This window comes from Pseudomonas sp. SWRI179 (assembly GCF_014268705.1).
Taxonomy (GTDB): Bacteria; Pseudomonadota; Gammaproteobacteria; order Pseudomonadales; family Pseudomonadaceae; genus Aquipseudomonas; species Aquipseudomonas zanjanensis.
In genome coordinates this window covers 1-115,343 of sequence record NZ_JABWRA010000002.1, presented here as the reverse complement: position 1 = coordinate 115,343, position 115,343 = coordinate 1, and the positions used below count along the sequence as shown (strand labels likewise).

General features: G+C 61.9%; 97 protein-coding genes and 1 pseudogene (1 of these 98 running past the window's edge). 38 read left to right on the top strand and 60 right to left on the bottom strand.

The features are described 5' to 3' along the window. Together HU767_RS01885 and HU767_RS01880 are read left to right on the top strand one after the other, a co-directional pair. A protein-coding gene (locus tag HU767_RS01885; protein ID WP_186728354.1) for an acyl-CoA dehydrogenase crosses the window boundary here: on the top strand, positions 1-560 show its 3' portion. 568 nt of this gene lie to the left of the window's left edge; 560 of the gene's 1,128 nt are visible here — the last part of the coding sequence; its start codon lies beyond the left edge, outside the window; it ends in the stop codon at positions 558-560. 13 nt (positions 561-573) lie between these two features. Next, a complete protein-coding gene (locus HU767_RS01880) occupies positions 574-1,347 on the top strand; it encodes an enoyl-CoA hydratase (protein ID WP_186728353.1) in 774 nt (257 codons plus the stop codon). Positions 1,348-1,473: 126 nt separating this feature from the next. Here HU767_RS01880 and HU767_RS01875 read toward each other — a convergent pair whose 3' ends face one another. The 12 genes from HU767_RS01875 to HU767_RS01820 form a co-directional block, all read right to left on the bottom strand. Beyond that, positions 1,474-2,625, bottom strand: a complete 1,152-nt coding sequence (locus HU767_RS01875; protein ID WP_186705584.1) for an acyl-CoA dehydrogenase family protein — start codon at positions 2,623-2,625, stop codon at positions 1,474-1,476. A gap of 3 nt (positions 2,626-2,628) precedes the next feature. Beyond that, entirely contained in the window at positions 2,629-3,735 is a 1,107-nt protein-coding gene (locus HU767_RS01870; RefSeq protein WP_186728352.1) for an enoyl-CoA hydratase/isomerase family protein, read from the bottom strand. A gap of 133 nt (positions 3,736-3,868) precedes the next feature. Beyond that, a complete protein-coding gene (locus HU767_RS01865) occupies positions 3,869-4,576 on the bottom strand; it encodes an HPP family protein (protein WP_186705586.1) in 708 nt (235 codons plus the stop codon). 176 nt (positions 4,577-4,752) lie between these two features. Further along, positions 4,753-6,132 (bottom strand): UDP-glucose/GDP-mannose dehydrogenase family protein, encoded by a 1,380-nt coding sequence (locus tag HU767_RS01860; protein WP_186728351.1) that lies wholly within the window; start codon positions 6,130-6,132, stop codon positions 4,753-4,755. A gap of 93 nt (positions 6,133-6,225) precedes the next feature. Beyond that, positions 6,226-6,981 carry a metal-dependent hydrolase gene (locus HU767_RS01855; RefSeq protein WP_186728350.1) on the bottom strand — a complete coding sequence of 252 codons (756 nt, stop codon included), beginning with the start codon at positions 6,979-6,981 and terminating at the stop codon, positions 6,226-6,228. 3 nt (positions 6,982-6,984) lie between these two features. Beyond that, the gene (locus tag HU767_RS01850; protein ID WP_186728349.1) at positions 6,985-7,953 is read right to left on the bottom strand and encodes a fatty acid desaturase family protein; all 969 of its coding nucleotides are present in this window, start codon (positions 7,951-7,953) and stop codon (positions 6,985-6,987) included. Beyond that, complete coding sequence (locus tag HU767_RS01845; RefSeq protein WP_346343454.1) at positions 7,946-9,223, bottom strand: MFS transporter; 1,278 nt, start codon at positions 9,221-9,223, stop codon at positions 7,946-7,948. Before HU767_RS01845 ends, HU767_RS01850 begins: the two co-directional genes overlap by 8 nt. Then, entirely contained in the window at positions 9,220-9,807 is a 588-nt protein-coding gene (locus HU767_RS01840) for a hypothetical protein (RefSeq protein ID WP_225917576.1), read from the bottom strand. The genes HU767_RS01845 and HU767_RS01840 overlap by 4 nt, the downstream gene beginning before the upstream one ends. 297 nt (positions 9,808-10,104) lie before the next feature. Beyond that, positions 10,105-11,025 carry a LysR family transcriptional regulator gene (locus HU767_RS01835; protein WP_186705592.1) on the bottom strand — a complete coding sequence of 307 codons (921 nt, stop codon included), beginning with the start codon at positions 11,023-11,025 and terminating at the stop codon, positions 10,105-10,107. A gap of 136 nt (positions 11,026-11,161) precedes the next feature. Continuing rightward, complete coding sequence (locus tag HU767_RS01830) at positions 11,162-11,701, bottom strand: hypothetical protein (RefSeq protein ID WP_186705593.1); 540 nt, start codon at positions 11,699-11,701, stop codon at positions 11,162-11,164. Between the two features lie 30 nt (positions 11,702-11,731). After that, positions 11,732-12,523 carry a putative hydro-lyase gene (locus HU767_RS01825; protein WP_186728346.1) on the bottom strand — a complete coding sequence of 264 codons (792 nt, stop codon included), beginning with the start codon at positions 12,521-12,523 and terminating at the stop codon, positions 11,732-11,734. 91 nt (positions 12,524-12,614) lie between these two features. Continuing rightward, positions 12,615-13,562 (bottom strand): LysR family transcriptional regulator, encoded by a 948-nt coding sequence (locus HU767_RS01820; protein ID WP_186705595.1) that lies wholly within the window; start codon positions 13,560-13,562, stop codon positions 12,615-12,617. 241 nt (positions 13,563-13,803) lie between these two features. Here HU767_RS01820 and HU767_RS01815 point away from each other — a divergent pair, with 241 nt between their 5' ends. Continuing rightward, positions 13,804-15,045, top strand: coding sequence for an OprD family porin (locus HU767_RS01815; protein WP_186728345.1), 1,242 nt, complete (start codon positions 13,804-13,806; stop codon positions 15,043-15,045). A gap of 251 nt (positions 15,046-15,296) precedes the next feature. Continuing rightward, complete coding sequence (locus tag HU767_RS01810; RefSeq protein ID WP_186728344.1) at positions 15,297-15,869, top strand: histidine phosphatase family protein; 573 nt, start codon at positions 15,297-15,299, stop codon at positions 15,867-15,869. Here the strand turns inward: HU767_RS01810 and HU767_RS01805 are convergent. Both HU767_RS01805 and HU767_RS01800 read right to left on the bottom strand, forming a co-directional pair. Continuing rightward, positions 15,858-16,538, bottom strand: coding sequence for a class I SAM-dependent methyltransferase (locus HU767_RS01805; RefSeq protein ID WP_186728343.1), 681 nt, complete (start codon positions 16,536-16,538; stop codon positions 15,858-15,860). The two genes, HU767_RS01810 and HU767_RS01805, sit on opposite strands and share 12 nt — an antisense overlap. Before the next feature lie 56 nt (positions 16,539-16,594). Next, positions 16,595-17,224: a LysE family translocator gene (locus HU767_RS01800; protein ID WP_186728342.1), complete on the bottom strand. Its 630-nt coding sequence runs from the start codon at positions 17,222-17,224 to the stop codon at positions 16,595-16,597. Between the two features lie 155 nt (positions 17,225-17,379). Here HU767_RS01800 and HU767_RS01795 point away from each other — a divergent pair, with 155 nt between their 5' ends. The 3 genes and pseudogenes from HU767_RS01795 to HU767_RS01790 all read left to right on the top strand — a co-directional run bounded on the left by HU767_RS01795 (position 17,380) and on the right by HU767_RS01790 (position 20,008). Continuing rightward, entirely contained in the window at positions 17,380-18,762 is a 1,383-nt protein-coding gene (locus HU767_RS01795) for a hypothetical protein (protein ID WP_186728341.1), read from the top strand. An 80-nt stretch (positions 18,763-18,842) separates the two neighbouring features. Next, positions 18,843-18,938: pseudogene (locus tag HU767_RS28675) on the top strand (RidA family protein); the annotation flags it as partial. A gap of 71 nt (positions 18,939-19,009) precedes the next feature. After that, positions 19,010-20,008 carry an NAD(P)-dependent oxidoreductase gene (locus tag HU767_RS01790; protein WP_186728340.1) on the top strand — a complete coding sequence of 333 codons (999 nt, stop codon included), beginning with the start codon at positions 19,010-19,012 and terminating at the stop codon, positions 20,006-20,008. A gap of 49 nt (positions 20,009-20,057) precedes the next feature. Here HU767_RS01790 and HU767_RS01785 read toward each other — a convergent pair whose 3' ends face one another. After that, positions 20,058-20,816 (bottom strand): SDR family NAD(P)-dependent oxidoreductase, encoded by a 759-nt coding sequence (locus HU767_RS01785; RefSeq protein WP_186705602.1) that lies wholly within the window; start codon positions 20,814-20,816, stop codon positions 20,058-20,060. Between the two features lie 122 nt (positions 20,817-20,938). Here HU767_RS01785 and HU767_RS01780 point away from each other — a divergent pair, with 122 nt between their 5' ends. The 6 genes from HU767_RS01780 to HU767_RS01755 all read left to right on the top strand — a co-directional run bounded on the left by HU767_RS01780 (position 20,939) and on the right by HU767_RS01755 (position 25,223). Then, a complete protein-coding gene (locus HU767_RS01780; protein ID WP_186705757.1) occupies positions 20,939-21,517 on the top strand; it encodes a TetR/AcrR family transcriptional regulator in 579 nt (192 codons plus the stop codon). Positions 21,518-21,597: 80 nt separating this feature from the next. Further along, on the top strand, positions 21,598-22,503 hold the full coding sequence (gene gcvA, locus HU767_RS01775) for a transcriptional regulator GcvA (RefSeq protein ID WP_186728339.1): 906 nt from the start codon (positions 21,598-21,600) through the stop codon (positions 22,501-22,503). A 68-nt stretch (positions 22,504-22,571) separates the two neighbouring features. Continuing rightward, positions 22,572-23,399: a DMT family transporter gene (locus HU767_RS01770; protein WP_186728338.1), complete on the top strand. Its 828-nt coding sequence runs from the start codon at positions 22,572-22,574 to the stop codon at positions 23,397-23,399. Between the two features lie 33 nt (positions 23,400-23,432). Beyond that, positions 23,433-24,194 (top strand): SDR family oxidoreductase, encoded by a 762-nt coding sequence (locus HU767_RS01765; protein WP_186728337.1) that lies wholly within the window; start codon positions 23,433-23,435, stop codon positions 24,192-24,194. A gap of 122 nt (positions 24,195-24,316) precedes the next feature. Next, entirely contained in the window at positions 24,317-24,805 is a 489-nt protein-coding gene (locus HU767_RS01760; RefSeq protein WP_186728336.1) for an ATP-binding protein, read from the top strand. Further along, entirely contained in the window at positions 24,798-25,223 is a 426-nt protein-coding gene (locus HU767_RS01755; RefSeq protein WP_186728335.1) for a MarR family winged helix-turn-helix transcriptional regulator, read from the top strand. The genes HU767_RS01760 and HU767_RS01755 overlap by 8 nt, the downstream gene beginning before the upstream one ends. On the opposite strand, the gene HU767_RS01750 is transcribed toward HU767_RS01755, so the two are convergent. Further along, positions 25,220-26,335: an FAD-dependent oxidoreductase gene (locus HU767_RS01750; RefSeq protein WP_186728334.1), complete on the bottom strand. Its 1,116-nt coding sequence runs from the start codon at positions 26,333-26,335 to the stop codon at positions 25,220-25,222. The two genes, HU767_RS01755 and HU767_RS01750, sit on opposite strands and share 4 nt — an antisense overlap. A 498-nt stretch (positions 26,336-26,833) precedes the next feature. On the opposite strand from HU767_RS01750, the gene HU767_RS01745 reads away from it, so the two are divergent. Further along, complete coding sequence (locus HU767_RS01745; protein ID WP_186728333.1) at positions 26,834-27,427, top strand: hypothetical protein; 594 nt, start codon at positions 26,834-26,836, stop codon at positions 27,425-27,427. Between the two features lie 264 nt (positions 27,428-27,691). Here the strand turns inward: HU767_RS01745 and HU767_RS01740 are convergent, their stop codons facing one another. The 17 genes from HU767_RS01740 to HU767_RS01660 form a co-directional block, all read right to left on the bottom strand. Beyond that, positions 27,692-28,648, bottom strand: a complete 957-nt coding sequence (locus tag HU767_RS01740; protein WP_186728332.1) for a cyclase family protein — start codon at positions 28,646-28,648, stop codon at positions 27,692-27,694. A 156-nt stretch (positions 28,649-28,804) separates the two neighbouring features. Then, a complete protein-coding gene (locus tag HU767_RS01735) occupies positions 28,805-30,247 on the bottom strand; it encodes a hypothetical protein (protein WP_186728331.1) in 1,443 nt (480 codons plus the stop codon). A 71-nt stretch (positions 30,248-30,318) separates the two neighbouring features. Beyond that, positions 30,319-31,467, bottom strand: coding sequence for an iron-containing alcohol dehydrogenase (locus tag HU767_RS01730; protein WP_186728330.1), 1,149 nt, complete (start codon positions 31,465-31,467; stop codon positions 30,319-30,321). Positions 31,468-31,649: 182 nt separating this feature from the next. Beyond that, the gene (locus HU767_RS01725) at positions 31,650-33,023 is read right to left on the bottom strand and encodes a sigma 54-interacting transcriptional regulator (RefSeq protein WP_186728329.1); all 1,374 of its coding nucleotides are present in this window, start codon (positions 33,021-33,023) and stop codon (positions 31,650-31,652) included. A gap of 557 nt (positions 33,024-33,580) precedes the next feature. Next, the gene (locus HU767_RS01720; protein ID WP_186728399.1) at positions 33,581-34,123 is read right to left on the bottom strand and encodes a hypothetical protein; all 543 of its coding nucleotides are present in this window, start codon (positions 34,121-34,123) and stop codon (positions 33,581-33,583) included. Positions 34,124-34,206: 83 nt separating this feature from the next. Continuing rightward, positions 34,207-34,905 (bottom strand): hypothetical protein, encoded by a 699-nt coding sequence (locus HU767_RS01715; RefSeq protein ID WP_186705612.1) that lies wholly within the window; start codon positions 34,903-34,905, stop codon positions 34,207-34,209. Between the two features lie 93 nt (positions 34,906-34,998). Then, entirely contained in the window at positions 34,999-35,760 is a 762-nt protein-coding gene (pstB, locus tag HU767_RS01710) for a phosphate ABC transporter ATP-binding protein PstB (RefSeq protein WP_025214260.1), read from the bottom strand. Between the two features lie 75 nt (positions 35,761-35,835). Next, positions 35,836-36,747, bottom strand: coding sequence for a phosphate ABC transporter permease PstA (gene pstA, locus HU767_RS01705; RefSeq protein ID WP_186705613.1), 912 nt, complete (start codon positions 36,745-36,747; stop codon positions 35,836-35,838). Further along, positions 36,747-37,712 (bottom strand): phosphate ABC transporter permease subunit PstC, encoded by a 966-nt coding sequence (gene pstC, locus HU767_RS01700; RefSeq protein ID WP_186705614.1) that lies wholly within the window; start codon positions 37,710-37,712, stop codon positions 36,747-36,749. The genes pstA and pstC overlap by 1 nt, the downstream gene beginning before the upstream one ends. 72 nt (positions 37,713-37,784) lie before the next feature. Continuing rightward, positions 37,785-38,816: a phosphate ABC transporter substrate-binding protein PstS gene (gene pstS / locus HU767_RS01695; RefSeq protein ID WP_186728328.1), complete on the bottom strand. Its 1,032-nt coding sequence runs from the start codon at positions 38,814-38,816 to the stop codon at positions 37,785-37,787. A gap of 165 nt (positions 38,817-38,981) precedes the next feature. Continuing rightward, positions 38,982-39,566, bottom strand: a complete 585-nt coding sequence (locus HU767_RS01690) for a flavin reductase family protein (RefSeq protein ID WP_186728327.1) — start codon at positions 39,564-39,566, stop codon at positions 38,982-38,984. A gap of 16 nt (positions 39,567-39,582) precedes the next feature. Then, positions 39,583-40,020, bottom strand: coding sequence for an SRPBCC family protein (locus tag HU767_RS01685; RefSeq protein ID WP_186728326.1), 438 nt, complete (start codon positions 40,018-40,020; stop codon positions 39,583-39,585). Positions 40,021-40,133: 113 nt separating this feature from the next. Continuing rightward, entirely contained in the window at positions 40,134-40,520 is a 387-nt protein-coding gene (locus tag HU767_RS01680; protein ID WP_186728325.1) for a nuclear transport factor 2 family protein, read from the bottom strand. A gap of 85 nt (positions 40,521-40,605) precedes the next feature. After that, positions 40,606-40,992: a nuclear transport factor 2 family protein gene (locus HU767_RS01675; protein WP_186728324.1), complete on the bottom strand. Its 387-nt coding sequence runs from the start codon at positions 40,990-40,992 to the stop codon at positions 40,606-40,608. A gap of 82 nt (positions 40,993-41,074) precedes the next feature. Further along, the gene (locus HU767_RS01670) at positions 41,075-41,818 is read right to left on the bottom strand and encodes an SDR family oxidoreductase (RefSeq protein ID WP_186728323.1); all 744 of its coding nucleotides are present in this window, start codon (positions 41,816-41,818) and stop codon (positions 41,075-41,077) included. 100 nt (positions 41,819-41,918) lie between these two features. Then, entirely contained in the window at positions 41,919-43,022 is a 1,104-nt protein-coding gene (locus tag HU767_RS01665; RefSeq protein ID WP_186728322.1) for an alkene reductase, read from the bottom strand. A gap of 55 nt (positions 43,023-43,077) precedes the next feature. Next, complete coding sequence (locus tag HU767_RS01660; protein ID WP_186728321.1) at positions 43,078-43,656, bottom strand: TetR/AcrR family transcriptional regulator; 579 nt, start codon at positions 43,654-43,656, stop codon at positions 43,078-43,080. 133 nt (positions 43,657-43,789) lie between these two features. Between HU767_RS01660 and HU767_RS01655 the strand changes: the two genes are divergently transcribed. Next, positions 43,790-44,665, top strand: a complete 876-nt coding sequence (locus HU767_RS01655; RefSeq protein ID WP_186728320.1) for a LysR family transcriptional regulator — start codon at positions 43,790-43,792, stop codon at positions 44,663-44,665. 110 nt (positions 44,666-44,775) lie between these two features. Here HU767_RS01655 and HU767_RS01650 read toward each other — a convergent pair whose 3' ends face one another. From HU767_RS01650 to gabT, 5 genes are all read right to left on the bottom strand, one after another. Further along, entirely contained in the window at positions 44,776-46,026 is a 1,251-nt protein-coding gene (locus tag HU767_RS01650) for a cation:dicarboxylase symporter family transporter (RefSeq protein WP_186728319.1), read from the bottom strand. Positions 46,027-46,137: 111 nt separating this feature from the next. After that, entirely contained in the window at positions 46,138-46,563 is a 426-nt protein-coding gene (locus tag HU767_RS01645) for a VOC family protein (protein WP_186728318.1), read from the bottom strand. 188 nt (positions 46,564-46,751) lie between these two features. After that, positions 46,752-47,240 (bottom strand): winged helix-turn-helix transcriptional regulator, encoded by a 489-nt coding sequence (locus tag HU767_RS01640; protein ID WP_008146530.1) that lies wholly within the window; start codon positions 47,238-47,240, stop codon positions 46,752-46,754. 46 nt (positions 47,241-47,286) lie between these two features. Continuing rightward, positions 47,287-47,943 (bottom strand): 2-haloalkanoic acid dehalogenase, encoded by a 657-nt coding sequence (locus HU767_RS01635; RefSeq protein WP_186728317.1) that lies wholly within the window; start codon positions 47,941-47,943, stop codon positions 47,287-47,289. 89 nt (positions 47,944-48,032) lie between these two features. Beyond that, positions 48,033-49,325 (bottom strand): 4-aminobutyrate--2-oxoglutarate transaminase, encoded by a 1,293-nt coding sequence (gabT, locus tag HU767_RS01630; protein WP_186728316.1) that lies wholly within the window; start codon positions 49,323-49,325, stop codon positions 48,033-48,035. Positions 49,326-49,611: 286 nt separating this feature from the next. On the opposite strand from gabT, the gene HU767_RS01625 reads away from it, so the two are divergent. From HU767_RS01625 to HU767_RS01615, 3 genes are all read left to right on the top strand, one after another. Then, positions 49,612-50,538 (top strand): glyoxylate/hydroxypyruvate reductase A, encoded by a 927-nt coding sequence (locus HU767_RS01625; protein WP_186728315.1) that lies wholly within the window; start codon positions 49,612-49,614, stop codon positions 50,536-50,538. Between the two features lie 225 nt (positions 50,539-50,763). Continuing rightward, complete coding sequence (locus HU767_RS01620; RefSeq protein ID WP_186705632.1) at positions 50,764-51,621, top strand: GNAT family N-acetyltransferase; 858 nt, start codon at positions 50,764-50,766, stop codon at positions 51,619-51,621. A 36-nt stretch (positions 51,622-51,657) separates the two neighbouring features. Continuing rightward, the gene (locus HU767_RS01615; RefSeq protein WP_186705633.1) at positions 51,658-52,362 is read left to right on the top strand and encodes a cupin domain-containing protein; all 705 of its coding nucleotides are present in this window, start codon (positions 51,658-51,660) and stop codon (positions 52,360-52,362) included. Between the two features lie 445 nt (positions 52,363-52,807). Here the strand turns inward: HU767_RS01615 and HU767_RS01610 are convergent, their stop codons facing one another. From HU767_RS01610 to HU767_RS01565, 10 genes are all read right to left on the bottom strand, one after another. Continuing rightward, positions 52,808-53,887 (bottom strand): tartrate dehydrogenase, encoded by a 1,080-nt coding sequence (locus HU767_RS01610; protein WP_186728314.1) that lies wholly within the window; start codon positions 53,885-53,887, stop codon positions 52,808-52,810. 34 nt (positions 53,888-53,921) lie between these two features. After that, the gene (locus HU767_RS01605; RefSeq protein WP_186728313.1) at positions 53,922-55,379 is read right to left on the bottom strand and encodes an NAD-dependent succinate-semialdehyde dehydrogenase; all 1,458 of its coding nucleotides are present in this window, start codon (positions 55,377-55,379) and stop codon (positions 53,922-53,924) included. Positions 55,380-55,510: 131 nt separating this feature from the next. Continuing rightward, positions 55,511-56,668, bottom strand: a complete 1,158-nt coding sequence (gene argE / locus HU767_RS01600) for an acetylornithine deacetylase (RefSeq protein WP_186728312.1) — start codon at positions 56,666-56,668, stop codon at positions 55,511-55,513. Continuing rightward, entirely contained in the window at positions 56,665-58,506 is a 1,842-nt protein-coding gene (locus HU767_RS01595; RefSeq protein ID WP_186728311.1) for an ABC transporter ATP-binding protein, read from the bottom strand. Before HU767_RS01595 ends, argE begins: the two co-directional genes overlap by 4 nt. Before the next feature lies 1 nt (position 58,507). Further along, positions 58,508-59,383: an ABC transporter permease gene (locus tag HU767_RS01590; protein ID WP_186728310.1), complete on the bottom strand. Its 876-nt coding sequence runs from the start codon at positions 59,381-59,383 to the stop codon at positions 58,508-58,510. Then, positions 59,380-60,336 (bottom strand): ABC transporter permease, encoded by a 957-nt coding sequence (locus HU767_RS01585; protein WP_186728398.1) that lies wholly within the window; start codon positions 60,334-60,336, stop codon positions 59,380-59,382. The genes HU767_RS01590 and HU767_RS01585 overlap by 4 nt, the downstream gene beginning before the upstream one ends. 40 nt (positions 60,337-60,376) lie before the next feature. Beyond that, positions 60,377-62,023: an ABC transporter substrate-binding protein gene (locus HU767_RS01580; RefSeq protein ID WP_186705639.1), complete on the bottom strand. Its 1,647-nt coding sequence runs from the start codon at positions 62,021-62,023 to the stop codon at positions 60,377-60,379. A gap of 83 nt (positions 62,024-62,106) precedes the next feature. Continuing rightward, on the bottom strand, positions 62,107-63,381 hold the full coding sequence (locus HU767_RS01575) for an FAD-binding oxidoreductase (RefSeq protein WP_186728309.1): 1,275 nt from the start codon (positions 63,379-63,381) through the stop codon (positions 62,107-62,109). Positions 63,382-63,417: 36 nt separating this feature from the next. Continuing rightward, positions 63,418-64,086, bottom strand: coding sequence for a haloacid dehalogenase type II (locus HU767_RS01570; protein ID WP_186728308.1), 669 nt, complete (start codon positions 64,084-64,086; stop codon positions 63,418-63,420). Positions 64,087-64,458: 372 nt separating this feature from the next. Then, on the bottom strand, positions 64,459-65,784 hold the full coding sequence (locus tag HU767_RS01565; RefSeq protein ID WP_186728307.1) for an FAD-binding oxidoreductase: 1,326 nt from the start codon (positions 65,782-65,784) through the stop codon (positions 64,459-64,461). A gap of 1,046 nt (positions 65,785-66,830) precedes the next feature. Here HU767_RS01565 and HU767_RS01560 point away from each other — a divergent pair. After that, positions 66,831-68,309, top strand: coding sequence for an aldehyde dehydrogenase family protein (locus tag HU767_RS01560; RefSeq protein WP_186728306.1), 1,479 nt, complete (start codon positions 66,831-66,833; stop codon positions 68,307-68,309). Here HU767_RS01560 and HU767_RS01555 read toward each other — a convergent pair. Next, positions 68,298-69,167 (bottom strand): AraC family transcriptional regulator, encoded by an 870-nt coding sequence (locus HU767_RS01555; protein WP_225917573.1) that lies wholly within the window; start codon positions 69,165-69,167, stop codon positions 68,298-68,300. The genes HU767_RS01560 and HU767_RS01555 overlap by 12 nt on opposite strands. A gap of 420 nt (positions 69,168-69,587) precedes the next feature. Between HU767_RS01555 and HU767_RS01550 the strand changes: the two genes are divergently transcribed. Then, positions 69,588-71,558 (top strand): TonB-dependent receptor, encoded by a 1,971-nt coding sequence (locus tag HU767_RS01550; RefSeq protein ID WP_238349395.1) that lies wholly within the window; start codon positions 69,588-69,590, stop codon positions 71,556-71,558. A gap of 24 nt (positions 71,559-71,582) precedes the next feature. Here the strand turns inward: HU767_RS01550 and HU767_RS01545 are convergent, their stop codons facing one another. From HU767_RS01545 to HU767_RS01535, 3 genes are read right to left on the bottom strand one after another with little or no spacing between them, the layout of a single operon-like run. Continuing rightward, positions 71,583-73,730, bottom strand: coding sequence for a TonB-dependent receptor (locus HU767_RS01545; RefSeq protein WP_186728304.1), 2,148 nt, complete (start codon positions 73,728-73,730; stop codon positions 71,583-71,585). 33 nt (positions 73,731-73,763) lie between these two features. Continuing rightward, the gene (locus HU767_RS01540; protein WP_186728303.1) at positions 73,764-76,859 is read right to left on the bottom strand and encodes a hypothetical protein; all 3,096 of its coding nucleotides are present in this window, start codon (positions 76,857-76,859) and stop codon (positions 73,764-73,766) included. Continuing rightward, positions 76,856-77,740, bottom strand: a complete 885-nt coding sequence (locus HU767_RS01535) for an ABC transporter ATP-binding protein (RefSeq protein ID WP_186728302.1) — start codon at positions 77,738-77,740, stop codon at positions 76,856-76,858. The genes HU767_RS01540 and HU767_RS01535 overlap by 4 nt, the downstream gene beginning before the upstream one ends. 302 nt (positions 77,741-78,042) lie before the next feature. Here HU767_RS01535 and HU767_RS01530 point away from each other — a divergent pair, with 302 nt between their 5' ends. The 13 genes from HU767_RS01530 to HU767_RS01470 are packed head-to-tail and all read left to right on the top strand — an operon-like array spanning position 78,043 to position 103,175. Then, positions 78,043-84,480 carry a non-ribosomal peptide synthetase gene (locus HU767_RS01530; RefSeq protein WP_186728301.1) on the top strand — a complete coding sequence of 2,146 codons (6,438 nt, stop codon included), beginning with the start codon at positions 78,043-78,045 and terminating at the stop codon, positions 84,478-84,480. A 38-nt stretch (positions 84,481-84,518) separates the two neighbouring features. After that, positions 84,519-89,993 carry a non-ribosomal peptide synthetase gene (locus HU767_RS01525; RefSeq protein WP_186728300.1) on the top strand — a complete coding sequence of 1,825 codons (5,475 nt, stop codon included), beginning with the start codon at positions 84,519-84,521 and terminating at the stop codon, positions 89,991-89,993. Then, positions 89,990-91,729 (top strand): ABC transporter ATP-binding protein, encoded by a 1,740-nt coding sequence (locus tag HU767_RS01520; protein ID WP_186728299.1) that lies wholly within the window; start codon positions 89,990-89,992, stop codon positions 91,727-91,729. Before HU767_RS01525 ends, HU767_RS01520 begins: the two co-directional genes overlap by 4 nt. After that, positions 91,726-93,471 (top strand): ATP-binding cassette domain-containing protein, encoded by a 1,746-nt coding sequence (locus tag HU767_RS01515; protein WP_186728298.1) that lies wholly within the window; start codon positions 91,726-91,728, stop codon positions 93,469-93,471. The genes HU767_RS01520 and HU767_RS01515 overlap by 4 nt, the downstream gene beginning before the upstream one ends. After that, positions 93,465-94,568, top strand: a complete 1,104-nt coding sequence (locus HU767_RS01510; RefSeq protein WP_186728297.1) for a saccharopine dehydrogenase NADP-binding domain-containing protein — start codon at positions 93,465-93,467, stop codon at positions 94,566-94,568. Before HU767_RS01515 ends, HU767_RS01510 begins: the two co-directional genes overlap by 7 nt. After that, positions 94,565-95,596, top strand: a complete 1,032-nt coding sequence (locus tag HU767_RS01505) for a class I SAM-dependent methyltransferase (protein WP_186728296.1) — start codon at positions 94,565-94,567, stop codon at positions 95,594-95,596. Before HU767_RS01510 ends, HU767_RS01505 begins: the two co-directional genes overlap by 4 nt. Beyond that, a complete protein-coding gene (locus tag HU767_RS01500) occupies positions 95,596-97,308 on the top strand; it encodes a class I SAM-dependent methyltransferase (protein ID WP_238349394.1) in 1,713 nt (570 codons plus the stop codon). Before HU767_RS01505 ends, HU767_RS01500 begins: the two co-directional genes overlap by 1 nt. Next, complete coding sequence (locus HU767_RS01495; RefSeq protein ID WP_186728295.1) at positions 97,305-98,450, top strand: Gfo/Idh/MocA family oxidoreductase; 1,146 nt, start codon at positions 97,305-97,307, stop codon at positions 98,448-98,450. The genes HU767_RS01500 and HU767_RS01495 overlap by 4 nt, the downstream gene beginning before the upstream one ends. Beyond that, positions 98,447-99,166 carry a VOC family protein gene (locus HU767_RS01490; RefSeq protein ID WP_186728294.1) on the top strand — a complete coding sequence of 240 codons (720 nt, stop codon included), beginning with the start codon at positions 98,447-98,449 and terminating at the stop codon, positions 99,164-99,166. Before HU767_RS01495 ends, HU767_RS01490 begins: the two co-directional genes overlap by 4 nt. Then, entirely contained in the window at positions 99,159-100,757 is a 1,599-nt protein-coding gene (locus HU767_RS01485; protein WP_186728293.1) for an AMP-binding protein, read from the top strand. Before HU767_RS01490 ends, HU767_RS01485 begins: the two co-directional genes overlap by 8 nt. Beyond that, a complete protein-coding gene (locus tag HU767_RS01480) occupies positions 100,754-101,512 on the top strand; it encodes an alpha/beta fold hydrolase (RefSeq protein ID WP_186728292.1) in 759 nt (252 codons plus the stop codon). The genes HU767_RS01485 and HU767_RS01480 overlap by 4 nt, the downstream gene beginning before the upstream one ends. Beyond that, positions 101,509-101,817, top strand: a complete 309-nt coding sequence (locus HU767_RS01475; protein WP_186728291.1) for an isochorismate lyase — start codon at positions 101,509-101,511, stop codon at positions 101,815-101,817. The genes HU767_RS01480 and HU767_RS01475 overlap by 4 nt, the downstream gene beginning before the upstream one ends. Then, positions 101,814-103,175: an isochorismate synthase gene (locus HU767_RS01470; protein ID WP_186728290.1), complete on the top strand. Its 1,362-nt coding sequence runs from the start codon at positions 101,814-101,816 to the stop codon at positions 103,173-103,175. The genes HU767_RS01475 and HU767_RS01470 overlap by 4 nt, the downstream gene beginning before the upstream one ends. A 210-nt stretch (positions 103,176-103,385) precedes the next feature. Here HU767_RS01470 and HU767_RS01465 read toward each other — a convergent pair whose 3' ends face one another. From HU767_RS01465 to HU767_RS01430, 8 genes are all read right to left on the bottom strand, one after another. Then, on the bottom strand, positions 103,386-103,886 hold the full coding sequence (locus HU767_RS01465) for a lipocalin-like domain-containing protein (RefSeq protein WP_186728289.1): 501 nt from the start codon (positions 103,884-103,886) through the stop codon (positions 103,386-103,388). Between the two features lie 5 nt (positions 103,887-103,891). Beyond that, positions 103,892-105,280, bottom strand: a complete 1,389-nt coding sequence (locus HU767_RS01460; protein WP_238349393.1) for an MFS transporter — start codon at positions 105,278-105,280, stop codon at positions 103,892-103,894. A gap of 67 nt (positions 105,281-105,347) precedes the next feature. After that, positions 105,348-106,403 (bottom strand): oxidoreductase, encoded by a 1,056-nt coding sequence (locus HU767_RS01455; protein WP_186705661.1) that lies wholly within the window; start codon positions 106,401-106,403, stop codon positions 105,348-105,350. A 45-nt stretch (positions 106,404-106,448) separates the two neighbouring features. Further along, entirely contained in the window at positions 106,449-106,709 is a 261-nt protein-coding gene (locus HU767_RS01450; protein WP_186705662.1) for a DUF2790 domain-containing protein, read from the bottom strand. Between the two features lie 341 nt (positions 106,710-107,050). After that, positions 107,051-108,430 carry a heavy metal sensor histidine kinase gene (locus tag HU767_RS01445; RefSeq protein ID WP_186705663.1) on the bottom strand — a complete coding sequence of 460 codons (1,380 nt, stop codon included), beginning with the start codon at positions 108,428-108,430 and terminating at the stop codon, positions 107,051-107,053. Continuing rightward, a complete protein-coding gene (locus tag HU767_RS01440; RefSeq protein ID WP_186705664.1) occupies positions 108,430-109,134 on the bottom strand; it encodes a heavy metal response regulator transcription factor in 705 nt (234 codons plus the stop codon). Before HU767_RS01440 ends, HU767_RS01445 begins: the two co-directional genes overlap by 1 nt. Before the next feature lie 166 nt (positions 109,135-109,300). Continuing rightward, positions 109,301-109,594 (bottom strand): type II toxin-antitoxin system RelE/ParE family toxin, encoded by a 294-nt coding sequence (locus tag HU767_RS01435; RefSeq protein ID WP_186705665.1) that lies wholly within the window; start codon positions 109,592-109,594, stop codon positions 109,301-109,303. After that, complete coding sequence (locus tag HU767_RS01430) at positions 109,582-109,854, bottom strand: CopG family ribbon-helix-helix protein (protein ID WP_186705666.1); 273 nt, start codon at positions 109,852-109,854, stop codon at positions 109,582-109,584. Before HU767_RS01430 ends, HU767_RS01435 begins: the two co-directional genes overlap by 13 nt. Before the next feature lie 525 nt (positions 109,855-110,379). Between HU767_RS01430 and tssI the strand changes: the two genes are divergently transcribed. The 5 genes from tssI to HU767_RS28715 form a co-directional block, all read left to right on the top strand. Continuing rightward, the gene (gene tssI, locus HU767_RS01425; protein ID WP_186728288.1) at positions 110,380-112,605 is read left to right on the top strand and encodes a type VI secretion system tip protein TssI/VgrG; all 2,226 of its coding nucleotides are present in this window, start codon (positions 110,380-110,382) and stop codon (positions 112,603-112,605) included. Between the two features lie 16 nt (positions 112,606-112,621). Continuing rightward, on the top strand, positions 112,622-113,080 hold the full coding sequence (locus tag HU767_RS01420; RefSeq protein ID WP_186728287.1) for a DUF6484 domain-containing protein: 459 nt from the start codon (positions 112,622-112,624) through the stop codon (positions 113,078-113,080). Positions 113,081-113,095: 15 nt separating this feature from the next. After that, positions 113,096-114,211, top strand: coding sequence for a DUF2169 domain-containing protein (locus tag HU767_RS01415; RefSeq protein WP_186728286.1), 1,116 nt, complete (start codon positions 113,096-113,098; stop codon positions 114,209-114,211). Further along, a complete protein-coding gene (locus HU767_RS01410; protein ID WP_186728285.1) occupies positions 114,208-115,245 on the top strand; it encodes a hypothetical protein in 1,038 nt (345 codons plus the stop codon). Before HU767_RS01415 ends, HU767_RS01410 begins: the two co-directional genes overlap by 4 nt. Beyond that, positions 115,245-115,343: hypothetical protein (locus HU767_RS28715; protein WP_238349398.1), on the top strand; the 99-nt coding region annotated here is incomplete at its 3' end. The genes HU767_RS01410 and HU767_RS28715, both read left to right, overlap by 1 nt.

Genomic DNA, 115,343 nt, shown 5'->3' with positions numbered 1-115,343 from the left:
GCTACAGCGTGGCGCGGGTGGAAGATAAACTCGGCCAGCACGCGTCCGACACCTGCCAGATTCTGTTCGAGGATGTGAAGGTGCCGGTGGGTAATCGCCTGGGTGAGGAGGGCGAGGGCTACAAGATCGCCCTGGCCAACCTGGAAGGCGGCCGGGTGGGCATCGCGGCGCAAGCGGTGGGCATGGCCCGGGCCGCGTTCGAAGCGGCGCGGGACTATGCGCGGGAACGCTCCAGTTTTGGCAAGCCGATCATCGAGCATCAAGCCGTGGCGTTCCGCCTGGCGGACATGGCGACCCAGATCGCCGTGGCCCGGCAAATGGTGCATTACGCCGCCGCCCTGCGGGACAACGGCCAGCCAGCATTGATGGAAGCGTCCATGGCCAAGCTGTTCGCCTCGGAAATGGCCGAGAAGGTCTGCTCCATGGCGTTGCAGACGCTGGGCGGTTACGGTTACCTCAATGATTTCCCGCTGGAGCGCATCTACCGCGACGTGCGGGTCTGCCAGATCTATGAAGGCACCAGCGACATTCAGCGCATGGTCATTTCGCGCAATCTTTGAACAGGAGTCCTGCATGAGCTACGAAACGATTTTATTGGAGATCCAGGACCGCGTCGGCCTGATCACCCTCAACCGTCCCCAGGCCTTGAACGCCTTGAATGCGCAGATCGTCAGCGAGCTGAACCAGGCGCTGGACAGCCTGGAGGCGGACCCGAAGATTGGCTGCATCGTGCTGACCGGTTCGAAAAAGGCCTTCGCCGCCGGGGCCGACATCAAGGAAATGGCTGAGCTGACCTACCCGCAAATCTACCTGGACGACCTGTTCAGCGACAGCGACCGCGTGGCCAACCGCCGCAAGCCGATCATCGCCGCGGTGAATGGTTTTGCCCTGGGCGGTGGCTGCGAGCTGGCGTTGATGTGTGATTTCATTCTGGCCGGGGACAATGCCAAGTTCGGCCAGCCGGAAATCAACCTCGGCGTACTGCCGGGCATGGGCGGCACCCAGCGCCTGACCCGTGCGGTGGGCAAGGCCAAGGCCATGGAAATGTGCCTGACCGGACGTTTCATCGACGCGGTGGAAGCCGAGCGTTGCGGCATCGTCGCGCGGATCGTACCGGCCGATGAACTGCTGGACGATGCGCTGAAAACCGCAGCGTTGATCGCCTCCAAGTCGGTGCCCATTAGCATGATGGTCAAGGAAAGCGTCAACCGCGCCTTTGAAGTCAGCCTGTCCGAAGGCGTGCGTTTCGAACGCCGGGTATTCCATGCGGCGTTTGCGACGCAGGACCAGAAGGAAGGCATGGCGGCGTTCGTGGCCAAGCGTGCGGCGGAGTTTCAGGACAAGTAATGCGGCGTTGCTGTTGACGCTTTCGCGAGCAGGCTCGCTCCCACAGTGGATCGGTGGTGTACGCAGTATTTGCGTACGCCGCTGAACCCTGTGGGAGCGAGCTTGCTCGCGATGCTTTTCCAGCCGCTAGACCAGGTAGTGTTTCAGCTCCCGGGCGATGACCATTCGCTGTATCTCGCTCGACCCTTCGTAGATCTGGGTAATCCGCGCATCGCGGTAGTAGCGTTCTACCGGATAATCCTCGAGATACCCATACCCACCATGAATCTGTATGGCCGAGGAGCAGACCTTTTCGGCCATTTCCGAGGCGAACAGCTTGGCCTGGGAGGCTTCCGACAGGCACGGCTTGCCGGCGCTGCGCAGCCGGGCGGCGTGGAGAATGAGCAGGCGGGTGGCGTTGATGCGGGTATGCATGTCGGCCAGCAGGTTGGCGATGCTCTGGTGCTCGATGATCGGCTTGTCGAACTGGACACGATCACGGGCGTAGGCCAGCGCCGCTTCAAACGCTGCGCGGGCGATGCCCAGGGCTTGCGCCGCGATGCCGATGCGGCCGCCTTCCAGGTTGGACAGCGCAATGGCCAAGCCCTTGCCACGCGCGCCCAGCAGATTGGCCTCGGGGATGGTGCAATTGTTCAAGGTAACCGCGCAGGTGTCCGAGGCGCGGATGCCCATCTTGTGTTCAGTGCGATCGACGATGAATCCCGGCGTATCGGTAGGCACCAGGAACGCCGAAATACCTTTTTTGCCCAGCTCCGGATCGGTCACGGCAAACACAATCGCGAGCTTCGCCCGCTTGCCGTTGCTGACGAATTGCTTGGCGCCATTGATCACCCATTGGCCATCGCGCAGTTCGGCTCGGGTGCGCAGGTTGTGGGCTTCGGAACCGGCCTGGGGCTCGGTCAGGCAGAAGCAGCCAATGGCCTGGCCACTGGCGAGCTCCGCCAGCCACGTCTGCTTCTGTTCATCGGTGCCGAAATTCAGCACCGGCCCGCAACCCACCGAGTTGTGGATGCTCATCAGCGCCCCGGTGGCACCGTCGCCCGCGGAGATTTCCTCCACCGCCAGGGCATAGGCCACGTAGTCGACATAAGTGCCGCCCCATTCTTCCGGCACCACCATCCCCAACAGGCCCAGTTCGCCCATCTTCGCCACCAGGGCGTCGTCGATCCAGCCGGCTTTTTCCCAGGCCTGGGCATGGGGGGCGATTTCACCACGGGCGAAATCCCGGGCCATGTCGCGGATCATCACTTGTTCGTCGGTCAGTTCGAGGTCGTGCATGGCTCAGTTCCCGTGGTCGTCGAAGCCGTCGAAGAAACTCGCCACATGGTCGGCGTCCAGCGCCTCCAGGGTCGGCGGGTTCCAGCGCGGGTTCTTGTCTTTGTCGATCAGCAAGGCGCGCACGCCTTCGATCAGGTCTCCGCGTTCGAACCATTGCCGGTCCAGGTGCAGCTCCAGGGCAAAACAGTCTTCCAGGCTCAAATGCCGGCCGCGCCGCAGCATTTGCAAGGTCACGGCCATGGCCAGGGGCGAGCGGCTGTCCAGCAGGTCGGCGGTCTTCACCGCCCATTCATGACTGTTGGCGACGGTGACCTGGCGCAACTGCTCGACCATGCTCGGTACGTCGGGCAGGGCAAAGAAATGGTCGATGGCTGGGCGCAAGTCGGCCAGGGGCGGGGCAGGGAGCTGTTGCTGGCCGAGCTTGGCCAGCAGGCTTTGCAGATCCTTGAGCGGCGTGTCGTGCCATTCCAACCGATCGAGACGCTCGTCCAGTTGCTTGAGCTTGCGGCTGTCGAGGTACCAGTCGGCGAGCCCGCAGTACAACGCGTCGGCGGCGCGGATCTGTACGCCGCTGACCCCCAGGTAGATCCCCAGTTCACCGGGAATGCGCGGCAGGAAATAACTGCCGCCGACGTCGGGGAAATAACCGATGGCGACTTCTGGCATGCCCAGGCGACTGCGTTCGGTCACGACCCGCAGGTCGGCGCCTTGCACCAGGCCCATGCCGCCGCCCAGCACGAAGCCGTCCATCAAGGCGAGGATCGGTTTGCGGTAGTGGTGGATCGTCAGGTCGAGGGCGTATTCCTCGACGAAGAAATCTTGGTGCAGGGTATCGCCTTGTTTGTGACTGTCGTATAGCGAGCGGATATCACCGCCGGCGCAGAACGCTTTGTCACCGGCGCCACGCAGTACCACGGCGCGGATCTGTGGGTCGAGTGCCCACGTATCGAGTTGTTGCTGCAAGCTGCGCACCATGCCCAGGGTCAGGGCATTGAGGCCGGCGGGGCGGTTCAGGGTCAAGTGGCCAACGTGATTGCGAACGTCGACCAGCACCTCATGGGCCACGGCTTCGATGGTTTCCGCAGCTTGGGATGAAACCTGAGCTGTCATCGCTAACCCCCGCTTTTATTGTTTTTTATGAATTGTGTCGCGCGTACCCGATCAGGATCGTACCAGTGCAAATTTGCCTTGCACAACCGGGATACGTGCAGGTCCTGTCTGCATATTTATAGCAGCCACAGGCTCAACCGCGACTTGAAAGGACCTCTGTGATGCTGCGGCGCTTGGCATTTCGCTCGCTGACGTGGATGAGTTGTTCCAGATCTTCCGGGGTGACGTCGAAGAATGCCTCCATTTCCGCCAGGGCCAATTTCAGGTCTTCGGCGGTGATGGCCTGGCGGTCGACGGGAGGGTGGTCAGCCGGTATGACGGCCACCGGTTCGCTGGCGCGCTTGGGATAGCGCACCCGCGTCAGGTTGTTGTAGGCCAGCGCAAAGGTGAGCAACCCGGAGCCGGCCAGCATGGCCGCGCCGACCGCCTGCCAGTCCAGGGCAACGATAGACGGATCCGCCAGCACTAAGGTCGCCGCCAAGGCACCGGCCGGCGGGTGCAGGCAACGCAGCCAGCACATCAGCACCAGCGCCATGCCGGCCGCCAGGCAGGCGCTGCCCAGCGTACGCCCCAGAACATGGGCCACCAGCAGCGCCACGACCGACGCGCACAGGTAACCGCCGACAATCGACCATGGTTGGGCGAGGGCGCCCGATGACACGGCAAACAACAGCACGGCCGAAGCACCGAGGGGCCCGATCAGGTGTTGTGCCACCTCCAGGCCAAAGACCTGGCCACATAGCCAGACACTGAACAGGGTCCCCAATGCCATGCCGATGGCGGCGCGGCTCCATTCGGTGGGACGGGTATTGATAGCGGCGGGGATCCAGCGAGAAAACATTAAGCGAAAATCCAAAAAACGAACAAAAAAAGGGGCTTACGGGGAGGTCCCAGAAAGCCCTTTAAGTGTTCCAACAGTTGGGGGAGGAACGGTGCACAGTGTGCCGGTCACAACCCTCGCTTACAAATTCATATTAATGCTGTTTGAGTGCATTAATTTTGAGGTAACGATCTCGCTCAAGCACTTCTGGAGGCTGGGAACCAGGTCTGCTGGGCAATGGGCAGGCCGCGCGATTGCCCGCGGCCCATCGGGAAATAGGTGAAGCCCTTGTCGGCCATGCGCTCCGGGTCAAACAGGTTGCGCCCGTCAAAAATCACCGGGGCCTTGAGCCGCTGCCGGAGCAGGTCGAAGTCCGGCGCCTTGAAGGGCTGCCATTCGGTGCAGATGACCAGCGCGTCGGCGCCCGGCAACACCGATTCCGGCGTGCCCATCAACATGAGTCGGGTCTCGTCGGGGTAGAGCAGTTGCGTCTGCTGCATCGCCTCCGGGTCATACGCACGGACGCTGGCCCCGGCGGCCCAGAGCGATTCCAGCAGGGTGCGGCTCGGTGCGTCACGCATGTCGTCGGTGTTGGGCTTGAAGGCCAGGCCCCACAGCGCGAACGTCTTGCCGCGCAGGTCGCCCTGGTAGAATGCGTTGATCCGTTCGAACAGTTTGTGTTTCTGCCGCCCGTTGATGGCTTCCACCGCTTGCAGCAAGTCGCTGGAACAATGGGCCTGTTCGGCGGTGTGGATCAAGGCGCGCATGTCCTTGGGAAAGCACGAGCCGCCGTAGCCGCATCCCGGGTAGATGAAGTGGTAGCCGATGCGCGAGTCGGCGCCGATGCCCAGGCGCACGGACTCGATGTCGGCCCCCAGGTGTTCGGCCAGTTCGGCGATCTGGTTGATGAAGCTGATCTTGGTCGCCAGCATGCCGTTGGCGGCGTATTTGGTCAGTTCGGCGCTGCGCAGGTCCATGAACAGGATCCGGTCGTGGTTGCGGTTGAACGGTGCGTACAGGTCACGCATGGTTTCGCGCACTTCATCGCGCTCGCAGCCGATCACGATGCGGTCTGGACGACGGCAATCGGCGACCGCCGAGCCTTCCTTGAGAAATTCCGGGTTGGAGACGATATCGAACTGCAGCAAGCGACTGGCCTTGAGCAGGCATTTGTCGATGTGCGCCCGCAGGACGTCGCCGGTGCCCACCGGCACGGTGGATTTCTCCACCACAATGAGCGGTTGCTCGCGGTAGCGGGCGACGGCCTCGCCAACGACCAGGACCTGGCTCAGATCTGCGCTGCCATCGTCCCGGGAGGGCGTGCCCACCGCGATAAAAAGCACCTGGCCGTGTTGCACGGCAAGTTGTTCGTCACAGGTGAAGTGCAAGCGCCCGGCCTCCAGCCCTTCACGCACCAGCGTGGCCAGGCCGGGCTCGAAAATACTCACCTGGCCTTGCCGCAGGCTGTCGACCTTGCGCTCGTCGATGTCCATGCACACCACGTCATGGCCCACTTCGGCCAACACGGCGGCTTGCACCAACCCTACGTAACCACTTCCGAATACACTGATCTTCATGGCGGATTCCCTGGATCATTCCGAGTGGGCGACCTGCACAACCCGCGTTCGCCGCAGTGCGCTGGGCTCAGAATAAGTCGGGGATATTGCAGTTCACTGACAGTCCGCCGCCGCAGGTGCTTTCAGCGGTAGAAAGTAGGCGGCCCATCCGGCGGCCAGCAACGCCAGGTTTGCGCCATCGCGTAGCAGCAGCCGGCCCGTCGCCTGTCGCAGTCGTTTGGCGCTGACACGGCCCCGGGCGATGTCCAGGCGAGCAAAGCCAAACAGATGACGCAGGACATCGAACGCCATGAGCGCCGACGCTGCCAGAAAATAAAGAATGCGCTGCCAATAGGGGACACCCAGCGCCTGCAGCAGGTCGGTGGTGACGTGCTGATGGGCGACTTCCTCGGCGCAATGCCAGCGCCACAGGCGTGTTTGTGGTGAGACGCGGGTCGACAGCAGCCCACCGTCGCGCAAGGCGATCCGGGACGTGACCGCTGTCACGTGTTCAAACGCAGCGGCCAAGGACAACTGCGCATTGAGTGACAATTTGCTGCGCAAGGCATCGAGATCCTTTTCGATTCCGTGTTCGTATTTTCGGACCTCAAACCCCTGCTTTTCCAATTGCTGGTTGTACAACCGGTGCGCTCGCTGGTGGGCGCGTTCCTCGGCCACGAAGCGGCGCGATTGTTCAGCCAGCGTCGAGGTTGGCGGCAAGCGCAAGGCGGATGACTCCACCACCGATATCACGAACTGTTCGCCAGCGGGCAGCAGCACCGAGAACGCGTCGAACAGGTAGGTCTTGATCGGTGTGTCGTTCCAGAAGGGTTCAGGACGATCGGTGGTCTGCTGTCGGATGGAGTCCATCGGTCAGTTCCTCGTGCGTGAGCTTACAGCGGTATCGGCAGCGACTTCGCGTATCAGCCCCGTGCAATAGCCTCGGGTGACGTGCGCTCGCTCGACATACGCCGGGTCTTCCATGAGCGCCGCGTGCACCTGTGCCAGGCGAAAACCGGGTACGGCGGGATACCGATGGTGCTCGGCATGAAAGCCCACGCCATGAGGCGCAATCAACAGGCGCTCCCACCAAGGAGCAATGACGGTTCGAGAAACACCGTGGCCGGGTTGGGGCAATGCAAAGTGCTCGGCCACATCGCGCCAATACAACAGCACCATCAGCACCGTGAACATAGGAACCAGCCAATACACCAGGGCCTCCAGCCATAAGTGGAACCCGGTGAGGAGCGCGGCCACCACGATTGCAAAGATCCATTGCCGGTATTGAGTAGAAGGGGGACATTGCGAGGCCATTTTCGATGTCATCAGGGCCGTTTTGAATTCGTGGAGGCTGTACAGGCCGCCGCAATGCTTGATCAGCAGGATGACCACATCGAAACTGGACTTGGGGAAGGTGAACCGATCCTGTCCTATGCACGATACCCAGTTGGGATCACGCTCGGTGGCCGTATGCAGGTGGTGGGCGGCGTGGTCTCGCCGGAAGCCGAACAAGGTGATGGTAAAAGGAAGCGCCGTCAGGAGATCCCCCAGCGTGTCGTTGAGTACCGGGCGGGTCCGGCTGAATTGGCGGTGTGAAAACTCGTGCATGAGAATGAGCAACGCATGTTGCCGGGTGCCGATGAGCACGACGGCCAGCACCGTGGCGAAAATCGACTCCGCCTGGATAGCCAGGCCAGCCGCCCCCACAATGAGCACCCATTCGAAAACCGTGCAGGCAAGCAGGCGCAACGGGGCGGGGCGTCCCCACTCCAGCAACCGGGCGCGTTCAACGCTACGGTCGGGCCGCGCGGCTTGGACAGGTTCATGGGTTTGGTTAAACATCCGAGAGCCTCCTCAGGCCTGACCCGAAATAGGAGAAAAACACGACCGCCAGGAGTAGGGCGCCAGTGACCAGGAACAGGATCTCGATGGACACCCATTGCAAGACCCAACCCGATATCGCCGCCGAGACGGGTGCCAACCCAAAAAACACCAGCATGAACAGGCTCATGCCGCGCCCAAGCAAATGTGCTGGCAAGGCCCGCTGTAGCCAGGTGAACGCCATGACCTGCACGAAGCCGCCAAAGACGCCAATGGCAAACAGCAAGGTCACCCCTTGCCAAAGGGCATGGATCCACCCCAGCGGCATTACCAGCATGGCGATGGCGGCGTCGACAGCGAGTAGCGTGACACCCAGGTTGACGATTCGCAGTTTTGGGCTGGCGGTAAACATCAGCATGCCGAGCAGCGTGCCGGCCCCTTGGGCGCCGAACAGCCATCCCAATGCGGTGGCCTCAGGCGTGAAGCGTGCGTGAGCCAGCAATGGCAAGGCGACCTGCACCGGCCCGCTCATGAGCAGTGTCATGGCTGCCATGTAGCTCAGGTACGTGCGCAGAGGGCGATTGTGAAAGAAATAACGCAAGCCTTCCGTGGTGCTATGGCGGCTTGTTCCGCCACCAGGAATCAGACGGATAGGCAAGGTTCGCAACCCGAATGCGGACAGCGCGAAGGTCAGCGCATCGAGGGCAAACGCGATGACATAACCGTCCAGGGCAGCGTTGGCCGCTGGTCGCGTGCCGAGGGGTAGGAAGGCATGGGCGATGAGCCCGCCGGCGGCGACCGGTCCGATGGCGATGGTCAACTGCCTGAGGGCCAGGAAAATGCCGTTGGCCCGTTCCAGGTCGCGCGGGTCGACAATACCAGGCACCAGCGCACTGCCCGCCGGCAGCGTGAGCGCGCTGAACAGCCCCAACAGTGCCGCCGCCCCATAGATGATCGGTAACGTCGCGTGGCCGGTGTAGAGCGCCCAGGCCAGGCCGCCCAGGGTCAGCGCACTGCCGTAGCAGCCAGACATCCAGATCGAACGGGCACCAAACCGGTCGACCAGCGAGCCGCCCGTCAACAGGAACAGGGCCCGCGGCAGAGCCAGCGCGGCGAATGCCCAGCCAAGCGTCATGGGCTCTGGCGATATCGCCATGATGAGCAAGGGAAAGGCGACCAGGGTGAATTGATCGCCCACCATCGATGCCACGGCGCACGCCAGCAAACGGCGGAAATTGCGATCGTGAGCCAATGGTCGCGCCTGGCCTTCCAGCGCAAGGGAGGTATTCACAAGCACACGAAGAACAGTTTTTTCATGCGCTGCAACCAGCTCAGCGGGAGCCTTTTCCAGATGAACGACAGCCCCGACAGCGGCACCTTGCCCTGGATCAGCACGCCGACGTCCAATGAGGGCTCATGGGGAAAGTAGTTGTCCCGGATCGCGACAATTCGCCGAAATCCCTTTTTAAAGTAATAGCGCAGTTGGGGATCCAGTGGCAGCCCCTGGCGCTGGCTTTGCACGTAGCGGGTGACCGGGGTATCGGGATTCTTCGACAGCCAGTCCCGCAGGCCCGGAACGGGGGAGCCAAGGTAGACGTCCGACCAGCCCTGTTTCAGGGCGTAGGGCCAGAAAAACTCGAAAACGGCGTTCGCGGCCTTGGGGTCGACACTACTCAGGCTGATGCCAAACAGCGCGCCAGTCCTGGCGGATTCATCGCCGTGCTGTTTCCTGGCGCAGTCGGCCCAGGTCGAGCATTGGCGAATGTGATCGTGCCGGGTCGGCTTCATGAACAACGACGCCCGCGCCGTGCCGCTGCGTGCGCAAAACGCACCGACACTCAGGGCCGGGAATGCGGCGATCCGCGATGCAAGCATGGCGGCATCGGCTCGTTGATCGTCCGTCCATTTCTTTTGTTCGAGCTCCAGCAAGGAAGGGATGTCTGCGCATGACAGGAACCGAACGCAGACCTCCTCCTCACGGGGCATCTCGCCGCGCCGCGCGTCATGTCGGCGTGGCGGGTGATTCGGGGTTTTAATCGGTGCTTTGGGCGTTCTGTTTTTCAGGAATGCTTGCATCAGCTGAAGGGCTCACCGATTGAAGTGGACGGGGATCAATCGGTGCCCACGGTATGTCAGCGGTGTGAAAATCTGATGACGGAATGAATGCTCGGCTTAATTCATGTCGAGCCGATAGCCGGCCGGCAGTTGCGCGACGAACTCGCCAACCACTTCCCGGGTCAGGCTGACGATGTCTTCCACTCGCTCCATACCGGCACCGGTTCGCCAACTGGCGACGATGTCCATGACCGAGGGCAGTGGCACGCCATCCACCAACGTCAAGGTGCCTTGGGCCAGTTCACCGACCACCAGCGCCGCGGGCATGGCGCCAATGCCGAAGCCGTCGCGAACCAGGCGGGTGATGGCCGATGCCGAGTTCACGCAGTTGATGCGTGGCGAGACGATGTTGGCCGAGTGCAGCAGGTTGAGGATGTCCTGGTGGGGCCGGGAGTTGCGCGAGAAGGTCACGATGCGTTCCAGGGACAAATCTTCCAGCGACCCATAGGCGCGGTCATAGGCGGAGCCGGTGCGTACCACCCAGTGCATCGGATAACGGGTCAGCAATGCGTTGCGCACGCTGTCCAGGCGCAGGATGTCGGTCTGGAAAATGATGTCTTGGTAGCCCTTTTCCAGTTGTGAGCAGAGGTTGCTCGCGGTGTCGGCCGACAATTCGATTTCCAGGGCCGGGTAGCATTCCATCAGGCGAGTGACCAAGGGGCTGAGCCAGGTGTGGATCACCGTATCCATCGCACCGATGCGGATCCGGCCGCGCACCTGGCGCGGATCCTTGATCGCGGCTTTCATGCTTTGCATGGTGTCCATGATGCGCTCGGCGTATTCCAGCACGCGCTGGCCTTCGGAGGTCAGCGACACCCCTTTGGAATCGCGCACGAACAGCCGCACACCCATTTCGTCCTCCAGGGCGGCGATCCGGCTTGAGATGGACGCTTGGGTGGTGAACAGCTTCTCCGCGGTGAGGCGAAAGCTCTTCAGGCGGGCCACCCAGACGAAGGTTTCGAGAAACTTGATGTTCACTTGGGGCGGTTCCTTGGCGCAGTCATGGAAAGCATGGAAACTGTGGCGAGAGGATTATCACCCACCCTCTGTGGGAGCAAGGCTTGCTCCCACAGAGAAATCCCCTCCCACAGTCGCTAGGCAGGTTTCATATTCTTCACTGCTCGGCATTAGCCATATACAAGACCACTTCTTGCAACTCATGCAGAACCGGCACGTTATCGACAGCCGCTTCCGGCAGGCACCACGGATAGTCCAGCCTCGATGCCCAGGCCATGATCTTCGGTAGATCGGTCGCCGGCAGGGTCTTCATGTGTTCAATGGTGATGGTCAATCCCTCGGCCAGTCGCGACTGCGGATCGAACTGCCAGTCATACAGGCCGCAACCGACCCGCGCCTCGCCACTGCTCTTGTCCGACATCGCCACCAGCCATTTGCACTGGAACGCTTCGGTGTCTACTGGCGGCGGGGCGGCCAGGCAGAATGTGTAGACGTTTTCGAAGGTCTGGCCGAAGCGACTGACCAGCACATCGCCAATGGCGGTACGGCCTTCAACGTGGCCAGGAAACGTGATGGCGCCGGTGCGCACGACCATGTCCAGAATAGCAGTCGGCGTAAAGGCCTGGTCCAGCAGGTGCGGGCGGTTGCCGTCCTTGGCATTGATGTACTGTTGAATCGATTGCCGAGCCGTGTTCATCGTGTATCCCTTCAGTTTGTCGTGCGTGGCTTACAAATCACTGTTCCACAAGTCCGTCACCAGCATGCAGCCCGGGGCGTGGGTGATGCACAACGGTGGGCGCGAGGCCTGGACCACCGATTGAGGCGTCACGCCGCAGGCCCAGAAGACCGGGATTTCGTCGGCTTCCACAGGCACGGCGTCGCCGTAATCCGGCGTGTCGAGGGATTGAATGCCGATCAGTGACGGATCGCCGATATGCACCGGAGCGCCGTGGACGTTGGGCATGCGCCCGGTGATCTGGATCGCCTGGATGGCCGCGGCGGCCTTCATCGGTCGCATGGTCACCACCATCTTGCCAGACAATCGGGCGGTGGGGCGTGTGTCGATGTTGGTCTGGAACATCGCCACATTGCGCCCCAGTTCAATGTGCCGCAAACGGATGCCGGCCTCCAGCAACGGTTGCTCGAAGGAGAACGAACAACCGAGGGCGAAGGCCACCAGGTCCTCCTGCCACAAGTGTTCGATGTCCAGGGGCGATTCGTTCAACTCGCCGTTGCGGTAGACCCGGTATTGAGGCACTTCATGACGGATATCGATGGCGGCACCCAGGTTGCGAAAGAACGGGTCCCCTGGCTCGGTCACGTCCAGCACCGGGCAGGCCTGGCGGTTGAGGGTGCAGTAGCGCAGGAATTCATTGGCCCAGTCGCCGGGCAATATCACGATATTGGCTTGCACGCGACCTTGGCCCAGGCCGCTGGTATGGCCTTGGTATTGGCCGGCGGCGATGCTTTGGCGCAGGGCAACGGGTGAGCATTGTTGTAATTGTTCGAAGGACGTCATCACGGGTTCTCCAAGTGGTCGTTCGCTACTTTGGGAACAGCGTGGCGATGACGTCCAACAAGGAATATTGGTACCCCGCGACAACTAAAAGTTATTCGAGAGGCGCTTGGCTGTTCAGCCCGGGGGCCGCCACCATGCGCAATGGCCCGACATCGACGGCGTACTGGCTGACCACCTGGCGGCTCATCTGGACGATATTTTCAATCAACTCCAGGCCGACGCCAGCGCGCCAGGACGCCACGACGTCCAGTTGGGGCAGGGCGGTGCCGGGGTCGAGTTGGATCAATTCGCCACTGGCCAGGGGCTTGGCCACCAGCGCGGCCGGCAAGGCGCCGATGCCGAAGCCGTCGCGAATCAGCCGGGTCATGGCCGAGACCGAATTGACGCAACTGACTCGCGGCGCACTCACCCCGTGGGCGTACAGCAGGTTGAGCACGTCCTGATGCGGACGCGAATGCTTGACGAAAGTGATGATGCGCTCGCCGGCCATCTCCACCAGCGACGCATAGGGCCGGGCATAGATCGATTGGCTCGCGGCGATCCAGTGCATGGGGTAGTGGCCCAGTTCCAGGTTGCGCACGCTTTCGTGGCGGACCAGATCGGTCTGGAACACGATGTCCAGGTAGCCTTTCTGCAGTTGCTCACAGAGGTTGCGCGCGGCATCGGCGGTGATCTCGATTTCCACGGCGGGGAACGCCTGCATCAGCATCGACATCAGCGGGCTGAGCCAGGTGTGGATCACCGTATCCATCACGCCGATGCGCACCAGGCCTTGCTGCGGGCTGCTGGTGTCCAGTGACTGCTTCAACGCACGCTGGACGTCGAGCATCTGCTCGGCGTAGTCGAGCACTTTGAGGCCTTCGGGCGTCAGCGAGACCCCACGGGAATCCCGCACGAACAGGCGCAGGCCCAACTCCTCTTCCAACGAGGCGATCCGGCTCGAGATCGCCGCCTGGGTGCTGAACATCTTCTCGGCGGTGAGGCTGAAGCTTTGCAGCCGGGCAACCCAGACGAAGGTTTCGAGGAATTTGAGGTTCATGGAGGCTCTCTTGGTGCGTGTGGTTCTTATGATTGCAATTGTTACTCCAGATCGGGCCATCGGGCGCATCAAATTTTCTTATGGCCGATCCGGCTTTTTTCCCGTTTGACGCTGCGCCGATTCGACACAAAGAATCCGCTCCACGACGCAAGCCCACTGCGCCGGCATCCCCATGACAACAATAAAGAGGCGTGCGCAGAGCCCCTGGAGGGTTCGCTCGCGCCCATAAAAGGAGCGCGCCATGCAACACGCCACATTCCCTCGATGGACCTGGACCTCGGCGGGCACCTTGCTCGGCCTGAGCCTGATCGGCGTGCCGAACGCCCAGGCCGATTTCATCGCCGACAGCAAAGGCAACCTGGAGGCTCGCAACTTCTACTTCAACCGCGACTTCCGCCAGGACGGAGCGCGGGACAAGGCCGAGGAATGGGCCCAGGGTTTCCTGCTGCGAATGGAATCGGGATACACCGCCGGAACCGTGGGTTTCGGCCTCGATGCCTTGGGCATGGCCGGCTTCAAACTGGACTCCGGCGGCGGCACGGCTGGCACCAATCTGTTGCCGGCGGATCTGTCGGGCGGCTCCCAGGACCGTTATGGCGAACTGGGCCTGACCGCCAAGGCGCGCCTGTCCAAGAGCACCTTGAAGCTGGGCACGTTGCAGATCAAGGACCCGGCGGTGAGTTCCAACGACACGCGCCTGTTGCCGGGCACGTTCAAGGGCGGCTTGCTGAACGTGCAGGAAATCGATCGCTTGAAGCTGACCGCCGGGCAACTCACCCAGATCAACTTTGTCGACTCCACCGACTACCAGGACATGACCGCCAACCGCATTGGCGGCAGCAGCGACAGGTTTCAGTTCGCCGGGGCGGACTATCAGTTCCTGCCGAACCTCACGGCGCAATACCGCTATAGCCAGTTGGAAGACATTTACCAGCAAAATTATCTCGGGTTCGTCCACACCCTGGACCTGGGCGCAGGGCAGTTATTCAAGAGTGACGTGCGTTATTCGCGCAGTACCGAAGACGGCAGTTTCCGCGAACTCGACAACCAGGCTTTCGGCGCCTTGTTCACCTACAGCCTGGCGGGTCATGCGTTGGGCCTGGGTTATCAGCGCATGAGCGGTGACGATCCGTTCCCCTACATCGGTCGCAGTGATCCGTACCTGGTCAACTTCGTGCAGATCGGCGATTTCGCCAACATCGACGAGCGTTCCTGGCAAGCGCGTTATGACTACAACTTTGCCGCCATTGGCGTACCCGGGTTGACCTTCATGACCCGCTACATCACTGGCGACAACGTCCAGCGCAGCGCCCCGGGCGAAGGCAAGGAGTGGGAGCGCAACACCGATATTGCCTATGTGGTGCAAGACGGCAGGTTGAAAGGGCTGGGCTTGAAATGGCGCAACGCGACGGTACGCTCGAATTTTGGCAATAACCTGGATGAGAATCGGTTGATCGTTAGCTACACCGTGGCGCTTTGGTAAGACCTCCTCAACCTGTGGCGAGGGAGCTTGCTCCCGCTCGGCGGCGCAGCCGTCGTAACAACCCGCCAACCGTATTTTCCTGATGCATTGGGTTGAATGGGTTTGGGGCTGCTGCGCAGCCCAGCGGGAGCAAGCTCCCTCGCCACAGATGTAGCCCCTGAATAAGCTGCATGGCACTCGCTGAATGGCGTCTTTGCCTGTATACAGGTGCGCTTCGAAAGGGATTTGCCGGGAAACAAGGAGCTGTTGCCGTGATTTACCTGATACGCCATGCCACACCGTTGATCGATTACAAACCCTGCAATGCCCGTTCGGCCAAGCTTCGGCTGGATGAATACAACCAGACATCATCCATCGATGAGGCTGAAATTGCAGCCTTCCTGAGCCAGCCAAACGTATCTCAAATGCTCCTCGCGAGCGAAGCCAACATCATGTCCTCGCCCGTCAACAGAGCCTACGCGACGGCCTGCCGGTTGTTCGACGTGGCGCGTATCCAACAGGATGCTCGTTTACGTGAGTTTGACCTGCGGTTAAGCAGCATTCCCGTCCTGAAGATGGGCTTGAGGCATTGGTTCGCGTTGCACAGGATCCTTTGGTTGTTGGGGATTTCACTGGGGGCCGCCAGCCGAAAAGCCGAACACCAGCGGGCGCTCGGTGTGGCCGCTGAGCTTTACAGAGTCGGCGGCGAAGCTGGGAAGACCACAATCATCGTCTCCCACGGCATGTTTCTCAGAGCCGTCAGGAAAGCCCTGCAAAAGCGCGGCATGCAGGCGCACAGGGTTTATCGCTCGGGCTGTTTTACCGTCGAGTCGCTAACGCCATGAGGGGGATTGCTCGGCCACCAGCAATAACGACTGCGGCACCGGGCTTTGCGGGTGCTGTGGCTCTTGCAGGCTTACCAGTCGGAAACCCGCCATCTCCAAGGCGTTGAGCCAACTGGACAAGGTGCGCAAGTACCATGGCATGGGCTGCCATTGGCCTTTGAACCCATCGAAGGTTTCTTCGCGCCAGCCGTCCTGATAATTGCCCGCCGCCACGGTCCAGGGATGCAGCGTCTGGAGCGCCAGCGCGCCGCCTGGGCTGAGCAGGGCGTTCATCGCGGCGAGCAACGGGATGATGTCCTGGTGCAACAGGGCGAAGTTGGCGCAGATCAGGTCGTAGCCGCTGCCGACGTCCACCGTCGTCTCCACCAGTGCTTCATAACTTGCCAGATGCACCGGCGAGGAACCTGACGCACGGGCCGCTTCGACCAGCGTCGCGTCGCCATCCACACCCACCGCTTCGATGCCCCGTTCAGCCAGCGCCCGCAACAACCAACCTTCGCCGCAGCCCAGATCCAGCACGCGTTCGGGCCGGCGGCTCTGCACTGCCAGCAGCATGGCCTGGTCGGTGACTGTCCGACGGCTTTCGATGGCACCGCTGCGGATGGCTTCGATCCAGGCCTGGGCATTGTGGTGCCAACTTTGGAGGAGTTTGGTTTCGGGCGACGACATTATTCCGGCTTCGCAGTGGATGAGGTAAGCATAGGACAGCCCTGAGGCGTCGCGGGTCAAAGTGGTCGATCAAGAAACAACAGGCGTGCCGCCAGCGCTGCCATGACGCCGGCAAAACCATACGTGCCCAGGCGTCTTGAAAACCCACCGTTCGCCAGTTTCGTCCTGAGCTGTGCGGCGCAAACACCCAGCAGGGCATGGAAGACGAGGGCAATCAGTGCCAGCAACGCTCCCAGGAAGATCAATTGCAGGCTCACGCCGCCAGCCTTGACGTCAACGAACTGAGGCAGGAACACCATGAAGAACAGCAGCGCCTTGGGATTCAAAAGACTGTTGAGGGCGCCTCGGCATAAGATTTTCCACAGCGAAGCTGCCTGCAGTTGGCTGTCCTGAGTCGCGGTCGGCGTTCTCAGTGCTTGCCAGGCCAGCCAGAGCAGATAACCGGCCCCGGCCAGACGCAGCACGTCGAACGCCGGCGCCCAGCTCATCACCAGCGCGCCAATGCCAGCGCTGACCATCATCGTCATCAGCAGGTCCGAAAAGGAAATGCCGAGGGCCGCAGCGACGCCGGCACGCCAACCGTGGGCCAACGCATGGCTGGTGACAAAGGCCATGTTGGGCCCCGGAACGATCAGCAGAAGCACGACAGCAGCCACGAACAGGTAGAGATTGGCGGTGTCCGGCATGGGGATCACTCCGAGGGATGAGCCTCGACAGTAAGCGAAGGACGAGGAGGGCGTCAGTTACAGTCCGGGCCTATCTGATAGCAACAGTCGTCTCTCGCGATGAATCACGAGGGTCGCTACACTGCCGCCCAACATTTCAGCAAGGAAGTGAGTGGATGCGTTCGTTTGTCGGTGGTGTGCTTCTTTCCACGACTCTGGTAGCCCCGGCCACGGCTGAGCCAAGGGTGTTTTCGGTGAATGACCGCAGCGGCCAATACCGGGTCGAAGTGCTGTTCCCGGAGCCGCCGGAAGATCCGCATCAGTTGGCGCAAGCCTATTTCTCCGTGCGCGACAGCAAAACCCTCGAAGTCCTGCAGCAATTGCAAACGCCCGCCGGCAATGTGCCCGTGGACCGCCACGGCAAGGTCGACAACTGGCTACTCGGCCCCCAGAGCCTGTTGTACTTCGACGACTTCAACTTCGACGGCCACCAGGACTTGGCGATTCGCAACGGCAACCATCCCGATGCGATCTACACACCGGCATTCGACGTCTACCTGCAAGACCAGCAGAAAACCCAATGGGTCCTCAACCCGGCCCTGACGAACCTGGCAAAGGAAGACAGCAAAGGCATGTTCTCGGTGAGCCCGTTGGACGGCGTCCTGCTTTCGCAAACCGATCGCGACTGCTGCTGGAGTCGCGCCACTCACTGGAAAATGCGCGGCGATGAGTTGGTCCTGCTCTACTCGAACACCGAGGAGAAAATCCAACCCACCGACCCTGGCGAAAACACCAGCATGCCCAGCGGCTACACGCGACGCACCACCGGTGAATTGAAAGACGGCCAGTGGCGTGAACAAGCGCGCCTGGAAGGCCCGGAGAAGGAAGATCCGGTGATCCTTGCCGGAACCCTCGACGGCAAGTCCCCGGTAGAACTCTGGTATCAGGTGCAAGGCGCCGTGATCATTGGCGAAGTGCGTTTTACCGAGGCAGGCGATGGCGAGCCGATCAAGCTGTTGGGGTTTGGGGACGACGCTGACGACGACCTTATCAGCCTCCATGAATATGCCGACGACGGCGGTCAAACGGGTACCTGGCGGATCTCCCGGGAAAACGTCGAGCCCTATCTTTTTACCGGCACCTGGATCAGCGACGTCAATGGCGACCACCGGCAATTGGCAGTCCGGTTGCACGATGAAGAACGGGAATTGGATGTCGCTAAAATCGACGACGTCGACGCTGACCAGCGCAGTGGCCATTACCGGATGCGCCAGGATGCCCTGGAGCGCGACGCCGATCTGGATCTCCAGATACTGCCGGACCGTGATGCCAACGGAAAAGAAGTCGCCGAATTCACCGTGACCCTGAAAGACGGTGTGACCAAGCACCACATCGTGCCGATGGAAACCGATAACCTGATCATCGTGCGCGAGCCGCAAGCGGCCGGGAGAAACGGTCCGTATCACATCCAGCTGGTGAAGAACTTTGCGGTCATTGGCTACAACGCTGTGCCGCAGTCACCGGACGGGCTGGCAGGGGTGTATTTGAAGCAGCGTTAAACGCGGCATCCATCCACCCCCAATCCAAATCACCTAATCCGAGCTATGTACAACCACTAGCAACATAATCGTCAAAAAGTGAACGCTTCTCGCAAGCGCCTTATCCGAACTGGAGGGCCGTTGGCGTTAACTGGCTCGCTGGGTTCGACTTCGAGATCAAAGTCATCGCTCGAATTTCTGCTAAGTACCACCCGGTTGAGTTTGACGCTCCGGACAGGATGAAACCCGGAAACGAGGAGAACACACCATGTCACTTGATCCTATCTTGCTAATGGGCGGTTCCGGCGCTATTGGCCATCACACCGCCCGGGCGCTACGAGCCGCCCATCCCGAGGTGCCCCTGCTGATCGGTGGCCGCGACCTTGCCAAGGCTCAGCGGGCCGCAGAGCGAATGGGCGGGGCGCAGGCCGTGGTGATTGACGCCGACGCCGACGACCTGGGGCTCGGCGATCGTCCAGTCAGCGCCGTGGTGGTCTTTTACATGGACCACGCCCTTGCCGGATTACGTTTTGCGCAAAAGCGCGGTGTGCCGCACCTCAGCATCTCCTCTGGCGTTTTCGAGATCGCGCCGGAAATCGCAACGTACATGCACACGCCTGATGCTTCGCCGATTGTCCTCGGTTACGAATGGATGGCCGGCGCGACGACCGTGTCGACGCTGAGCATTGCCCGAGCCTTCGGCCGAGTCCAGGACATCCGTATCAACGCCCTGGTCGATGAGCAGGATACTGGCGGTCCGACCGTCGCCACCGACTTTGAACATTTGAACAAGATGCTGCCCGCCGCGCTGACACGGCGCGACGGTGTGTTCGTCTGGCGCGAAGGAGAGGACTCCAAGGCAGGATTCCACGCGGTGGATGGTACGAAGATCGAGGCCACCGGCTTCTCGTCCATTGATGTCGTTGGCCTGGCGGCTGCGACGGGCGCGCCGAATGTCCAGTTCAACCTGGCCACCGCAATAAGCTCAACCCGCCGCCATGGCAGGCCGATGTCCACCGAGATCATCATCGAACTCGTTGGCGAAGACAGCCAGGGCGAGCCGCTGCAGACACGTCATGCGCTCATCCATCCGGCAGGCGCGGCCCCCTTGACCGGCCTCAGCGTCGCGATGACTCTTGAACGTTTGATCGGGTTGGACGGCCAGCCACCGACTCCGCCAGGGCTGTACTTTCCTTATCAATTGCTGGATGCCACTGCGTATCTGGAGCGTCTGAAGCAGGAGGGTGGCGAATTGCGCAAGCTATAGGGGCCTCGCTGCAGGCTCTTTCAGGACTGCAGCGATGGCCTGGTCAATATCACTCTGTCGGTGGTTTGTAGCCCGCAAGCATGTTCAATATCTCATCGTGCGAGCCGCTCGCCTCAGCAAACCGCAAGGGTTTTGCGCGCTCGACGATAAGCTCTTGTGGGGTTGGAGATATCTCGAACAGCTCGAAGATTTCATTCAAGAACTCATCCAAAGGCATGGCGTGTTCGTCATTTTCCTGCCCAAGCAACGTGGTGCGCACACCTGGCGGTGCAAGCTCGATCACCTCGACGGGCGAGGCTTCCAGTTGCACGCGAAGACTTTGAGTGAACGAATGAACGGCCGCTTTGGTAGCGCTGTAGGTCGGTGTCGCAGGCAGCGGGACGAATGCCAAAGCCGAACTGACGTTGATGATTGTCGCACTGGGCTGCTTGATCAGTTGGGGGATGAATGCGTACACCATGCGAATCGTGCCGAGCAGGTTCGTTGTCACGATATTTTCGGCGATGCTCAGGTCTTGCGCAGCGGTCAGATCCTCCCAGTGCATGATGCCGGCGTTGTTGATGAGAACGTTCAGATTCGGGTGACTGATCGCCAGCGTTTCGCAAGTGCGCTGGATGGATTGCGGATCAGAGACGTCCAGTAATACCGATTCAATACCTGGATGTTCTGACACGATCTTGTCGAGCAGAGCCTTGCGACGTCCCGCGATGATGACGGTGTTACCCGCCTTGTGCAGCCTGAGCGCCAAGCCAAGGCCTATGCCTGAGGTGCTGCCGGTGACCAGGATCGTGTTGCCCGTGCTGTTCATAGTAAACTCCGGTAAGGGTACGCAAGCGGACAGCTGTCCACTTGCTAAAAAACTACCGGACAACTGTCCGCTTTGCAATGCAGCGCAGGAAAAAAACTTTGCCCAAGAATGATGAATTGGCGATGCGTTCTGACGCCAAGAAAAATCGAGAACGAATTCTGAAGGTCGCAGTGGCAGAGCTGACACTCGATCCTGCGGTCCCGCTGAGCGCGCTTGCGAAGAAAGCCGGCGTGGGGCAGGGCACGTTCTATCGCCATTTCGCCAATCGGGAGGAGCTGGTATTCGAGGTTTATCAATTCGAAATGCAGCAAGTGGCCTCGTTGGCGCAAGAGCTGCTCGCGACAAAACCCCCAAAGCAAGCCCTCCGGGAATGGATGGACTGCCTCGCGGAATATGCAATGACCAAGGCGGGGCTTGCGACCGCGATACGACAAGCCGCCTCCACTTACGAGTTCCCAGGGAAGTCGGGATACGCCCCCGTCCAGGCCGCGGCCGAGTCGCTTTTAAGGGCCAATGAAAAGGCCGGAACGATTCGTAGCGGGGTTACCCACGACGACTTTTTCCTAGCCACCGCAGGAATTTGGCAAATCGATTCCCAGAGCGATTGGCGCTCGCGTCTCGCCAGATTGATGGACCTGGTCATGGATGGTCTCTGCGCTGGCAGTCCCGAAAGCCGGAAGGATCAACCGTCTGACACCTGACTCAGTGGCCGGCGAACAGCTGGCTATAACGTGCGATGCAAAGGCGCTAGCATGAAGGTTTACTCATAGAGAGGACCCTCATGCGAAACCTCCCGCCTTCTTCGAGCCTGCGAGCCTTTGAAGCCGCTACTCGGCACGCCACGTTCACCTCGGCAGCAGAGGAGTTGCATGTCACACAGAGCGCAGTGAGCCACCAACTCAAGCATCTGGAGCAGCTCTGGGGATTGCAGCTGTTTCATCGCGGTAACGCGCTGCACCTGACCTCGGCAGGCGCAGCGCTTGCGCCTATCGTGCGGGAGTTCTTCATGAAGCTCGAGGCCACCCTGGCCGATTTGCGCGAGCAAAACGGGCGGCAGCGGTTGAGCGTCAGCACAACCTATTCCTTCGCCTTGAAGTGGTTGCTGCCCAGGCTTGCGGATCTGGCGCAAGCCCATCCGGAAATCCTGCTGACCCTGGACAGTACCGACAACCCCATTAACTTCTCGACGGCAGACCCAGACGTTGCTATCCGCCTGGGCAACGGTCATTTCCCTTCGCTGTTCTCCGAGTTTCTGTTCCGCGAGCAGATTTTTCCTGTCGCCAGCCCAGTGTTGCTCGCACGTTTTGGCACACCTCAAACGGCAGCCGAATTGCTGCGCTATCCGCTGCTGACGCGCGATGGCGCAGCGCTGGTGCCGAAATGGGAGCAGTGGTTTGCCCAGGTGGGTGTCGAGGTCACGACCTTGAAGGAAAGCATTCGCTACGCCGACACCAACATGACCATCGAGGCGGCGCTGTTGGGACAGGGCATCGCCCTGGCACGCAGCGGGCATGTCGAAGCCGAGCTCAATGACGGCCGCCTTGAAAGGCTTTTCAACCTGCCGGTCGCATCGCCCTTGGCGTATTACTTTGTCTGTCCCAAAGGGATCGAGACTCAACCGCACATTGCCAGCTTTCGTCGTTGGCTGGTGACCCAGGCAGTTGGCGCTCAGCAGGCTTATGCATGAGCTTTTCATCATGCCCAAATGAAGAGACTTTGCTTCTATAGCGCTACTTTAGCGGTCTAGGATGATGCATGCCCTTACACATCATCTGCCTCGTCTTGTTCGCCGCGCTGCTGCACGCCAGTTGGAATGCCATGCTGCGCGGGGGCACCGACCGTTTGTGGTCCATGACCATCATGTGCATGGCGATCGCCGTGGCGAGCGCTATCGTGGCGGCGCTACTGGCGCCGCCCGCCCGGGCAAGTTGGTTTTACGCCGGCCTTTCCGCGGTATTGCACGTGGGCTACAACCTGTTCCTGGTGCGCAGTTACAAGTCCGGGGATCTCGGCCAAACCTATCCCATCGCCCGCGGTGTCTCTCCGATCCTGATTGTCCTGGCCGCTTCGCTGTTCGCCGGTGAGCGGGTGGCGCCGAGTGGGCTGCTGGGGATTACGTTGGTGTCGACTGGAATCCTATCGCTGGCTTTTACCAGGCGTCGGCGGACGTTGCCCAACTTGCCCTACGCACTGGGAACCGGTTTTTTCATCGCCGCCTACAGCGTTGTCGATGGCATCGGTGTTCGCCTCTCCGGGGCGCCGATGGCCTACACCGCCTGGATGTGCCTGTTGTGGGGCGTGATGATGCCCATGGTTTATATCGGGCTGCGAGACACTCAAAGCCTCTTTGCCCTGCGCCCAGGGTTCGCTGTGGCCGTCGCTGGCGGGCTGGTTTCGTTATTGGCCTACGGGGTTGTGATCTACGCCATGGCTCATGCACCGATGGGCGCGGTGTCTGCGTTGCGAGAAACCAGCGTCATGTTCGCCGCGTTGATCGGGTACGTCTTTCTTGGCGAGGCATTGACCTTGCGCAAGCTGCTGGCCTGTGCCGTCATTGCCCTCGGTACGCTGGTCATCGGCTGACGTTGTTTTTTCATCCAGTCGTGAGGATTTACCATGAATGAACGTTCGCAAAAACCCGTGATCCTGATCACCGGAGGCGGGCGCGGGATCGGGGCGGCGACGGCCATACTGGCTGCTGAGCAAGGTTACGACGTCGCGCTGACCTATATCGCCGATGAAGCGTCGGCGTTGGCGGTGGCCGCGAAGGTCGAGGCCAAGGGCGCCCGTGCCTTGGCAGTACGTGCCGATAACGCCGATCCAGCACAGGTCGCCGAACTGTTCGCCACCCTGGATTTGCACTTCGGGCGAATCGATGTGCTGGTCAACAACGCCTCGATACTCGCGCAGCAGTCTCGCTTGGAGGATCTTGGCTTCGAGCGCATGCAGCGAATATTCGCGGTGAACACCTTGGGCCCGATGCTTTGCGCGCAGCAGGCTACCCGGCGCATGGCCTATCGTTATGGCGGGCGTGGCGGTGCCGTCGTCAATGTCTCCTCGGCGTCAGCCCGTCTCGGTAGCCCGAATGAATATGTGGACTACGCAGCGTCCAAGGGCGCGGTCGAAACGTTCACGACCGGTTATGCCAAGGAAGTGGCCCGGGAAGGTATTCGGGTCAATTGCGTTCGACCCGGGCATATCTATACCGAAATGCATGCGAGCGGGGGAGAGCCGGGCAGAGTCGATCGGGTGAAGGATACGATTCCCATGGGGCGCGGTGGCCAGCCGGAGGAGGTCGCGCGGGCCATTCTCTGGTTGGCGGGGAAGCAGGCTTCGTTTGTGACGGGAACCTTCCTGGATGTGACTGGAGGAAAGTAGGCTGAGGGGATATCGGCTGCCTCATATCATGTTCGGGTAACTTCGGCCGTTCGTCGACCACAGGTTAGGTCAGTCTTATTTCTTGATACTGTAGCGTTCAAGTATCTAGAAAGTAGAAAATCATGCAATCAGTCCATATGGTTTTTGGCCCTTTGGGGGCAGGGAAGTCGACGTTCGCCAGGCAGCTGAATGCCGAAGTGACCGGCGTACGCTTCTCCATCGATGAGTGGATGAACGAGCTTTATGGCCCGGACTTGCCGAAGCCTATGAACCTGGCGTGGATCATGGCCCGTGTACAACGCTGTGAAGCCCATATATGGAAGACGGCTCTACAGGTTCTGGGAGCAGGGCGCGACGTCGTGCTTGATCAAGGCTTCATGACTGAAGCTGATCGCGCACGCATTCGTTTGTTGGCCGGACAAGCTGGCTATCAGGTGTCCAGCTATTTCATCGATGCTACACCCCAACTGCGGCGTGAGCGGGTCATGCAAAGGAATAGTGAAAAAGGCGAGACCTACGCTTTCGAGGTAACGGGGCCCATGTTTGATTTCATGGATTCCCGATTTGAACGTCCTTCTCCACAAGAATTGGAGCAATGCTGCAATGTCTGACAACGAATCTACCGCACCTGCCGCGAACGGCTCGATACTCGACCGCTGTGTTCGTTTCTCACGCGCCTACACCTCAGCCGCACGGCGAGTGGATGCCAAGCTCTCTGCCGTGCACGGCCTGAGCTTCAGCGATTTCATGATCCTGTACCACTTGAAACATGCACACAATGCTCGGCTGCGGCGAGCGGACCTGGCTGATCACATGGGGCTGACGGCATCGGCGGTCACCAAATCCCTGCTGCCGCTTGAAAAAATAGGCTTGGTGTCTCGCCAAAGTGACCCACGGGACGCGCGTGTAGGCTACGCCTGCCTCACGTCAGCAGGCGATCAGGTTTTTGCCGATGCGAAGGTCTCGGCGGAGTTCGCTTGCCAGGAGGTTTATGAGGCAATGGTGGGGGAGTGGAGCAAGTCTGGTTAAGCGTGACGCCGTTCAATCAGCTCACGTACGTGCTTGGCAATGGCCAGGCATGACGTCAGTCCGGGAGACTCTATGCCAAACAAATTGATCAGCCGCGGGACGTCATGCTCGCGCTGGCTGCTGATCATAAAATCGCGGGCTGGCTCGCCTGGCGCCGAAATCTTCGGGCGAATCCCGCTGTAGCCCGGTTGCAGGCTACCGTCCGGCAAGTCGGGCCAGTAGCTGCGAATGGCCGCATAGAAACTGTCTGCGCGAGCCGGATTGACTTGGTAGTCCTCGGTTTCGACCCATTCGGTATCTGGACCAAAGCGTGCCTGTCCGCCCAAGTCGAGGGTCATGTGCACCCCGAGACCATCGGCCTCAGGCGCCGGGTAAATCAGATGGGTGAAGGGCGCGCGTCTGGACACGTTGAAGTAACTGCCCTTGCACAAATAGTCACGGGGCACCGCATCAGACGGCAACCCGTCTATGCGCCGTGCCAATGCCGGCGCATGAAGGCCCGCGGCATTGATTAGCCGGCGGCATGCAAGCTCCATGGGAGCTTCCCCACCCACATGAAGGAGAAAACCGTCCGCGGTCACCTTTGCACCGAGGAACGGGGCATGGAACGCGATGCTGGTGCCGGCCGCCTCGGCGTCCCCTTGCAACGCCAACATCAGCGCATGGGAGTCGACGATGCCGGTCGAAGGTGAATACAACGCAGCGATGCATTCAAGCGCAGGCTCCAGCGCCATGGCTTGATTACGATCAAGCAGACATAGATCATCCACACCGTTTTCATGCCCTCGCTTGAGCAAGAACCGAAGCTGATCTACCTGCGCGTCAGTGTTGGCGACGATCAGCTTTCCAATTCTGCGCGTACTGACACCGTGGCTATCGCAATACTCGTAAAGTGCCTGTCTGCCCTCGACGCACAGCCGGGCTTTCAAGCTTCCGGGCGGGTAATAAATCCCCGCGTGGATGACCTCCGAATTACGCGAGCTTATGCCAATACCGATTGCCGCCCCACTTTCAATCACCAGGACTTCGTGACCTGCCAGGGCCATTTCCCGCGCGATGGCAAGCCCGACGACACCCGCACCCACGACTACGCAATCGATATCGACATTCACCGTCACGGCTCCTTTCAAATCGTTAGATGTCATCGAGAAGGTACCTCCAAGGCCGGGAGTCCGCCACCCGCGGTGACCTGTTTTGAATCACTGAGGGTTTGGCGGCTCCGACAGGTGTCGTCATGATCAGCGCTAGAAGCTTAGCGCTGGCATTGCGTTCAAGCTCCCGTTGATGCTTGTCGAAGAGCCAGACGCGCAGTGCGATCAGTGCAACTGCGGCAGTAGCAACGGCGCTGATTACATTACAACGTCAAGCAATGGTTGGAGAGCTGTTGCGCAGTGTTCGCGGCGAGTGGGCAGGCTTCAAATCTGTCCACCCGAGGCTCCGGTAGCTGCCTACAACAGTACACATAATGTATATTATGTTAAACCGGATGTTTATGATAATGAGCTGGCTGCCATCACCCCACAAACTTCCTCTTTCCGCCCGGCTGTCACCCGTAGTAGCCTCGGGCACCAGCCGTGCAGCAACCTTAAGCCAGATGAATGGAATAGATAATGGAATATACTTTTGCAGCGCTATCCATACATCTTGGTCAGGATGATGAAGAAGAACTGCTTTCCCCACTGGCAAACCTATCAGGTGCTGACGCTAAAACGCTGATAGAAGAACTGACTAGGCAACGTCCAGGTCTGGAGAATCAGAGCCTCGGAATTCTTGGCTACTTAAGACCGAAGCTTCATTGCCTGATTGATATCTGGACTGGCGGGGATTACATGGATATCCGTGAAGGACAAGAAAATAACACGCTGGACGAGGGAGCTCGGCAAAAAATCAGTGATTTCTTTACCGATTGGGACCTTTTACCTCTCCCAGATCGGGATTTCATTCATTACTCCAAGGACGACAGCTGGGATAACCTCAAGGTCGGCGAAATCATCGAGCTAAAGAGTTTTATGGGCTGTGCCCCTGATGGCTGGGAGCATCGCAGCAATGGCCGCGCTCGACTCCTGTTTCGACCAACATCACAAGCACGATACCTCGGCGCTCTCACAAGGGAGCAGGCAGAACGAGAGGTGCTTATCCGGCCGGGTTCCCAGTTCATAGTAGAGGCTATCAACGATGGGGTAACCAGTTTGCGCGAAACTTGACTCACCTCTAACAGAGCACCGCGATTGAGGACGTGTGCTTACCAGCCCTTGGACCAGCACAATCAAGTTTATGTATATAAAAACGCGAAGACGTGGAACTTCAGCAATCGAAGAGACTTATGAACTGTCGTATGAAAATCAGTTGTGCCTCGTCGGAGCTACCCTCCTCCCCGCCTATGCTGCGATACCCCTTGACGTAAATGGCTTTAAGCAATGTGCTTGATTTATGCTAAGGCAGGAGTAAGCCTGCCCCAGCACACATGACTATTTAATCACTACCGGATTGACCGGTGACCCGGTAGCGCGATGCACTTTAAGCGGTGCCGCCACATAAAGAAACGTATATTGCCTATCATCAGCGCAACTTTTAGCCAGCTTCTCCAAATCGCAGATCTCTGTAAAGGCGATACCGAGATTACGCATCAAGGCGCAGTGCAGAGGCAACGCCACTCCTGATACTGGGTCTATCGTTACTTCATTGGCGATGGTGTCAGTGACAAGATTTGGAATTTCCTTATCATGGAACCATTGAACAAGTTCCTGCGAATACGTAAGGCCTGGCTCGCAGAAACCGTCATAAAACCCCTCGCCCTGTTCATAGAACGCTTGAAGAAAGTTAGTCCTGATAATCAGGATATCGTGAGGCTCGATCGTATGGCCCTGAGCCTCTGCGCACGCCTCAAGCTCTATATGAGTGAATGTCTCGCCTTTATCCAGCATGCGCTTGCCGCGATGCCGAGCCATATCCAGTAACACTCCGCGCCCTACTACTCCTTTTTCGCCGATCGGTGCAACACTGGCCTTGTCGAGGCCGCCCACAGTTGTTCGCGCGTCGTACCCGTTCCATATTTTTCCACCGTACCAGAGGTGGCCAAGCGCATCATATTGCGTGGATCCTTGCAGGAACGCGTCGATCTTGTCATCGGCGTAGTGCAAGCCGCCCGGATAACAAGGGCCATGATCAGTGTCCCAACTTGACTCATCGAGCACCATGGTGCGTTCTGCTGGAGTACGGCCTGGCCAAACTGGATCGCCAGCAGGATTGCCAATCATACGTTGTAAAGTAAATATGCTTCCGGTCTTAATGTGGGCAACCCCGCGCATGACTTCTTGCGCCGTCAGGTAATTCAGAGCGCCCACTTCGTCCTCCGCTCCCCATCTGCCCCAATTAGAAGGAGCGTCCTTCAATAAGTCTTCCATTGTAGGAATTGGAGTCGTCATCTTTTGTCCTTTTAGTTGCAGTGGTGATAAAAAACGCACAATAAAGCGCCTTTTGTCCATACCCGTCAGGGCATATGAAATATCGAATAAAGTGCTCGCTTAATCGCAAAGTGTCTTGAGCGGATATTCATGCGACTGAGCGACTAGGCCTGCCTATCACTCAGCCATAGCGCCTTCTACTCCCCGCTTTAGGGCCGTGGTCGACTCACCACCTTTAGCAGGCTTGGCAGGCGCAACCTTCAAATCCTTGGCAAACGTCCCATCCACCTCGCCCTTGAAGAAATTCTTACCGTAGATCAGCAAGCACAACACAACGCCAATCCCGAAGGCCCAGCTCGCGCCTTTGATGGCCAGTACCGCGCCAATCACCCCCGCGATACCCAAGTCGCGCTGGCTACGCGCCTCAAGGATGCCCAAACGCACACTGACATAACCCTGGATCAGCAAGGTCAACGACAGCGCAACACCGAGAATCGGCTGCACCAGGGTCACGACCGGCAACAACAGCAGACCGCTATTGGTCCCCCAACGGAACGACCCGACACCGCCGATGATCGATTTCATCGCCTTCGGCCCACCTTTGAAACGTTCGATCACCACCACCAGCATCGCCGCCCATTTCGGGCCGCACATGGCGACATCCGGGCCAAAGATGCTCATGAACGCATTACGCGCGCCGAAAATCAGGTGAGCACGGTCGGCGTTGTAATCGACGACTTCATCCGTGCGGACGGTTTCTGCCTCATCGAGGAGCGATTTCGCACTGAGCACGTCGCCGAAGACGATGATGTACGCCGCTAGCATTGTGGGCAGCGCGGAGATGAACATGGACAGTGGCGGCATGCCCAGGCCGAAAACGGTGTAGTCGTTCCAAAGGCCGGCAAAATCCGGTTTGCTGATCCCCCACTGAATCGTTGGCCAAGACGCTTCACCAAACAAGGGTGCAATCACCACGGCCAGCAGAACGATCGGCAAGATGCCGAGCTTGGCGAAGTTCCACCAGAAACGGTTGCGCTGCTTGAGCTCGTTGAAATGCTGGGAAAAGATCAAATAGAAGGCAATGCCGACTGCAATGGAAATGGTCCAGGGCAGCACATTGAATTTACCGCCCACCTGGAACACCGCGATCACCGCACTCAAGCCGGCACCGACGATAATCCCGGACTTGATCGCCGAGGGCACATACTCCACCACCTTCTTCGCCATTCCGGTCGCCCCCAGGGCAATTGAAAAAAACCCTAGCATCAACTGGAAGGCAATCAAGGCGTGGACACGCTCCGGGCCCATTGGAAATTGAGCGCAGTAAGCCATCAACAGAGGCACCGCCGGGGTAATCCAGCCAGGTACGGTAGGGTCACCGAGTAAATGGTGCGCCAGGTACAGCAAGCCATTGAGCATCACGACGGCAAGTGCGACCTCGAATGGCATGCCGAGCAGTTCGGTCATCAGAGGAATGGCGGCCAGATCCACGGCGCACATCAGCAAGCCCTGGAGGTAATCCGGGAGCTCGATCTTGTAGTGAATAAACGGCAACCGGACCTTGAAAGGACCCAGCGGGATGTACGGGCTTTCGCTCCGCTGCGCAGGAGTGTCAGACATTGAGTTCACCTGTTTTATTGGTTTTGTACGGGCGCACGCTCCGGTAGAAGCGGAGTCGTGAGTGACGCAGATCAATAGGCAGCGCGATAGATCTTCTCGATATCGGCGGCAGTCAGCCTGCGCGGGTTGTTGCGCATCAGCCGGTCGATCTTGCTGGCTTCCTCGGCCATTGCGGGGATGGCATCCTCCGGCACGTTGAAACTGCGCAGCCCGGACGGGATATCCACGGCGGCGCATAGATCGACCATGGCGCTGACAGCATGGTCCGCGGCATCCTTGTCGCTCAGGTTTGCAACGCGCAGGTCCATGGCTTCGGCAATATCACGAAAGCGTTCGACGCAGGCCGTCTTGTTCCACGCCATCACGTACGGCAGCAGCAAGGCGTTGCTGACGCCGTGGGCGATGTTGAAACGCCCGCCCAATGGGTATGCCAACGCGTGCACCGCCCCTACTCCGGCGTTACCAAATGCCATGCCGGCCATCAGGCTGCCGGTGGCCATGTCCTCCCGCGCTTGCAGGTTGGATGGGTTGGCGTAAGCCTTCGGCAGCGCCTTGGCGATCAGCTTGATAGCGCCCAGCGCGATGGCATCGGTGATCGGCGAAGCGTTTACCGAAATATAAGACTCGACCGCATGCACCAGCGCGTCGACACCACTGGCCGCCGTCACACTGCGTGGGCAGGTCAATGTCATGGTCGGACAAACCAACGCCAGATCAGGTAGCAGGTAGTCGCTGACAATGCCTTTCTTCAACTGCGCTTGCTTGTCAGAAAAAATCGCTACGTTGGTAACCTCCGAACCCGTGCCAGCGGTGGTAGGAATCGCAATCAACGCAGGGCCTCTACGCTTCACCAGATCAACACCGAACAGTTCACTCAGCGGACCGTCATGCTCGGCATACGCCGCGACACCCTTGGCGATATCGATGGCACTGCCGCCACCCACGGCAATCAAGCCGTCATGGTTGCCCTTGCGATAGGCGCGGGTGCAGTCCTCTACGATGGCGATCTCCGGCTCTGGTTTGACCTCATCGAAAATGCCGAAGTGGCGGCCGCCCAGTTGCGCCAGCGCCAAATCAACGGTGCCGGACTTCAGCAGAATGGCGTCGGTGACAATCAGCGGGTTCTGGACATCGAGGCGAGTCAGTTCAGCCGACAGTTGCTCGATAGCACCTTGTCCAGTGATCAATTTGTTCGCGATTTTAAAAGCAGAGATGTTCATCAGGCTCGTCCAGTTGATGTTGTTTTATTGGAAGACGTGCCATACGAGTTAGCGAAAGACGTGCCAATGCCCGCAAAGGCCCGGGGCGTGGGCCTTCGCGCAATTCTCAGGGTAATAGGAGAGGATTTAGCGGTCAGTCCTGATTAGTTTTCTGATCGATTCAATCGAGGCTGATCAGAATCCTAATCAGAATGTTCCCAGCGCTTCATTTTCTGCACCACGGTTGCCTGACTCACGCCTAATGCCTTGGCTGCAAGGCGCGTGGTCTTGTGCGTGCGCAGCGCCGCACGAATCGCATTGCGCTCGGCATTTTCCAATACCTTGCGCAGGGGCAAGCCGGTGTCATTGCTATTGCACGGATTGAGGTCGAGGATCTCCTCGGGCATGTCGAGCGCCTCGATAGTCCCGGTCTGATTGGTCACCACCAGCCGTTCGACGATGTTGATCAACTCGCGGATATTGCCGGGCCAAGCGTACTCGCACATCAGATCGAGGGCTTCGAGACTCCATTGAACCTGACGTTCGTAGCGGACATTGAAGCTATCAAGGTAGTAATGCAAAAGGGGCGGGATTTCCTCTCTCCGCTCGCGCAATGCCGGAATGTGGATCGGCACCACATTGAGCCGGTAATACAAGTCGGCCCGAAAACGACCTTCAGCCACCCGCTGCTTGAGGTGATGGTGGCTGGCGCTAATGATGCGTACATCGACCTCCTTCAGCTCCAGGCCACCGACGGGAATGAAGCGGTTCTCTTCGATAACCTTGAGTAACTTGACCTGCACCGGCAGTGGCAAATCACCAATTTCATCGAGAAACAACGTTCCGTGGTGCGCCAGCTCCAGCAGGCCTCGCTTGCCTTTAGGACCCGCACCCGTGAACGCTCCAGGCGCATAGCCAAACAGCTCGGCTTCGATCAGATTCTCAGGCAGCGCACCGCAGTTGAGTGCGAGAAATGGCTCACTGGCGCGCGGACTGGCGTTGTGGATGAACTGCGCTACGAGGGTTTTTCCGACGCCGGTTTCGCCCTGAAGCAAAACCTTTACCGAACTGTTGGCTACCTGCCGGGCCAGCGAGAAGACGCGTCCGGAAACCTCCTGATCAGCCATAAGCGGAGAATTCAGGAGATTGTCTCGTCGGCCAGCATGAAGTTTGGCGGTGCTGTTGCGCAGTTGCTTGAGCTGTTGCAACTCATCGCGCTCGTGTTTCATGCGCAGCAGTTCAGTCATGTCACGCACGGTACTGACAACATATGAAACCCGGTTTTCAGCGTCGAGAATCGCCGTGGCGCTGACCAGCAGCTTCTTGCCCTGACTCAGGCTTTGCATCACCGACACCGGCCGACCTTCACGCAACACCCGCAGCGTGGCCGACTGTGAGATGACACCCTCCTTCACCAGTTCCTGCATGGAACGGCCTATGAGATCGGCACCACTGAGTCCAGTCAGACGTTCATAGGCTTGATTGACTTTCAGCGTCCTGCCGTCGCCATCGGTAATGTAGACGCCGTCATGCAACGCGTTGAGCAACTCTTCGAAACTGGCGTCGTTGACGTTCACAGGAGACGGTCCTTCGAGGGTTCGGAGCGGTTGAGTTTAAACGTTGCGCTGGGAGATGGAGAGTGACGTTTGTTTGCTTCGCAGTAAAATCACGCTCCCTTGATCACAAGATTGAGCAAGGCGCACCTCGACATCGAGGAACGGGCCGTACGAAACACCTGCCCTCCTCCCTGGGTGCCGTCGATCAGAATCAGGTCCTGGTCCATCACGTCACCTCTTCACGCATACGACTTGGCGCAAGGTATGAACCACTTCGACCAGGTCGCGTTGGGAGCCGAACATCGATTTTGAACTGCAGCGCTATGCCCGGGATCACGGAGAGCAGGTCTTGAGATTGATCTGTTCGATCGCCTTCAACTGGAGTCGGTCTTGAAGGTGTGCAGCACGGCGACAAGTCAGGCGGACGCCGGTCGCAAGCTCTTTTCACAGAGCCGATCAGCCAAGGCATCGCCTAATGATTCCGATCGTATCCGTAAGTTTCTGGGTCGATTCAACATCCCATGGAGCCAAGTCAGCAAGCTTGTATAGACGGCACGCGGTACGGAATCACTCACTGGCTAAATAGTCGGCACCCGGCGCAACGAAGCTCGCTGCACAGGCCTCTGCTGCCAAGCCAGCTGCGCTTGGACAACGGCGACCGCATCCAGCACTTTATGCGTCCAACCCTCATCCTCCGGATGCACCACGACCACCCGAAAGCCATGGTCATCACCTTCAATCTGCACGCCCTCGGAATCATCGACATGCAAGTCGATATCGAACGCTGGCGGATATTTCGAGGGCGTATTCGACAGCCCATGGACCGCCAGCGCGCGGTTGTGCAGCACGCTGTTGACCACGCCGTCGACGCGGATGCCGTACAGCAACAACCAACGCCGGATGTAGGACGGCGTGCGACCGGACGACGTATAGACCCAGATGCTGCAATCCTGGCGGCGCAGCTCTCGGATCAAGGAACGTGTGCCCCTGCGCAACGGTTCACCCAACCAACGATGGACACTGGCCGGCAGCCTGCTGTGTTCAACTTCGCAGTGGTGGAGTTGGCAGGCGAGCGTGTCATCGATATCAAACGAAATGCGGATGCGTTGGCGCCTGGACATTTGCAGCGGGACAGCACTGCGGATGGCCTGCCCTACCCGGCTACCGACGGTTTTGCATTTGGCGAGCGCCATATACCTGCCCATCAATGGCCACCTAGAGAGAAGGACGACGGCTTGCCCTTGAGAAAGAACTTCATCGGGTCAGGCGCCTGCTCTTCCAGGAAAGCTGCGTATTTTTTCTTGATCTTGGGCAATTCGTACAACGCCTTGACTCCATGTTTGGCAGAGTTGCGTATGACTGATGAGGGGTTGAAGTAGCCCTCGGCGTTTTCCAGCGTCAACACGAAAGGCGGCAACCCCGCGCGCATGAGCAGGTAGCTGACGATGAGCGACCCGCTGCGGTTGTTGCCTTCAATGAACAACTGCGGCTTGCTGAGAATGCGCACATAGACGCCAGCCGCACGCTTCCAGACGGATTCGCTGCGGTACGCACAATACCAGTTGTACAAGTCCTTGATGCCTCCCTCAACGTTGTTGAAGAAATGCGCCTCGGTCGCGGCCAGGTGCTGGGCGTACTCCAAGCGGCGCGCCGGGTCTCGGCCACACAGCACCGTGGCGTTGATCTCGAGCATCAGGTTCAGTTGCTGGAGGTCGAACAGATCAACGCCGCGGGCAACATAGTCGTCAACCAGCGCATAACCTTCAAGCACATTGTGCAGCACCTCGTCGGTCAAGGGATCGCGCGGCTCCGTGAAGTGCCGGCTCAGCGCGGCGAAGCGCTCTTGCACTTCCCGCAGTGCACGTTCAATCGCAGGCAAATCAAGGCGGTGCGTAGCAGGCATTGGTGCTCCTTGGAAACGCTTGGTAAATGTCTACCGGATGCCCGCCAAATCCATTTGGCTTCTGCAGGTATGCGGCCTTGACCGGAAGTGGACTCAGCTGAACTTGCCGCTGATGTAGTCGCCGGTCATCTGTTCACGAGGGTTGTCGAAAATCTGCGTCGTCGGGCCCATTTCGACCAGGTAGCCGGTGCGCGTGCCCTGGGAAATATCCACCGAGAAGAACGCCGTGGTATCAGCGACGCGGATGGCTTGCTGCATGTTGTGGGTGACCAGCGCGATGGTGTAGTCCTTCTTCAACTCGACCATCAACTCTTCGACCCGCCGGGTAGCGATCGGGTCGAGCGCCGAGCACGGCTCATCCAGCAGCAGGACTTCCGGCTCGGTGGCGATGGCGCGGGCGATGCACAGTCGTTGTTGCTGGCCGCCGGACAGCGACAGGCCACTGACCTTGAGCTTGTCCTTGACCTCATCCCACAGCGCAGCGCCTTGCAGGGCATGTTTGACCCGATCGCCGATATCGCCCTTGTAGCGATTGAGGCGCAGGCCAAACGCGACGTTGTCGAAGATGCTCATCGAGAACGGGTTGGGCTGTTGAAACACCATGCCGATGTAGCGGCGCACGACCACCGGATCGACGCCCTTGCCATAGACGTCCTGGCCAAGGAAGTGCACGTGGCCCTCGAAACGGAAACCTTTCACCAGATCGTTCATTCGGTTGAGGCTGCGCAGCACGGTGCTCTTGCCACAGCCGGAAGGCCCAATGAAGCCGGTGATCTTGTTTTTTTCGATCGGCACATGGCTGTCACGTACCGCCATGAAGTTGCCGTAGAAAATCTTGTCCAGTTTGCAGTCCATGACGACAGGGGCCTGGGTGACAAACGGAGCGGCTATTTGCGCAGTGGATACGTTCACGATCAGATGCTCCCGTTCTTAATACTTGGGCTTGCCGAAAATACGGCTGATGATGTTCACGACCAACACGATCATCACCAGCACCAGGGAGGCCGCCCATGCGAGCTCAAGCTGGTTGTCGAACGGCATGCCGGAGAAGTTGTAGATCAGTACTGCCAGCGATGCCGTCGGGTTCATGACCTCGAGGCTGCCCTGGTGGTAGATCCAGTAGTTGCTGAACAGCGCGGTAAACAACAACGGCGCTGTCTCGCCCGCGGCACGGGCCACGGCCAGCATGACGCCGGTCAGGATCGCTGGCATGCCGGTGGGCAAGATGATTTTCCAGATGACCTGCGAGCGGGTGCAGCCCATGCCATAGGCGGCATCCTTCATGATCTTGGGCACCATCCGCATCGACTCTTCCGCCGTCAGCACGACGATAGGCAGCATCAGTACCGCCAGCGCGACGCCGCCCGCCGGTGCCGAATAGGTGCCGGTGGTCATCACCACCAAGGCGTAGGCAAACACCCCGGCCAGGATCGACGGCAGCCCCGTGAGCATCTTGGCCGCAAAGCGCGCGGCATTCGCCAGCTTGCTGTCCGGCCCCAGTTCAGCCAGGAAAATCGCCGCCATGATGCCGACCGGCACCGCGATTGCCGCCGCGATGCCCACCATCACAAACGTACCGGCCAGCGCGTTGCCGAAGCCCCCGCCCATCTCGAAACCGGTCGGCGGCAGTTCGGTAAAGACTTCCAGGTTCAGGCGCGCGCCGCCGCGGGTGATCAGCATGTAGAGCACGGAAATCAACGGCACGCTGGCCAGCAGCGCCCCGCTCCAGACCAGTGTGGTCAAGATCAGGCTGCGCAGGGCACGGCCCTCGAACTTGCGCTGCAGGCTGGGCATCGCGCCTGCTGGAGCCGTCAAGTCTGTTGCAGCAGTGAGATCGGTCATCACTTATTACCCCGTTGGGCATACATCATGATCAAGGAGCCGAAGACGTTCACGATCAACGTGATGAACATCAGCACCAGCGCGGCATACATCAGGACTTCAATCTCGTTCGGTCCGGCCTCGGGGAAGTTCAACGCCAGCAAGGCCGCCAAGGTGTTGGCCGGGGCGAACAGCGAAAGGGAAATGTTGTTCGCGTTGCCGACCAGCATGGCCAGTGCCATGGTTTCACCCAGCGCACGCCCCAGGCCCAGCACCAGGGAGCCGAAGATGCCGGTGGCGGCGGACGGCACCATGACCTTGAGAATCGCTTCCCAATGGGTGGTGCCCATGCCGTAGGCAGCCTGCTTGGTTTTCATCGGTACGGCCGTGAGCGCATCCTGCGAAACAGCGGCAATGGTCGGCAGGATCATGATGGCAAGCACCAACGCCGCGGGAAGCAGCCCCGGCCCGCTCAAGGACGTGCCGAAGAACGGTATCCAGCCCAGCTCACTGTTCAACCAGGTGGTCAGCGGCCGAATCGCCGGGATCACCACGTAGATCCCCCACAGGCCGTAGACGACGCTGGGGATGGCCGCGAGCAATTCGACGATGGTGCGAAAAATGGCGGCGAGCTTGGGGGGGAGGAAATCCTGGGTCAGGAAAATCGCCATGCTGACGCCGAAGAACCCGGCGATCAGCAACGCGATAAAGGCGCTGTAGAGCGTGCCCCAGATAGCCGGCAGGATGCCGTATTTACCCTGGTTAACGTCCCAGACAGTGCCGAGCAGCACATCAAATCCGTGCTTTTCCATGCCGGGAAGCGCCTTGCGTCCGACCTCGAACACGAGGGCAAACACCAGCGCCAGAACCAGGACCACCCCTATGCGAGCAATCGCACGAAAGGTGCGATCCACCAGGAAGTCCTTCGCGGACGGTGGCTGGCAGGCAGAATCTGGATTAACCGGTACGACAAAGGGAGTGTTCATTGGCTAATTCCGGAACAGGGGGAAAGCTCTCCCAGCCTGGCTGACATGCCACACCGGGAGAGGCCTCAGGCGTTACTGAATATTGGCGGAAGCTTTGCGAACCTGATCGACAACCGACGCCGGCAACGGGATGTACCCCATCGAGTCGGCAATTTTCTGGCCTTCGGTCAGGCTGTATTCGACCATTTCACGCATGGCCTTGGCCTTGGCCGGATTGCCGTTGTCCTTGCGGAAAATCATCCAGGTGTAGGACGTGATCGGGTACGACTTGGCCCCGTCTGGATCAGGCAACCAGGACACCAGGCTTTCTGGCATCTTCACCGCCGCCAGGGCCTCGGCCCCACTCTCGGCGTTTGGCACGACGTATTGGCCGGCCTTGTTCTGCAACTGGGCGAAGTCAACCTTGGCGAGCTTGGCGAAGCCGTATTCGATGTAGCCAATCGCGCCCGGGGTCTGGCGCACGGTGGCGGTCACGCCATCGTTCTTCGGCGACTTGATGAACTTGTCACTGGCTGGCCAGTTGACGGTGTTGCCCTCCCCCAGCGCCTGTTTGAAGTCCGGGTTGATGGTCGCCAGGTGTTTGGTGAATACCGCGGTGGTGCCGCTGGAATCGGCACGCACGACAACCGTGATCGGCGTATCGGACAGTTTCAGGTCCGGGTTGGCCGCCGCGATTTGCGGGTCGTTCCAGCGAGTGATCTTGCCGAGGAAGATGTTGGAGTACACGTCCCGTGGCAACTTCAGGCCCTTGGGATTGCCCGGCAGGTTATAGGCCAGGACGATTTCCCCAGCGGTCATCGGCAGCAACTGCACGCCTTCGGCGACCTTGGCGATGTCTTCGTCTTTCATCGCCGAATCGCTGGCGGCGAAATCAACGGTCTTGTTCAGAAAGTCCTGTACACCCGCGCCGCTGCCCTTGGATTGGTAGTCCACCGTGACGCCTTCGGATTTCTTGCTGAAATCCTTGAACCAGGTGAGGTAGATCGGCGCTGGGAAACTCGCGCCAGAACCCGTCAGACGGACACTTTCTGCAGCGAAGGTCGCCGAAGTGGCACAAAGAGAAAGCGTAACGGCGAGCGCAGCAGACTTCATCAAACTTTTCATTGAAAGAAATTCCTTGTGATGACGGGCCGGAGAACTCTGCAACAGTTGTGTTACGTTTTTATGAAAATCGAATGGCAAAAGGGAGCAAATGCTCCCTTTTGTGCAGCCGCACCGATGGGCGCAGCTGGAACTGTTTGGCAAGACACTGAAACGGTGTGCTGCTGATCAGTCGAGTTTGTCTCGCGAGTCCAAGGCTTCACCAATCGCGTAGAAACGCCCACCCGCGATGTAGTGCAGGCTACGCCAGGCCGGTTCGGCGCTCTCGAAATGCCAATGACCGTCGCGAAATACCCGAGTGTCGGCCCAGGCGCCGATAACCTCGCCAATGAACAGGTCGTATCGCTCCTGGTTGTGTGGTTCGGCGATCAAGCGGCAGGCCAGCCAGGCCGAGCAGCCGCTCACGAACGGCACGTCTTGGCCATCGATGGCGAACAACTCAACGCCGCTACGCGTCAGCTTGTCCGCCTCGTCAGACAGGCTGCGGTGGCCCACTTGGTACGTGAGGTCGAGCTGGGCGAGCGTGGGCACCTGGATAACGAAGTGGCCGCTGTGCTCTACCAGCTCTCGCGTCTTGGCGACCTTGTCCAGCACCACGGTCAACTTTGGCGGTGAGTAGTCCAGTGCGCAGGCCCAGGACGCGGCCATGACATTGTCCACGCCGTCGTGACGGGCGGAGACGAGGACGGTGGGGCCGTGATTGATCAGGCGAAAGGCCTTCTCCAGCGGTACCGGGGCGATGTGTTTGTTCATCGGCAACCTCCAGCGTTCAACGGTTCAGATACGCTTGCAGGCTGTCATGCCCACTGACAATCAGACCACGGATAATGTCCAGCAGCAGCCCCTGGGGATCCGGCTCTTGGTTGTCGAAACGCGCCGACCACTGAATCAAGGTCTTGTCCTGGCCACTGATGGGGATCAGCTTTACCGTCATCACGTAGTCGTCCACCGGCAACGGCGCCTCCTCGAAACGGTAGGAAAAGCTCAACTGGCTGTCGTCCATCGCCAGCAGGCGCTCGCGCAAGATGGCGCCATCCTGCAAGGTCAGGGTGCGGATGCAGCCGACCAGGCCGTCGGGCTGGCCGTCCTCGATCAGGCTCCGGGTAACGACCGGATGCCATTGGCTGATGTTTGCGAATTGCTTGATGACGCTCCACACCTGGGTGGCGTCGCTGTTGACCAGCGCGTTGTGGTGAACCGAAGGCATAGCAGGACTCCTGACAGGCCGCTGCCTGCCTGATTTCAATGAGCATAAGGGGGGAACGTCTGGGGTCACGCGCTCGGCGGGCATGACCCAAGACCAGTGGTTCGTGACAGCGCTCAGCCTTCGTACTGGTGATAAACCTTGGCGATGACCTTCCACGTGCCATCAATCCGGATCAACGTCAGATAGTCGTTGTAGTCGGCGCCGATGGCGTCTTTTTCCATGTCCACACGCACTACCGCGGTGGTCGGCGTAATCGCCAACACATCCAGACGGGTCTTGATCTCCGGGGCTTTACCGTTCTTCTCGATGAAGCCAAACAGATTGGCAATCGGGCCACCCAATAGCGCCCCGTTGGTGAAGCCGTACATGACCGCATCCTTGTGGAATGCCTGCGCCACATCTTCAACGCTACCGATGCGCAGGCCATCGACATATTTCTGCGCTACCGCGATCACAGCATCGTATTCGGCCGTAGGAACGGCCTTGATGTTCTTGCTCATGATTTCTCTCCAGTCAAATGCGACGCAGGACGCGCCAGTGGGACGCCGGCATCGTTTGACGCCGGGCTCATTGAAAAACCGTCAATTACGGAGCGATATGGGTGTGGTAAATCTTGCTGACCACCGTCCACTTGCCTTCAACCTTCAGCAAGTTGAAGAAATCGGTGAAACAGAAGCCCGAGATATCGTTGGTATCGATGCGGGCACTGGCGGCGGTACCAACGATGTCAACGTTGACGATGACACCTTGGGCTTCCGGGGAAGGACAGAACGGTGGGTTGTCGATGGTATCGAACAGGCCTTGGATCGCACCGCCGACCAACTTGGCTTCGCCATCGACACCGAAAATGGTTGCCTGCTCGCTGAAGGCCGGTTTCATGACGCTGCTCTTGGCCTGCTTGCCGCCTTCGTTGTACTGGTTCAGCACGTCGACGATGGCTTGGTATTCCTGCACGTAAGTGGGTTTGTTCATGGTGTTTTTCCTGGTTTTAAATGTGTGAAAAGTGCTTGGGCGTCGACGGGGGAATCCCGCCGGTTTCCAGCACGATGCGCCCTTACCAATCCTGCCGCGTCGGGGACACAATCAGGTCGTTTACAGTGACGTTGGCAGGTTGATTGAGGGCGTAGACCACCGCCCTGCCGATGTCGTCCGGGGAAATGGCGATCTTGTTAAGCGCCCTTGCGGCCTTGCGGCCCTCGGGGTCTTCAACCTTGTCCGCCCAACCGGTGTTGATCACGCCGGGGCTGATCGTGCCGGCACGAATACCGTGCTTGACCCCCAGCTCCTTGCGCATCGACTCGGTCATCGCTTGCACGAAAAACTTGCTGGCGCTGTACACGCCAGCGGCCTCGCCTACCTGATGGCCAGCCACAGAGGCCATGTTGAGAATGTGGCCAGACTTCTGCTCGAGCATCTGTGGCAGTACCGCGGCGATCATGTTGAGATAGCCCTTGATGTTGACGTCGATCATCTTGTTCCAGTCGTTGACAACCATATCGGCCCAGTTGGAGAACAGCATCAGGCCGGCGTTGTTGACCAGGATGTCGAGGGCGCCGTAGGTATCCATGGCGAATCGAGCCAGGGCGCGGGACTCGTCCAGGTCGGTCACGTCGGTGACCTTGCCAACTGCGTCCACACCGCTGGCACGCAAATCCGCAACGAAAGCGTTCAGCCCTGGCCCATCGATGGCGGCTGCGACGATACGTACTCCACAAGCAGCCAAGGCACGCGCGGAAGCTGCGCCGAGACCGGAAGAGGCACCGGTGATGACGACGACTTTCTGATCCAGATAATTCATGTTTTGATCCTTCTACCTGCGCCCGGGAATTAGGCACATGGGGGTAACGAGAGCCGTGGCGATCCCCATGGACAGCACTGGGGTTACTCCGCCAGCAGCCTCAGTAGTTGCCATTGGGCCAGTCGATGTAGCCCTTGGCGCCGCCACCGTAGTAACTCTCACGCGGAGCAATCGTCAGCTCGGCCCCCAGGCGCAGGCGCTGGACAAGATCAGGGTTGGAGATGAACAGGCGGCCGAAGGCTACGGCGTCGATCTTGCCCTGAGCGCGGCGCTCGATGGCCATGTCCAGGTCGTAGTTGTTGTTACCGATATAAGGCCCGGTAAACAGGCCGCTCAAGGCATCCATATCGACGCCTTCGGGGACGTCGCGGCTGGTCGCCGTGGCGCCCTCGACAAAGTGCACGTAGGCAAGGTCGAGCTTGTTCAGCTCGGGCACAAGGTAACCGAACAGGCCCATGACGTTGCTGTCCGGCGGCGTGTTACCTGCGTCGGGCGTCACTGGCGAAAGACGGATACCTACTCGGTCGCTGCCCCAGATCTCGATCACCGCGCGAGTGACTTCAAGGGTTAGGCGCGCCCGGTTTTCGATCGAGCCACCGTAACGGTCGGTACGCTGGTTGGTGGAGTCACGTAAGAACTGGTCGAGCAGATAACTGTTGGCCGAATGCACTTCTACGCCGTCGAAACCGGCGCGCTTGGCATTCCGTGCGGCCACGCGGTATTGCTCAATGATTCCGGGAATTTCGTCGGCTTCCAGGGCTCGCGGCATGGACACCGGAACGAAACCTCCGGCCGTGTAGGTACTGCCCTCGGCCTTGATTGCAGACGGTGCCACCGGTGCTTGACCGTCAGGCTGTAGTTCGACGCTGGAGAAGCGGCCGACGTGCCACAACTGCAGCACAATCTTGCCACCTTCAGCGTGCACGGCCTCGGTGACTTTCCTCCAGCCTGCGGTCTGCTCATCGCTCCAGATTCCCGGGGTGGCGGCATAACCCCGGCCCTGGGCGGAAATATTGGTCGCCTCGGCAATGATCAGGCCGGCCGACGCGCGCTGGGCATAGTAGGTGGCGTGCAGTTCGTCAGGGACACCGTCTTCGGCGTAGCGGCTACGAGTAACCGGCGCCATTACGAAACGGTTGGCGAGTTCGATGGCCCCCATGCGAGTGGGCTCGAACAGATCAGTGTGGGGATTGTTATCAATCATATGCGTCTCTATTTAGTAGACCAGTCGTCTAGTTCCCGGGCAAAAAAAAGCGAGCTCAACCGAGCAAGCTTTTTGTCAGGGTCATTGCCGATTCAAAGGGTTGAGTGGAACGGTTCACTTTCGCCATCAACGAGGCGCCCAGCCACAATTGGTAAAGCGACTCAGCCAGCGCAACACTGTCACGGGTAACGATGCTGCCGTCCTTGATACCGCGCTCGATGCTGTCCGTGATCAGCTTCACGATCCGGGTCGTGCCTTTCTCCAGCACCTGCCGCATAACCTCGGAGAGGTCGCAGACTTCAGCGCCAAGCTTCACGACCAGGCATTTGTTATCGACCGAGTCGTCATGCTGGGTTTCGCTCCAATACTGGAAGTACGTCAGAAGGCTCTCTGCCCCGCTGGCCTGTTGCTTGAGTATCGGGCCGATACGCGACAGATATTCGTCAAAGTACTCATCAAGGAGTGCCTGGCCGAATTCTTCCTTGGATTTGAAATAGTAATAGAACGACCCCTTGGGCACGCCCGCCGTGCTCAACACTTCATTGAGACCTACGGCGGTATAGCCTTTGTGGGTCATGAGCGCCCTGGCGACATCAAGGATGTGCTCGCGCATTTCATTAGCGGGTTTCTTCATAGTGGGTGCAGCCTACCGGAAATTAGACCAGTCGTCTACAAGCTTCTACGAAGAACACGCGATGACGAAGTCTGCCCTGCAACCACAAAAAATATGAATATGTTTCCCGTCAAAACAACATTATTATTTTCGAATGATCAAAGAACTGAAAACACTTATCGCGGTGGCCAGAGAAGGCACGTTTGCTGCGGCCGGCAGCAAGATCGGGCTTACCCAAGCCGCCGTCAGTGCACAGATGCAACGTCTTGAGGCGGAGCTTGGCGTGGCGTTATTCGACCGCAAGGGACGCTCCGCCCAGCTCAACCGCATGGGACATCAAGTGCTATTGCAGGGCCAGGAACTGGTGCGCCAGTTCCAAAACCTGGGCACAACATCGGTGGGCCTATCGGCCAGCATCTTGGTCACCATTGGCGCGATTGCCTCCGTTCAACGCTCCTTTTTGCCGGAAGCACTCGCTGAGTTTCACCAACGCTCCCCGCAATGCAGGACCCGCGTCGTTCCCGGCCTTTCGATGGAACTGGTGAACCAGGTCGATTCAGGTGAAATCGATATGGCCGCAATCATCCGCCCACCCTTCTCTCTGCAGAGTGACCTGCGCTGGACCACCTTGGCCCGTGAACCGTACCGCCTGATCGTTCCTGCCGATATGCCAGGAGACGACTGGGCGGAGCTGTTATCAAGCCAGCCCTTCATTCGGTATGACCGCTCATCTTTTGGCGGGCGTCAGGTTGATCGGTTCTTGCGAGAAACTCATATACCTCTGCATGAAGTCTGCGAGCTCGATGAGCTGGATGCGATTATCAAGTTGGTGGCAAACGGAGTCGGCGTGGCGTTGGTGCCGGAAATGGCAGCCCACCAGCAATGGTCTGCCGGGGTTCGCCCCATCGACCTGAAACAACGCACATTTCATCGCGACATTGGCCTGGTCCATCGTGCGCGCCGTAGCCTCAGCGAGCCGGTAAAGTTATTAGTCCAGTTGATTACCGACCAAGTTCTGAAAAGCCCGTAAGGCAAGGAACGATGTCTGCACGATGATGAATAGATAAACCTTATCGGCAATAAAAAAGAGCTCTCGACGCTGTTACGTGGAGAGCCCTTTTGTGTCGCTGCCCCGGCGTTCTAAGCGCCCACGGCATTTTTCCGTACAAGCGGTGCCTTTTCCCACTTGGCGATCACCAAGGGCGCAATCGCGTTACCCAAGACGTTCAAGGTGGTGGTTCCACTGTCGATAATCCTGAAAACCCCGGCGATCAACGCGACCCCCTCCAATGGCAGCCCGGCTGACGCCAGGGTCGCCGACAGAATAATGATCGCGAAACCAGGCACACCTGCAGCGCCCTTCGACGTCAATACCATCGTGACTACGAGCAAGATCTGCTGAGTCAATGAAAGATCGATGCCGTACAGCTGGGCAATGAAGATCGTCGCCACACCGAGGAAAATCGAAGCCCCGTCCAAGTTGAAGGCATAGCCCACTGGCACGACGAAACTGACGATACGCGCAGGGACGCCGTACGCTTCAAGCTTGGTCATCAATTGCGGCATGACCGCTGCTGAGGCAGCGCTCGAAAACGCCAGAATCAACTCATCCCGGAAATACTTGATCAACTTGAATACATTCTCACCGATCAAGTAGCAAACGCCCCCCAGTAAAACCAATGCAAAAGTAATCAGCGCGAGATAGACCACGCCAATCAACTTGAGCAAGGGTAACAACGAGGCGAATCCAAAAGTCGCAACGGTTGCTCCGATCATGCCAAACACACCAATCGGTGCATACGCCATGACAAACGACACGACCTTGAACATCGCATCAGAAAAGCCTTGGATGATTGCAATGACGGGTGCGCTCTTCGCTTTGGGCAATGTATTCAGCGCCATTCCGAGCAGGACGGCAAAAAACAACACCGACAACAACTTCGCTTCCGACATCGCCACGATCACGTTATCCGGCACGATGTTTTGCAGGATGACCAGTGCACCTTTGGACGGTTCAATGGTGACCGCCGAGCTACCGTTGTGGGCGATGCCAGCAATCTGGGTGCCCTGACCAGGCTCGAACAGATTGGCAAAGCACAGCCCCAGCACGATGGCCAGGGTGGTAATCGCAAAAAAGTAAATCAGGGACTTTGCCCCCATAAGACCGAAGGACTTGTTATCGCCGCCCCCGGCAATGCCGAGGATCATGCAGCAAAAAACAATGGGGACAACGACCATTTTCATCATCTTGATGAAAATGTCGCCGAGGGGTTTAAGCACTTCGGTACTGACCCAAACCTGATGTTGCGGGTGGGTATTGAAGTACCAACCAACGAGCACGCCGAGCAACAGACCAGCAACGATCTGCCAAACCAATGGGATACGTTTCATGTCTAGCCTTTTTTTTGGAATGAAAGGACTGCTTAAGGGCAGTAGCTAGATTCATGAGCTTCCAGCTCATTTGAAATTTCCTGGCGCGATGTATTCGCGCCAGGTTTTTTATTATTTTGCGAAGAGCTGACTCATATCCTTGAAGGCTTTGAACTCAAGTGCATTACCACAGGGGTCGAACAAGAACATGGTGGCCTGTTCCCCCACCTGCCCTTTGAATCGAATGTAGGGTTCAATGACGAACTTGATATCGAAGGCTCTCAAGCGCTCGGCCAGCGCTTCCCATTGTGCCCATTCCAGAATGATCCCGAAATGAGGCACCGGTACGTCGTGACCGTCTACGGGGTTGCTATGGACGCTTTCTTGAGAAGCGGTTTTAGGGTGCTCATGGATGACCAATTGATGGCCGTAGAAATCGAAGTCGACCCACTGGTTGCTGGAGCGCCCTTCGGAAAGACCAAACACTTCACCGTAGAATGTGCGTGCGGCGGCCAGGTCATACACGGGGATTGCGAGGTGGAAAGGAGAAAGACTCATCGGGACTCCGGGCTGCAATTTTTATTGATTTCCGAACGGACAACGGGCTCGCTGTCTGCCGGGCTTCTTAGGCCATATTCATGCTAAAGCCGCACACGCCTTAAAAAAATCAATATAAATTTTCTACAAGCACAAATTTTTTTGTTGCTTGTGAGCAGTCCAAAAGCTCGGTTTGCCGCCAGGATGTATCAGTGACGCAACAACCTACGCAACGGCACCCCATCCTTTAGCACCGGGGACTTGATGACGATGTAGCTGAAGTACTTGGAAATGCCGATGTTCTTGTCCAGCAACCCTTCGATGACTTCCTGATAATGCTGGATGCTGCAGGTCATGAAACGCACGAGGTAGTCGTAGCCGCCGCTGATCAAATGGCACTCCAGTACTTCATCGACCAAGCGGATATTGGATTCGAACTTGGCGAAGTCCTCGCGCTTGTGGTCGCTCAGCGTGATTTCAGTGAAGACCGTGACCGAGTCAGTGATCTTGGCCAGGTTGAGATGAGCCCTGTAGCCGGAAATATAACCCGCCGACTCAAGCCGCTTGACGCGCTGCAGGCATGGGCTGGATGACAGCCCCACGGCATCGGCGAGACTGACGTTGGTCATTCGACCGTCCTTTTGAAGTTCAACAAGGATACTGATATCAATTCGGTCTAGTTTTATTAAACCTTCCATCGTGTACCCCTCGGTTGTCTTCAGGTTGACAGTGGTTTTAGCAAATTCAACGGCGCAAAGATAGCTGATGCTGAGCGACCAGGTCGGCCATGCTGGTGATGTAGAAATCGGCAGAATATTCTTGATTATCAGGCTCATGGCCACGGCGGATCAGGCACAGGCCCGCTGACTTTGGCGCTTGTGCAGGTGGCCTGGACACTTGCATGATGTTTTCTGGCTTGAGCGCGTTCGCCTGCAGCCATGCCCCATCTTCCAATGGATTGTTCGCTCGGGAATGCAAGTCCTCGGGAGGGATTCCCAAACGCTCGCAGAGGGGCTCGCGATCCTCGGCATCGCGGTCGCAATACACCAGCAACCGATAGAATTTGCGCAGGTACAACATCGCGCCGGGCGCGTCCTCGAACAGCGACCAGTTGCCTGCCGAACGGGCAAAGCTCATGCCCTCCTCCCAACTGACCTTGAGCCCCAGGCGCTCTGCCAGTTGACGATGGGCAAAGCACAACAGACCACTGAAGCCGAGTTCGGAGAAACGCGGATAGAGCCCGCGCACCGCCGCGTCGAATTCCGCCAACACCGCGTCCCTGTCTGGCGTGCCCGGGTAGTTGTCGAGCAAGGGTTGCAGGGCCGTCCAGACACCGGAGTCCCTATCGACCAGGACTTCGTCGCAATCGATCAGCAGCGCGCGATATTCAGTCAGGTGCATGTGTCGCCTCCCATGATGCATTCATCAATCCATCTGCGCTAAATGCCCTCGGTCAGCACCTCGTTACAGGTGCCGACCGAGACCTGAGATTAATCCAACACGCGTAGCAAAGCTGCTTCAAGAATGTTCAGTGCTTCGTCGATCTGGCTTTCTTCGGTGACCAAGGGAGCCAAGAAGCGCAGGACATTGCGGTACACCCCGCATTTGATCACCAACAGCCCGCCTACCCTGGCCTGGTCGATCAGTTGCTGGGTGAGTTCGGCGTCGGGGCTGCGGGCCTCATCGTCCTTGATCAATTCGATGGCGAGCATGAAGCCGGTGCCGCGTACGTCACCGATACGTGGGTGACGTGCCTGCAAGCCCAGCAGGCCCTGACGCAGCCGCTCGCCCAATGCCTTGCCACGCTCGAGCAGTTGTTCCTGTTCGTAAGCTTCGATCACCGCCAACGCCGCCGCACACGCCAGGGCGTTACCGCCATAGGTGCCGCCGAGACCACCGGGCAAGGGCGCGTCCATGATGTGCGCACGCCCCACTACGCCGGAGATGGGCAAACCACCTGCCAGGCTCTTGGCGACGGTGACCAGGTCTGGCTGAATCCCGGCGTGCTGGAAACCGAACCATTTGCCGGTACGGCCGAAGCCGGTCTGGATTTCATCAAGGATGAGCACGATGCCGTGTTGCTCGGTCAGGGCCCGCAGCGCCTGGAGAAACTCTGGCGGCGCGGACAGGAAGCCGCCGTCGCCCTGCACCGGCTCGATGATGATCGCTGCAACGCGATCCGGAGCGACTTGGGTCGCCAGCAATTCGTTGAGGGCCTGCAACGCCATTTCGCTGCTGAAACCGCGGTAGGCATTCGGGTACGGAGTATGGAAGACCTCAGGCGCGAGGGGACCGAAATTCTGCTTGTAGGGCTGGCTCATGCCCGTCAGCGTCGTACCCAGCAAGGTACGCCCATGGAAACCGCCACGGAAGGAAATGATGGCGGGACGATTGGTGTGGGCGCGGGCGATCTTCACCGCGTTCTCCACCGCCTCCGCGCCGGACGTGAACAGCGCCGCCTTGTAGGCTTGCTCGCCACCCACCAGCTCGCACAGGCGCTTGACCAGGTCGAGGTAGGGTTTGTAGGCCACGACCTGGAAGCAAGCATGGCTGACCTTCTGCAGTTGGGCCTGCACCGCCGCGACCACCTTCGGGTGATTGTGGCCAATGTTCAAGACGCCAATGCCGCCGACGAAGTCCAGATAGCGCGCCCCGTCCACGTCCCACAGCTCGGCACCCTGGGCCCGGTCGATGACCAGCGGATGCGCGGTGACCAGACCCCGTGGCACGAATTGATCGCGTTGACGGAGCAAGCTTGGGGTTTCTTCGACTTTACTGTTCATGGCATCTCCCACAGTGAACCAGGCAACCGGGAAACGGTTGCGATGTGTTCCACAGGTTAAGCGTTCGACGCAATTGTCTAAGCCGAACTTGGCCTCTGGGAAATTCGGATCGACTGTTTTCACACTGGCAAACAGCAGATTCCTTCAGCCGCCTCCAGCCCCATGGAATCTGCCGGCAAACGCCCCATACAACGCAGTGTCGCCGGATTACGCAGGCTCTTTTGATACATCCTGCTTTACCACTCGGGCATGCTGGATGTTCCCTATCCTTTACGAGAAGTGACCCATGGCCCTGCTTTATAAAGCCGACCCGGTACGCGGCGAACAATGGAAGCGTCTGTTCGCCGAGCACGCGCCGGATATCGAATGGCGTGCCTGGCCGGACATCGGCGATCCGAAGGACATTCGCTACCTCGCCGCTTGGCAGGCGCCGGACGACCTCGAAACGGTGTTGCCGAATCTTGAAGTGCTGTTTGCGTTGTCGGCCGGGGTCGACCAGCTTGACCTTGATCGCCTGCCGATGCCCCTGCCGGTGGTGCGTCTACTCGATCCTGGCATCACCCGGGGCATGTGCGAGTACGCCAGTTTCGCCGTGCTCAGCCTGCACCGGGATATGCTTCGTTATCGCCAGCAACAGCTCGCCCGGTGCTGGCAGGCGCACTTGCTGCAACCGGCGGCCCAGCGTCGGGTCGGCGTGATGGGGCTTGGCATGCAGGCCCAGCAGATCCTGGCCACCTTGAAGACCTTTGGTTTCGCCTTATCTGGCTGGGCACGCAGCGAACACACTATCGTTGGCGTGGATTGCTTTGCCGGTGACGAACAACTCCCGGCGTTCCTCGGCCAATGCGACATCGTGATCTGTGTCTTGCCATTGACCGAGCAGACCCAAGGGATTCTCAACCGTCAAATGTTCCAACACCTGCCCCAGGGCGCGGCGCTGGTCAACATGGGCCGCGGTGGGCACCTGGTAGAAGCAGATCTGCTTGAGGCGTTGGCCAGCGGCCAGCTCAGTGCCGCGGTGCTCGACGTCTTGCAACAGGAGCCGGCCGCACCGGATCACCCGTTCTGGCAACATCCGCAGATATTGCTGACGCCGCATATCGCGGCGATGACCCAACCCGAAAGTGCCTTTGGCGTGCTGCTGGACAATATCCGTCGGCATCAACGAGGCGAATCGATGCTCGGCCAGATTGACCGCCAGCGACGTTATTGACCCGCATCGCCCACGCGTCGACGAAAAGCACCGACGAAAAAACCGCTGATATTTGCTGCTGGGCCGGCTGCGGATTTGAGCAATAACTGCGGCGCGTGAAGCCGCAACTTATGCAATCTACCGAATCGATGCCGGCCTCTTGTCAGGCCTGGCGGCAGGTGAGATACCAATCCTTTCAGCGGAGAAATCCGACCGGTCACGCTCCCTTGTCCATGGAGATCTGTCATGTCCAACTCGCAACGCCCTGTCTATGCCTATCGCCCCATGACCGCTGCCGATGTGGCGGCGGCCCATGCCTTGTCCGTGCAGTTGAAATGGCCCCACCGTTTGGAAGACTGGGCCATGCTGCAGCGTGCCTCCCAAGGCTTTGTCGTCGAGGACGAAGGGCGTTTGATCGGTACCGCGTTCACTTGCCCGCAGGGTGATTACGCCACGATTGGCCTGGTGATCGTCAGCGATGAGTACCAGGGCCAGGGCATCGGGCGCAGATTGATGGAACTGGCGCTCGAAGCGTGCGGTTCGCGGACCGCCGTGCTCAATGCGACGCTGGCCGGCGCGCCCCTTTATGCCAGCCAGGGATTCGTTGACTTTGGGCATATCCAGCAGCATCAAGGGAACGTATTGCCCCCTGCCCCCACGGACCTGCCATCCGGTGAGCGTCTGCGCCGCCTGACCGACACCGATCGAAACGAGGTGATCGAACTCGCCAATGCCGGCAGCGGCCTGGACCGGCATGCCGTGCTCAACGATCTGTTCGACAGTGTCGACGACATCGTGGGCATCGAGCGCGATGGACAACTGCGCGGATTCGCCATTCTGCGTCCCTTCGGCCGCGGTCGTTACATCGGCCCGGTCGTGGCAGAAAATCCAGAGCAGGCCAAGTACCTGATCGCAGTGCTATTGGCGCAAGTACCGGATGCTTTTGTGCGCATGGATGTACTGCCCGACAGCGGCCTCGGTCCGTGGCTGGAAACAGCCGGGCTGAAGCAAGTCGACACCGTCGCCCAAATGGCCCGCGGGACCCCGCCCCAGGCCAGCGGCGGCGTGCACCAATTTGCGCTGGTGACCCAGGCCATCGGCTGATCCCCCCATACCGTCCACTCCCGGAGAAACACCCTCATGCGAGAACCCACTGCCGTGCTGTTGGCCCATGCCAACGGCACTCCCGCGTCAACCGCATTCACCTCCGGCTCATTGGGAGCCAACGATCCTTTTGACCGGCAGATCGCTTATGTCGGGACGGATGACATGGCTGCCGGCATCGTCCAGGCGAGCGGGCCATTCAGCGTCGATGCATACCCCTACAGTGAAACGATCGTGGTCCACGCGGGACACGTCACCCTGCAGAGCCAGGATCACTCGCTCGAACTCAATCCGGGTGACAGCGCCGTGATTGCCCGCGGTACATCGGTTCGGATCGAGGCGCAACCTGGCTCGCTCTGGGCATTCTGTGCCGATATCCAGCCTGTTGAAGTGGGTAATGTCGGGCTGACCGCTTTACCCCCGCACACCCTGCTGTCCCCTTCGACGCCACCGCCTGAGGAATTTTTGCTGAGCCCGACACCGCAATGTCGCTCGAACAACTTGTTCGTCGAGGACGCGACCAACCTGCGCATCGGCATTTGGGATTCGACACCTTATGTCCGTAGGGCGCGGCCCCATACGATGCATGAGTTGATGTACCTGGTCGAAGGCAGCATCATTCTCCAAGTCGATGGCACCCAACTGGCGGTCAACACGGGCGATACAGTGTTCGTACCGCGAGGCGCTCCCTGCGCGTGGAAGAGCAGTGTCTATGTGCGCAAGTTCTATGTTTGCAAGTGATCGCCTGGTGTAGCTTTTCTTGGTGTGAATATCCGTTAACCACGAGGCGGCCTTAAAGCCGACCTGGCTCTCCCAGTCGTACACCCATCAGATCCGTGGGAGCAAAGCTTGCTCGCGATAACGGTGGTTCAGTCGCATGGATGCTGGGCTGACTGGCCTCATCGCGGGCAAGCCCGGCTCCCACAGGGACCGGTGGCGTACACAAATTTCGCGTATACCGCAGCCCCCTTGTGGGAGCGAGCTTGCTCGCGATGGCGGTAGTTCAGTCACATGGATGCTGGGCCTGCTGGCCTCATCGCGGGCAAGCCCGGCTCCCACAGGGACCGGTGGCGTACACAAAATTTCGCGTACACCGCAGCCCCCTTGTGGGAGCGAGCCTGCTCGCGATGGCGGTGGTTCAGTCACATGGAGGCTGGGCCTGCTGACCTCATCGCGAGCAAGCCAATCAAAGCGCCATCGCCACAGCCTGACCCACCTCCTGAGTAGAACCCTGCCCGCCCAAATCAGGCGTAATCGGCCCCTCGGCGATAACCTGCTCGATAGCCCTGAGAATCCCATCATGAGCCGCACGATAACGCTCATCGCCATTGCCAAGGAAATCCAGCATCAAGGCCCCAGACCAAATCATCGCAATCGGATTCGCGATGTCCCGCCCATAGATATCCGGCGCCGAACCATGAACCGGTTCAAACAGCGAGGGAAAACGTCGCTCCGGGTCGAGATTGGCCGACGGCGCGATGCCGATGGTGCCAGCGCAGGCCGGCCCGAGGTCGGACAGGATGTCGCCGAACAGGTTCGACGCCACGACGACATCGAAACGATCAGGCTGAAGCACGAAGCGCGCACACAGAATGTCGATGTGTTGCTTGTCCCAGGTGACGTCCGGGTACTGCTGCGCCATGAGGGCCGTGCGTTCGTCCCAGTACGGCATGCTGATGGAAATGCCGTTGGACTTGGTCGCCGCGGTCAGGCGCTTGCGCGGCCGGGTCTGGGCCAGGTCGAAGGCGAACTTGAGGATCCGGTCCACGCCACGGCGGGTGAACACCGACTCCTGCAGCACGAACTCGTGCTCGGTGCCTTCGAACATCTTGCCGCCAATCGAAGAATATTCGCCCTCGGTGTTTTCGCGAATCACCACGAAATCGATGTCCCCGGCTTCGCGCCCTGCCAACGGGCACGGCACACCGGGAAACAACCGCACCGGACGGATATTCACGTACTGGTCGAAGTCCCGACGAAACTTCAACAGCGAACCCCACAGGGAAATATGATCCGGCACCTTGTCCGGCCAGCCCACGGCGCCAAAATAAATCGCGTCGAAGTCCTTGAGCTGCTCGAACCAGTCGTCGGGCATCATCTGCCCGTGCTCCAGGTAATAATCGCAGTTGGCCCAGTCGAGCACTTCAATGCTCAAATCCAATTGCCATTTCTTTGCGGCCTGCTCCAATACCCGCAACCCTTGCGGCAAGACTTCCTTGCCAATGCCGTCGCCGGCAATCGCGGCGATTCTGAATGGTTTGCTCATCAACCGTGCCTCCTCTCTTCAAACGCTGACCGGATCACAACCCACCCATGTGGAAGGCTTTGACTTCAAGGAATTCGTCCAGGCCGTACTTGCTGCCTTCACGCCCCAGGCCCGATTGCTTGATCCCGCCAAAGGGCGCGACGTCCATGGAAATGAGCCCGGTATTGAGACCGATCATGCCGAACTCCAACGCCTCGCCGAACCGCCATGAGCGGCGCAGGTCCTGGGTGAAGAAATACGCGGCCAAGCCATAAGGCGTTGCGTTGGCCGAGGCCAGCGCCTCTTCTTCAGTGCGAAAGCGCATCAGCGGTGCCACCGGGCCGAAGGTTTCTTCGTTGGCCAGCAGCATCCCGGCATGGGTTTCGCCGAGCACCGTCGGCTGGACGAACTGGCTGTCGCCCTGGGGAATCTCACCACAGAGTAGACGCGCGCCCTGGCTCAACGCCTCGTCAATGTGTCGAGCGACCTTGCTGACCGCCGCCGCATTGATCAGCGGGCCTATGTTTACGCCGTCATCCAGGCCATCGCCGACCTTGAGCTTGCCCACCTCCTCCACCAGACGCTGGGCGAAGCGCTCGTAGATCCCGTCCTGCACCAGGATTCGGTTGGCGCAGACGCAGGTCTGTCCCGCGTTGCGGAATTTGCTGAGCATGATGCCGGTCACCGCCTGTTCCAGGTCGGCGTCGTCGAACACGATGAACGGCGCGTTACCGCCCAGTTCCAGGCTCAAGCGCTTGATGTGCTCCGAACTCTGGCGCATCAGCAGCCGACCGACCGCGGTGGATCCGGTAAAGGAAAGCTTGCGCACCGTTGGGTTGCCGGTCAGCTCTTCGCCAATGCCGACAGGCATGCCAGTGACGACATTGAACACCCCGGCGGGAATGCCGACCCGCTCAGCCAGCACGGCCAGGGCCAGGGCCGACAGTGGGGTCAGGTCCGATGGCTTGACCACGATCGTGCAGCCGGCGGCCAGGGCCGGCGCGCACTTGCGGGTGATCATCGCGTTGGGGAAGTTCCAAGGGGTGATCGCGGCGCAAACGCCGACCGGTTGCTTGAGGGTCAGCAAGCGGCGGTCACCGCTGGGTGCCTGGATGGTTTCGCCATAGACCCGTCGGGCTTCCTCGGCGAACCATTTGACGAAGCTGGCGCCGTAGCGAATCTCGCCTTGGGCTTCCGTCAGAGGCTTGCCCTGTTCGCAGGTCAGGATCAACGCCAGGTCGTCGAGGTTGTCGATCATGGCCTGATACCAACGATCCAGCAGCGCCGCCCGTTCTGCCGCCGGACGTGCACGCCACGCCGGCCAGGCACGGTCGGCGGCTTCGACGGCGCGCCGGGTTTCGCTGCCTTGTATTGCCGGTACCCGGGCGAGCACTTCGCCGGTGGCCGGGTTGATGACGTCCAGGGTCGCGGCGTTGTCGGCACCGACCCACTGACCATCGATGTAAGCGAGTTCTACCAGCAGGCTGGGGTCTTTCAGGCGATTCTTGAGCATGGCGTGGAGTCCTGTTCTGAGACAGTCTCCAGTCTATTGAGTCACCATGGATGAGGATGCTGAAAACGCCGGTCCTACAGCCGTCGAATGCTGAAAATCAGTCTTCGACGGCAGGCTTTACCGTGACGCGATCAAACGCGCATCGAGCCCAACAGCCCCTGCAGAAAACGCTCGCCAGCGACGAGCTGGCTGATCTCGATGAACTCGTCAGGCTTGTGCGCCTGTTCTATCGAGCCTGGACCGCAGACCACCACCGGCACGTCCAGGCGTTGCTTGAACAACCCGCCTTCGGTGCCGAACGAGACTTTGGCGGTGCCGGTGTCCGGGGCGGCAAAGTCTTTCAGGAAACGCACCGCTTCGATGCTCGGATGGGTATCGAGGCCCGGGTAGACATTCAAGGTCTCGATTTCGATGGCGGCCACGCTGGAAAGCTTCTTGGCTTCGCTCACGATCAGTTCGGCCCGCTCGCGCATCTGTTCGAGGAACCCGTCCAGGTCGTCCGCTGGCAGGTTGCGCACTTCGAAATCCAGGGTGCACAGGTTGGGCACGATGTTCAGCGCCTTGCCGCCGACAATCTGGCCAACATGCACCGTGCTGTAGGGCACGTCGTAATCGGTGTCCCGTGCCCCCTGCTCTTGCAACTGCTGCTGGCTCTGGCGCAGTGCGGCGATGAAATCGCAAGCCACGTGAATCGCATTGACCGAACGCGGTGCGAGTGAGGAATGCGCTTCCAGGCCGCGGCAGTAGGTGCGGTAGGAACCCTTGCCCTTGTGCCCGAGCACGAACTGCATATTGGTCGGCTCGCCGATGACGCACAGAAACGGCCGAACCGGTGCCAGGTGCAGCACATCGAGCAAACGACGCACCCCCACGCACCCGATCTCTTCGTCATGGGACAGCGCCAGTTGCAAGGGCCGGCTCAATGGCTGCTCGCTGGCATCGAGCATGGCGTCGATGGCCAGTGCGATAAAACCCTTCATGTCGCAACTGCCCCGGCCATAGATCCGCCCGTCCCGCACCGTCGCCTCAAACGCCGGGACGGTCCAGGCCTGCCCCGCCGCCGGCACCACGTCGGTATGACCGGACAGGAGGATCCCCGGCACGTCCCGGGGGCCGGTACTGGCAAACAGATTGGCTTTCTGGCCGCTTTCATCCTGGACGATCAGCGACTCGATGCCCTTGGTCAGCAGCAGATCGCGCACGTACTCGATCAAGGCCATGTTCGATTCCGACGAGACGGTATCGAAGGCCATCAGCCGTTTGAGAATATCCAATACACGGGGTTTCATGCGTATGCCGCCACGGTCAGATTGTTCGATTGCTGGGTTTTCATTAGTTCGGCGCTATCGTGATGGCAGAGGATCTCACTGCCGCCGACAATCATCCGCCGCTGCGGCGCGACGCAATTGCACAGCCCGTCTACCCGTACCGGGCAGCGACTGAGGAAGGTACACAGCCCGGGCACATTGGCTTTCGGGCCAACGGGCGGCAGCGTCTGGCAAGTCGTTGCGCCGCAGGTTTCCAGCCAGCCCTGGCGCAGCTCCGGTACGGAATGGATCAACAGGTCGGTATACGGATGGAACGGCGCCTCGGCATAGGATTGGCGGCTACCGGCCTGGACCTTGTGCCCGCTGTACATCACCACGATGTCGTCGCACAAGGCGCGCACGGTGGAAATGTCGTGGCTGATGAACAGATAAGACACTCCCAGTTGCTGGCGCAGATCGCGCAGCAGTTCGAGAATCGCCGCGCCGACGACGGTGTCCAGCGCCGAGGTCACTTCGTCGCAGAGGATCAGGTCCGGCTTGGCCGCCAAGGCCCGGGCCAGGTTGACCCGTTGCTTCTGGCCGCCGGACAGTTCGTTCGGGCGTCGGTCCGCCATCGTGCGCGGCAAACGCACCAGGTCCAGCAATTCGCCGATACGCTCGCGCAACGCCGCGCCCTTGAGGCCGAAGTACATCTTCAGCGGACGGCTCAGGATCGTGCTGATGCTGTGCATCGGGTTGAGGGCAGTGTCGGCATTCTGGAAGACCATTTGAATGCGTCGGAACTGCTCATTCGTGCGCGACGACAGGCTGCCCCCCAAGGGCTGGCCATCGAAGGTCAGCCCGCCAAGGGCCGGCACCAGCAATCCGGCCACGACCCGTGCCAGGGTCGATTTGCCAGAACCCGACTCGCCAATGACGCCAATGGCCTGGCCTCGGCGAACCGTCAGGTCGATGTCTTCCAACACCCGAATCGCTGGCATGCCCTGGGCGTTCTTGTTGCCGTAGCCGGCGGTCAGCCCTTGGATGGTCAGCAGTGGCGTGTCCTGGGCGATGTCGCTCGGCGGACGGATCGTCGTGTCCGGCCGCGCCGCTGCCAACAAGCTGCGGGTGTATTCGTGGGCCGGAGCCTTGAGCAAAGGCGCCGTGGCGCTGTGTTCGAAGATTTCACCGCCATTGAGCACGACGATCTGGTCAGCCATCTGCGCCACGACGGCGAGGTCGTGGGACACATAGACCGCCGTGGCCCCCCGTTCACGCACCACTCGTTTGAAGGCCCGCAGTACATCGATCTGGGTCGTCACGTCCAGGGCCGTGGTCGGCTCGTCGAGCACCACCAGCAACGGATCGCTGATCAGCGCCATCGCCGCCATCACCCGTTGCAGTTGCCCACCGGACACCTGGTGGGGATAGCGCTGGCCGATGCGTTCAGGGTCTGGCAAGGCCAGGTCGCGGAACAATTCGATGGCCTTGGCCTCAAGCTCTGCGCTACTACCCAGGCCATGAATCAGGGCGCCTTCCACCACTTGGTCGATGAGTTTCTTCGCCGGGTTGAACGCTGCTGCAGCGCTCTGGGCGATATAGGAGACCCGATTGCCGCGCAACTTCTGCAACTGGCTTTCGCCCAACGCCAGCATGTCATGCTCGCCGATTTGCACGACGCCGCCCGCCAGTCGGCACCCGCGCCGGGCATAACCGAGCAGCGCCAGGGCGATGGTGGTCTTGCCGGAACCGGACTCGCCGATCAACGCCAACACTTCGCCTTTTTCCAGGGAGAAGCTGACGCCCTTGACGATGTCCACCTCACCGCGTTCGCCACAGGCGACCACGCGCAGGTCCTGTACTCGAATCAACTCGCTCATTTCAATGTCCTCCCGAACGTCGGCTACGTCGCGACGACAACCGGTCGATGAACAGATTCACGCCGATGGTCAGGGTGCCGATGGCCAGTGCTGGAATCACAATAGCCGGTGCCCCTTGATTGAGCCCACCGATGTTCTCGCGCACCAGCGAGCCCAGGTCGGCATCCGGCGGTTGCACGCCCAGCCCCAGGAAACTCATGCCACTGAGCAACAGCACGATGAAACCAAAGCGCAGGCCCAGGTCCGCCAGCACCGGGTTGAGGATGTTCGGCAGGATTTCCACGCAAGCGATGTACAGGCGACGCTCGCCCCGGGTACGGGCCACTTGCACGTATTCCAGGGCCTCGATATTCACCGCCATGCTGCGGGCGATGCGGAAGGCGCCGGGGGTATAGCTCAACACCGCCGTACAGATCAGCAAGGTGACCGAAGAGCCGAAGGCCGAGACCATGATCAGCGCGAGCATCTTGCTGGGGATCGAAATGAACGCGTCCATCAGGCGACTGATCAACTCATCCAGCCACTTGGGCGACACCACCGACAGCAATGCCAGACTGGTTCCCAGGGTGCTGGACAACACCGCGGCCACCAACGCCAGGCCGACGGTGAAGCGCGCGCCGACGAGGATCCGGCTGAGCATGTCGCGGCCCAGGTAATCGGTGCCTAACGGATACGTGGCGCTGAGGCTGTCGAACACGTTGTCGGAGACCACCTCCCCCACCGGATGTGGCGCCAGCCACGGGCCGAAGATGGCCACCAGCAACCAGATCACACACATCGCAGCACCGACCAGGCCCAGCCAGGACTTGGTGTGGGCGTCTTTGCCCAACCCCAGCGCAACGGCCGCCGTCGGGGACTTCACAATGAGGTTGTTCATTGGTTTCTCAGCCTCGGATTGGACAGTATCGCGCACAGGTCGGCAATCAAGACCAACGCCAGGTACGCCGTACAAAACAACATGGTGCAGGCCTGGACCAGGGCCATGTCGCGGTTGGTCACGGCATCGACCATCAGGCTGGCGATGCCGGGATAGTTGAAGATCGTTTCGACGATCACCACCCCGCCCAACAAGTAGGACAGGCTCAGGGCGATGGCATTGGCGATGGGGCCGATGGCATTGGGCAAGGCATGCCGAAGTACGATGCGGATATTGCTCACGCCTTTGAGCCGCGCCATTTCCACGTAAGGGCTGTCGAGCTGATCGATCACCGCCGCCCGGGTCATGCGCGACATTTGCGCGACGATCACGCAGCACAGCGTCATGACCGGCAATGCGTAGGTGCGCATGAATTGCCAGGGTGAGGTGATGTCACTGGCGTAGGACAGCGCCGACAACCAGCCCAGGTTCACCGCGAAGATCAGCACCGCCAAGGTGGCGACCAGGAATTCCGGCACCGCCACCATGGTCAAGGTGAAAAAACTCAGGAAGCTGTCGATGCGCCCGCCCCGGCCCATGGCCGAACCGATGCCCAGGGCCAAGGCCACAGGCACCGACACCAACGCGGTGGCAGCCGCCAGCATCAACGTGTTGGGGACCCGGCCGGCCATCAGATCGATGACCGGCATGGCATTGGACATGGACATGCCCAGGTCACCGCTGAGCAGGCTCGTCAGCCAGTGCAGGTATCGCAACACACCGGGCTGGTCCAAACCCATTTTCGTCCGCAGGGCCGCCACCTGTTCTGGCGTGGCGAACTGCCCCAGCGCCTGTTGCGCCGCGTCTCCCGGCAGTACCGCCGTGATGGCGAATACCACCATGGAGACAATCAACAAGGTCACGACCGCCGCCCCCAGGCGGCGGCCAATCAACCAGAGTGTGTTGCTGTTCATCATCCGACCCTCATGCAATATGGCCCAAACCCGACGTTCATCAGGCGTCCAGCCAGACTTGCTCGGCAAACATGTAGCCCATGAAACCGCCCAGGGGGTTGGCGCCGTAGCCCTTGACGCGCTGATCGGCACCGTCGATGTTGCTGATGAACACCGGGACGCCAATACCACAGTGCTCATGCACCAGCACTTGCATGTCACCGTACATCTTGCCGCGCTTGGCCTCGTCGGTTTCACCGCGGGCCTGGATCAACAGCTGGTCGAACTGTTCGTTTTTCCAGCCGGACTCATTCCACGGCGCACTCGACTGGAAGAACTGCGAGAACAACATGTCGGCATTCGGCCGTGGGTTGATGTTGCCAAAGCTCAGCGGGTGCTTGGCCCAGTGGTTGGACCAATAGCCATCGCTCGGCAGGCGGTTGACGTTGAGCTTGAGCCCGGCCTCCTTGGCGGACTGCTGCAGCAACACCGCGACGTCCACCGAGCCGGTCGCCGCTGGCGAGCACATCAGCGGCATGCTGATGTCTGCCATGCCGGCCTTCTTGAGCAGGAACTTGGCCTGCTCCGGATCGTAGGCCCGTTGCGGCAGTTCGGCGTTGTAGAAGCGTGCGCCGGGGGCGATCGGATGGTCGTTGCCGACCCTGGCGTAACCCCGGAAGATCGCCGACTTGACCTGTTCCCGATCCAGCAGCAGCTTCATGGCCTGGGTGAATTCCGGGCTTTTGCCAGGCATCTGGTCCTGACGAATGATCAAGTCAGTGTAGTTGCCCGACGGTGAGTCAATGACCCGGTGCTTGGCGCTGTCCTTGATGCGAGTGGTCGAGCGCGGGTTGACCTCGTTGACGATGTGCACGTCCCCTGACAACAGGGCGTTGATCCGTGACGATTCGTCGGCGATGCCGATGAATTCGATCTCGTCCAGGTACGGCAAGCCGGGTTTCCAGTAATTGGTATTGCGCACGCCAATGGAACGCACCCCAGGCTTGAACTCCTTGACCTTGAACGGACCGGTACCGACGCCCTGGCTGAAATCGCTGGTGCCCTCTGGCACGATCAACATGTGAGAAACGGCCAGCACCGACGGCAATTCAGCGTTGGGGCCGGTCAACTGTATCTGCACTTCATGGGTGCCGACGGCTTTGACGTCAGCGAACTGCGACGCCAGCGGCAAGACCTTGGAGCCGGTGATCGGATCCTTGTGCCGCAACAACGAAAACACCACGTCGGCGGCGGTCAGTGCCTTGCCATTGTGGAAGGTCACTTCCTTGCGCAGGCTGATCACCCAGAGCGTGGCGTCGGTGGTTTCGATACGCTCGGCCAGTTCCAGTTGCGGCACCATGTGGCTGTCGAAACGCGTCAGCCCGTTATAGAACATGTAGTGGCGCACATAGTCGGTGGACGACGAACCTTTGGCCGGGTCCAGGGTGTCGGCGGTGGAGCTGGTCGAGCCTGCGACACGGATGCGACCGCCAGGCTTGCCTTTGCCAGGGGTTGCGGCCTGCTCATCGGCGAACAACTTGCCGGCGGCGCCGAACAGGCTACCCGCGCTCGCCACCGTCACCCCGGCCAATCCGAGCATTTGCAAAGCATTGCGGCGCGACATGCCGCGATTGAGCCCTTCGAAGATGCGCAGACTTTCCGTACCTGTTATCAGCTGGGTGTCGATACTGTTTTTTTTGTCAGTCATGTCAGTTCTACCTTTCGGAAGTGATAAGGCTCGATGGCTCGCGATTAACGCAATGTGTTGAAACGTGAAGCGTCCCCCGCCACTCAGTGCAAATAGTCTTGAAGGCGGTAATACGCACCGACCAGGGGCAGGAACCAGGGCTTGCCAAAATGTCCGGGGATGGCTGGCCAATCGAGCTCGCGCCAAGGGTTGGCCTCGACCTTGCCGGCCATGACGTCGGCCATGACTTGGCCCATGTGCACCGACATCTGCACGCCGTGGCCGCTGTAGCCCATGGAGTGATAAATGCCACCGTGCTGGCCGGCCCGGGGCAGTCGGTCGGAGGTCATGTCCACCAGACCACCCCAGCAATAATCGACCTTCACGTGAGCCAACTGCGGGAACATCCGCACCATCGCTGCGTGCAGGACTTTGCCGCTCTTGGCATCCGACACGCTGTCAGACATGGCGAACCGCGCACGCCCGCCAAACAGCAGGCGGTTGTCCGGCGTCAGGCGAAAGTAGTTGCCGATCATGCGGCTGGTGACATAGGAGCGATGGGCCGGCAGCAAGTTGTCGATCAGCGCCTGGGGCAACACCTCGGTGGCGATCACGAAACTGCCCACGGGCACGATCCGCCGCCGATACCAGCCCAACCCACCCTGCTGGGAGGTGCCAGTGGCCAGCAGGACCTGCGTGGCGTGGAGCGATCCCTTGGTGGTATTGACCCGATAGCCACCGGCGCTGGCTTTCCAGTCCGTGACGGACACGCCCTGGAAGATCAACGCGCCGTGACGAGATGCGGCTTCGGCCAACCCGACCCCGAAACGCCCGACATGCATCTGCACGCCGTTGCGTTGCAGCAAGCCGCCATGGAACTGGGCCGAATTGACTTCAGCGAGGGTCTCCTGGGCAGACAGCAACTCGACCTCGGCATCGACCTCCCGCCGGATCAATTCGCAGGTGCGCGCCAAGCCTTCGTAATGCAGGGGCTTGGCCGCCAGCTTGAGCTTGCCATTGCGCTTGAGGTCGCAGGCAATCTGCTCCTGCTCCACCAGCGAGACAACGCTTTGCACGGCGCTTTCATAGGCCTGGTAATAGGCGCGTGCTTTATCGGCGCCGAGACTGGCGCTCAGTGCCGCGTAGTCCTGGGCAACGCCGGTATTGCATTGGCCGCCATTGCGCCCCGAGGCTTCGCCAATGACCCGCCCGCCTTCCAGCACCACCACATTGGCGCCCTTCAAGGCCAGGGCCCGGGCCGCGGCCAGGCCAGTGAAACCACCGCCGACGATGGCCACGTCGACCTGCCCGGGCAACGCACCGAGCTGGGCACCGGTGAATGCCGGTGCGGTATCGAGCCAGTAAGACTCACTGCCCATGTCTAACCCCTTATGCCTTGAAGAGTGCCCAGAGACTCAGAGCCCGACCAGACCGGCCAATCCGCCGATGTCCGGGATCTGGTGGTAGCTGTAGCCAACGTTCCCAGGCAGCTCATGACCACGGGCCACGAACGCTTTGTTTTTGATCTTCATGTCGTCGGCCGACATCAGGTCATAACGGAAGCTCGAGGACACGTGCAGGACATCCTCCGGCCCGCAGCCGAGGTTATCGAGCATGAACTCGAAGGCGGCCAGGCGCGGCTTGTAGGCTTGGGCTTGTTGAGCCGTGAACACTTTATGGAAAGGCGCGCCGAGCTTGTCGACGTTGGACATGATCTGCTCGTCCATCGCGTTGGAGAAAATCACCAGGGGGATCTTGTCGGCGATTTTCGACAGGCCTGCCGGTACATCAGCATGGGGGCCCCAGGTCGGTACGGCATCGTAATAGAGCTGGCCTTCGTCTTTGTACTCGACGCCCCAACGCTTGCAGACCCGGGCCAAGGCAGTCTTGAGGATTTCATCATATGGCCGCCAGTCACCCATCACCTGGTCCAGGCGATAGGCCGAGAAATCCTTGACGAACTGGTCCATCTGCTCGGCAGGGACCCGATCGGCGAACAGCTCGCGCGTCATGGTGCCCATCTGAAAGTTGGTCAACGTGCCGTAGCAGTCAAAGGTAATGAACTTGGGGCGAAGGAAGCTCATGAGTGCAGTCCTGAGTGATGGTTGAGGTCATGAGGGGCAAGCAGTTGCGCCGTTCTGCAAGGCTGGGTGCAACGCTGCATCACGGATTTATTACAGCATCATGAGACCGTGCATAAACGGTTAAAAGTATAGGTCGCTTGGCACAAACCACCGTTTTTCGGGGCCTGCTCAGCAGACTGTGCGGGATGCGCCAAGCGCGGGCATTGGCACCGTTTTCAAGGGACTTACGGGCGCAAATGGTGCGCAAAAATCCACGTGAGCCGCTGTATGCGGCAGAATCTACGCCCGCGCTACCCCTGCAAAAACAAGAACGGGCGCCTCCCTTTCAGGAGGCGCCCGTTCATGGTGTCGTGGCTTGGAGATCCTTTGTCCTCAGAACTCCGCGACCTTGCCCCAGGCTGAAGATTGGAAACGGTCCGGGTGATAAGGCCGCGGGTCGACCAGTGGGGTCATGTCACAGATAATGTCGGCGATCAAGTGGCCCGCCCCCGGGCCGATACCGAAGCCATGACCACTGAACCCCGCCGCCAGCACCAGGCCAGGGAGGCTGGCCATCTCGCCGATGCCGGGGACGCCATCCGGCGTGCTGTCCACATAGCCTGCCCAGGCTGCGGTGACCGACGACGCCTTCAGCGCCGGGATCAGGTCTACCGCGCGCTTGTAAGTCAACTCAACCGTCGAGGCGTCTGCTTTCGGATCCAGGATTCGCATGCGCTCCATCGGCGTTGGCTGGTCCAACCGCCAGCGACCCAAGCCTTCGTGTCCCGACTGGAAACCCTCCAGGCCACCGGGAGCCAGCTTGCGCCACCTGCGCTGGAACATTGGCAGGAACTGTGGGGCGAAACGCAGCAGTTGCAAGGTCGGGTCGACGCGCCCTCTGCCGCTGATGGCCAACGTCATCCCGCCATCGGCGCGACGGGTCATGGAGATTTCATCCGTATGGAGCGCATCCGGAATTTCTTTGGCGCCCTTGGACACCGACAGGATCGTTTGACGAATGGACGCCTGGGGAAAGCGAATGCCATATTGACGGCAGAAAGAGGATGCCCAGGCGCCACCGGCGAGCACCGCGAGTTGGGTGCGAATGGTGCCCTTCTCGGTGACGACCGCGGATAACCGCCCGCCTTCAGTCTCGAGGCCACGGGCGGCGCAGCCCTGGTGCACGGTGCCGCCCAGCTTGATGATGGCCCGTGCCACCGCCGGCGCGGCACGGGATGGGTCTGCTGTACCGTCGGTTGGTGAAAAGACCCCGCCTTTCCATGGCTTGCCCGTCACCCGACCCTGTTCGGCGGCCTGCTCCGCCGTCAGCATGTGGGTTTGCACATTGACGGTACGGGCGAACTCACCCCATTTTGCCCAACCGGCCAGCTCTTTCTCGTTGTTGCTCAGATAGAGCAGGCCACATCTTCTGAAGCCGGTGTCTTCCCCGGTCTCTGCCGCGAATTGCTCCCACAGATCCAGGCTTTTGGTCGACAGCGGCAGCTCGCGTGCGTCTCGATTCTGCTGGCGGCACCAGCCCCAGTTTCTACTCGACTGCTCTGCCCCCACGCGACCTTTTTCCACCAGCGCGACCTTCATGCCGCGCTTGGCCAGGTAATAGGCCGTGAAGGTCCCGATAATGCCGCCGCCGATCACGACAACGTCAGCGTGTGTCGGAAGTTCAGAATGCGTCTCTACGGAGATTAACGGTGCTGGCATTTTCAGGATGTCCATTGAGGGCCGGGGGCGTTTAAAAAAGCATCTTCTTCAGCCGGTCGGGTGCATCGGGCTTGCACTGAGGATGTATGACCAGGGCAAGCCGCTACTCCGTTCTGGAAGCATCAGTGCCATGCTGAATCTGGTGTTTATTACAACACCAAGAAACCGTGCATAAACGGTTAAAAGTATAGGTCGGCTGGTACAAAGCACCGTTTTGCGGGATGTGTTCAGCAGACTTTGCGGGGGCTTTGGTATTTGCTCCTGGGACGGGGAGTTGTGTGTGTATCCGTTTCTTCCCCCTACAATGGGCCCAGCTGTGAACACAAGACTCATGAACACCCAAGATTCCCTGTGGGAGCGAGCCTGCTCGCGAAGAGGCCGGCACATCCAACATCACCGCAAACTGACGCACCGCCTTCGCGAGCAAGCCCGCTCCCACAATGGGACTCGCTGTGAATACAAGACTCATGAACACCCCAAGATTTCCTGTGGGAGCGAGCCTGCTCGCTCCCACAATGGACCAGCTGTAAACACAAGACCTATGAACACCCAAGATTCCCTGTGGGAGCGAGCCTGCTCGCGAAGAGGGCGGCACCTCCAACATCACTGCAAATTGACACACCGCCTTCGCGAGCAGGCTCGCTCCCACAATGGGACTTGCTGTGAATACAAGACTCATGAACACCCAGGATTCCCTGTGGAAGCGAGCCTGCTCGCGAAGAGGCCGGCACACCCAACATCTCCGCAAATTGACACACCGCCTTCGCGAGCAAGCCCGCTCCCACAGGAGGAACGCGGTCCCACCAAGGATCAGGTCGGCTATCAGCCCGCCCCGCATGGCTGGCGTTCCAGTGCGAAGCACTCACAAAGAAGGGTCTGCTGCGCAGCCCAGCGGGAGCAAGCTCCCTCGCCACACGGTAATGACCAGTTAAACAGGCAGATACGGCAGATTCTCCTTTGCGCCCTTGAACAACGGCATATTGTCCCTGGGCTGCTTTGTTAGCGTATTGAGCAGACTCGCATACGGCTCGAAAGGAACGCCCTGGATGACTACCCAATCTTCAAATCGCTACAGCGTTGATCCGCAAACCGCCCCTCTGTTCTACATCAATGGCGGTTGGTCGGCGCCGGTCAGCCCGGCCAGTTTGCCGGTGGTCAATCCGGCAACCGAGGAAATCGTTGCACAGGTCGCCAGCGGGTCTGCCGAGGATGTCGATCGGGCGGTCGCGGCGGCGCGTGCCGCGTTTGCCGATTGGTCTGTGACTTCCACAGCGGCGCGCGCACGGGTGCTGGGCAAGATCCATGAGCTTATTCTTGAGCGCAAAGAGGCGTTTGCCCAGGCGATCTCCCTGGAAATGGGCGCCGCCATCGGTTCTGCACGGGCGATGCAAGTGCCCCTGGCGGCTGAGCACGTTCGGGTCGCCCGCGACTTGCTGGCCACGTATCGTTTCCAGGCCGTCGAGAACGGCACCGCGATCCAACGCGAACCTATCGGCGTCTGCGGCCTCATCACGCCGTGGAACTGGCCGCTTTATCAGATCACCGCAAAAGTCGCCGCGGCGCTGGCGGCCGGTTGTACGGTGGTGCTCAAGCCCAGTGAACTGTCGCCGCTCAGCGCTCTATTGTTCGCACAGGTGGTCCATGACGCAGGCCTTCCACCGGGCGTCTTCAACCTGGTGAACGGCAGCGGCCATGTGGTCGGCGCGGCGATGGCCGCACACCCGAGTGTCGACATGATTTCCATTACCGGCTCGAACCGCGCGGGTGCGCTGGTGGCCCAGGCGGCCGCGCCGACGGCGAAGCGGGTCGGGCAGGAATTAGGCGGCAAATCCCCGAATATCCTGCTGCCCGATGCCGACTTTGCCAAAGCCGTCCCACTGGGCGTCATGGCGGCGTTTCGCAACGTCGGGCAGTCATGCAGCGCCCCCACCCGGATGCTCGTACCCAAGGCCCGGCTGGCGGAGGTCGAAGCGCTAGCGGCCGCCACCGCCAATGCGATCATCGTCGGCGATCCGCAATCACCGGAAACGGTACTGGGCCCCATCGCCAATGAAGCCCAGTTCAATCGCGTCCAAGCCATGATCGAGGCCGGCCTGCATGAGGGCGCCAAACTGCTGTGCGGCGGACTGGGCCGCGTGCCGGGTTTTGAAAAGGGTTTCTACACCCGCCCGACGGTTTTCTCCGAGGTGGATAGCGCCATGCGGATCGCCCAAGAAGAAATCTTCGGGCCGGTGCTGTGCATCATTGCCTACGAAACCATCGATGAGGCAGTCGCTATCGCCAACGATACGATCTATGGCCTCGGCGCCCATGTTCAGTCAGAGGACCTTGATCTGGCGCGCGCGGTGGCTTCTCGTATCCGCGCGGGGCAAGTGCTCCTGAACTACCCGGCCTGGAATCCCATGGCGCCATTCGGTGGTTACAAGCGTTCGGGCAATGGTCGTGAGTACGGCGTCTTCGGCCTTGAGGAATATCTGGAAACCAAGGCGATCATCGGCTTTGGTGGCCCTGACCTAGATCGATAGCTTGTTTCTTCCGCCATGCTTGAGGAGCGAAGGGTTGATCCCGAACTGCTTGCGAAAGGCTGTGGCGAAATGGCTGGCATTGGCATAGCCGAGGTCCGACGCGATTCGCATCACCGACTCATCGCCGTTCAACAAGCGGCTACGGGCCTGGATCATCCGCGCTTGCTGGAAGACGCCGTAGACACTGTTGAAGAACAGCTGGCGGAACCCGCGGGTGAGCTTGGGCTGGCTCATGCCCGACTCGCGCGCCAGTTCCGATAAACTGGGTGCCTTGCCCAGGTCGGCTAGCAGGCGTTCGCGCGCACGCAACAGGCGTTGGCGGTCGATGTGGCTGACACGGCAGGTGCATTCCACGTTACGGCGTGCTTCCAGGAACAGGCTGACCAGGGTCACGCTCTGGCCATACAGCCAGAGGCCGCTTCGGGGCTGGCCCATTGGCAAGTCTGGGCTCGGGTCCATGGCCTTGCACAACAGATGCGCGGTCGCGCTCATTTCGCCACTGCGGTGGCCGTCCAGGAAACAATGATCGCAGGCCAGTGCCTTGTTCAGCAGCGGGTCGAGTTTCAACTCCCACTGTGACAGCACCTCGGGACGGATCATGACCGTGATGTTGTCGATCTCGCCATGCTGATGGTAGAGGCCATCGCGACGGCGGCCATAGCTGATGCAACCCGCGCCTTCGTCAATCACATAGCGGCGCTGCCGACGACCGTCACGGAAACTGCAGGCGGCCTTGCCCTTGAGCAAGTTGGTGAAGCTGAAATGAATGCAGTCGCTGTCATCCTGCAGGGGCAATTCGATTGGCTGCTCGAACTTGCTTTGCCAGCGCACGATGTCGAGTCCGTCCTGCAGGGCCATGCGCGTCACCCGACAATGCGCCCCGGGTCCGAGGTCGCTTCCATATTCTCCCGTAATGATTCGCGAGACCGGCATCGGCTCTCCTGCGCCTCCTTGAACGACTGACATCGTGAATCTCCTGGTTGACCGGATACGGCTCGAATCAGATCACATCGGGGTAGAGTTGTGCAATTGATAATTATTAGCATCTGGCGCGTCGCACACGCTGCGCTTATTCGTGTCTGCCGACGCTAACGCGCACCGCTCAAAACCCTCAGTCAAGGCCCCATTATGTCTGCACGACGCAACACGACGACGCCCCCTCGATCTTGCTACAAGCGTAATACTATAACAATAGTTTTAACTTGGACACTGGCCAGTCCAGTCCTTGCCGACAGCGGCGAAATCTTTGAATTGCCCGTCTCGACCGTGACTGCGCGCATGGAGCAGGAAGATCCCAAGAGCCTGCCCATCAGCCTTAGCGTGATCAGTGGCGAGCAACTGCGTACCCAGCGCCTCGACACGCTGGAAAGTGCCCTGCGCAATACCGCCGGGGTCAATGTCAATTCATCCGGCGGCCCCAATGACTTCAACGTGCTGATCCGTGGCGTCGGCTCGCTGTACCAGATGTCGATGGATGACAGCTCAGTGGCCTTCAACATCGACGGTGTGCCAGTCGCCTCCCGCAGCCTCGGCTTCGGCACCCTGGATATCGACCGCATCGAAGTGCTCAAGGGGCCCCAGGGCACGATGTCCGGTGCGATTGGCCAGGCGGGCGCGGTGAACATCACCACCCGCCAGCCAACCCGGGAACTGGAAGGTTATGTGCGCGGCGAAGTCGGCCAGGAGGGCCAGTTCCTCAGCGAAGGGGCCATCGGCGGGCCGATCAGCGACAACCTCAGCGGTCGCCTGGCGGTGCGCCGTGCCGGCTATGACAGCTGGATCGACAATGACCGGAACAACGATCCCATCACCCAGCCGCGCAACGAGGCTTATCGCGCCAGCCTGCTCTGGGACCTCAACGACGAGACCCAGGTGCTGTTCAGTGCCGAACGCCAGAAAACCGAGCGGGCCACCAACTCGCTGGTGCTGCGCCCCTACGGCAGTGACCCCAGCCTGGACCTGACGCCCGGCCTGTTCGACGACAATTACAAGACCACCGAACGCTATACGGTGAAGGTCGATCATGACTTCGCCAACAGTCGCCTGACCTCTACGACCGCCACCTCCACCGCCGACTTCGAGGGTTTGATCGCCTATGACAGCAAACTGATGGGCGCCCTGTACGGCACGCCCAGCGAGTACTGGGTGGTGGACACATCCTTCGAGCGCAGTTGGAGCCAAGACCTGCACTTGAGCTCACTGCCCGATTCCGAGACATTCTGGATCGCCGGCCTTGCCGCCAGCCGCAACGAGCGCAGCTACGACACCCCGCGCAACACCTATGGCACTGACAGTGCCAGGTTCCGCGATTTCACCACCACCACCTATGCCGGCTACGGCGAAGTCACCTTCCCGCTCAGCGAGCGCCTGAAACTCACCACGGGCTATCGCCATTCCTGGGATCGCAAGACCTACGATGGCCAATACATCAATGGTGCCAGCGCCGTGGATGATTCACGCCAGCTGACCGACCATTACGGCACCGGCCGCGTGGCCCTGAGCTACGCGCTCACCCCGCAAACCAACGTCTACGTGCAACTGGCGCGAGGTTACAAATCCGGGGGATTCAATGACTATGCGTCGCAGGTCAGCGACAGCGAGCCCTACAAGGCCGCCGTCAGCAGAGCCGCTGAACTGGGCTTCAAAAGTGAAACAGAAGACCGCCGCGGCAGCTTGAACGGTGCGCTGTTCTACACCCGCGTACACGACGACCACCTGCTGGGCTACAACGCGGCCACCTTCGCGACCAATGCGTTCAATGCCGATACTCGCACCCGCGGCGCCGAACTGGAAGGCACCTGGCATTTCGACCACGGCCTGACCCTGGCCGCCAGCGCCACTTACCTCGACGCCAAGATCACCAGCGCCGTCCACGGCATCCAGGCCGGCGATATCGCCGCCGGCAACCGTACCCCGGATGTGCCGCGCTGGAGCGGCAACTTCAACATCAATTGGCAGCACCCGTTGGGCACCTTCGCCAGCCTGGGCGAAACCACCCTGAACACCAGCCTCAATTACCGCCTGGTGGGCGAACGCGCCGCCGATCCGCAGAACCATTTCAACCTGGACAACTACGAGAAACTCGACCTGCGCGCAGGCCTGGAAAGCCGCTTCGGCGAAGTCTATGCCTTCGCCGACAACCTGCTGAACCAAACCTACGACACCTATGGTTTCTACAGCGAACCGGTGGCCTACGGTGCGCCGGCACGGCGGCGCACCTTGGGGGTCGGCTACACCTATCAGTTCTAACCTGCCCTTTGACTCAAGGGGCACTCAGAACGAATAGCTGTACCCCACGCCGGCCGAGCGTCCTCGGCCCGGCATGCCGGTCAGCACCTGGTCGGTGGAATACGAACCATACAAGTCATAGCGCGCATCGAGCAGGTTATCGCCCCACAGGTAGACTTCCGAACCGCCGCTCTCCACGCCCAGGTGCAGGTCCAACTTGGCATAGCCCTTGAGGTCGTAGTGATTCTGCGGGTCGGCCGGGCGATTTTTCTGCACGCGATAGTTGAGCAACGTATTGAGGCGCGGCGCCGGCAAGCCCAGGAACGCGCCCAGCTCTTTCTGCCAGGCGACGCTGAAGTTGCCGCTCCACAGCGGCACATCCGGCACGCGACTTCCCGCCGCGACATCACCGCCAGAAACCCCCGGTGCATCGGAGGTCACCACCGCGTTGGTGTAGCTGATGGCGCTGCCCACTGTCAGCTCATCCGTGACATGCCAGGTGCTCGACAGCTCGGCGCCCTTGCTGCGGGTGTCGGCATTCACGGCGCTGACCGCCAGGGTGTTGAAGTCATACCCCAACAGGTGATCGTCCTGCACCCGGGTCAGGAACAACGCCCCCTCGAGACTCAAGGCCCCCTCGGCGCTTTCGTGCTTGAAGCCGACTTCGACAGCGTTCACCTTCGCGGCCTTGTAGGGTTCGCTGTCCTTGACCGAGGTGGCGTAATCGTTGAATCCGGCGGATTTATAGCCTCGCGACAGTACCGCGTACAGGTTCGTCTGCGGCGTCAGTGTGTAGCTCAGCGCCACGCGCCCGGTGCTGTAGTTGTCCTGCAACCGACGGTTGTCGCCAACGGTATTGCCGCCGCTGGAATAGTCGGCCCCATAGGTCTTGCGGTCCCAGGTGTGGCGCAGGCCGGTGGTGAGTTTCCAGTCTTCGGCAATCGGGTACGTCACCTCGCCGTAGGCGGCATAACTGTTGGTGCTGAAATCGCGCCTCTGTTGTGCGCCGTTGGTGAAGTTGTCGGAATCGAAACTGCGCTCGGAGCGTGACAAGTTCACCCCGGTCACCCAGAACACATCGGCATCGGCCTGCGACCCCAAGCGCAGGTCGTGGCTCCACACACGCTCTTTGGCAGAATCCTCGATCAGGTATTCGAACGGCGAACCGTACAGCGCCTCGGTGATGTTGCGGTCGTAACCTTTGACCGCATTGAGGTCGGTGCTGGTGTAGGCGCTGATCGAGGTAATCCGCGACTGCGCCAGGTCATGGTTGAGTTCGAAGGAATAACGCTCGTTGGTCTTCTGGTTGCCATCGAACGTGCCGGGCGTGTAGTCCAGGCTGGGGCGGTTGCCAAAGGGGCGCAGCATCTCCAGGCCGGCATAATGCTCGGCGCGCTGGCGCTCGGCGGTCAGCAGGCCGGTCGTGCCTTGGTCGTTGTCCCACAGCAGGCTGCCGCGCAGGGCCAGGTCCCGTGGCTGGGTCAACGGGTCGCCATCCTGCTGGTCGTCGACCCAGTTATCGAAGCCACTGCGGCGCACGGCAATGCGCCCCGCCAGGGATTCGGTCAATGGCCCGCCCACGGCGCCTTCGGTCATGAACTGGCCTTGGCTACCGACTTCGCCGCGCACATAACCTTCCCGTTCGCGGGTCGGCTTGCGCGTGGTGACGTTGATCGCGCCCGCCTCGCTGTTACGTCCCAACAACGTGCCCTGAGGGCCCTTGAGCACCTCGACCTGCTCCACGTCGAGGGTGGCCATCGCCGCGTTGCGCACCGACATCGGCACCCCGTCCACATTCAGCACCACCGAGCCGTCGTCCATGCTCATCTGGTTCAGCGAACCGACACCGCGGATGCGCACATTGGCGTCGTTGGCGCCGCCCCAGGAATTCACATCCACCCCCGGTGTGGTGCGCAACGCGTCTTCCAGGGTGCGCAAGCGCCGGGTTTCGAGGGTTTGCCCGTCGATCACGGTAAGCCCGAAGGGAATGTCCTTGGCGCTTTCTTCGTTCAACCGAGCGCTGACCATCAACGGGGCCAGCTCGATCACCTCCGTGCTGGCGACAGGTTGATAATCAGCGGCATAGGCCGCGCACATCTGGCTGGACAAGGCCAGTGCCAGGGTTTGGGTCAAGACATTCTCCCGCCAGCCGAGGGGACGGCGCAGCGGTTTGATCGACAGCGGTGCTGACATGGAACAACTCCAGGCAAAAGGGATGGTTCAAATTCATTGCGCAGGCCCCCAGCGCTTGAGCGCTGGGGTGATCGCCTGGTCAGAGGGCGCGCCCAACAGGTGCTGGATCGCGGCGGGCCATCCCTGGCCATTTCGGATGCTTGCGGTCATTGCCGCCAGTTGTTCGGCGCTTTGTCCGGCCACCCAGTCCAGGCTGGCCAGCGGTGCATACGTCGCGACCCAGCCCTGTTCCCGGGCAGTGGCCAAGGTGCCGACGGGCTCGCCGTCATTGCTCAAGGCGCGGGTCAAATCATCGGCCATCAACTTCACCAAGGCCGAGCGGGCCTCAACGCCGTCGACGTCACCGACACACAGCAAGCCGATCGCGCCCGCCACACCCTGGCTCAGCCAGAGGTAACCCGGGGCCTGGCGCAGGTCGCTGGCATCGCTCAGCATTCGCCGTGCGAGCAGTTCGGCGATATGGGCACGGCGCGTCCAGCGCCCGACGCCTGCCTGCGCCACATCCCAATCCGGCGTCTGGCTGAGCACCAGATGGGCCTGGCTCAGATGACTGGCTCCCATGCCGGTCGGCCACTGGCTCAGGGCCTCGACGGTTGGGCGACTGCCCAGGCGCCGAGCCACACAGGCGGACATGACCTCCAAGTCTTCGCGCACCTCACGGGCGGTTTGTTGGCGACCGGCATCGGCGAGCACTTGCACGCCGTCGAGGTCTTGCGTAGCACCCATGTGATAGGCGAAATCCAGCGGTGCTGCGCTGTGACCATTGAACGTCTGGCCATCGACCTCGACCCGCCATTGCCACGCCCCCGCCGGTGCCACTGCGTCTACCGCGACTGCGGACCCTGCCGGCAAACTCGGCACATCAGGCGGCAAACCGGCTTCGGCTCGTTGGACCGGCGCGCGCAGCAAGCGCTCGCTGTCCAGGCCCAGGCGCGGCATCACGCGGCGCGCTTGCAGCCACACCCCTCGCGGCCCCAGCCAGAATGCGTCACCTTCGGACGGCCAGCCGGCGGCCTCCAGCGTCCAGTTCAGTTGCACGCTGCAGCCACTCGCCGCGCACTCCGCCAAAGGCACACGCAAATGCCCCGCCGCCTGTTCATAAACGACTGGCCTCCCCATGACGCTCACCGCCGTGACGTGCAACCCCGGCGGCAATTCTGCGTCCAGGTGCTCCTTGGCGGCGATCACGGTTCCCAGCGTCCACTCGCCGTCAACACGTCGGGCAACGCTGTCGATGCGCAAGTGCAAGCGTCCGTCCGCCACCTGCCAGGCGCCCGCCCCGGCCAGCCATCGCTGTTCCCATTCGGCGTGCTCGGCCCGTTCCTCGGCCACCGACCGGTAGTCGCCCTGCTCCACCAGATGCCGATGCAACAGCGCGCCGCTGCCCAGCAAACCCACGGCCCCCAACACCAGCAATACACCGGGCAAGCCCAGCAAGCTGCGGCGCACATCCCTCAGACGGCGCCGCTCCGGCCCACGGGGCAAGGCCAACGCCGCCACCGCAACCATCACCAGGCAGCCGGCCAGTTTCCAGCTGGTCAAAGTGGCAAGATAAGGCAGCCAGGGCGCCCAGCCCGTGAGTTGCGACAAGGCCACGTGGGCCGGTATCGCCATGGCATAGGCGGGATAGCTGACCAGCCCCAATTCATGGTTGAGCACCAGGAAAAACGTCAACAGCATGGACGTCGCATACGCCAGGCCGGATCGACGAATCAAGGCATGCACCAGCACCGTGAGCATCGCCAGTTCCAGCAACGGCGGCGCGAACACCAGTGTTTGATAGATCAGCACAAAGCCCGGTGCCCAGTTGTCGGGGGCGACCAGCGCGCTGATCACCAGGCTGGCAACCCCCGGCACCAGCGCCAAGGCCAGCGTCGCCACCAGCACGCAGGCCACTCGTCCCAACAAACGCAGCCACGCCGGCGCCGGGGTGGCCTGTAACATTGCGCCCAGGCCTTCCACGTCATCGCGCCGGCAAACCAGCCCCACCAGCGCCGCGACAATGAAGGCGATCACCAGGAACGACGCGCTCGATAACAACGGCAAGATCAGGTCCGGTCGCGGCACCATCGGCCCGCGCGCATGCCACACGATATGAACAAACCCGCTGAGTATGCCCATGGCCAGCAACAAGCCGAGGGCAACCCAGCCGATGCGCCGGGCAAACAACTGCCGCACCTGCCAGCGAACCTCGCACCACAACGCCCGCGGCCAGCGGCTGGCGGGTAACGGGCCAGGCAAGCGCACGTGGCTCGCCAACAGCATTGGCGGCTCGGCCAACACGGCGCCACTGCGGCGGCCCATCAAGCCCTGGCGGCTGGTGCGGGCCAGGACGACGGCCAGCAGCAGCAACGGCAACCCACACCACAGCGCGCGGTTAAGCCAGAACCCCGGGGTCAACGCCAACAGCGATTGGGATTTCTGCGCGGCGTTCCAGGTCTCCACCTGGGCCTGGGCAAAGGTGAACAGTGACGGATCGAGGCTGGCCGCCAACAGCGGGTTGATATGCCCGCCCTTGAGCACCACCACGGCGAACATCCACAACAGCATCAGCACCGTCGCCAAGGCAAACGGTGCGGCCAGGCCTCGGCTGCGCAAGGCCAGCAAGTAATACAACGCGCCAATCCCGGTGCTCACTGGTAACAGCAAGGCGACCCAGGCAAACCCCAGCGCCGACCACATGGGGGCGCCGATGCTAGCCGCCGGCACCCAGCCGAGCCAGCCCAGCACCGGGCTGACGAGAAAGCCGACGATCAATGAACTGGCGAGCAAGCCACCCACCAACGCCGCGCCGATAAAACGTCCCCACAGCAGCGCCGGCAGGGACAACGGCAAGGCCAACAGCACTTCTTCCAATTGCGCCTTGCGGTCCCTCAGGGCCGGCTGGGCAAACACCCAGGCCCAGGCAAAAAACAGGAAGAACATACAGCCGCACGACATCAGGTAAATCAGGCTCGGCGCATTGCGGGCGATATCGCTGGCGCCCATCTTTTGCACATAGTCGGCATTGGTCAGGGCCATCAGCAGGTAGCCGGTCAGGCCAAGGAACACCAGCAACGGAATGCCGCTGCGCAACCCGGCGCGCACTTCCACCCAGGCCTCGCGCATCAGCAGAGCAAAGGTATTCATGCGTCGATCGCCTCACCTGCCTGCGCCAATGCCAGGTAATAGATGTCTTCCAGGCGCGGCGCATGGGGCACGAAACGTGGATCGGCAGGACGCTCGCCATGGACGATGACGCGGCTGCCCTGCGGGCTGGCGGCCACATGCAAGGCAGCGGGCAGCGACTCGCCACGGTCGAAGGACGCTTCCCACAATCGGCCCTGCTCGGCACCCAGCAACTGCGCCGGGCTACCTTCGACAAGGATCTGCCCAGCGGCCAGCACCGCCAGTCGGCTGCAGAGGTTCTCGACGTCTTCGACGATATGGGTCGAAAGCAGCACGATGGACTCAGCGGCGACATCGGCCAACACCCGATGGAAACGGTTGCGCTCCGCCGGGTCGAGGCCAGCCGTGGGCTCATCAACGATCAACAAGCGTGGCGAACCGACCAACGCCATGGCGATGCCGAACCGGCGCAGCATGCCGCCCGAATAGGTGGCGAGCGCTCGATGGGCGGCCTGCTGGAGGTTGACCTTGTCCAGCAGGCCCTCGATTTCCTCGCGGCGCTGGCGGCTGTCGGTGCGCCCCTTGAGCCAGGCAAAACGGTCGAGCAAGTCCCGTGCGCTCACGCCCGGATACGCACCCAATTGCTGCGGCAGATAGCCCAGGCGGCGGCGCAAATGATCGGAGTCGGCCAACACATCCGTCCCGTCCAGGTGAATGCTGCCGGCGTCGGGTTGCTGCAGGGTCGCCAGGGTCCGCATCAAGCTGCTTTTGCCCGCGCCATTGGGCCCCAGCAAGCCATACATCCCGGGGCCGACACTCAGGTCCACGCCGCGCAGCGCCTCGACGCCGTTGGGGTAGCGCTTGCGCAGGCCGCGCACTTGTAAACCCGAATCGACAGACATCCGTAACTCCAATCAGAGGGACACAGGCCCGGCAAGGGGCGGCGAGCGACGGTAGTCAAGGCCATGGGCCGGGCTCTACCCGATTCAAGTCATTTTCCAACCGCATCCTGCGGGCGATTGGCGTTGTGCGTAGCCACCACGGCACTGCAACCGGTGAGCGAGACGCGGATGCGGGGCAAAAACGATTCGATCCGGGTAGTTGGCAAAATGAGAATGACTAGCATCTTCCCCCAAGCAACTTCCTGCCCCCAGCGCCTGGGCCAACCCCGGTCCGGGCCCTAGCAATGAGAAGACGTTGAGCCATGGCCACTCCCAGCACCTCAACCGCAACACTGCTGCGCCAATCCCTGTCCCAGGCCCTCGACCTGCCCGCCGACCAGATTCCCCTGGAGGCGAACCTGATCGAATGGGGGCTGGATTCCGTCACCCTGATTCGTCTCGCCGGCCAATGGCGCCGCCATGGCCTGGCCGCGCGTTTTGCCGACCTGATCGCCGACCCGCGCCTGTCAGCCTGGTTGGCCATGCTTGAGGTGGCTCCCCAAGTGCCGGCGGCGGTCACCGCGCCTGCGGACGACGGCCAGCCTTTCGAACTGGCGCCGATGCAACACGCCTATTGGATCGGACGCGCCCCCGGCCAGCAGCTGGGCGGTGTCGCCGCGCACTTCTATAACGAATTCGATGGCCGCGACGTCGACCCGATCCGCTTGGAAGCCGCCGTACGGGCGTTGCTGGCGCGCCACCCGATGTTGCGCGCGCAGTTTCTCGACGACGGTCGCCAGCGGATCCTCGCCCGCAGCCCCTGGCCGGGATTGAAGGTGCATGACCTGCGCCAGGCCAGCGCCGAGCAACAGCAACAACGGCTGTCGGCGTTGCGCACTGAGTTATCCCACCGCCAATTGGCCGTTGAACAAGGCCAGGTGCTGGACATCCAGTTGTCGTTGCTACCCGACGGGACGCGCCTGCACTTGAACCTCGACATGCTCGCCGCCGATGCCCTGAGCCTGCGCACCCTGCTCGGCGACCTGGTGCAGCTGTATCGCCAGCAGCCCTTGGCCGCGCTGGACTACAGCTTTGCCCGTTACCTGGCCGACCTGCGCCGTGAACACGCCAGTCCCGAGCAACGTGCGGTTCATCAACAGGCCCGTGACTATTGGTTGCAGCGCCTGGATCGGTTGCCCGGCGCCCCGCGCTTGCCCATCAAGCCCCAGGGCGACGATCGCCAAGTGCGACGCCGTCACCACTGGCTACCGCCGTCCCAGCGCCAGGCCTTCGAGCGCCACGCCCGGGAGCACGGCCTGACGCCGGCGATGGCCTTGGCGGCGGTGTTCTGCGAAGCCCTTGGCGCCTGGTGCGAGACGCCCGAGCTGCTGCTCAATTTGCCGTTGTTCAACCGCACGCCACTGCATGCCGATGTCGAGCGCCTGGTTGGCGATTTCACCTCATCGATCCTACTGGCGTGGGACGGTCACGTCAGCGGCACGTTCGCCGCTCGTGCCACGGCCCTGCAACGGCGCTTCCACAGCGATGCGGCACACAGCGCGTTTTCCGGCCTGGAGGTGTTGCGCGAACTGTCCCGCCAACGCGGTGAGCAAGTGTTGGCACCGGTGGTGTACACCAGCGCCCTGGGGTTGGGGGAATTGTTCGCCGAGGGCGTGCAAGGGTGTTTCGGCCAACCGGCCTGGATCATTTCCCAAGGCCCGCAAGTGTGGCTCGACGCCCAGGTCACCGAGTTGGACGGCGGTGTCCTGGTCAATCTCGACGCCCGTGAAGGGTTGTTCGCCGACGGTGTACTGGATGGGTTGTTCGAGGCGTATACCGGGCTGTTACAGCGCCTGTGTTTTGAAGCTTCGGCCTGGGACCTGTCGCCTCCGGCGCTGATCCCTGCCAGCCAACTTGACCTCCGCAATGGCGTCCAGGGCCAGGCGGCGCCGCTGCCGGTACAACGCTTGCACGAAGCCTTTTTTGCCCAGGCGCGCCTGACACCCACCCTGCCCGCGTTGCTGCACGGCGATCATCCCGTTATCACCTACGGCGAACTCGCCGAACGTGCTCTACACGTGGCGGCGTACCTGGAAGGCCAAGGCGTGCGGCGCGGTGACGTGGTGGCGCTGCAACTGCCCAAGGGACCCGAGCAGGTGATCGCGGTGCTGGGCATCCTGGCGTGCAGCGCCACGTACCTGCCCATCAGCGTCGATCAACCCGCGACGCGTTGCCGGAAAATCTGTAATTCGTCGGGCGCGCGCTTATTGCTCACGCAACTGCCCGCCGCCAGCACGGCGCTGGACGCCCCCCGGCCCGGAGCGATCAGCGACCTGGCGTACATCCTCTATACCTCCGGTTCCACAGGTGAACCCAAGGGCGTGGAAATCAGCCATCAGGCCGCCGCCAACACGCTGGAAGACCTGCAACGGCGCTTGCAACTGAACAGCGACGATCGAATCCTCGCGCTCTCGGCCCTGGAGTTCGACTTGTCGGTATTCGACCTGTTTGCCGCGCTGTCGACTGGGGCGGCGGTGATCGGTATCGAGCCCGGGGCCCAGCGTGATGCCGGACGCTGGCGTGAGCTGGCCCTGCGGCATCGCGCCAGCGTGCTCAATTGCGTGCCAGCGTTGCTCGACATGCTGCTCGGTTGCGCCCCCGCCGGTGCCAGCCTGCCCCTGCGCGCGGTATTGCTTGGCGGCGACAAAGTCGCTCCGGACCTGGCGCCACGGTTGTGGACCCAAGCCCCCGGCTGCCGTTTCATGGCCTTGGGCGGCGCCACCGAAACCGCCATTCACTCGACCCTGTTCGAAGTGCTGCCCGGCCAACCCTTGTCCTGGCACTGCCTGCCCTATGGCACGCCGCTGGACAATGTCCGCTTGCGCATCGTCGACCCACACGGCCATGACTGCCCCGACTGGGTGGCCGGCGAACTGTGGATCGGCGGCGCCGGTGTTGCCGAGGGTTATCGCGGCGACCGGGTGCGCACAGCTGAACGTTTCGTCGACTATCAAGGCTTGCGTTGGTACCGCACCGGCGACAGTGCGCGCTATCACCCCGATGGTAACGTCGAATTCCTCGGGCGCACCGATTTCCAACTCAAACTGCACGGCTACCGCATCGAAGCCGGGGAAGTCGAAACCGCCTTGCTGGCCTGGCCCGGCGTCGAGCAGGCGGTGGCGCTGCTGGCCGGCCAGCAGTTGGCGGCAGTGGTGCGCCTGACAGACGGCCCCGTGATGCCCAAACGCCTGGACCCACAGGGGTTGGCCGAACATCTGGCCGAGCACCTGCCGGGCTACATGATCCCCAGCACTGTCCTGGGCTGCGCGCAGTTGCCCTTGACCGGCAATGGCAAGGTGGATCGCAAGGTACTGAACGACTGGCTGGCGGCCAACAGCGCCCCGGTGCAGGCCAACCTGTCCGCTCCCTGTGGCGACATCGAAACCCTGGTGGCCCATGCCTGGCAGCAGTTACTAGGCTGCGCTGAGGTCTGCCGAGAACACAACTTCTTCGCCCTGGGCGGCGACTCCCTGAGCGCCACCCGCCTGGTGCGTTTGCTTGCAGAGCAAGGGCTGGGAGGCGCGCGGATCGCCCAGGTATTCGCCAAACCGGTGCTGGCGCATTTTTGTGCCGATTTGCATCGACAGGCCCTAGCCGAACCGCGGCACACGATTGTGCCCGACCTGCCGCAACGCCATGCGCCCTTCCCCATGACCGAGGTGCAACAGGCCTATTGGCTGGGCCGCGACCCGAGCCTGGTGCTGGGCGGCGTCAGCTGCCACTTCTATCGCGAGTACGACGTCGAGGACCTCGACCTGCCGCGCCTGCAAACCGCGCTGGATCGCTTGATCGAGCGCCACGAAATGCTCCGCGCCGTGTTCGATCAATGCGGCCAGGCGCGCATCCTGCCCCTGCAACAGCTGCCGTCCTTCGAAATCGGCCAGGGCTACGCCCACCTCGACGACTTGCGCGAATACTGTGCCCATCGCGTGTTCGATCCGGGCCAGTGGCCGCTGTTCGATGTGCAGGCCGTGACTCATGGCCGCTACACGCGGCTGGCCATCAGCCTGGACAACCTGATCCTCGATGCCCTGAGCATCCTGCGCTTCTACGCAGAACTCGATGCCATTTACCGTGACCCTGGGTTGACGCTGGCGCCGCTGGAACTGTCGTTCCGCGACTATCAACTGCAATCCGCCGTGGACGCGGGCGAGCTGCAAGCCGCGCAACACTTCTGGCAAGAACGCCTGCCCGAGTTGCCGCCGCACCCGCAACTGCCGCTGGCGGCCGACCCCGCCAGCCTGGGTCAACCGCGCTTCCAACGCCTGCAAGGACAAATCGACGCCCAAGCCTGGCGGGCGATCCTGGCCAAGGCCCAACAACAGGGCCTCACCGCCTCGGCCGTGCTGCTCTGCGCGTTTGCCGAAACCCTCGGCCGCTGGAGTGCACGTCCCGACCTCAGCCTCAACCTCACGCTGTTCGATCGTCGGGCGCTGCATCCCCAGATCGATCAGGTCATGGGCGATTTCACCTCCCTCACGCTACTCGGTTATGTTCCGCTGCCCGGCGAACGCTGGGTCGACCGCGCCCGGCGTACCCAGCGCACCCTGGGCGAGGCGCTGGAGCACCGTTGCCTCGGCTCGGTCAGCCTGTTGCGGCAGCTGGCCCGGGGCAATGGCGAGCAACAGGTGAGCATGCCCGTGGTATTCACCAGTGCGCTCGGGGTCCCGGATGGCACGGCCGCGCCGGTGGACGGGCCGTTTGCCCGGCAAGTCTTTGGCCTGACCCAAACCCCGCAGGTCTGGCTCGACCATCAGGTGGTGGAAGCCAACGGCGGCATCGCCCTGAATTGGGACTACGTGGTCGGCCTGTTTCCCGAAGGCCTGGTGGAAGGGATGTTCGATGCCTACTTGTACAGCTTGAACTGGCTGGCCGAGCACACCTGGGACAACCCACCGCCCGACCTGCTGCCCCAAGCCCAGGCGCAGTTGCGTGCCCAGCTCAATGCCCCGGGCCCGAGCGTGCCGGGTGACCCGACCTTGCACCAGGGCTTCTTCGAACAGGCACGCCAAGCGCCCCAACGCCCGGCGTTGTTGTGGGGTGAGCATGGCATGCTCAGCTATGGCGAACTGGCCGAGCAGGCGCTGCGCATTGCCCGCAGCCTGATGGACGCCGGCGTGGTACCGGGCGACCTGGTGGCGGTGTCCCTGGCGAAGGGGCCACGACAGATCGCCAGCGTGCTGGGCATCCTGGCCGCGGGCGCCGCGTACCTGCCGGTCGGGGTCGACCAACCGCTGCAACGTTGCCAGCGCATCCTGCAGCAGGCCGGCGTCACCCTGATCCTGGCCGGGTATGACCCGCAATTGCCCAGCGTCAAACACCTCGACCCGCTCCACGCGCTGGACGCCGAACCGCTGTCGGCGCCGCTCGCCGTCTCGGCCGCGGAGCTGGCCTACGTGATCTACACCTCCGGCTCCACGGGCCAGCCCAAGGGCGTGGAAATCACCCACCGCGCCGCGATGAACACCGTGGCCGAGATCAATCGTTGCTATGGCATCGACGCCAGCGACCGCACGCTGGCCCTGTCCGCACTGGATTTCGACCTGTCGGTGTACGACCTGTTCGGCCTGCTGTCGGTGGGCGGTGCGCTGGTCTTGATCGAGGAGGACCAGCGCCGCGATGCCCGGGCCTGGCTCAAAGCGTTGCAACACCATCGCGTGACCCTGTGGAACAGCGTGCCGGCCTTGCTGGATATGCTGCTGGAAGCCAATGCCCACGACCGCCAGCCACTGGGCCTGAACGTGGCGTTGCTGTCGGGCGACTGGATTGGCCTCGACCTGCCCCAACGCCTGCGGCAACAGGCGCCAGACTGTCGTTTTATCGCCTTGGGCGGCGCCACCGAAGCGGCGATCTGGTCGAACCATTACCCGGTGGAGCAAGCGCTGCCGGGTTGGCGCTCGATCCCCTACGGCGTGCCACTGGCCAACCAGGCCTACCGAGTGGTCGATGCCCTGGGCCGCGACTGTCCGGATTGGGTCACCGGTGAGCTGTGGATTGGTGGCGCCGGCGTCGCCCGCGGCTATCGCCACGCGCCGCAGTTGAATGCCGAGCGCTTTGTCGACGGCTGGTACCGCACCGGCGACCTGGGTCGCTACCACCCCGATGGCCTGCTGGAGTTTCTCGGGCGCGCCGACAGCCAGGTGAAGATTGGCGGCCATCGCATCGAACTGGGCGAAATCGAGGCGGCCCTCGCTCGCCACCCCTGCGTCACCAGGGCCGTGGCGCTGGTCACCGACAACCGGCTGATGGCCGCCGTGACGGCCAGCACCGACGCACAGGTCTTGGCACGACACCTGGAGCAGTGCTTGCCGGGGTACATGCGCCCGGAACACGTCCTGGTGCTGGAACACTTGCCCCTGAGCAGCAACGGCAAGATCGATCGCCGGGCACTGCAGGCGCGATTGGCCGACGCCGCCCAGTCGTGCCCGGTGGCGGACGAGCAACCGCTGCGCCCGGAAGAACAACTGATCGCCGAGCTCTGGCAGCAATTGCTCAACGTGCCGAGCGTGTCGCGCCACGACAACTTTTTCCGCCTCGGTGGCGACAGCCTCCTGGCCACGCGTTTTCTCGAAATGCTGCGTAACCGCGTAGGCCTTGAACTGCCCATGGGCCAGTTGTTCGGCGCCGCCACCTTGACGGAGGTGGCGCAGATCCTTGAGCGCCAACCTGCCTCGGACACCGTTGAAGAGGGCGTCATCTGATGCCCGCACAACCCCTCTTTTCTCCAGGAGCTGTACCCATGCCCGCCGCCAAACTGCTAAGTGAACTCAAGTCCCTGGGCGTCGAACTCTGGCCCCAGGACGGACAATTGAAATTCCGCGCCCCCCAAGGCCTGCTCAATGCCGAGCGCCTGGCACAACTGCGTGAGCACAAAGAACAGATCCTGCACCTGCTCGAAACACAGGAACGGCCACTGGTACAGGCTGACCCGGCGAACCACCACGCACCCTTCCCGCTCACCGACGTGCAGAACGCCTACCTCCTGGGCCGCCAATCTTCCTTTGGCTATGGCAACGTCGCCTGCCACGGTTATCTGGAACTGAGTTGGCCGCGGCTCGATCCGCAGCAGGTGGAACAGGCGTGGAACCGTCTGATCGAGCGTCACGACATGCTGCGCGCGGTGATCGCCAGCGAGGGTTCGCAATGCGTCCTGGCCAACGTTGCCCACTACTCGCTGGCCGTCGCGGACTTGCGCGGCGCCACGGCTGAACAGCACCGGCACGGCGTGCAGCAGATCCGCCAGGCCATGGAACAGAAGCTCTACCCCACCGATCAATGGCCGCTGTTCGAATTGCGCATGAGCCGCAGCGACAGCGGCGACACCCTGCATTTCTCCATGGATTCGCTGATCGCCGACTGGGCCAGCGCACAGTTGCTGTTCAACGAGTTGGAACAGCTGCTGGACGATCCCCAGGCCACCCTGCCGCCCCTGGACATCACCTTCCGCGACTACCTGCTGGCCGAGCGTGGCTTGCTCGAAGGCAGCCGCCACCAACGCGACCGTGAGTATTGGCTGGGGCGCGTCGATGACTTGCCCGCCGCGCCGCAACTGCCGGCGCCCCTGAGCGGTGAAGACACGGCCCCGCCGCGCTTCCAGCGGCATTCGGCCCAGCTCGATCAGCAGCAATGGAGCGCCCTGAAAAAAGCCGCCAACGAACGCGGCCTGACCCCTTCCATTGCGGTCCTCGCCGCCTACGTCGGAACCTTGCAACGCTGGAGCCAGCGCCCTGCCTTCAGCCTCAACCTGACGCTGCTCAACCGCTTGCCACTGCACCCGCAGGTGGATCGGCTGGTGGGGGACTTCACCTCCGTGAGCCTGCTCCAGGTCAACGATCCGCAAGGCCAGGACTTCACCCAGCAGGCCGGGCAATTGGGCGGCCAATTGTTTGCCGACCTGGAGCACCGGCTGTTTTCCGGCATTGAAGTGATGCGTGAAATCGGCCGTCGGCGGGGCCGTGAAGCCGCGGCCATGCCGGTGGTGTTCACCAGCGCCATCGGCCTGGCGATCGAACCCCTGGCGGCCAGCCAGCGCCGGGTGGGCCACGGCATTACCCAGACCCCGCAAGTCACCCTCGACTGCCAGGTGATGGATGACCGCCACGGTTTGCACATCCATTGGGACGTTCGCCAAGGCGTGTTCCCCGACGGCTTGGTCAACGACATGCAGCAGGCGTTCCTGGCGCAGTTGCAGCGGTTGGCCCTGGACCCGGTTGCCTGGGAACAACCCATGCAGGTGCCGCTGCCGGCCTGGCAGCAGCGTGAGCGCCTGGCGGCGAATGCCACCGCCGTGCCGCTGCCCACCGGTCGCTTGCATGACGGTCTGCTGGTCATGGCCAAGGCACATCCGCAAGCACTGGCGGTGATCGATGCCAACGGCAGCCTGACCTATGCCGCGCTCGTCGAGCGCGCCTTGGCCGTCGCTGCCACCCTGTGCCAGGCCGGTTGCGCCGCCCAGGAACCGGTGGCGATCCTCATGCCCAAAGGCCTCGACCAGGTCGTAGCGGCCTACGGTGTATTACTTGCCGGGGCCGCCTACCTGCCACTCGATAGCAATGCCCCGGCCGCCCGCCGCGACCGCGTGCTGCGCAGCGCCCAGGTGCGTCATGTACTTGGCCAGTCCCAGAGCCTGCCCGATACGCCGCTGCCGGATGGGTTGCACTGGCATGCCGTGGATCGACTGGCGCCGGCAGCGGCCGACTTCCAAGCGGTTGACAGCAACCCCGATGACCTCGCCTACGTGATCTTCACCTCCGGTTCCACGGGCGACCCCAAAGGCGTGATGATCAGCCATCGCGCCGCCCTCAATACCGTGCAAGACATCAACCGGCGTTTTCACGTCAACGCCAAGGACCGCGTGCTGGGGTTGGCACAGTTGAGTTTCGACCTGTCGGTGTACGACCTCTTCGGCCCCCTCGCCGTGGGCGGCGTGCTGGTGCTGCCCGACCCGGCACGTGGCGCCGACCCGTCGCACTGGGCCGAACTGGTGCAGCGGCATCAGGTGACGCTGTGGAACTCGGTGCCTGCGCAACTGCACATGCTCGTCCACTACCTGCATGCCGAGCCCCGGCCACTGGACAGCCTGCGCCTGGCGTTGTTGTCCGGTGACTGGATCCCGCTGAACCTGCCGCCGCAACTCCAACAACTCTTGCCTGGCCTGGCCCTGGTGGGTCTCGGTGGCGCGACCGAAGCCTCGATCTGGTCCAACCTGCACCTGATCGACGAGATTGACCCGGCGTGGCGCAGCATTCCCTATGGCCTGCCCTTGGCCAACCAGGGCTTTCGCGTGCTCGACAGCCAATGGCGCGACGCCCCGACCTGGGTGCCTGGCGACCTGTACATCACAGGTGTCGGCCTGGCCAACGGTTACCTTGGCGACCAGGCACTGAGCGACGCGCGGTTCTTCGCCCATCCCGTGGACGGCCAGCGCCTGTATCGCACCGGCGATCGGGGTCGCTACCTGCCGGGTGGCGAGCTGGAGTTTCTCGGCCGTGAAGACGGCCAAGTGAAAATCCGTGGGCATCGCGTTGAACTGGGCGAAATCGACGCCGCATTGCTCGCCATCCCCGGCGTGGACAACGCAATCAGCCTGGTCACCGGCGAAGCCACCGGAGAGCGCAGCCTGCTGGCCTTCGTCACTGCCGCGCGGACATCGCCAACACCGTTGCCGGACGCGTCCTTGCTCACGACGATCAACCGTTATGCCGACAACCAGGTCGGCGCCTTTGACGCCCAACAGATTGGCGATTACCAGGCAGACCTGAGTGCCGCGGCGCTGAGCTCGATGCTGGAGGTGATGCTCAAGGCCGGCTTGTTCAGCGGCGAGCTGGCCGAACCCGATGCCCCGGCCATTCTCCAGGCGTTGCAGGCACAGCCGCGCCACCACTGGCTGGTGCGCCGCTGGTTGGGCGCGCTGTGCGAGGCGGGCCTGTTGCAACTCGAACAATCACGCTATCGCCTGGCGCAACCGGCACCCGAGCCGGCGCTGGCCTGGGGCCGGGTGGAACAGGCCGTCGCCTCGGGGCTGTGCAGCCAGGCGCTGTTCGACTATCAACTCAACCACGTCTGGCAATTGCCGCCGTTGCTCAAGGGCGAGGTCAACCCGTTCGACCTGCTGTTTCCCCAAGGCCAACAGGACCTGGCATTGCAGCTGTACGGCGCAGACGCCGTTTCGCGCTACAACAATCACAGCATCGCGGCACTGATCAACCGCCTCGCCACCCACCATGACGGCGACGGGCCGCTGCGCATCCTGGAAATCGGCGCCGGCACCGGGGCCACCAGCGCGCCAGTGATCGGGCTGCTCGATGGCCTGGACGTCGATTACCTGTTCACCGACATGACCGCTTTTTTCTTGCCAGCGGCCAAGCAACGGTTTGCCGAGCACGCCTGGGTGCGCTACGGCGTGCTGGACATCGACCAGGACATCCGGCCCCAAGGGCTGGCCAGCAACAGCGTCGATGTCGTGTTGTGTGCCGGCATGCTCAACAGCGTCAAGGACATCGACAAAGCCCTCGGCCAGATCACCGAACTGCTCAGCCCCGGCGGTTGGTTGGTGTTCAGCGAACCCACCGGCGAATGGCCGCCGATCCTGTTGACCCAGGGCTTCATGATGACCCCGGTCAACGACGACCACGACCTGGGCCGTAGTGGTTTGCGCGACGCACAGACCTGGCAGGCGCGGATCCGGGCGTTGAGCGGTGAATGCCTGCCCGCCCTGCCCCAGGCCGATCACCCGCTGGCGGCCCTCGGCATGCAGGTGTTCGCCGCCCGTTTCAAGGCCGGGTTCCAGCGCCTGGACGTCGACAGCCTGCGCCGCGCCCTGGCCCAGCGCTTGCCCGAATACATGCTGCCGGCGCACCTGCAAGTGCTCGACCGCTTGCCATTGACCGCCAATGGCAAGGTCGACCGCAAGACCCTGGCCGGCTTGCGCCCCGCCGTTGATGCTCAAGTGTCCGCGGGCCAGGCGACGCCAACCGATCCCCTCACCGCCGAGCTGTGCCGGTTGTGGGCCGAGGCCTTGGGATTGACGCAAATTGGCGTCGACGACAGCTTCTACGAAAAAGGCGCCGACTCACTGATCCTCGCCCGTGTCGCCGGTCAACTGCGTGAACAACTGCCCCAGGCCCAGGCCTTGAGTTACGACACGCTGCTGCGGCAGATGCTCAACGAGCCGAATGTCACCGCCCTGGCGCGCCTGCTCAACCACGGCGAAGCCGCGCCAGTGCCCACTGCGGCGGGCGGCGAAGCCCAGCGTTCATCCAACAGCAATGCGTTGGTGGTGCCATTTGGCGGTGGCGAGGTCGGCCCGATGCGGGTGATGTTCCACGCCGCCCTCGGCACCTTGGATTACTTCCAGCACCTGGGGCGCGCCCTGGCCGAGCAACAGGCCGGTCCGGTGATCGGCTTTGCCGTGGCCGACACCGAGCGCTACCTGGCCCTGGAGCCCAAGCGCCTGATCGAAAGCGTGGCCCAGGATTACGCAGAACGCTTGATCGCCGACGGTCACCAGCGCTTCCAGCTGATCGGTTACTGCCTGGGCGGGCTGCTCGCCACCGAGGTCGCCCGGCGCTTGCTCGAACGGGGCATGGACGTGGTGGACCTGAGCCTGATCGACAGCATTCCGATGTTCATCGACACCGACGAAGAGCTGGCCTACGAGGCGATCTTCGTGCCCAACCTGAACCTGGATCCGGTGAAAACCGTGTTCGGCCCGCATATCGAAGACTATGACGTGTACCGCGCCATCGATCTGCTGATGGCCCGTGACAATCGCCGCGTGCCCGCCGGGGCCATGGCCGGCTTGAGCGGCGACCCGGGCCTTGAAGCCCTGGCGCTGGCGGTGCGACAACAATCGGCGCGCAGCCAGGAACAACGCCTGGCCGAATATGCGCGCCTGGCGTCGGGCCAGGCCGGGGTGCCCATCGGCCCGGAGCTGGTGCCGACGTTGTTCCGCGTCTGCCGCCACAGCATGCGCGCGGCACGGTTCGACCCGCCGCCGTTCCTCGGCAACATGACCTACCTGCGCTGCCTGGAGCAGCAATCGTTCGGCATCACCGGCGGCGTTGGCCACCTGGCGGCACCGTTCTGGGAAGACGCGTGCCTGGGACGATTCGACTTGATCGATGTGCCCGGCAATCACTTCAGCGTGATCGAACCGCCTCACGTCCACACCGTCACCGCGCACCTGCTGGACGCCCTACGGAAAAACTCATGACCACCGCTCTGGATACCCTGAAACGTCCGGTCAACCGCCTGATTCACTTAGGCGTAGCGTTTGCCGCGGTCGGCGCACTGGTCAACCTGGTGCCCTTCATCGGCCTGACCGAGCTGGGCCGGTTGCTGCTGGCCGGTGGCGTCGACACTCAAGCCTTGTGGCGTTGGGCGGCGCTGGTGGTGGTCGCCTTGAGCCTGGGCTGGGTGGCCAACGGCGTGGCCCTGTGGTTGACCCACCTGGCGGACCACCGCCTGCAAGCCAGCCTGCGCGAAGCCATGGTGCGCAAGCTGGGGCGCGTGCCCCTGGGCTGGTACACCGACACCACCTCGGGCGCGGTGCGCAAAGTGGTGCAGGACGATCTGGAAGACCTGCATCACCTGGTCGCCCATCACGCGGTGGAACTTACCGCGGCCATCGTCACGCCCGTGGCGGGGTTGGTGTGGCTGGTCACGCTGAACTGGCGCCTGGCGCTGCTGGCGGTACTGACCTTGCCGGTGTATGCGCTGGCCTACGCCCTGATGATGCGCGGCTTCGGCGCGAAAATGCAGTTGCTGGACAAGAGCATGAGCCGGGTCAGCGCCGCCATCGTCGAGTTTGTCCACGGCATTGCCGTGGTCAAGGCGTTCGGCCAGGTGGGCCAGGCCCATCGCAGCTATCAGCAGGCGGTCAACCAGTTCAGCGAACAATACGCCGGTTGGGTCAAGCCGCTGCTGCGCCTGGAGGCGTTGTCCTCGATGGCCTTGAGCGTCCCGGTGATTCTGCTGGTGAGCCTGGGGGTGGGCAGCTTGTTGTTGGCCAAAGGCTGGATCACGCCGCTGCAATTGTTCGCCGAGACCTTGGTGGCGGTGGTGATTCCGCAGTCGCTGTTGGTGATCAATCAAAGCCTGACCGCCCAACGCACCGCCCTGGCGGCCGCCGACCGCATCGAAGTACTGCTCAAGGTCGAAGAACTGCCCGCGCCGAAAGTCGGCAAGCAGCCCCAGGGCAGTGACATCACCTTTGAACACGTGCAGTTCGGCTACGACCCCGAGCACCCGATCCTCAACGGTGTCGACCTGCACTGTCCGGCTGGCAGCGTGACCGCCCTGGTCGGCGCGTCCGGCGCGGGCAAGTCGACCCTGGCCAAACTGGTGCCGCGCTTTCACGACGTCAAGGCTGGCTGCGTGCGGGTGGGCGGTGTCGATGTGCGGGACATCGATCCGCGCCAGTTGTATCGACAGGTCGGTTTCGTCTTGCAGGACGCGCAACTGGTGCACGGGACAGTGGCCGACAACCTGCGCCTGGGCCGCCCCGAGGCCAGCGACGCGGAGGTGGAGATGGCGGCCCGCTCGGCGCAGATTCACCTGCGCATCGAGGCCCTGCCCCGTGGCTATCAGTCGGTGATCGGCGAGGATGCGATTTTCTCTGGCGGTGAAGCGCAACGCCTGTCCATCGCCCGCACGCTGCTGGCCGACACGCCGGTGCTGATCCTCGACGAGGCCACTTCCCACGCCGACCCCGAATCCGAAGCGTTGATCCAGGACGCCCTGTCGGCCCTGGCCCGGGGCCGTACGGTGCTGGTGATCGCCCACCGCCTGGCCAGCATCAGCGGCGTGGACCAGATCGTCGTCCTCGATCAGGGCCGCGTGCTTGAAAGCGGTCGCCATGAATCCCTGCTCCAAGCCAACGGCGCCTATGCCCAGCTGTGGCGCGCCGGCGCCAAGCACCCCGTCCCCGAGTTGGAGATGTCCCTGTGATCCGCAGTCTTGTCACGTTACTGGGGCCGGCCCATGCCGCCCGCCTTTACCGATACCTCGCGTGGCTGGTGACCAGCGCCGTGCTGCAAGGCCTGGCCGTGGCTTTCCTGGTGCCGATCCTGCACGCGCTGTTTGCCGGTGACCCAGCCACGGCGCTGGCTTGGCTGGCCGGCCTGGCGGCGATGGCCGTGCTGACCTGCATCGCCCATTACCAGCAGGCGATGAAGGGCTTTGCCCTGGCGCTGGTGGTGCTGACCACCCTGCATGATCGCCTCGGCCAACACTTGGCCAGCCTGCCCCTGGGCTGGTTCAATTCAGAAAAAATCGGCCGCCTGTCGCGCAGTGCCACCAGCGGCACGTTGATGGTTACCGGCCTGTTCGCCCATTACCTGGGACCGGTGGTGTCCGGAGTGGTGGTGCCGGCCACGGTCGCGCTGACCTTGTTCATCTTCGACTGGCGCCTGGGCCTGACCGCCGTGCTGTGCGCGCCGCTGATCTACTTCACCCACCACTGGTCCGCCGCCGCCATCGGCAATAACGACGCCCGGGTCGAAGCCGCCGCGACCTTGGCCGGTAACCGCGTGGTCGAGTTCGCCCGCTACCAGCAAGTGCTGCGCGCCTTTGGCCGGACCCAGGACGGCTACGCGCCCTTGCAGGCAGCCAACCTGGCGCAGAAACAGGCCGGTGGTTCGATGTTGGCCCAGACCTTTCCGAAACTGCTGGCCGGCGGCCTGACCGTGCAATTAGCCTTTGCGCTGCTGGTGGGCGTGGGCGTCGCCCTGGCCGTCCGCGGTGATATCGACGCCATCCAACTGGTCGCGTTGCTGGCCCTGGCGGCCCGTTTTGTCGGGCCACTGGCCGAGGCGGCGGCGCGCAGCGGCCTGCTGCGCATGGCCGGTAATGACCTGGAGCAACTGGTCGGCATCCTGCGCGAGTCGCCATTGCCACAACCCACTGTCAGCCAGCCGTTGACCGCCCCCGGCAGCTTTGCCTTCGAACACGTCAGCTTCGCCTACGCCAGTGGCCCGACGGTGCTGCGCGACCTGAGCTTCACTGCACCGGCCCATTCGATGACGGCGATTGTCGGCGCCTCGGGCTCGGGCAAGACCACCGTCACGCGCCTGCTCATGCGGTTTTTCGATGCGACCGAAGGCAGGGTCAAGGTCGGCGGCGTCGATGTACGCGAACTGTCCAACGAAGCCTTGATGGCGCAATTGTCGCTGGTGATGCAGGACGTCTACCTGTTCGACGACAGTCTCGAAGCCAACATCCGTGTCGGCAGGCCGGACGCCAGTGCACAGCAGGTGGCTGAAGCGGCGCGACTGGCCGGCGTCGATGAAATCGTCGCGCGCCTGCCCCAGGGCTGGCGCACCCCGGTGGGAGAAGGCGGCGCGTCACTGTCCGGCGGTGAACGCCAGCGAGTATCTCTGGCTCGGGCATTGCTCAAACGCGCGCCAATCGTGCTGCTGGATGAAGCCACTGCCGCGCTCGATCCCCAGAACGAAGCCTTTGTACAAGCGGCGATTCGTAGCCTGAAGCAAAGCTCGACCGTATTGGTCATCGCCCATCGCCTGCCGACCATCATGGCTGCCGAGCAGATTCTGGTGCTGGATCAAGGCCGGTTGGTGGAAGCAGGCACTCACTCGCAACTGCTGGCCCTCCACGGGCGGTACGCCGGGTTCTGGCGTGATCGCCAGCGTGCCGGCGGCTGGCGCCTGAATGCGCAGGCCCAGCCATGCTGATCGGGGTGCTGGGCGCCAGTGGCGATGTCGGTCTGGCCAGCGCTCGGGCGCTGTTGAGCTTGGGCGTGAACGAACTGCGCCTGGGCGGGCGTGATGCCCGCAACGGTGCCCGCTGCCTGGCATCGCTCCAGCAGCAATGGCCCGACGCGCGCCTGCACTGGTACGCGGTGGACTTCAATGATGCCGCTGCCCTGGCCGGTTTCGCCCATGGCTGCGACGTGCTGCTCAATTGCGCCGGGCCTTCCTGGCGACTGGAAGATCGGGCCGCCCGGGCGGCGTTGCAAACCGATGCGCACTACGTGGACGCCGCCGGCGAGGTGGCACTTGAGCCGAGCCAATGGCACAACCGTTGCGCCGTCCTCGGAGCCGGCCTGCAACCAGGGCTTACCGGCTTGCTGCCCCGTTGGCTGGCCCAGCAGGCTTTCTCTGGAGTCCAGGGACTGACCAGCTATTTCGGCCTGCGTGACCAGTTCACCGCCGTGGCCGCCGACGACTTCCTGCAAGGGGCGGTGGACGGCACCAGCGAACCCCTGGCGGCCTGGCGCAACGGCCGTTGCAGCCGGGCACTGCGCCGCAGCCGGGATGTGCTGCTGCCGTGTTTCCCCGGCCAGGTTCACTTGCTGCCCTATTTGAATCGGGAAGGCGAATGCCTGGCCATGGACCTGCGCCTGGACGTCGGCCATTGGTTCAACGTGATCACCGACGGACATGTGCTCAAGACCCTGGACCTGGCCCACGGCCTGACGCGCGCCGATGCGGTGCAGCGGTTGTGCGAGGCCAGCCGGCTGGACCTCAGCGGCCAGGCCCCTTTCGTCACGTTGCTGCTGCAACTCGACGGGGTGTGGAACGGCCAGGCACGCACCCGCAGCCTGGTGCTCAGCGGCGCAGGCAACGCGGCGCTGACTGGAGCAATGGCCGCCGCCACGGTGGTCAGCGTGGCGAACGATGAGATCAGCACCGGCTGCCATTACGCCGCCCAGGTGTTGCCACCCGCCGCCAGCCTTGAACGCCTGCAACGCACCTCGGCGATCCGTGCCCTGAACCTGCTGCCCGGCCCGCTCGATCACCTGCACACCGTTGAAGAAGGTTGCCTATGAACAGCGCCCTGAATGAACTCGAAGACGTGAGCCTGGGGGTAATGGCCCAAGTGTTGCTGCACACCCAGGCTTTGCCGGTGCAGGCCTGGCGCGGCGCCGGGCAGATCAACCAGGCCTTGGGCACGGCGCCCCGCCATGCCTGGATCGTGCGGCGCTGGCTGGCGGCGCTGACCCGCGCCGGTGCGCTGCGCGAAGACGCCGGACGCCTCGCCTGGCAAGGCACGCCACCTCCGGCCGCGGTCGAAAACTTGCCCGGGCTGTACGCCGAACTGGGCTTCCCGGCCAGCATGGCGCCCCTGCACCGCCAGGTCATCGAGTGCCTGCCCGACCTGTTGCGCGACCAACTCGCCCTGGCACCGTTGCTGGTGCAATCGGGTGACCCCGTCGCGATGCTGGGCGCCTACCAGCGCAACCACTTCACCGCTGCGATCAATCGAGCCCTCGCCGCACGGGCAAGCGAAGTCCGTGCCCTCGGCGATGTACTGCGGGTGCTGGAGTTGGGCGGTGGTGCTGCCTGCACCACCCGCGCCGTGCTGGCAGCGTTGCAAGCGCGGGAAAAGGACTATCGCTTTACCGACATCAGTTCGCTTTTCACCGGGGCGGCCCAGCGTGAGTTTCGCCTGGAACCGGGGATGCATATCGGTTTGCTCGACCTGGACCGGGACTTCGCCGAGCAAGGCATCGAGACCCGCAGCCAGGACCTGGTGGTCGCGGGCAACGTCCTGCACAACGCCCGCGACTTGCCCCGCAGCCTCGGACAGATACGCGCCTGCCTGCGGGACGGCGGGCGCTTGTTGTTCAGTGAGTCCATCGAGGACAACCCGGCGATGCTGACCTTCATGCACCTGCTGCTGTCGCCGCCTGCCGATGCGCCGTTGCGCAGTGCCGATGAAGTGTTCATCCCGCCTGATGCATGGCACCGGGCCTTGCAGGCCCAGGGTTTCCAATTACTTGAAGTTTGGCCCGCGGCCAGCGACCCGCTGGCGGTCGCCGGGCAACGTTTGTTTCACGCCGTAGGAGTTTCATGATGACGCTGCACGTTGACATCCTGCTGATCGAGCTACCCGCCGGCGCATTTCCCTGGCATTTACCGGCCCTGACGGACCTGGGCATGCATCAGCGCTCCCCGGCACGCCTGTTGGCGGTGATCGAACGCCAACGCCCCGCCGTGGCGGTCATGAACGCCGAGCAGTTGGAACGGCTGCTGGACTTCCCAGCGTTGCCATTGACCGACCTGAGCTACCTGGAACAGGTGCTGTTCATCACGGCGCAACCGGGCGACTGGCAACTGGCCGAGCGGGCGGCGGCACAGCTCAATTGCCGCGTCCAGGGGTTTACGGATGCCCTCGGCGAATGGCGCGACCTGGCCAGCGTCAAGCTCGAGCATCAACGTTGGCGCGAGCGGGCCCTCGGGCATCCCGACGTGAGTAGTGTCGCGCTGCACGGCCAGACCTTGTTCGCCGTGCCTCACCCTTGCGAGGCCGCCTGGGTCGAGGATCACCTCGATGCGACCGAAGCGGCCCTCGACCTGCAGTTTTCCAGCGAGCAACTCGTCGAAGCGGTACGGCTCAATGATCGGCTGGGCCACGCCGCGTTGCTGTCGATGCTCAACGGCCTGGACCATTGTGGTCTGTTGCCCGCCCCGTTGAACGATGTCGCCCAGGGGTTGGCCCATGGGGGCATCGCGCCGGGTCATCGGCCATTGATCGCGCGCTGGCTGGACGTGTTGCAGGGGCAAGGGCTGTTGCGCCGCGAAGGCACCCGACTGCACCCGACCCTCGACACCCGCGCCTGGAGCGACGAAGCCCTCGAAGGCATCTGGACGCAACTGGCCCTGGACTGGGCGCGCAACACCGGCGGCAGCGGCACCCTCGACTATGCACGGGACAACGCCCGTCAATTACCGGCGCTGATGCGCGGCGACTGCGCGGCGGTGCACCTGTTGTTTCCCGAGGGGCGAACCGAACGCGCGGCGGCGTTGTACCGCGAAAGCCTGGCGGCCCAGTACCAGCATCGCGCCGTAGCCCACTGGGTCGGGGCTTGGGCCGCACGCCAGAGCGCCGGTGTGCCGTTGCGCGTGCTCGAAGTCGGTGCCGGCACCGGGTCGACCACCCAGGCGGTGTTGCCGGCCTTGGCCGATGCTGCGGTGGACTACCTGTGCACCGACGTGTCGCGCTATTTCAGCGAGCAGGCCGCCGAGCGCCTGCAAGACTGGTCGTGGGTTCGCCACGGCGTGTTCGACATCGACCGCCCTGCCCTGGCCCAGGGTTACCACAGCCAGGATTGGGACCTGATCATTGCCGGTGGCGTGCTCAATGCCGCTCGCGATACCGAGCGCTCCCTGGCGAACCTGCTCGTCCTGCTCAAGCCAGGCGGCTGGCTGGTGTTCAGCGAACCCACGCAAGAGGAATTCTGGGTGATGGCCTCCCAGGCCTTCATGCTCAACCAGGCCGACGATGAACGTCAGCTCAGCAGCACCACCTTCCTGAACCTCACCCAGTGGCAAACCGCGCTGGCCAGGAGCGGATTCCAGGGCAACCGCAGCCTGCCCGCCGCCGGGCACCCATTGGCGCGCCTGGGCCATCGCGTCTTCGTCGCCCAGGTACCCAACCATCGCCTGAGCCGCGCGGCACTGGCCGCGCACCTTGAAGAGCCCGTCCTGGATCTTGAACTACTCGACCAATTGCCCGACGACCCTACGCTGGCCCAGTGGGCTCGCCTCCCGGAGACTTGCCCATGAACAGCGCCCCTGCGCGCAAACGCGTAATCGTGGCCGGCACCGCGTTCGGCCGCATCTACCTGCAAGCCCTGGCCCGCGCCCACGATCGCTACCAACTGGTGGGCATCCTGTCCCGTGGCAACGCCTATTCGAAAGCTTGCGCCGAGCATTACGGGGTGGCGCTGTACGAGACCGTCGAACAGGTGCCGGATGAGGTCGATATCGCCTGCGTGGTGGTGCGCTCCGGGGCAACCGGGGGCGCCGGCGGTGACTTGGCCCAACAATTTTTGCGTCGTGGCATCCACGTGTTGCAGGAACACCCGGTGCACCACCGCGAAATCGCCGCGTGCATGCAGGCCGCGCGCCAGGGCCAGGCCGCCTATGCGGTGAACACGCTGTACCCGAATATCCTGGCGATCCGGCGCTTTCTCGCCGTGGCCGCCTACCTGCGCGATCAACAAGGATTGGCGTACATCGAAGCCGCCTGCAACAGCCAGGTCGCCTACCCGCTGCTGGATATTCTCGGGCGCCTGGCCGGTGGCCTACGGCCCTGGTCGTTCGCGGCCCCGGCCCCGACGCTCGGGGAGCATCCCTTCACCCGGCTCGATGCCCGTTTCAACGGCGTCCCCATCAGCCTGCGAATACAGAACCAGGTGCACCCCAAGGACCCGGACAACCACTCGTTCCTGCTGCATCGCCTCGAAGTCGGCTGCGAAGCCGGGGTGCTGAGCCTGGGCGACACCCACGGCCCGGTGCTGTGGAATCCGCGCCTGCACGCGCCGAGGGACAGCACTGACCGGCTGATCATGGCCGGCCCCGGCAGCGAACGGCTGGCCGGGCCAACGATGGTGCTTCTCGACCCGCAGGTGCCCCTGAGCTACCGGCAGGTGTTCAACCAGGTCTGGCCCGACGCGGTCAGCGTCGCCCTGAACGCGTTATGCCGCGACATCGACGAACCTTCCCGGCGCCTGCACAGCGGCGTCTGGGCCACCGAGGTGTCCATGGCCTGGCGCGAAATGAACAACCTGATCGGCATGCCCACCTTGATCGAGCCGCCCGTGCCCCGCGCGCTGCCCCTGGCCGAACTCCAGGCGCTGGCCGACGCCGTGCAACCCCCTTGCGGTGACGACACCGCCCAACTGCTCGGAGCGCTGCCGTTTTGAACACTGCCCAACCTTTGTCCAATTGCAGCCACGTGTTGCTGTGGGTGCGCGACTTGCACCAGGCCGTGGCGAACTTTCGCGCCGCCGGTTTCGAAGTCACCTACGCCACTGCCGAGGCTCGCGCGCAACACGCGCACATCTGGTTCAGCCAGGGGCCGATCATCGAGTTGCTCACCACACCGCGTCACGCCTGGCTGTTCAAGTGGCCCATCGACTGCCTGGCCGGCCGTGGCGCCGGGCGGCGGATGTTGCGCTGGGCCGCCCAGGGCGAAGGGTTCTGCGACCTGGCGCTGCTGTGCGATACCCCGGCCCTGGCGCCGCGCCTCAAGGGCCTGGCGGGCTGCGGCGTGGCCATGGGTCGCACGGTGAATTGGCGGCGTACCTGTGTGGATGGCCGCCAGACGCGCTTTCGTTTCGTCTATCCACGCCACGACCGCCTGCCCTTCCTGGTTACGCCCTATGAGCCGGCCCAGCATCCGCCCCAAATGATTCACCCCAACGGCGCGACGGGCCTGGCGGCGATCCACATGGGCGTCCATCCCGCCGACCACACCGCCCTCAGCTTGCTGGCCGGCGACGACCCGTTGCTGCGTATCCAGGCGGCCGAATACACCGGCGTACAGGCGGTTCGAATCGCCGGCCTGGCGCACCCGCTGATTCTGCACGGCGCCCGTTTGCTGGGTTGCCCGACCGTTCAAGGAGATTGCCATGCTTGATGGATGCACCGACTGGCCCGACGACTTCATCCGCCGCTATCGCGAACACGGTTATTGGCAAGGCGTGCCGCTGGGCCAGCTGTTGCGCGAGCAGGCGCTGCGTACGCCGCACAAAGAGGCGCTGGTGGACGGCCATCGGCGTTGGCGTTACGCCGAGCTCGATCTGCAAGCCGACCGCTTGGCCGCCGGGCTCGCCGACCGGGGCTTGCGCGCTGGCCAACGGGTACTGGTGCAACTGCCCAACGTCGCTGAATTTTTCAGCCTGACGTTCGCCCTGTTGCGCCTGGGCGTGATTCCGGTGTTCGCCCTGCCGGCCCATCGCGAACATGAACTGGTCCACTTGGCCCAACTGAGCCAGGCCGTGGCCTATGTGATTGTCGATCGACACCTGGGCTTCGATTATCGACCGCTGGCACGGGCCCTGTGTAAACAAGCGCCGAGCCTGCAACAGGTCTTTGTGGTCGGGGCGGCCGAGACGTTCGTCCCCCTGGGCGACTGCGTTGCTGACCCTCGCCCGCTGCCGGCGCCAGACTCACGGGAAGTCGCCGTGCTGCTGCTGTCCGGTGGCACCACCGGCCTGCCCAAGCTGATCCCGCGCACCCATGACGACTACGCCTGCAATGCGCGCCTGGCAGCCCGCGCCTGCGGCTTCGACAGCCACACCCGCTACCTGGCGGCGTTGCCCGTGGCCCATAATTTCCCCTTGGCCTCACCCGGCGCGTTCGGGGTGTTCAGTGTCGGCGCCACCCTCGTGCTGGCGCCGGAGCCCAGCCCCGAAACCACCTTCGAACTGATCGAAGGCGAACGCATCACCCACACTGCGTTGATCCCGCCGCTGGTCCTGCTGTGGCTGGAAATGGCGCAATGGTCCGACCACGAGCTGAGCAGCCTGCAATGGTTACAAGTCGGTGGCGCGCGGCTCAAGGCCGAGATCGCCGCGCGTATCGGCCCGACCCTGGGCTGTGGCCTGCAACAGGTCTACGGCATGGCCGAAGGGTTGCTGTGCTTCACGCCGCTGGATGACCCACAAGCACGCATCTTCGAGACCCAGGGCCTGCCGCTCACCGCCGACGATGAGATCCGCATCGTCGACGCCGATGACGTGCCGGTCGCCCCAGGCGCCGTGGGCGAATTGCTGGTGCGCGGCCCCTACACCATTCGCGGTTACTACAACGCCGCCGAACAGAATCTGCGCGCCTTCACCGCCGACGGTTTCTACCGCAGCGGCGACCTGGTGCGGCGTTTGCCCGAGGGCCATTTGATCGTCGAGGGGCGGACCAAGGATGTGATCAATCGCGGCGGCGAGAAAATTCCAGTGGAGGAAATCGAGAATCTGCTGCTGGGCCATCCGTTGATTCGCGATGTCGCCCTGGTGGCCTTGGCCGATGAGCTGCTGGGTGAGCGCAGTTGCGCCTGCGTGCTGGCCCATGGCGAACAGGTCGAACTGGGCACGATCAACGCCTGGCTGCGCGAGCGTGGACTGGCCGCCTACAAACTGCCGGACCGCTTGCAGGTGCTGCGCGAATTCCCGCTGACGCGCCTGGGCAAGGTCAACCGCAAAGCCCTGGCGGAACAGGTGCAGGCCTTATGAACAGCGAAATGTCCCCGTGGTTGCGCGTGCTGCGTCAGGGTGACCAACCCCGGGCCCGCCTGGTGTGCCTGCCCCACGCTGGAGGCAGCGCGAGTTTCTTCCGTCCGTGGCTGACGCACCTGCCGGGGGATATCGACTTGCTGGCCGTGCAATATCCCGGACGTGAAGAACGGTTCAACGAGACGCGTATTGCCTGCCTGGCCCGCCTGGCTGAACACATCAGCCAGGCCCTCTTGAGTCTGCCCTCCCGCCCGCTGTGGCTGTTTGGCCACAGCATGGGCGCGGCGCTGGCCTACGCCGTCGGTGTGCAGTTGGAGGCGGCGGGCGGCGGTGCCGAGCATGTGTTTGTCTCGGCCCACCCGCCACCGCACCGGCAACCAGCCAGTGACCTGCACCGCCAGGACGATGCCGCGCTGATCGCCGACATCCTGCGCCAGGACGCCGAGGCCACAAGCCTGTGGGGCAACCCGCAACTGCGCGGGTTGTTCCTGCCGACCCTGCGCAGCGATTACCAGGCCATCGAAACCTGGCAACCGGCGCGGCTTGACCGTTTGGCGGCGCCCATCGACGTACTGCTGGCCCGGGCCGACACCGATGTCAGCCTTGACCAGGCCCGGGCCTGGGCGGACCTGAGCGAACACACCCCGGATATCCGCCAGTTCGACGGCGATCATTTTTACCTCAAGCAACAGCCGCGCCCCGTGATCCATCACTTGCTGCGACGCACGGCCTACCTTCAAGGAGACTCGGTATGAAAATCCCGGAACACTGCACCGGCCTGCCGGACATTCGCCACGCCATCGACACCCTCGACCGGCAGATCATCGATGCCCTGGGGCTGCGCATGCAGTACGTCAAGGCGGCCTCGTCGTTCAAGCCCGACCAGGCCAGTATCGCCGCACCGGACCGCGTCGCGGCGATGTTGCCGCAGCGCCGGCAGTGGGCGCGGGAGGCGGGGCTGGACGGTGAATTCGTCGAAGGCCTGTTCAATCAGGTCATCCACTGGTACATCGCGGAACAAACGGCGTTCTGGCTGCAAAAAAAGAGCGCGGCCGTATGAACGAAGCCGCCTTACTGAGTGTGTTCGAAGCTGCGCACCAGCTCGCGCTGAAGCATCAGCGGCCCGTTGTCGCCGTGAGTTCGCGCCCCGCACCGAACCTTGATCCCCTAGTGCTTTACGAAACGCACCGGCAGGGCTTTTTCTGGTGTGCTCATTCACCGGGCCTGGCTCTGTTCGGTCTGGGCTGCGCCTGGCAGATCGAAGCCACGGGACCCCAGCGATTGGCCGAGGTGAACCGTCAATGGTTCGCGCTGTGTGCCGACGCGGTGATCGACGGCGCCCATCCACCGCTGCTGCTGGGCGGCATGCGTTTCGACACGCAACAACCTTGCGCGCCACATTGGGCGCCGTTCGCCGATGCCAGCTTTCACCTGGCCCAATGGCTGCTCAGCGAGGACGGCGACGGCCGCTGGCTGCGTTGCCAATGCGTGGTGGAACCCGGCAGCGATCCGGCCGCATTGGCGCGCGCCAGCGTGGCGGCGCACCAACAGCTTTTCGCGTCGCCACGCTCGCTCGCATCGCACCCGGAGGTGATCGAACGCACCGCATTGCCCGCGCCCCAGTGGCAAGCCAAGGTCGCCAACGCCTTGCAGGCCATCGACAGCGGCGAGCTGAGCAAAGTGGTGCTCGCTCGCCATATCGAATATCAGCTGGACGCCGCCCTCGATAGCGGCGCCGTCATGCGTCGGCTGCACGAGCGGCGCAACTCATCCCATCTGTTCGCCTTGCACCGCGCGGGCAGCTGTTTCATGGGCGCCACCCCGGAGCGGCTGCTCAGTTGCCGGGAAGGCCACCTGAGCACCCACGCCCTCGCCGGTAGCGCGCGCCGGGCCCCAACGCCCGAGGAAGACCAGCAAGTGGGCGCAGGTTTGTTGGCGGACCCCAAGGAACTGCATGAACATCAACTGGTGGTGCAGACCATCCTGCAAGGCTTGAGTGGCATCGTCAGCGACCTGCAAGCGGCCACCCGACCCGAACTGCTGAAACTGGCCACGGTGCAGCATCTGAGCAGCCCGATCAGCGCCCGGCTTGTAGAGGGGTGTAGTTTGCTGGACGGCATCCAGGCCTTGCACCCCACCCCAGCGGTTGGAGGTTTGCCAGCGGCGACGGCCATGGCCTTCATTCGCCGGCACGAGGGCTTCGACCGGGGCTGGTACGCCGCGCCCGTGGGTTGGCTGGACGCCCGGGGCAACGGCGATTTCCTGGTAGCCTTGCGTTCGGCGCTGATGACACCTTTGCATTGCCACTTGTTCGCAGGCTGCGGGATTGTCCAGGGGTCTCGACCGGCCGATGAGTACGAGGAAACCCAAATCAAACTGGCGAGCATGGAGCAGGCCTTGCATCTGGCTCCACGCTAACGGCGAGCCAATGATGAACCTGTGGCCAGAGATTGCTCCCGCTGGGTTCTGTAGGAGCTGGCGAAGCCTGCGATCTTTTGATTTTGATCTTTCCCTTGATACTCAAATGCCGGGGGAAAGATCGCAGCCTCGCTTCGCTCGACAGCTCCTACAGGCCCAGCGGGAGCAATCTCTGGCCACGGGTTTGTCGATTGCCTTAAGTGAACGGCGTTACCGTACACGCTCAAAGACGATGTGAACCTTCGCCCCATCCGGGCGGCGAAAGTCTTCCACCATCCGGTCGCCGTCGACCTTCAACTGCAGGTCGTCCCGGGTACGCACAGCGCCCACCCAGTTCGGGAACGTAGACCCTTTGACAGTGTTGCCTGAGAACTCACCGTTCTGATCGACGGTATATCGCCCGAAGAAACCGATGCTCCCCGCCATCGCTGCCCGGTTTTCCTCATCGGTGCCTTCACCACGCACATTGGAACGAAACACCGGCACGCGCGGGTCAGTGAGCACTTCGACAAACGTCAGCTCGGGGGTGAAGACGAGCCAGCCATGAGGGTCGGGGCCGTAAGCATCGGCCTTGCTGCCCTGGCTCTCAACGGTTGCACTGACCATGCGCCACGTCCCGACCAAAGCGTTTTCTTTGCCCGTAAACACGCTGGAGCACGCCGATAAGGCAACGATCGCACCGATTGCCAGTACCTTATCTTTCAAACTCATCCGCATCACCTTTCACTCGCCGCGACAACGCCACGGACAATAGAGTGGGATTCCTCCTGGTCGGCTCGGTCTTCATCCCTGGCCGCGATGACCGCCAAGCGCTGTTCCCTGGAAGCGGCATAATCGGCCTGTCGCCCCAGTTGCCAACCCAAGTAGCCCCACAGCAACGCGCAACCCGCGCCCACCACAGCGACCGGGCCGGCGCCTTGCCCCAGCAGGTCAAGCAGACTCTTGATCCAGCCGCTCATGGCGTCACCCGCACGATAGACCACGGTGTCGATAAAGTTCTTGGCCTTGTATTTACTCTCGGCATCCAGTGGCGCGAACAACATTTCCCGGCCCGGTCGGACGAACGCGTACTCGCCGATCCGCCGCACGATCATCAGCGCCACCAGCAGCGCGAACCCCGGCGCCAACGCCAGGCCCAGGAAGCCGATGCACATCAGCAGCGGCACGATGGCCAGCAAGGCGCGCACCCCCAGCTTCGGCGCGATACGGCCGGTGATGAACAGCTGGGACAGTAACGCCCCGGCCTGCACGACGATATCGATGGTGCCGAAGATGCGCACTTGCGCTTCGCGATCCGGATAATGCTCGGCCACCAGGCGCGCCTGCTCGAAATAGAGGAAAGTGCTGACCGTCGCCAACAACACGACAAACCCGGCAATGCCCAACAGGTAAGGCGACCCGAGCACGGCCATCAAACCGCTGAACGGGTTGCCCTGCAAGGGCTGCCGGGGATGTTGCGTCGGCGCGGCGCCAAGACGGCCAGCCCCGCCCTTTTCGCGCCATGCCATCAATGCCCGTTTCAAGACCAGCGTGACGCCGAGCAACAAGGCCGCCAGAAACATCAACCCCGAAGCGCCGAGCGGACCGATGAGCAACGCGCTCAGGGCCGGCCCTAACAGGCCGCCGACGCTGGCGCCCGCGGCGATGAAGGCAAACAGACGCTTGGCCTGCTCGCTGTCGAATACATCCGCCATCAGGCTCCAGGCCACGGAGACGACGAACAAGTTATAGACCGAAATCCAGACGTAAAAGACCCGGGCCAGCCAGACACTGTCCGGCTGGAACTGGAACAGCTCGACGAACATCAGCAGGTTGAAGCCGAAGAAGCCGTACACCCAGTCGATCAGGCGCAGGCGTGGCACTCGGGAACTGAGCCAGGCGAACAACGGCACGGCCGCCAGCATGACCAGGAAGGTCGCGGTAAACAGCCATTGCAAGTTCTCCACTCCCGCCGCGATGCCCATCGATTCACGGATTGGGCGCAGCATGAAGTAACCGGTGAAGAGGCAAAGGAACAGCAGGAACCCGCACAGCGCCGGACGCAACTCACCGTCGCGGGCGTTGAGGGCGAGACTCAGCCGGTGCAAATAGGAAGGCGCACTCATAGGGACTCCAGGGAGACGGCAATAAGAAAGGTCAAGCGCGGGACGGACGCCCGCGCCCAGGGGTGCATCAGCGATAGGTCACGCCGGTGAGGCGCTCGGAGACGGCCCAGAGCCGCTCGGCATCCGCCTGCGCGCTTGCGGCGGGTGGCGTCTTGGCGAAGCCCAACGGACCGCGTCTTTCAGCGTCCCCGGTCGGGCCGTAATACGCTCCGCCCACGGCTTGCGCAGCCGTGGCGGCGTACAACGTCGGCAACGCCCCTTGTGCCGCTGAGTGGTAGGCGTCGCGGTCCTTGGCCCAGCGCCGACCGAACTCGCTGTCCAGGCCAGGACCGCGTTCGACCAACTCGGTGACCGCCACACCGGGGTGCGCCGCGATGCTGCGAATGCCCCAGTTTTCAGCGTCGCTGCGCCGCTGCAAGGCAAAGGCCCAGTGCAGGACCGCCAGTTTCGATTGCGCGTAGGCCGCATAGGGGTCGTATTTCTGCTCGCTCTGCAGGTCATCGAGGTTCATCGTGCCGCGCGTCGCAGCAATGCTGGACAGGCTCACCACGCGGGCATCCTGGCTTTGACGCAAGAGCGGCACCAACAGGCCGGTCAGTGCGAAGTGCCCCAGGTAGTTGGTGGCCAACTGAAGCTCAAAGCCATCGGCGGACGTACCCCGCTCGGGCGGCGCCATGACGGCGGCGTTGTTGATCAATACGTCGAGGCGCGGCAGCCGCTGATTGAGACGCTGGGCCAGGTCGCGCACCGATGAAAGATCGGCCAGGTCCACGTTCTCGAACTGCACTTTGGCGTCGGGCACGGATTCACGGATACGCGCGATGGCCTGGGCGCCGCGCTCCGGGTTGCGCGCGGCGATGATGACCTCGGCGCCGGCACGGGCCAAGGCCAGCGCGTCCTCGTAGCCCATGCCACTGGTGCCGCCGGTGACCAGGACAATCCGGCCTTTCTGGGACGGCATGTCGTGGGTCGACCAGTCCGGTTTCGGTGCTACGCGATCGGACGCCTCGACACTCACCGAAGCGAGCAGCGCGAAGCCGGCGGCAAGGGTTCTCGCCAGTCTCGCCAGCCGGCCCCTGTCACTCACGCGGCCAAGGGTAGGTGTTGTTGTGTTATTCCACATGGTGATAGTCCCTGTCTGAAGAAATGAACCGGCATCGCCGGACGGTCACTGTTTGGAGCACGCCTCGGCCAACTGCAGAAAGCTGACGTGCTTCTTGGTGCCTTGGCTGTTCAAGTAGGTCATCTTGGCTTGCACGACCTCGCACACCGGCGATGTCGCCTCCTCGATATGGATGACCCTGGCGATGTCCAGCGGCATGCCATATTCGTAGGCTGGGATCTGCGTTTGTTCTTTGGCGAGCAGCGGCGAGCCGCTCAAGGAGATGACGGCCAGCAGGCCGGCAATCGACAGGTTTCGAATATTCATAGTGGGCTCCACGACACGGTCCTCGTTGGGATGGTCGTAGCACTCTAGGAGGGGGCGACTGACGTCAAGGTGACTGCTGGCTGACGGGAAGATGTCAAACCCGAGCGCAATGCTGTTCTCTTAAGCCAATCGACAAACCCGTGGCGAGGGAGCTTGCTCCCGCTGGGCCGCGAAGCGGCCCCAAAACCTGCCAATTGCGGCGTATCAGACACACCGCACCCGCCGGTTTACGACTGCTTCGCAGCCGAGCGGGAGCAAGCTCCCTCGCCACAGGTCCATCATTTTTCTTAAGAGAACAGCATTGCAAACGCGGGCGGGCTTTTATTCGCGGGGGGCGACGACTAAGGCGCCGCCTGGTTCATCAAGGAAAAGCCGAAGGTATTGAAGCCATTTTCGCTATGGGCGAACACACGCCCGCCGTGCATGGACGCCACCGCTCGCACGATGGAAAGGCCCAGGCCATGATGCGCATCACTTCGCGCCCGGGCGGCGTCGGCGCGATAGAAACGCTCGAACAAACGCTCCAGGTGCACCGTGTCGATAGGCTCCCCGGCATTGGAAACGCTCACCTCGACCTGCATGCCGTGGCTGACCAGGCTCACGGTGATGATGCTGGTCGGCACCGCGTAGCGCGCCGCGTTCTGTATCAGATTGGCCAGGGAACGGTGAAAAAGGCGTCGGTCGATGCACACGCGCATGTCGCCGTGGATCTCCACGCTCAGTTGTTTGTCGTGCAGCACCGGCTCCAGGTACTCCACCGTCTTCGACGCCTCTTCATACAACGAGACATCACTGAGTTCGGTGGCCCGCTGCCCGCTTTCCGCCCCGGCGAGGAACAGCATGTCGTTGACGATGCCGCCCATCCGTTCCAGCTCTTCGAGGTTCGATTGCAGCAGGTCTTGGAGCTCACCCACATCTCGTCCATGGGCCAAGGCCACCTGGGTCTGGCCGATCAGGTTGGTCAGGGGTGTGCGCAACTCGTGGGCGACATTGGCGTTGAACCCTTCGAGCTGACACCATGCCGTTTCCTGGCGCGCCAGGGCGCCGTTGAACGACACCGCCAATTCCTGCAATTCCGCGGGCAACGCCTCAGTGTCCAGCCGCTGCTTCGAATCCCCCGGCGGCAGGCTATTGGCCTGACGGCTCAAGCGCCGGACCGGCCCGAGGCCGAAACGCGCGATCCAGTAACCGAGCAGCGCAACCAGGCCGATGCCCAACGCCGAAGTCAGGATCAGTATCTTGGTGAAATGGTTCAGGGTCTTCCTGAACGGCGTCGAGTCCAATCCCACGATGAAGCGCAGTTCCGGGCGATTGCCCATGGCGGGAATAGTCTTGAGCAAAACCATCATGGGGCACTCACGCTCTCGCCCAGGCAATTGGAGGCTGAAGAGTCCATCGGCGCGCTTGGACCAATCCTGGCCGTCCGGCATCGGCCCGCCATAGCTGAAGGCCGGGTTATCCACCAGAATCCAATAACGGACCCGTTCATCCGCGGGCGTCAGGCCGTCGAGCTTCTGACGCAAGCCGACCCAGAACGTCGGCGAATCGTATTTCGCCAGCACCGGGTCAAGCACCGAATGGCGCAGGACCAGTTCGTTCTGCATCTGTTCATCGAGCGATTGCTTCAAGGACGAACGCAGCAGTGTCGCGCTGATCGACATGATCAGCAGGACAGCGAGGGCGAACATCAGGGCCAGCCGCTTGGCGATGGAAATCTTCATCACGACGCACCGCTTTGCCTGCCAGGCTCTTCCCGGCTTTCCAGCACATACCCCATGCCGCGGACGGTATGCAGCAGCTTGCGCGGATACGGCGCGTCCACCTTGGCGCGCACGCGCTTGATCGCGACCTCCACCACATTGGCGTCGCTGTCGAAATTCATGTCCCAGACCTGCTCGGCAATCATCAACTTGGACAAAATTTCGCCCTGATGTCGCGCCAACAGGCTCAACAGACAGAACTCCTTGGCCGTCAGGTCCAGCCTCAGCCCACCCCGGGTCACCTTGCGTGCTTGCAGGTCGACCTCCAGGTCGTCGATGCGCAAATGCGTCAGGTCGGCCGTGTCACCGGCGCGGCGACGGATCAAGGCCTGGACGCGCGCGACCAGTTCGGCAAATGAAAATGGTTTGCCCAGGTAATCATCGGCGCCCTCGCGCAGCCCTCGAATACGGTCATCCACGGTTCCCCTGGCGGACAACATGATGACCGGGGTTTTCTTGTGCAGGCGCAGCCCTTGCAGCACGTCGTAGCCGTCCTTGCCCGGCAGCATCACATCCAGGACCACCACGTCGTAATCCCATTCCAGCGCGTAATGCAGGCCATCGATGCCATTGGTGGCAACGTCGACGATGTAGCCGAGCTCGGTCAAGCCACGATGGACGTAGGAGGAGGTTTTTTCTTCATCCTCGACAATGAGCAGGCGCATCAGGTGACTCCTCTACGGAAGCAAGGCAACCCAGTGAGTCTAGGCAGTGAAGGTGTCTGGAGGCTGACGGCTTCCTGACATTTTTGTCAGAAAGGGTTCGAGGACTGAGTATCACCCGGACAGGCTTGCGAAACTGAGCAGCCTTCGGGGATGACTTTGTGTCTCATCAGTAACCCGCTTCCTTTTGGTGTCGGAACGCCAATACGTACACGTTTTCTTCTGCGGGAACAAAACGGTAAAGCGCGACGTAGCCCGCATCACCAAAAGTAATGATCAACTCTCGTAGTTCGGGTGACTCGGCGAGGGGGCGACCTATGTGAGGGTCGGTTTCCAGGCGCATCAACTGCTGCTCGATGACTTGAGCCGCCCTGCGCGTCACCTGTACGTCTTTTTCCAACAGGAAACGACGACAACGCTCCAGCCCCTCAGCCGCCCCTGCAGTCACAATCAATCGTGGCATGCAGGAAGCTCCGACTCTTCCTCGGTTCCCCACGTTTTAAGCCAGTCTCGAGTCTCCGCCCCGGTCAGGTGCAGGCCCGTTTCCTGGTAGGCCTTCCACGAAGCCAACGCTTCCTGCTTGAAATTTTCCCGCGCTTCCTCCCGTACCACATACTGAGAAAGGGCTTCTCGCATGATCCAATGGGCCGAGCGCTGCCGCGCATTCGCCAACTGCTGGATGCGATATTTCAGATCTTCATCGATTTTGATCGACGTCGCCATAACGGCCCTCCAATATCAATAGGTATTACCTTTGAATACGATAGCACACTGAAACGTGCCTGATCCTAACGAAGGTACACGTAGAAGCGATACATCAAGACGCGCGCAATCGGTTGGGAGCCAGGTTTTACAAAGGCATAGCGCGGATCGCCATGCTGATCCCCGTTTCACCGTTATTCGATTTAGGAATCTAATCTATAGCGAATGAAACTAAGCAAACGATCTTCGAGTCACCTATCTTGACCCCATCAACTGCCAATCTGGTTGACGCCGGAACGTTACCCAACGGCTCAGAGGCGCCATCAAGCGGCGCCGGACAAACGTTCATCCGCAGGATACGGATCCGCTCGTACGTTCACATTGATTGAAAACCGCAAGACCGATAAGGAGATCACCCCTGTGGTGGATGTACAGCAATCGTTGGATTCAATTTCCCCTGGCATCTCCTCTGGCGACGACCCTTACGACGCCACCTTCCTTGCAACGGCCCACTGACACCCAAACAAGCGCCAAAGGAAGTCGTTCATGGCAATCACGCAAAACAGCCGTCTGGTGCAGGTCGACAGTCCGCTCGGCGGCGATGTCCTGGTGCTGCAGGGCATGGAAGGCAGCGAAGAACTGGGGCGGTTGTTTCACTACGAATTGGACCTGACCTCCGAAGATCGGGCGATCACGTTCGATCAATTGCTGGGCAAGCCGATGGGCCTGACCCTGGAGCTGTATGACGGCGGCAAACGCTACTTCCACGGCATCGTCTGTAGTTGCCGGCAGTTGACCGGGCACGGTCAGTTCGCCGGCTACCGCGTCAGCCTGCGCCCCTGGTTCTGGCTGCTCACGCGCACCTCCGATTGCCGGATTTTCCAGAACAAGACGGTGCCGGACATCATCAAGCAGGTGTTCCGCGACCTCGGCTTTTCCGATTTCGAAGACAGCCTGAGCGGCAGCTACCGCGAGTGGGAGTATTGCGTGCAGTACCGCGAAACCAGCTTCGACTTCGTCAGTCGGCTGATGGAGCAGGAAGGCATCTATTACTACTTTCGCCATGAAAAGGGCCGTCACGTGCTGGTCCTCGCCGATGCCTATGGCGCTCATTCCACGGCGGCGGACTATGCCTCGGTGCCCTTCTACCCCCCCGATCGGCAAATGCGCGAGCGCGATCATTTCTACGACTGGCAACTGGCGCGGGAAGTACAGCCCGGCTCGCTGGCGCTGAACGACTATGACTTCCTGCGCCCACGCGCCAGCCTTGAGGTGCGTTCCAGCGTGCCACGCAACCACACCAACGCCGACTACCCGCTCTACGACTACCCGGGTGAATACGTCCAGAGCAACGATGGCGATCACTACGCGCGGACCCGCATCGAAGCCATTCACAGCCAGTTCGAGCGTGTGCAATTGCGTGGCCGCGCCCGCGGGATCGGTTGCGGTCATCTGTTCACGCTGACGGGTTACGACCGCGAGGATCAGAACCGCGAGTACCTGGTGGTGATCGCCCGTTATCAGATTCGTCAGGACGCCTACGAAAGCGGGCAGTCGGAGGTCGCCGAACAGTTCGTCAGCGAGCTGGACTGCATGGATGCCAACCAGACCTTCCGCCCTCTGCCCCTCACGCCGATGCCCATCGTCCGTGGGCCGCAGACTGCCGTGGTGGTGGGGCCCAGTGGCGAGGAGATCTGGACCGATCAATATGGCCGGGTCAAAGTGCACTTTCATTGGGATCGTCATGACCAGTCCAATGAAAACAGCTCCTGCTGGATTCGCGTGTCCCAGGCCTGGGCCGGCAAGAACTGGGGCTCCGTGCAGCTTCCGCGGATCGGCCAGGAAGTCATCGTCAGTTTCCTCGAAGGCGATCCGGATCGACCGATCATCACCGGCCGTGTCTACAACGCCGAACAGACCGTGCCCTACGCGCTGCCCGCCAATGCCACCCAAAGCGGGACGAAAAGCCGTTCAAGCAAGGGCGGCTCACCGGCGAACTTCAATGAAATCCGCATGGAGGATAAAAAAGGCGCCGAACAGCTGTTTATCCACGCCGAGAAGAACCAGGACATCGAAGTCGAGAACGACGAAACCCACTGGGTCGGCCACGACCGCCGCAAGACCATCGACAACGACGAGACCGTGCACGTCAAGCACGACCGCACCGAAACCGTCGATAACAACGAAACCATCACCATCGGGGTGGATCGCAAGGAAAAGGTCGGCAATAACGAAACCATCTCTATTGGCGTGAACCGTACCGAGGATGTCGGCAGCGACGAGAAAATCACTATCGGCGCCAATCGCACCGAGAACGTGGGCAGCAACGAGACCATCACCATCGGCGCGGACCGCACGGAAAAGGTCGGTGCCAACGAGACGATCACCATCGTCAGCAACCGCACCGAGGACGTGGGCGGCAACGAAACGATCGGCATCAAGGGCAACCGTAACGAAACGGTCCAGGGCAACGAAGGGATCGAGATCAACGGCAACCAGAGCACCCAGATCGGCCAGAACGAATCCCGCGACGTCACCCAGAACCGCAGCACCAACATCAAGCAGAACGACACCCTGGATGTCGGCAAGCACTTCGCCCTCACCGCTGGCGACTCCATCAGCCTGACCACGGGCGCGGCCAGCATCACCCTGAAGAAGGACGGCACCATTGTGATCAGCGGCAAGAACATTACCCTCGACGGCTCCGGCGCCATCAACATCAAGGCGAACAAGAACGTTGTCGTCAAAGGCCAGAAAATCCTGCAGAACTAGCCACGGAGTGGGCGCCATGACCGTTGAATATCATTTACCCGCTGCCTCTACCGCCACCCCCGCCCGCGTGGATGGCGTCGTGATCGGGGTGCTGCTGGATGTGCCCAGTGCAGATGCGCCGGTGGTGGCCTTCCCGGGCTGCCCCGGCGAAATCGGCCTCGCCGCGCGCACCACCACGCCGCTCTCCCGTGAAGACATCGGCGCCCAGGTCGCCCTGATGTTCGAGGCCGGCGACCCGGCCCGGCCGCTGGTGATCGGTCGTATCCAGCGCCTGTTGGCGACCGCGATACCCGCGGTTGCCCACATGGACGGTGAGCGTCTGGAGTTCACCGCCGAGCGGGAAATCGTCCTGCGCTGTGGCAAGGCCAGCATCACCCTGACCCGCGCGGGCAAAGTGATCATCCAGGGCGCTTATCTGTCGAGCCGCTCCAGCGGGGTCAACCGCATCAAGGGCGGTTCGGTACAGATCAACTAGACAGGTAGTCGACTCATGGAGCTGCTCAACGCCAGCAAACTGCTTGCTGCCTACACCCAAGGCCTGGAGCCCAATGGCCGTGAATCCCTGGTGATCGTGGCCAAAGGCACTTTCAATTTGCCGCTGGACGGCCGTGCGGCAACCCTCGCCGACACCCAGCAACCGCTGCTGATGGCCGATATTTTCTTCGGCGAGCCGGGGCTCAGCGCCCCACTGCAGGAAATGGACTTCGCCCCGATCAAGCCGTTCTGCGATGTGCTGGTACGCGGCAAGGCCTACGCCCCGGGCGGGCGGCCCGTGACGCAGTTGGCCGCAGGCATTCGCATCGGTCAAATGAGCAAGGCCTTTTCCGTCCTCGGCCCGCGACAATGGCAACCGGGGCTATTGGGGGTTTCACCCGGTTTACCGCAGCCGTTTACCGAGCAGGACATCTCCTATGCCCAGGCCTACGGAGGTTCCCATCCCATGGCCAAGAATCCGGAGATGCGTCATTGCTACCCGGACAACCCAAGCGGTTGCGGTTGGTTCCCAGGCAGCATCGACAGTGCTGAAGTCGCTTACAAGCCAATGCCGAATACGGAGGAACTGGGCAAGCCGATCGACAGCCCCTCCGGCGACTTCCGCCCCATGGCTCTCGGCCCCCTGGGTCGCAGCTGGCCGCAACGCGCCCGTTTCGCCGGTACTTACGACGATGCCTGGCTGGCCGACTGCTTTCCATTTCTGCCGCAGGATTTCGACAGCCGCTACTTTCAGGCGGCCCCTGACGATCAGCAGATTCCCTACCTGCGTGGCGGCGAGGAGGTGCTACTGCTCAACCTCACGCCCCGGGAGCGCGCGAGCTTTCGCGTCCCCGAAATGGACGTGCCGGTGACCTTCTTTCTGAAAAAAGGCGGGCATGAGACTGTGCAGGCGGTGATCGACACCCTGCTGATCGACACAGACGCTCTCCAGGTGCAGTTGACCTGGCGTGTTTCCCGTCCGCTACGGCGCAACCTGTTCGAGATCGCTCAGGTGCTGGTCGGCACGATGTCCAGGGGCTGGTGGCGCGCCCGTGAACTGGGCAAGGATTATTACCCGTCGCTCTCCTCCCTGGTAAAAGCCAGGCGCGCCCCCGAGGAGACGGACGGATGACCGCACTTTGCATCATCGGCTCCGGCATGGTCAGCGCCGTTGGCCTCAGCGCACCCGCGAGCTGCGCGGCGATCCGCTGCGCCATCGACAACTTCCAGGAAACCCGTTTCATCGACCAAGGTGGCGAATGGCTGATCGCGGCCAGCGTCCCTCTGGAACAGCCCTGGCGCGGCCGCACCAAGCTGATCAAGATGGCCGCCCGCGCCATCGCCGAGGCGTTACAGAGCACTCCCGGGGTCGACGCGCAAAAGACCCCGTTGCTGCTGGGCGTGGCCGAAACCGAACGCCCCGGCCGCCTGGATGGCCTGGATCGAACACTGTTGCAGGACATCGAAGCTGAACTGGGCCTGCGCTTTCATCCCAGTTCCAACATCATCGCCCGTGGACGGGTCAGCGCTGCGGTGGCCCTGCTTGACGCGCGCACGCTGATCTACCAGGGCGGCCATCGCCACGTGCTGATCGCCGGCGTCGATTCCTTCCTGTGCGGGCCGACCCTGGCCGCCTTCGAAGAACGCGAACGCCTGCTGACCAGCGAGAACTCCAACGGTTTTATTCCCGGCGAAGGTGCTGCGGCGGTGGTACTGGCCGCTCCGGTTGCCAGCGCAACACCGCAACTGGCCTGCATCGGCCTGGGGTTCGGTATGGAGAAGGCCACCGTGGAGGCCGAAGACATTCCCCTGCGCGCCGAAGGCCTGACCCAAGCCGTACGAGCGGCCCTGAGCGAGGCCGGCTGCGGGTTGGAGCAAATGGATTATCGGCTTACCGACATCTCCGGCGAACAGTACTACTTCAAGGAGGCCTCCCTGGCCCTGAGCCGGACCCTGCGCGTGCGCAAGGAATTCTTCCACCTCTGGCACCCGGCCGACTGCATCGGCGAAGTCGGCGCCGCCATCGGCCCGGCCATGCTCGCCGTGGCGTTGGCCGCCAGCCGCAAGGGCTACGGTGAAGGTCCGAATATCTTCTATCACCTCGGCAACGACGCCGGCGAACGCGCCGTCGCATTGCTCAGTTACCAGACTGTGAGGGCTGCGTAATGGCGAATGAGGTCTACGCCAACAATATGGAAGTTTCCTGCAAGTCGGCGGCGGGCAAGTCGATCGCCTGCTTTCCAGATGTTTGCTTCACCCCGCCC

Excerpts from the sequence above, each read along its gene's own strand:
- HU767_RS01745 (WP_186728333.1), top strand. The coding sequence starts at position 26,834 with ATGGAATATACTTTTGCAGCGCTATCCATACATCTTGGTCAGGATGAT.
- pstS (WP_186728328.1), bottom strand. The coding sequence starts at position 38,816 with ATGAAAAGTTTGATGAAGTCTGCTGCGCTCGCCGTTACGCTTTCTCTT.
- HU767_RS01715 (WP_186705612.1), bottom strand. The coding sequence starts at position 34,905 with ATGCCTGCTACGCACCGCCTTGATTTGCCTGCGATTGAACGTGCACTG.
- HU767_RS01585 (WP_186728398.1), bottom strand. The coding sequence starts at position 60,336 with ATGAACAGCAACACACTCTGGTTGATTGGCCGCCGCCTGGGGGCGGCG.
- HU767_RS01740 (WP_186728332.1), bottom strand. The coding sequence starts at position 28,648 with ATGACGACTCCAATTCCTACAATGGAAGACTTATTGAAGGACGCTCCT.
- tssI (WP_186728288.1), top strand. The coding sequence starts at position 110,380 with ATGGCAATCACGCAAAACAGCCGTCTGGTGCAGGTCGACAGTCCGCTC.
- HU767_RS01460 (WP_238349393.1), bottom strand. The coding sequence starts at position 105,280 with ATGAGTGCGCCTTCCTATTTGCACCGGCTGAGTCTCGCCCTCAACGCC.
- HU767_RS01560 (WP_186728306.1), top strand. The coding sequence starts at position 66,831 with ATGACTACCCAATCTTCAAATCGCTACAGCGTTGATCCGCAAACCGCC.
- HU767_RS01850 (WP_186728349.1), bottom strand. The coding sequence starts at position 7,953 with ATGTTTAACCAAACCCATGAACCTGTCCAAGCCGCGCGGCCCGACCGT.
- HU767_RS01785 (WP_186705602.1), bottom strand. The coding sequence starts at position 20,816 with ATGAACAGCACGGGCAACACGATCCTGGTCACCGGCAGCACCTCAGGC.
- HU767_RS01830 (WP_186705593.1), bottom strand. The coding sequence starts at position 11,701 with ATGAACACGGCTCGGCAATCGATTCAACAGTACATCAATGCCAAGGAC.
- pstC (WP_186705614.1), bottom strand. The coding sequence starts at position 37,712 with ATGAACACTCCCTTTGTCGTACCGGTTAATCCAGATTCTGCCTGCCAG.
- HU767_RS01555 (WP_225917573.1), bottom strand. The coding sequence starts at position 69,167 with ATGGCCCTGCAGGACGGACTCGACATCGTGCGCTGGCAAAGCAAGTTC.
- HU767_RS01690 (WP_186728327.1), bottom strand. The coding sequence starts at position 39,566 with ATGAACAAACACATCGCCCCGGTACCGCTGGAGAAGGCCTTTCGCCTG.
- HU767_RS01565 (WP_186728307.1), bottom strand. The coding sequence starts at position 65,784 with ATGCCAGCACCGTTAATCTCCGTAGAGACGCATTCTGAACTTCCGACA.
- HU767_RS01575 (WP_186728309.1), bottom strand. The coding sequence starts at position 63,381 with ATGGGCAGTGAGTCTTACTGGCTCGATACCGCACCGGCATTCACCGGT.
- HU767_RS01655 (WP_186728320.1), top strand. The coding sequence starts at position 43,790 with ATGATCAAAGAACTGAAAACACTTATCGCGGTGGCCAGAGAAGGCACG.
- HU767_RS01480 (WP_186728292.1), top strand. The coding sequence starts at position 100,754 with ATGAACAGCGAAATGTCCCCGTGGTTGCGCGTGCTGCGTCAGGGTGAC.
- HU767_RS01615 (WP_186705633.1), top strand. The coding sequence starts at position 51,658 with ATGCGAGAACCCACTGCCGTGCTGTTGGCCCATGCCAACGGCACTCCC.
- HU767_RS01465 (WP_186728289.1), bottom strand. The coding sequence starts at position 103,886 with ATGAGTTTGAAAGATAAGGTACTGGCAATCGGTGCGATCGTTGCCTTA.
- HU767_RS01800 (WP_186728342.1), bottom strand. The coding sequence starts at position 17,224 with ATGCCGGACACCGCCAATCTCTACCTGTTCGTGGCTGCTGTCGTGCTT.
- HU767_RS01645 (WP_186728318.1), bottom strand. The coding sequence starts at position 46,563 with ATGAGTCTTTCTCCTTTCCACCTCGCAATCCCCGTGTATGACCTGGCC.
- HU767_RS01410 (WP_186728285.1), top strand. The coding sequence starts at position 114,208 with ATGACCGCACTTTGCATCATCGGCTCCGGCATGGTCAGCGCCGTTGGC.
- HU767_RS01840 (WP_225917576.1), bottom strand. The coding sequence starts at position 9,807 with ATGCTTGCATCGCGGATCGCCGCATTCCCGGCCCTGAGTGTCGGTGCG.
- HU767_RS01675 (WP_186728324.1), bottom strand. The coding sequence starts at position 40,992 with ATGAACAAACCCACTTACGTGCAGGAATACCAAGCCATCGTCGACGTG.
- HU767_RS01755 (WP_186728335.1), top strand. The coding sequence starts at position 24,798 with ATGTCTGACAACGAATCTACCGCACCTGCCGCGAACGGCTCGATACTC.
- HU767_RS01525 (WP_186728300.1), top strand. The coding sequence starts at position 84,519 with ATGCCCGCCGCCAAACTGCTAAGTGAACTCAAGTCCCTGGGCGTCGAA.
- HU767_RS01770 (WP_186728338.1), top strand. The coding sequence starts at position 22,572 with ATGCCCTTACACATCATCTGCCTCGTCTTGTTCGCCGCGCTGCTGCAC.
- HU767_RS01870 (WP_186728352.1), bottom strand. The coding sequence starts at position 3,735 with ATGACAGCTCAGGTTTCATCCCAAGCTGCGGAAACCATCGAAGCCGTG.
- HU767_RS01855 (WP_186728350.1), bottom strand. The coding sequence starts at position 6,981 with ATGGACTCCATCCGACAGCAGACCACCGATCGTCCTGAACCCTTCTGG.
- pstB (WP_025214260.1), bottom strand. The coding sequence starts at position 35,760 with ATGGACTGCAAACTGGACAAGATTTTCTACGGCAACTTCATGGCGGTA.
- HU767_RS01485 (WP_186728293.1), top strand. The coding sequence starts at position 99,159 with ATGCTTGATGGATGCACCGACTGGCCCGACGACTTCATCCGCCGCTAT.
- HU767_RS01570 (WP_186728308.1), bottom strand. The coding sequence starts at position 64,086 with ATGAGCTTCCTTCGCCCCAAGTTCATTACCTTTGACTGCTACGGCACG.
- HU767_RS01735 (WP_186728331.1), bottom strand. The coding sequence starts at position 30,247 with ATGTCTGACACTCCTGCGCAGCGGAGCGAAAGCCCGTACATCCCGCTG.
- HU767_RS01550 (WP_238349395.1), top strand. The coding sequence starts at position 69,588 with ATGGAGCAGGAAGATCCCAAGAGCCTGCCCATCAGCCTTAGCGTGATC.
- HU767_RS01435 (WP_186705665.1), bottom strand. The coding sequence starts at position 109,594 with ATGCCACGATTGATTGTGACTGCAGGGGCGGCTGAGGGGCTGGAGCGT.
- HU767_RS01445 (WP_186705663.1), bottom strand. The coding sequence starts at position 108,430 with ATGAAGATTTCCATCGCCAAGCGGCTGGCCCTGATGTTCGCCCTCGCT.
- HU767_RS01880 (WP_186728353.1), top strand. The coding sequence starts at position 574 with ATGAGCTACGAAACGATTTTATTGGAGATCCAGGACCGCGTCGGCCTG.
- HU767_RS01415 (WP_186728286.1), top strand. The coding sequence starts at position 113,096 with ATGGAGCTGCTCAACGCCAGCAAACTGCTTGCTGCCTACACCCAAGGC.
- HU767_RS01500 (WP_238349394.1), top strand. The coding sequence starts at position 95,596 with ATGACGCTGCACGTTGACATCCTGCTGATCGAGCTACCCGCCGGCGCA.
- HU767_RS01635 (WP_186728317.1), bottom strand. The coding sequence starts at position 47,943 with ATGCACCTGACTGAATATCGCGCGCTGCTGATCGATTGCGACGAAGTC.
- HU767_RS01430 (WP_186705666.1), bottom strand. The coding sequence starts at position 109,854 with ATGGCGACGTCGATCAAAATCGATGAAGATCTGAAATATCGCATCCAG.
- HU767_RS01535 (WP_186728302.1), bottom strand. The coding sequence starts at position 77,740 with ATGTCTGTCGATTCGGGTTTACAAGTGCGCGGCCTGCGCAAGCGCTAC.
- gabT (WP_186728316.1), bottom strand. The coding sequence starts at position 49,325 with ATGAACAGTAAAGTCGAAGAAACCCCAAGCTTGCTCCGTCAACGCGAT.
- HU767_RS01670 (WP_186728323.1), bottom strand. The coding sequence starts at position 41,818 with ATGAATTATCTGGATCAGAAAGTCGTCGTCATCACCGGTGCCTCTTCC.
- argE (WP_186728312.1), bottom strand. The coding sequence starts at position 56,668 with ATGAAACCCCGTGTATTGGATATTCTCAAACGGCTGATGGCCTTCGAT.
- pstA (WP_186705613.1), bottom strand. The coding sequence starts at position 36,747 with ATGACCGATCTCACTGCTGCAACAGACTTGACGGCTCCAGCAGGCGCG.
- HU767_RS01640 (WP_008146530.1), bottom strand. The coding sequence starts at position 47,240 with ATGGAAGGTTTAATAAAACTAGACCGAATTGATATCAGTATCCTTGTT.
- HU767_RS01520 (WP_186728299.1), top strand. The coding sequence starts at position 89,990 with ATGACCACCGCTCTGGATACCCTGAAACGTCCGGTCAACCGCCTGATT.
- HU767_RS01470 (WP_186728290.1), top strand. The coding sequence starts at position 101,814 with ATGAACGAAGCCGCCTTACTGAGTGTGTTCGAAGCTGCGCACCAGCTC.
- HU767_RS01620 (WP_186705632.1), top strand. The coding sequence starts at position 50,764 with ATGTCCAACTCGCAACGCCCTGTCTATGCCTATCGCCCCATGACCGCT.
- HU767_RS01875 (WP_186705584.1), bottom strand. The coding sequence starts at position 2,625 with ATGCACGACCTCGAACTGACCGACGAACAAGTGATGATCCGCGACATG.
- HU767_RS01760 (WP_186728336.1), top strand. The coding sequence starts at position 24,317 with ATGCAATCAGTCCATATGGTTTTTGGCCCTTTGGGGGCAGGGAAGTCG.
- HU767_RS01820 (WP_186705595.1), bottom strand. The coding sequence starts at position 13,562 with ATGAACCTCAAATTCCTCGAAACCTTCGTCTGGGTTGCCCGGCTGCAA.
- HU767_RS01610 (WP_186728314.1), bottom strand. The coding sequence starts at position 53,887 with ATGAGCAAACCATTCAGAATCGCCGCGATTGCCGGCGACGGCATTGGC.
- HU767_RS01495 (WP_186728295.1), top strand. The coding sequence starts at position 97,305 with ATGAACAGCGCCCCTGCGCGCAAACGCGTAATCGTGGCCGGCACCGCG.
- HU767_RS01510 (WP_186728297.1), top strand. The coding sequence starts at position 93,465 with ATGCTGATCGGGGTGCTGGGCGCCAGTGGCGATGTCGGTCTGGCCAGC.
- gcvA (WP_186728339.1), top strand. The coding sequence starts at position 21,598 with ATGCGAAACCTCCCGCCTTCTTCGAGCCTGCGAGCCTTTGAAGCCGCT.
- HU767_RS01825 (WP_186728346.1), bottom strand. The coding sequence starts at position 12,523 with ATGACGTCCTTCGAACAATTACAACAATGCTCACCCGTTGCCCTGCGC.
- HU767_RS01625 (WP_186728315.1), top strand. The coding sequence starts at position 49,612 with ATGGCCCTGCTTTATAAAGCCGACCCGGTACGCGGCGAACAATGGAAG.
- HU767_RS01795 (WP_186728341.1), top strand. The coding sequence starts at position 17,380 with ATGCGTTCGTTTGTCGGTGGTGTGCTTCTTTCCACGACTCTGGTAGCC.
- HU767_RS01665 (WP_186728322.1), bottom strand. The coding sequence starts at position 43,022 with ATGATTGATAACAATCCCCACACTGATCTGTTCGAGCCCACTCGCATG.
- HU767_RS01730 (WP_186728330.1), bottom strand. The coding sequence starts at position 31,467 with ATGAACATCTCTGCTTTTAAAATCGCGAACAAATTGATCACTGGACAA.
- HU767_RS01590 (WP_186728310.1), bottom strand. The coding sequence starts at position 59,383 with ATGAACAACCTCATTGTGAAGTCCCCGACGGCGGCCGTTGCGCTGGGG.
- HU767_RS01455 (WP_186705661.1), bottom strand. The coding sequence starts at position 106,403 with ATGTGGAATAACACAACAACACCTACCCTTGGCCGCGTGAGTGACAGG.
- HU767_RS01545 (WP_186728304.1), bottom strand. The coding sequence starts at position 73,730 with ATGTCAGCACCGCTGTCGATCAAACCGCTGCGCCGTCCCCTCGGCTGG.
- HU767_RS01605 (WP_186728313.1), bottom strand. The coding sequence starts at position 55,379 with ATGCTCAAGAATCGCCTGAAAGACCCCAGCCTGCTGGTAGAACTCGCT.
- HU767_RS01650 (WP_186728319.1), bottom strand. The coding sequence starts at position 46,026 with ATGAAACGTATCCCATTGGTTTGGCAGATCGTTGCTGGTCTGTTGCTC.
- HU767_RS01580 (WP_186705639.1), bottom strand. The coding sequence starts at position 62,023 with ATGACTGACAAAAAAAACAGTATCGACACCCAGCTGATAACAGGTACG.
- HU767_RS01475 (WP_186728291.1), top strand. The coding sequence starts at position 101,509 with ATGAAAATCCCGGAACACTGCACCGGCCTGCCGGACATTCGCCACGCC.
- HU767_RS01790 (WP_186728340.1), top strand. The coding sequence starts at position 19,010 with ATGTCACTTGATCCTATCTTGCTAATGGGCGGTTCCGGCGCTATTGGC.
- HU767_RS01540 (WP_186728303.1), bottom strand. The coding sequence starts at position 76,859 with ATGAATACCTTTGCTCTGCTGATGCGCGAGGCCTGGGTGGAAGTGCGC.
- HU767_RS01680 (WP_186728325.1), bottom strand. The coding sequence starts at position 40,520 with ATGAGCAAGAACATCAAGGCCGTTCCTACGGCCGAATACGATGCTGTG.
- HU767_RS01440 (WP_186705664.1), bottom strand. The coding sequence starts at position 109,134 with ATGCGCCTGCTCATTGTCGAGGATGAAGAAAAAACCTCCTCCTACGTC.
- HU767_RS01720 (WP_186728399.1), bottom strand. The coding sequence starts at position 34,123 with ATGTCCAGGCGCCAACGCATCCGCATTTCGTTTGATATCGATGACACG.
- HU767_RS01805 (WP_186728343.1), bottom strand. The coding sequence starts at position 16,538 with ATGTCGTCGCCCGAAACCAAACTCCTCCAAAGTTGGCACCACAATGCC.
- HU767_RS01685 (WP_186728326.1), bottom strand. The coding sequence starts at position 40,020 with ATGCCTTCGGTTCACCACAACGCGCTGGTCAACAGCGACGCCACCCAG.
- HU767_RS01595 (WP_186728311.1), bottom strand. The coding sequence starts at position 58,506 with ATGAGCGAGTTGATTCGAGTACAGGACCTGCGCGTGGTCGCCTGTGGC.
- HU767_RS01660 (WP_186728321.1), bottom strand. The coding sequence starts at position 43,656 with ATGAAGAAACCCGCTAATGAAATGCGCGAGCACATCCTTGATGTCGCC.
- HU767_RS01450 (WP_186705662.1), bottom strand. The coding sequence starts at position 106,709 with ATGAATATTCGAAACCTGTCGATTGCCGGCCTGCTGGCCGTCATCTCC.
- HU767_RS01505 (WP_186728296.1), top strand. The coding sequence starts at position 94,565 with ATGAACAGCGCCCTGAATGAACTCGAAGACGTGAGCCTGGGGGTAATG.
- HU767_RS01865 (WP_186705586.1), bottom strand. The coding sequence starts at position 4,576 with ATGTTTTCTCGCTGGATCCCCGCCGCTATCAATACCCGTCCCACCGAA.
- HU767_RS01815 (WP_186728345.1), top strand. The coding sequence starts at position 13,804 with ATGCAACACGCCACATTCCCTCGATGGACCTGGACCTCGGCGGGCACC.
- HU767_RS01530 (WP_186728301.1), top strand. The coding sequence starts at position 78,043 with ATGGCCACTCCCAGCACCTCAACCGCAACACTGCTGCGCCAATCCCTG.
- HU767_RS01420 (WP_186728287.1), top strand. The coding sequence starts at position 112,622 with ATGACCGTTGAATATCATTTACCCGCTGCCTCTACCGCCACCCCCGCC.
- HU767_RS01780 (WP_186705757.1), top strand. The coding sequence starts at position 20,939 with ATGCGTTCTGACGCCAAGAAAAATCGAGAACGAATTCTGAAGGTCGCA.
- HU767_RS01860 (WP_186728351.1), bottom strand. The coding sequence starts at position 6,132 with ATGAAGATCAGTGTATTCGGAAGTGGTTACGTAGGGTTGGTGCAAGCC.
- HU767_RS01765 (WP_186728337.1), top strand. The coding sequence starts at position 23,433 with ATGAATGAACGTTCGCAAAAACCCGTGATCCTGATCACCGGAGGCGGG.